The organism is Streptomyces sp. MST-110588 (genome assembly GCF_022695595.1).
GTDB lineage: Bacteria > Actinomycetota > Actinomycetes > Streptomycetales > Streptomycetaceae > Streptomyces.
The window spans coordinates 5,860,043-5,973,611 of sequence record NZ_CP074380.1; the positions used below are offsets into that span (position 1 = coordinate 5,860,043).

General features: G+C 70.6%; 103 protein-coding genes, 1 tRNA gene, 5 pseudogenes and 2 riboswitches (1 of these 111 only partly in view). Of the genes and pseudogenes, 56 read left to right on the plus strand and 53 right to left on the minus strand.

All coding sequences use genetic code 11. The features are described from left to right. Window positions 1-92 precede the first annotated feature (92 nt). Together KGS77_RS25630 and KGS77_RS25635 are read right to left on the minus strand one after the other, a co-directional pair. Window positions 93-1,310, minus strand: a complete 1,218-nt coding sequence (locus tag KGS77_RS25630) for an alpha/beta hydrolase (protein WP_242585380.1) — start codon at window positions 1,308-1,310, stop codon at window positions 93-95. A 258-nt stretch (window positions 1,311-1,568) separates the two neighbouring features. After that, window positions 1,569-2,321 carry a TetR family transcriptional regulator gene (locus KGS77_RS25635; RefSeq protein ID WP_242585382.1) on the minus strand — a complete coding sequence of 251 codons (753 nt, stop codon included), beginning with the start codon at window positions 2,319-2,321 and terminating at the stop codon, window positions 1,569-1,571. Between the two features lie 115 nt (window positions 2,322-2,436). On the opposite strand from KGS77_RS25635, the gene KGS77_RS25640 reads away from it, so the two are divergent. Continuing rightward, complete coding sequence (locus KGS77_RS25640; RefSeq protein ID WP_242585383.1) at window positions 2,437-4,041, plus strand: MFS transporter; 1,605 nt, start codon at window positions 2,437-2,439, stop codon at window positions 4,039-4,041. A gap of 530 nt (window positions 4,042-4,571) precedes the next feature. After that, entirely contained in the window at window positions 4,572-5,033 is a 462-nt protein-coding gene (locus tag KGS77_RS25645) for a peptidase inhibitor family I36 protein (protein ID WP_242587681.1), read from the plus strand. A gap of 217 nt (window positions 5,034-5,250) precedes the next feature. Here KGS77_RS25645 and aceE read toward each other — a convergent pair whose 3' ends face one another. Next, window positions 5,251-7,983 (minus strand): pyruvate dehydrogenase (acetyl-transferring), homodimeric type, encoded by a 2,733-nt coding sequence (aceE, locus tag KGS77_RS25650; protein ID WP_242585385.1) that lies wholly within the window; start codon window positions 7,981-7,983, stop codon window positions 5,251-5,253. A 470-nt stretch (window positions 7,984-8,453) separates the two neighbouring features. Between aceE and KGS77_RS25655 the strand changes: the two genes are divergently transcribed. The 6 genes from KGS77_RS25655 to KGS77_RS25680 all read left to right on the plus strand — a co-directional run bounded on the left by KGS77_RS25655 (window position 8,454) and on the right by KGS77_RS25680 (window position 13,290). After that, on the plus strand, window positions 8,454-8,885 hold the full coding sequence (locus tag KGS77_RS25655) for a DUF3052 domain-containing protein (protein ID WP_242585387.1): 432 nt from the start codon (window positions 8,454-8,456) through the stop codon (window positions 8,883-8,885). 296 nt (window positions 8,886-9,181) lie between these two features. After that, window positions 9,182-9,640, plus strand: coding sequence for a peroxiredoxin (locus KGS77_RS25660; protein WP_242585390.1), 459 nt, complete (start codon window positions 9,182-9,184; stop codon window positions 9,638-9,640). 349 nt (window positions 9,641-9,989) lie between these two features. Then, window positions 9,990-10,565, plus strand: coding sequence for a TerD family protein (locus tag KGS77_RS25665; protein ID WP_030597448.1), 576 nt, complete (start codon window positions 9,990-9,992; stop codon window positions 10,563-10,565). Between the two features lie 111 nt (window positions 10,566-10,676). Next, window positions 10,677-11,252: a TerD family protein gene (locus KGS77_RS25670; RefSeq protein ID WP_242585392.1), complete on the plus strand. Its 576-nt coding sequence runs from the start codon at window positions 10,677-10,679 to the stop codon at window positions 11,250-11,252. A gap of 53 nt (window positions 11,253-11,305) precedes the next feature. After that, on the plus strand, window positions 11,306-12,457 hold the full coding sequence (locus KGS77_RS25675) for a DUF475 domain-containing protein (RefSeq protein WP_242585394.1): 1,152 nt from the start codon (window positions 11,306-11,308) through the stop codon (window positions 12,455-12,457). Window positions 12,458-12,555: 98 nt separating this feature from the next. Beyond that, entirely contained in the window at window positions 12,556-13,290 is a 735-nt protein-coding gene (locus tag KGS77_RS25680) for a Tellurium resistance (protein ID WP_242585404.1), read from the plus strand. Between the two features lie 343 nt (window positions 13,291-13,633). Here the strand turns inward: KGS77_RS25680 and KGS77_RS25685 are convergent, their stop codons facing one another. Both KGS77_RS25685 and KGS77_RS25690 read right to left on the minus strand, forming a co-directional pair. Then, window positions 13,634-14,152 (minus strand): hypothetical protein, encoded by a 519-nt coding sequence (locus KGS77_RS25685; RefSeq protein ID WP_242585406.1) that lies wholly within the window; start codon window positions 14,150-14,152, stop codon window positions 13,634-13,636. Window positions 14,153-14,409: 257 nt separating this feature from the next. Continuing rightward, a pseudogene (locus KGS77_RS25690) lies at window positions 14,410-14,877 on the minus strand (TerD family protein); the annotation flags it as partial. Window positions 14,878-15,094: 217 nt separating this feature from the next. On the opposite strand from KGS77_RS25690, the gene KGS77_RS25695 reads away from it, so the two are divergent. The 3 genes and pseudogenes from KGS77_RS25695 (at window position 15,095) to KGS77_RS25705 (ending at window position 19,809) form a co-directional block, all read left to right on the plus strand. Continuing rightward, the gene (locus tag KGS77_RS25695) at window positions 15,095-16,267 is read left to right on the plus strand and encodes an HpcH/HpaI aldolase/citrate lyase family protein (RefSeq protein WP_242585408.1); all 1,173 of its coding nucleotides are present in this window, start codon (window positions 15,095-15,097) and stop codon (window positions 16,265-16,267) included. 153 nt (window positions 16,268-16,420) lie between these two features. After that, window positions 16,421-18,991 (plus strand): annotated as a pseudogene (locus KGS77_RS25700) (phosphoribosyltransferase). Continuing rightward, a complete protein-coding gene (locus KGS77_RS25705) occupies window positions 18,988-19,809 on the plus strand; it encodes an HAD family hydrolase (protein WP_242585410.1) in 822 nt (273 codons plus the stop codon). The pseudogene KGS77_RS25700 and the gene KGS77_RS25705 overlap by 4 nt, the downstream one beginning before the upstream one ends. On the opposite strand, the gene KGS77_RS25710 is transcribed toward KGS77_RS25705, so the two are convergent. Then, window positions 19,772-20,401 (minus strand): DedA family protein, encoded by a 630-nt coding sequence (locus tag KGS77_RS25710; RefSeq protein WP_242585412.1) that lies wholly within the window; start codon window positions 20,399-20,401, stop codon window positions 19,772-19,774. The two genes, KGS77_RS25705 and KGS77_RS25710, sit on opposite strands and share 38 nt — an antisense overlap. A 116-nt stretch (window positions 20,402-20,517) precedes the next feature. Between KGS77_RS25710 and KGS77_RS25715 the strand changes: the two genes are divergently transcribed. From KGS77_RS25715 to KGS77_RS25725, 3 genes are all read left to right on the plus strand, one after another. Further along, window positions 20,518-21,645 carry a histidine kinase gene (locus KGS77_RS25715; protein WP_242585414.1) on the plus strand — a complete coding sequence of 376 codons (1,128 nt, stop codon included), beginning with the start codon at window positions 20,518-20,520 and terminating at the stop codon, window positions 21,643-21,645. Then, window positions 21,636-22,295 carry a response regulator transcription factor gene (locus tag KGS77_RS25720; protein ID WP_242585416.1) on the plus strand — a complete coding sequence of 220 codons (660 nt, stop codon included), beginning with the start codon at window positions 21,636-21,638 and terminating at the stop codon, window positions 22,293-22,295. The genes KGS77_RS25715 and KGS77_RS25720 overlap by 10 nt, the downstream gene beginning before the upstream one ends. 267 nt (window positions 22,296-22,562) lie before the next feature. Beyond that, entirely contained in the window at window positions 22,563-23,225 is a 663-nt protein-coding gene (locus KGS77_RS25725) for a class I SAM-dependent methyltransferase (protein ID WP_242585418.1), read from the plus strand. A 202-nt stretch (window positions 23,226-23,427) separates the two neighbouring features. Here KGS77_RS25725 and KGS77_RS25730 read toward each other — a convergent pair whose 3' ends face one another. From KGS77_RS25730 to KGS77_RS25745, 4 genes and pseudogenes are all read right to left on the minus strand, one after another. Next, entirely contained in the window at window positions 23,428-23,646 is a 219-nt protein-coding gene (locus tag KGS77_RS25730; protein ID WP_242585420.1) for a zinc ribbon domain-containing protein, read from the minus strand. Between the two features lie 127 nt (window positions 23,647-23,773). Next, the gene (gene dgoD / locus KGS77_RS25735) at window positions 23,774-24,928 is read right to left on the minus strand and encodes a galactonate dehydratase (protein WP_277994267.1); all 1,155 of its coding nucleotides are present in this window, start codon (window positions 24,926-24,928) and stop codon (window positions 23,774-23,776) included. 189 nt (window positions 24,929-25,117) lie between these two features. After that, window positions 25,118-25,768, minus strand: coding sequence for a DUF4383 domain-containing protein (locus tag KGS77_RS25740; protein ID WP_242585421.1), 651 nt, complete (start codon window positions 25,766-25,768; stop codon window positions 25,118-25,120). A 254-nt stretch (window positions 25,769-26,022) separates the two neighbouring features. Next, window positions 26,023-27,326: pseudogene (locus tag KGS77_RS25745) on the minus strand (hypothetical protein). A gap of 269 nt (window positions 27,327-27,595) precedes the next feature. Here KGS77_RS25745 and KGS77_RS25750 point away from each other — a divergent pair. Beyond that, window positions 27,596-27,670: transfer RNA gene (locus KGS77_RS25750), tRNA-Val, on the plus strand. Window positions 27,671-27,781: 111 nt separating this feature from the next. Here KGS77_RS25750 and KGS77_RS25755 read toward each other — a convergent pair. Further along, window positions 27,782-28,519 (minus strand): GAF and ANTAR domain-containing protein, encoded by a 738-nt coding sequence (locus KGS77_RS25755; protein ID WP_242585423.1) that lies wholly within the window; start codon window positions 28,517-28,519, stop codon window positions 27,782-27,784. Window positions 28,520-28,941: 422 nt separating this feature from the next. Here KGS77_RS25755 and KGS77_RS25760 point away from each other — a divergent pair, with 422 nt between their 5' ends. The 3 genes from KGS77_RS25760 (at window position 28,942) to KGS77_RS25770 (ending at window position 30,462) form a co-directional block, all read left to right on the plus strand. After that, window positions 28,942-29,139 carry a hypothetical protein gene (locus KGS77_RS25760; RefSeq protein ID WP_242585425.1) on the plus strand — a complete coding sequence of 66 codons (198 nt, stop codon included), beginning with the start codon at window positions 28,942-28,944 and terminating at the stop codon, window positions 29,137-29,139. Window positions 29,140-29,372: 233 nt separating this feature from the next. Further along, window positions 29,373-29,909 carry a DoxX family protein gene (locus tag KGS77_RS25765; RefSeq protein WP_242585426.1) on the plus strand — a complete coding sequence of 179 codons (537 nt, stop codon included), beginning with the start codon at window positions 29,373-29,375 and terminating at the stop codon, window positions 29,907-29,909. A gap of 52 nt (window positions 29,910-29,961) precedes the next feature. Next, a complete protein-coding gene (locus KGS77_RS25770; protein ID WP_242585428.1) occupies window positions 29,962-30,462 on the plus strand; it encodes a VOC family protein in 501 nt (166 codons plus the stop codon). 64 nt (window positions 30,463-30,526) lie between these two features. On the opposite strand, the gene KGS77_RS25775 is transcribed toward KGS77_RS25770, so the two are convergent. Further along, on the minus strand, window positions 30,527-31,744 hold the full coding sequence (locus tag KGS77_RS25775) for a HoxN/HupN/NixA family nickel/cobalt transporter (protein ID WP_242585430.1): 1,218 nt from the start codon (window positions 31,742-31,744) through the stop codon (window positions 30,527-30,529). Then, window positions 31,742-31,976: riboswitch (cobalamin riboswitch) on the minus strand. It overlaps the preceding gene by 3 nt. 175 nt (window positions 31,977-32,151) lie before the next feature. Here KGS77_RS25775 and KGS77_RS25780 point away from each other — a divergent pair. The 4 genes from KGS77_RS25780 (at window position 32,152) to KGS77_RS25800 (ending at window position 36,718) form a co-directional block, all read left to right on the plus strand. Continuing rightward, the gene (locus KGS77_RS25780) at window positions 32,152-33,267 is read left to right on the plus strand and encodes an ABC transporter substrate-binding protein (protein WP_242587683.1); all 1,116 of its coding nucleotides are present in this window, start codon (window positions 32,152-32,154) and stop codon (window positions 33,265-33,267) included. A 53-nt stretch (window positions 33,268-33,320) separates the two neighbouring features. After that, on the plus strand, window positions 33,321-34,457 hold the full coding sequence (locus tag KGS77_RS25785) for an iron ABC transporter permease (protein WP_242587684.1): 1,137 nt from the start codon (window positions 33,321-33,323) through the stop codon (window positions 34,455-34,457). 143 nt (window positions 34,458-34,600) lie between these two features. Then, window positions 34,601-35,395: an ABC transporter ATP-binding protein gene (locus tag KGS77_RS25790; RefSeq protein ID WP_242587685.1), complete on the plus strand. Its 795-nt coding sequence runs from the start codon at window positions 34,601-34,603 to the stop codon at window positions 35,393-35,395. A 912-nt stretch (window positions 35,396-36,307) separates the two neighbouring features. After that, entirely contained in the window at window positions 36,308-36,718 is a 411-nt protein-coding gene (locus KGS77_RS25800; protein WP_242585432.1) for a hypothetical protein, read from the plus strand. Between the two features lie 74 nt (window positions 36,719-36,792). Here KGS77_RS25800 and KGS77_RS25805 read toward each other — a convergent pair whose 3' ends face one another. The 3 genes from KGS77_RS25805 to asnB form a co-directional block, all read right to left on the minus strand. After that, window positions 36,793-37,908: an isocyanide synthase family protein gene (locus KGS77_RS25805; RefSeq protein WP_242585434.1), complete on the minus strand. Its 1,116-nt coding sequence runs from the start codon at window positions 37,906-37,908 to the stop codon at window positions 36,793-36,795. Further along, window positions 37,905-39,278 carry a cytochrome P450 gene (locus KGS77_RS25810; protein WP_242585436.1) on the minus strand — a complete coding sequence of 458 codons (1,374 nt, stop codon included), beginning with the start codon at window positions 39,276-39,278 and terminating at the stop codon, window positions 37,905-37,907. The genes KGS77_RS25805 and KGS77_RS25810 overlap by 4 nt, the downstream gene beginning before the upstream one ends. A 64-nt stretch (window positions 39,279-39,342) precedes the next feature. Beyond that, window positions 39,343-41,268: an asparagine synthase (glutamine-hydrolyzing) gene (gene asnB, locus KGS77_RS25815; protein WP_242585438.1), complete on the minus strand. Its 1,926-nt coding sequence runs from the start codon at window positions 41,266-41,268 to the stop codon at window positions 39,343-39,345. A 421-nt stretch (window positions 41,269-41,689) separates the two neighbouring features. On the opposite strand from asnB, the gene KGS77_RS25820 reads away from it, so the two are divergent. Genes KGS77_RS25820 through KGS77_RS25830 form a run of 3 tightly spaced genes read left to right on the plus strand, consistent with a single transcriptional unit; the run spans window position 41,690 to window position 44,792 of the window. Next, on the plus strand, window positions 41,690-41,938 hold the full coding sequence (locus KGS77_RS25820) for a hypothetical protein (protein ID WP_242585440.1): 249 nt from the start codon (window positions 41,690-41,692) through the stop codon (window positions 41,936-41,938). Beyond that, the gene (locus KGS77_RS25825; protein WP_277994268.1) at window positions 41,935-44,298 is read left to right on the plus strand and encodes a cation-translocating P-type ATPase; all 2,364 of its coding nucleotides are present in this window, start codon (window positions 41,935-41,937) and stop codon (window positions 44,296-44,298) included. The genes KGS77_RS25820 and KGS77_RS25825 overlap by 4 nt, the downstream gene beginning before the upstream one ends. After that, on the plus strand, window positions 44,295-44,792 hold the full coding sequence (locus KGS77_RS25830; RefSeq protein ID WP_242585449.1) for a copper chaperone PCu(A)C: 498 nt from the start codon (window positions 44,295-44,297) through the stop codon (window positions 44,790-44,792). The genes KGS77_RS25825 and KGS77_RS25830 overlap by 4 nt, the downstream gene beginning before the upstream one ends. Window positions 44,793-45,024: 232 nt before the next feature. Here KGS77_RS25830 and KGS77_RS25835 read toward each other — a convergent pair whose 3' ends face one another. After that, window positions 45,025-45,711 (minus strand): sigma-70 family RNA polymerase sigma factor, encoded by a 687-nt coding sequence (locus tag KGS77_RS25835; protein WP_242585451.1) that lies wholly within the window; start codon window positions 45,709-45,711, stop codon window positions 45,025-45,027. A 49-nt stretch (window positions 45,712-45,760) separates the two neighbouring features. Between KGS77_RS25835 and KGS77_RS25840 the strand changes: the two genes are divergently transcribed. After that, on the plus strand, window positions 45,761-46,099 hold the full coding sequence (locus KGS77_RS25840) for a zf-HC2 domain-containing protein (RefSeq protein WP_242585453.1): 339 nt from the start codon (window positions 45,761-45,763) through the stop codon (window positions 46,097-46,099). 233 nt (window positions 46,100-46,332) lie between these two features. Here the strand turns inward: KGS77_RS25840 and KGS77_RS25845 are convergent, their stop codons facing one another. From KGS77_RS25845 to KGS77_RS25860, 4 genes are all read right to left on the minus strand, one after another. Then, window positions 46,333-47,130 (minus strand): PE-PGRS family protein, encoded by a 798-nt coding sequence (locus KGS77_RS25845; protein WP_347404529.1) that lies wholly within the window; start codon window positions 47,128-47,130, stop codon window positions 46,333-46,335. A 108-nt stretch (window positions 47,131-47,238) separates the two neighbouring features. Continuing rightward, the gene (locus tag KGS77_RS25850; RefSeq protein ID WP_242585456.1) at window positions 47,239-47,430 is read right to left on the minus strand and encodes a hypothetical protein; all 192 of its coding nucleotides are present in this window, start codon (window positions 47,428-47,430) and stop codon (window positions 47,239-47,241) included. 174 nt (window positions 47,431-47,604) lie between these two features. Beyond that, window positions 47,605-48,459: an alpha/beta fold hydrolase gene (locus KGS77_RS25855; RefSeq protein WP_242585459.1), complete on the minus strand. Its 855-nt coding sequence runs from the start codon at window positions 48,457-48,459 to the stop codon at window positions 47,605-47,607. After that, on the minus strand, window positions 48,456-48,983 hold the full coding sequence (locus KGS77_RS25860) for a helix-turn-helix domain-containing protein (RefSeq protein ID WP_242585461.1): 528 nt from the start codon (window positions 48,981-48,983) through the stop codon (window positions 48,456-48,458). Before KGS77_RS25860 ends, KGS77_RS25855 begins: the two co-directional genes overlap by 4 nt. Before the next feature lie 244 nt (window positions 48,984-49,227). Here KGS77_RS25860 and KGS77_RS25865 point away from each other — a divergent pair, with 244 nt between their 5' ends. Then, on the plus strand, window positions 49,228-50,760 hold the full coding sequence (locus KGS77_RS25865; protein WP_242585463.1) for a glycosyltransferase family 39 protein: 1,533 nt from the start codon (window positions 49,228-49,230) through the stop codon (window positions 50,758-50,760). Window positions 50,761-50,862: 102 nt separating this feature from the next. Here the strand turns inward: KGS77_RS25865 and KGS77_RS25870 are convergent, their stop codons facing one another. Together KGS77_RS25870 and KGS77_RS25875 are read right to left on the minus strand one after the other, a co-directional pair. Then, window positions 50,863-51,636, minus strand: a complete 774-nt coding sequence (locus KGS77_RS25870; RefSeq protein WP_242585465.1) for a nucleoside/nucleotide kinase family protein — start codon at window positions 51,634-51,636, stop codon at window positions 50,863-50,865. Between the two features lie 3 nt (window positions 51,637-51,639). Beyond that, on the minus strand, window positions 51,640-52,863 hold the full coding sequence (locus tag KGS77_RS25875) for a class I SAM-dependent methyltransferase (protein ID WP_242585466.1): 1,224 nt from the start codon (window positions 52,861-52,863) through the stop codon (window positions 51,640-51,642). Between the two features lie 287 nt (window positions 52,864-53,150). On the opposite strand from KGS77_RS25875, the gene KGS77_RS25880 reads away from it, so the two are divergent. After that, complete coding sequence (locus tag KGS77_RS25880) at window positions 53,151-54,143, plus strand: universal stress protein (RefSeq protein WP_242587686.1); 993 nt, start codon at window positions 53,151-53,153, stop codon at window positions 54,141-54,143. Between the two features lie 116 nt (window positions 54,144-54,259). Here the strand turns inward: KGS77_RS25880 and KGS77_RS25885 are convergent, their stop codons facing one another. Together KGS77_RS25885 and KGS77_RS25890 are read right to left on the minus strand one after the other, a co-directional pair. Continuing rightward, window positions 54,260-54,769: an N-acetyltransferase gene (locus tag KGS77_RS25885; RefSeq protein ID WP_242585467.1), complete on the minus strand. Its 510-nt coding sequence runs from the start codon at window positions 54,767-54,769 to the stop codon at window positions 54,260-54,262. Between the two features lie 106 nt (window positions 54,770-54,875). Further along, the gene (locus KGS77_RS25890) at window positions 54,876-55,229 is read right to left on the minus strand and encodes a nuclear transport factor 2 family protein (protein ID WP_242585468.1); all 354 of its coding nucleotides are present in this window, start codon (window positions 55,227-55,229) and stop codon (window positions 54,876-54,878) included. A gap of 63 nt (window positions 55,230-55,292) precedes the next feature. Here KGS77_RS25890 and KGS77_RS25895 point away from each other — a divergent pair, with 63 nt between their 5' ends. Next, the gene (locus KGS77_RS25895) at window positions 55,293-56,267 is read left to right on the plus strand and encodes a WYL domain-containing protein (protein WP_242585469.1); all 975 of its coding nucleotides are present in this window, start codon (window positions 55,293-55,295) and stop codon (window positions 56,265-56,267) included. 95 nt (window positions 56,268-56,362) lie between these two features. Here KGS77_RS25895 and KGS77_RS25900 read toward each other — a convergent pair whose 3' ends face one another. Further along, complete coding sequence (locus tag KGS77_RS25900; RefSeq protein ID WP_242585470.1) at window positions 56,363-57,025, minus strand: VTT domain-containing protein; 663 nt, start codon at window positions 57,023-57,025, stop codon at window positions 56,363-56,365. A 504-nt stretch (window positions 57,026-57,529) separates the two neighbouring features. Between KGS77_RS25900 and KGS77_RS25905 the strand changes: the two genes are divergently transcribed. Beyond that, window positions 57,530-58,129, plus strand: a complete 600-nt coding sequence (locus tag KGS77_RS25905; RefSeq protein WP_242585471.1) for a superoxide dismutase family protein — start codon at window positions 57,530-57,532, stop codon at window positions 58,127-58,129. A 209-nt stretch (window positions 58,130-58,338) separates the two neighbouring features. Here the strand turns inward: KGS77_RS25905 and KGS77_RS25910 are convergent, their stop codons facing one another. The 3 genes from KGS77_RS25910 to KGS77_RS25920 form a co-directional block, all read right to left on the minus strand. After that, a complete protein-coding gene (locus KGS77_RS25910; RefSeq protein ID WP_242585472.1) occupies window positions 58,339-58,812 on the minus strand; it encodes a DoxX family protein in 474 nt (157 codons plus the stop codon). Between the two features lie 568 nt (window positions 58,813-59,380). Further along, window positions 59,381-61,240, minus strand: coding sequence for an alkaline phosphatase D family protein (locus KGS77_RS25915; protein WP_242585473.1), 1,860 nt, complete (start codon window positions 61,238-61,240; stop codon window positions 59,381-59,383). Between the two features lie 325 nt (window positions 61,241-61,565). Further along, the gene (locus KGS77_RS25920) at window positions 61,566-62,210 is read right to left on the minus strand and encodes an HNH endonuclease family protein (protein WP_242585478.1); all 645 of its coding nucleotides are present in this window, start codon (window positions 62,208-62,210) and stop codon (window positions 61,566-61,568) included. Window positions 62,211-62,482: 272 nt separating this feature from the next. On the opposite strand from KGS77_RS25920, the gene KGS77_RS25925 reads away from it, so the two are divergent. Further along, the gene (locus tag KGS77_RS25925; protein WP_242585480.1) at window positions 62,483-63,241 is read left to right on the plus strand and encodes an ABC transporter permease; all 759 of its coding nucleotides are present in this window, start codon (window positions 62,483-62,485) and stop codon (window positions 63,239-63,241) included. 277 nt (window positions 63,242-63,518) lie between these two features. Then, a complete protein-coding gene (locus KGS77_RS25930; RefSeq protein ID WP_242585486.1) occupies window positions 63,519-64,100 on the plus strand; it encodes a TMEM165/GDT1 family protein in 582 nt (193 codons plus the stop codon). 97 nt (window positions 64,101-64,197) lie between these two features. Here KGS77_RS25930 and KGS77_RS25935 read toward each other — a convergent pair whose 3' ends face one another. Together KGS77_RS25935 and KGS77_RS25940 are read right to left on the minus strand one after the other, a co-directional pair. After that, complete coding sequence (locus KGS77_RS25935; RefSeq protein WP_242585488.1) at window positions 64,198-64,947, minus strand: HAD-IA family hydrolase; 750 nt, start codon at window positions 64,945-64,947, stop codon at window positions 64,198-64,200. Window positions 64,948-65,254: 307 nt separating this feature from the next. Next, window positions 65,255-66,001 (minus strand): peptidoglycan-binding domain-containing protein, encoded by a 747-nt coding sequence (locus KGS77_RS25940; RefSeq protein WP_242585490.1) that lies wholly within the window; start codon window positions 65,999-66,001, stop codon window positions 65,255-65,257. Between the two features lie 754 nt (window positions 66,002-66,755). On the opposite strand from KGS77_RS25940, the gene KGS77_RS25945 reads away from it, so the two are divergent. Continuing rightward, entirely contained in the window at window positions 66,756-68,927 is a 2,172-nt protein-coding gene (locus KGS77_RS25945; protein WP_277994330.1) for an MFS transporter, read from the plus strand. Between the two features lie 340 nt (window positions 68,928-69,267). On the opposite strand, the gene KGS77_RS25950 is transcribed toward KGS77_RS25945, so the two are convergent. Next, a complete protein-coding gene (locus tag KGS77_RS25950) occupies window positions 69,268-69,780 on the minus strand; it encodes a GNAT family N-acetyltransferase (RefSeq protein WP_242585492.1) in 513 nt (170 codons plus the stop codon). A gap of 100 nt (window positions 69,781-69,880) precedes the next feature. Between KGS77_RS25950 and KGS77_RS25955 the strand changes: the two genes are divergently transcribed. From KGS77_RS25955 to KGS77_RS25965, 3 genes are read left to right on the plus strand one after another with little or no spacing between them, the layout of a single operon-like run. Next, window positions 69,881-70,828, plus strand: coding sequence for a hypothetical protein (locus KGS77_RS25955; RefSeq protein ID WP_242585493.1), 948 nt, complete (start codon window positions 69,881-69,883; stop codon window positions 70,826-70,828). Between the two features lie 16 nt (window positions 70,829-70,844). Then, window positions 70,845-71,108: a hypothetical protein gene (locus tag KGS77_RS25960; RefSeq protein ID WP_242585494.1), complete on the plus strand. Its 264-nt coding sequence runs from the start codon at window positions 70,845-70,847 to the stop codon at window positions 71,106-71,108. Further along, window positions 71,105-71,443 carry a hypothetical protein gene (locus tag KGS77_RS25965; protein WP_242585495.1) on the plus strand — a complete coding sequence of 113 codons (339 nt, stop codon included), beginning with the start codon at window positions 71,105-71,107 and terminating at the stop codon, window positions 71,441-71,443. The genes KGS77_RS25960 and KGS77_RS25965 overlap by 4 nt, the downstream gene beginning before the upstream one ends. A 334-nt stretch (window positions 71,444-71,777) precedes the next feature. Here the strand turns inward: KGS77_RS25965 and KGS77_RS25970 are convergent, their stop codons facing one another. Continuing rightward, window positions 71,778-72,149, minus strand: a complete 372-nt coding sequence (locus tag KGS77_RS25970) for an antibiotic biosynthesis monooxygenase (RefSeq protein WP_277994269.1) — start codon at window positions 72,147-72,149, stop codon at window positions 71,778-71,780. Window positions 72,150-72,323: 174 nt separating this feature from the next. Further along, a complete protein-coding gene (locus tag KGS77_RS25975; protein WP_347404530.1) occupies window positions 72,324-73,325 on the minus strand; it encodes a hypothetical protein in 1,002 nt (333 codons plus the stop codon). Window positions 73,326-73,628: 303 nt separating this feature from the next. Here KGS77_RS25975 and KGS77_RS25980 point away from each other — a divergent pair, with 303 nt between their 5' ends. The 6 genes from KGS77_RS25980 (at window position 73,629) to KGS77_RS26005 (ending at window position 76,446) form a co-directional block, all read left to right on the plus strand. Then, window positions 73,629-73,847 carry a hypothetical protein gene (locus KGS77_RS25980; protein ID WP_242585497.1) on the plus strand — a complete coding sequence of 73 codons (219 nt, stop codon included), beginning with the start codon at window positions 73,629-73,631 and terminating at the stop codon, window positions 73,845-73,847. Then, the gene (locus tag KGS77_RS25985) at window positions 73,844-74,113 is read left to right on the plus strand and encodes a hypothetical protein (RefSeq protein ID WP_242585498.1); all 270 of its coding nucleotides are present in this window, start codon (window positions 73,844-73,846) and stop codon (window positions 74,111-74,113) included. Before KGS77_RS25980 ends, KGS77_RS25985 begins: the two co-directional genes overlap by 4 nt. Further along, a complete protein-coding gene (locus KGS77_RS25990) occupies window positions 74,110-74,385 on the plus strand; it encodes a hypothetical protein (RefSeq protein WP_242585500.1) in 276 nt (91 codons plus the stop codon). The genes KGS77_RS25985 and KGS77_RS25990 overlap by 4 nt, the downstream gene beginning before the upstream one ends. 106 nt (window positions 74,386-74,491) lie before the next feature. After that, a complete protein-coding gene (locus KGS77_RS25995; protein ID WP_242585502.1) occupies window positions 74,492-74,662 on the plus strand; it encodes a hypothetical protein in 171 nt (56 codons plus the stop codon). A 31-nt stretch (window positions 74,663-74,693) separates the two neighbouring features. Next, window positions 74,694-74,954, plus strand: coding sequence for a hypothetical protein (locus KGS77_RS26000; RefSeq protein ID WP_242585503.1), 261 nt, complete (start codon window positions 74,694-74,696; stop codon window positions 74,952-74,954). Between the two features lie 553 nt (window positions 74,955-75,507). Beyond that, window positions 75,508-76,446, plus strand: coding sequence for an AraC family transcriptional regulator (locus KGS77_RS26005; RefSeq protein WP_242585505.1), 939 nt, complete (start codon window positions 75,508-75,510; stop codon window positions 76,444-76,446). A gap of 98 nt (window positions 76,447-76,544) precedes the next feature. Here the strand turns inward: KGS77_RS26005 and KGS77_RS26010 are convergent, their stop codons facing one another. Then, window positions 76,545-77,714: a DUF2330 domain-containing protein gene (locus KGS77_RS26010; protein WP_242585507.1), complete on the minus strand. Its 1,170-nt coding sequence runs from the start codon at window positions 77,712-77,714 to the stop codon at window positions 76,545-76,547. Between the two features lie 177 nt (window positions 77,715-77,891). Then, complete coding sequence (proP, locus tag KGS77_RS26015) at window positions 77,892-79,400, minus strand: glycine betaine/L-proline transporter ProP (RefSeq protein WP_242585509.1); 1,509 nt, start codon at window positions 79,398-79,400, stop codon at window positions 77,892-77,894. 308 nt (window positions 79,401-79,708) lie between these two features. Here proP and KGS77_RS26020 point away from each other — a divergent pair, with 308 nt between their 5' ends. Next, window positions 79,709-80,419, plus strand: a complete 711-nt coding sequence (locus KGS77_RS26020) for a hypothetical protein (RefSeq protein ID WP_242585511.1) — start codon at window positions 79,709-79,711, stop codon at window positions 80,417-80,419. Between the two features lie 111 nt (window positions 80,420-80,530). Here KGS77_RS26020 and KGS77_RS26025 read toward each other — a convergent pair whose 3' ends face one another. Then, window positions 80,531-82,072, minus strand: coding sequence for an SDR family NAD(P)-dependent oxidoreductase (locus KGS77_RS26025; RefSeq protein ID WP_242587688.1), 1,542 nt, complete (start codon window positions 82,070-82,072; stop codon window positions 80,531-80,533). A gap of 265 nt (window positions 82,073-82,337) precedes the next feature. Beyond that, complete coding sequence (locus KGS77_RS26030; RefSeq protein ID WP_242585513.1) at window positions 82,338-84,032, minus strand: carboxylesterase family protein; 1,695 nt, start codon at window positions 84,030-84,032, stop codon at window positions 82,338-82,340. A 212-nt stretch (window positions 84,033-84,244) separates the two neighbouring features. Here KGS77_RS26030 and KGS77_RS26035 point away from each other — a divergent pair, with 212 nt between their 5' ends. From KGS77_RS26035 to KGS77_RS26050, 4 genes and pseudogenes are all read left to right on the plus strand, one after another. Further along, a complete protein-coding gene (locus KGS77_RS26035; RefSeq protein ID WP_242585515.1) occupies window positions 84,245-84,862 on the plus strand; it encodes a superoxide dismutase family protein in 618 nt (205 codons plus the stop codon). 245 nt (window positions 84,863-85,107) lie between these two features. Next, a pseudogene (locus KGS77_RS26040) lies at window positions 85,108-85,209 on the plus strand (XRE family transcriptional regulator); the annotation flags it as partial. Further along, window positions 85,193-85,465, plus strand: a complete 273-nt coding sequence (locus KGS77_RS26045; protein ID WP_242585517.1) for a DUF397 domain-containing protein — start codon at window positions 85,193-85,195, stop codon at window positions 85,463-85,465. The pseudogene KGS77_RS26040 and the gene KGS77_RS26045, both read left to right, overlap by 17 nt. Then, window positions 85,462-86,469, plus strand: a complete 1,008-nt coding sequence (locus KGS77_RS26050; protein ID WP_242585518.1) for an aldo/keto reductase — start codon at window positions 85,462-85,464, stop codon at window positions 86,467-86,469. Before KGS77_RS26045 ends, KGS77_RS26050 begins: the two co-directional genes overlap by 4 nt. Window positions 86,470-86,694: 225 nt before the next feature. Here KGS77_RS26050 and KGS77_RS26055 read toward each other — a convergent pair whose 3' ends face one another. Next, a complete protein-coding gene (locus KGS77_RS26055; RefSeq protein WP_242585519.1) occupies window positions 86,695-87,759 on the minus strand; it encodes a CU044_5270 family protein in 1,065 nt (354 codons plus the stop codon). 250 nt (window positions 87,760-88,009) lie between these two features. Beyond that, window positions 88,010-88,513, minus strand: a pseudogene (locus KGS77_RS26060) (sigma-70 family RNA polymerase sigma factor); the annotation flags it as partial. Between the two features lie 81 nt (window positions 88,514-88,594). Between KGS77_RS26060 and ctaD the strand changes: the two are divergent. Together ctaD and KGS77_RS26070 are read left to right on the plus strand one after the other, a co-directional pair. Then, the gene (gene ctaD, locus KGS77_RS26065; RefSeq protein ID WP_242585520.1) at window positions 88,595-90,220 is read left to right on the plus strand and encodes a cytochrome c oxidase subunit I; all 1,626 of its coding nucleotides are present in this window, start codon (window positions 88,595-88,597) and stop codon (window positions 90,218-90,220) included. A gap of 104 nt (window positions 90,221-90,324) precedes the next feature. Continuing rightward, the gene (locus tag KGS77_RS26070) at window positions 90,325-90,648 is read left to right on the plus strand and encodes a hypothetical protein (RefSeq protein WP_242585522.1); all 324 of its coding nucleotides are present in this window, start codon (window positions 90,325-90,327) and stop codon (window positions 90,646-90,648) included. Between the two features lie 116 nt (window positions 90,649-90,764). Here KGS77_RS26070 and KGS77_RS26075 read toward each other — a convergent pair whose 3' ends face one another. The 6 genes from KGS77_RS26075 to KGS77_RS26100 form a co-directional block, all read right to left on the minus strand. Beyond that, complete coding sequence (locus tag KGS77_RS26075; RefSeq protein ID WP_242585524.1) at window positions 90,765-91,463, minus strand: hypothetical protein; 699 nt, start codon at window positions 91,461-91,463, stop codon at window positions 90,765-90,767. Then, window positions 91,460-92,158, minus strand: coding sequence for a DUF6114 domain-containing protein (locus tag KGS77_RS26080; RefSeq protein ID WP_242585526.1), 699 nt, complete (start codon window positions 92,156-92,158; stop codon window positions 91,460-91,462). Before KGS77_RS26080 ends, KGS77_RS26075 begins: the two co-directional genes overlap by 4 nt. Window position 92,159: 1 nt before the next feature. Further along, window positions 92,160-92,777: a DUF6230 family protein gene (locus KGS77_RS26085; RefSeq protein ID WP_242585527.1), complete on the minus strand. Its 618-nt coding sequence runs from the start codon at window positions 92,775-92,777 to the stop codon at window positions 92,160-92,162. Between the two features lie 522 nt (window positions 92,778-93,299). Next, window positions 93,300-94,223, minus strand: a complete 924-nt coding sequence (locus KGS77_RS26090) for an aminoglycoside phosphotransferase family protein (RefSeq protein WP_242585529.1) — start codon at window positions 94,221-94,223, stop codon at window positions 93,300-93,302. Between the two features lie 59 nt (window positions 94,224-94,282). Next, window positions 94,283-94,597: a hypothetical protein gene (locus tag KGS77_RS26095; protein WP_242585531.1), complete on the minus strand. Its 315-nt coding sequence runs from the start codon at window positions 94,595-94,597 to the stop codon at window positions 94,283-94,285. Between the two features lie 227 nt (window positions 94,598-94,824). Further along, entirely contained in the window at window positions 94,825-96,057 is a 1,233-nt protein-coding gene (locus KGS77_RS26100) for a cytochrome P450 (protein WP_242585533.1), read from the minus strand. Between the two features lie 320 nt (window positions 96,058-96,377). Here KGS77_RS26100 and KGS77_RS26105 point away from each other — a divergent pair, with 320 nt between their 5' ends. The 3 genes from KGS77_RS26105 (at window position 96,378) to KGS77_RS26115 (ending at window position 99,603) form a co-directional block, all read left to right on the plus strand. After that, window positions 96,378-97,547 carry a steroid 3-ketoacyl-CoA thiolase gene (locus tag KGS77_RS26105; protein WP_242585535.1) on the plus strand — a complete coding sequence of 390 codons (1,170 nt, stop codon included), beginning with the start codon at window positions 96,378-96,380 and terminating at the stop codon, window positions 97,545-97,547. A gap of 71 nt (window positions 97,548-97,618) precedes the next feature. Further along, window positions 97,619-98,173: a DinB family protein gene (locus KGS77_RS26110; protein ID WP_242585537.1), complete on the plus strand. Its 555-nt coding sequence runs from the start codon at window positions 97,619-97,621 to the stop codon at window positions 98,171-98,173. Between the two features lie 80 nt (window positions 98,174-98,253). After that, entirely contained in the window at window positions 98,254-99,603 is a 1,350-nt protein-coding gene (locus tag KGS77_RS26115; RefSeq protein ID WP_242585539.1) for a lipase family protein, read from the plus strand. A 718-nt stretch (window positions 99,604-100,321) separates the two neighbouring features. Here the strand turns inward: KGS77_RS26115 and KGS77_RS26120 are convergent. Together KGS77_RS26120 and KGS77_RS26125 are read right to left on the minus strand one after the other, a co-directional pair. Further along, a complete protein-coding gene (locus tag KGS77_RS26120; RefSeq protein ID WP_242585541.1) occupies window positions 100,322-100,726 on the minus strand; it encodes a pyridoxamine 5'-phosphate oxidase family protein in 405 nt (134 codons plus the stop codon). A gap of 121 nt (window positions 100,727-100,847) precedes the next feature. After that, window positions 100,848-101,285, minus strand: coding sequence for a transglycosylase SLT domain-containing protein (locus KGS77_RS26125; RefSeq protein ID WP_242585543.1), 438 nt, complete (start codon window positions 101,283-101,285; stop codon window positions 100,848-100,850). 333 nt (window positions 101,286-101,618) lie between these two features. On the opposite strand from KGS77_RS26125, the gene KGS77_RS26130 reads away from it, so the two are divergent. Then, window positions 101,619-102,083 carry a GNAT family N-acetyltransferase gene (locus KGS77_RS26130; protein ID WP_242585545.1) on the plus strand — a complete coding sequence of 155 codons (465 nt, stop codon included), beginning with the start codon at window positions 101,619-101,621 and terminating at the stop codon, window positions 102,081-102,083. Here the strand turns inward: KGS77_RS26130 and KGS77_RS26135 are convergent. The 6 genes from KGS77_RS26135 to KGS77_RS26160 form a co-directional block, all read right to left on the minus strand. Continuing rightward, the gene (locus KGS77_RS26135; RefSeq protein WP_242587689.1) at window positions 102,019-102,960 is read right to left on the minus strand and encodes an ECF transporter S component; all 942 of its coding nucleotides are present in this window, start codon (window positions 102,958-102,960) and stop codon (window positions 102,019-102,021) included. The two genes, KGS77_RS26130 and KGS77_RS26135, sit on opposite strands and share 65 nt — an antisense overlap. 80 nt (window positions 102,961-103,040) lie before the next feature. Continuing rightward, entirely contained in the window at window positions 103,041-104,771 is a 1,731-nt protein-coding gene (locus KGS77_RS26140; RefSeq protein WP_242585547.1) for an ABC transporter ATP-binding protein, read from the minus strand. Then, the gene (locus tag KGS77_RS26145) at window positions 104,768-106,072 is read right to left on the minus strand and encodes an energy-coupling factor transporter transmembrane component T (protein ID WP_242585549.1); all 1,305 of its coding nucleotides are present in this window, start codon (window positions 106,070-106,072) and stop codon (window positions 104,768-104,770) included. The genes KGS77_RS26140 and KGS77_RS26145 overlap by 4 nt, the downstream gene beginning before the upstream one ends. Further along, window positions 106,069-106,938 carry an SCO2322 family protein gene (locus KGS77_RS26150; RefSeq protein WP_242585551.1) on the minus strand — a complete coding sequence of 290 codons (870 nt, stop codon included), beginning with the start codon at window positions 106,936-106,938 and terminating at the stop codon, window positions 106,069-106,071. Before KGS77_RS26150 ends, KGS77_RS26145 begins: the two co-directional genes overlap by 4 nt. A 35-nt stretch (window positions 106,939-106,973) precedes the next feature. Further along, the gene (locus KGS77_RS26155) at window positions 106,974-108,296 is read right to left on the minus strand and encodes a prenyltransferase/squalene oxidase repeat-containing protein (RefSeq protein ID WP_242585553.1); all 1,323 of its coding nucleotides are present in this window, start codon (window positions 108,294-108,296) and stop codon (window positions 106,974-106,976) included. 267 nt (window positions 108,297-108,563) lie between these two features. Then, window positions 108,564-108,763, minus strand: a riboswitch (cobalamin riboswitch). 180 nt (window positions 108,764-108,943) lie between these two features. After that, the gene (locus KGS77_RS26160; RefSeq protein ID WP_242585555.1) at window positions 108,944-110,122 is read right to left on the minus strand and encodes an MBL fold metallo-hydrolase; all 1,179 of its coding nucleotides are present in this window, start codon (window positions 110,120-110,122) and stop codon (window positions 108,944-108,946) included. Window positions 110,123-110,452: 330 nt separating this feature from the next. On the opposite strand from KGS77_RS26160, the gene KGS77_RS26165 reads away from it, so the two are divergent. The 3 genes from KGS77_RS26165 to lanKC all read left to right on the plus strand — a co-directional run. Next, window positions 110,453-111,913 (plus strand): aldehyde dehydrogenase, encoded by a 1,461-nt coding sequence (locus KGS77_RS26165; protein WP_242587690.1) that lies wholly within the window; start codon window positions 110,453-110,455, stop codon window positions 111,911-111,913. Then, on the plus strand, window positions 111,913-112,149 hold the full coding sequence (locus tag KGS77_RS26170) for a ferredoxin (protein WP_242585557.1): 237 nt from the start codon (window positions 111,913-111,915) through the stop codon (window positions 112,147-112,149). Before KGS77_RS26165 ends, KGS77_RS26170 begins: the two co-directional genes overlap by 1 nt. Window positions 112,150-112,409: 260 nt before the next feature. Continuing rightward, window positions 112,410-113,569, plus strand: the 5' portion of a protein-coding gene (gene lanKC, locus KGS77_RS26175; protein WP_242585559.1) for a class III lanthionine synthetase LanKC. The gene runs 1,921 nt beyond the window's last position; 1,160 of the gene's 3,081 nt are visible here — the first part of the coding sequence; its start codon is at window positions 112,410-112,412; the stop codon falls past the right edge of the window.

A 113,569-nucleotide genomic window follows, 5' to 3' on the forward strand; every position in this document is an offset into this window, starting at 1 on the left:
CCGGACCGGCCCGTTCCCCTACCCGACCCACCGCGCCGGCCGTATCCGGCCCATCACGCCGACCGGACCCGGCGCGGGTCCCGGCCCGTCGCTCAGGCCAGGTCCGCCGCGCAGGAGCGGTCGTACGCCGCGCAGTCCACCGCACCGGGCGTACCGACCCCCACCAGCGCGAAGTTGCGCAGACTGCGGGTGCCCGGCGTGAAGTAACCGGCGTGCCCCACGGCACCCTCGGCGGACAGCACCCGCGAGCCGAAGGCCGGACCGACCGGGTCGGCGCCGTGGCCGAGCCCGCCGACCTCCAGGTACGGAACGTCCTGGATCCAGTCGTCCGCGTCCCGCATCGCCCAGATCCGGGCCCGGCCACCCAGCGCGGCGGCGTTGTCCGCCCGCATCCCGGGGCTGCCCGCCACCGCGATGTCCGTGACGTTGGCCGGCAGCCCGCGGGCGGCCACCCCGCACACCACGGACCCGTAGCTGTGGCAGAACAGCGAGACGCCGGTCGTCGTCGGCAGCGCGCGGACGAGCGCCTGGAGGCGCAGCGCACCGACCGCGGCGAGGTGCCCGGTCGCGGCCCCCATCCCGATTCCGGCGGGCGCGGTGTAGTCGGCCCAGGCGATCACGGCCGTACGGGCGTCGGGGCGTACGGCGCGCTCGGCGTCGTACAGCGAGCGCCCCATGCCCGACGGAGCGGACGTCGCCCGCACGGTGCGCTCGAAATTCCCCAGATTGGTGTCCACGCCGGGGACCACGACCGAGACCCGGCGGGCGTGCGCAAGGTCCCCGAACACCTCCGCGGCCCGCCCGCCACCGGCCGGGTCGAAGGCGAGGATCTGCCGGTCCGGGGCCTTGAGCGAGTCGAAGCGGTGCGCCAGGCGGCGGGCGTCCTGCCGGCCGACCGGGGTGAGCCGCTGGTCGGTCGCCCGCCGCTGCGTGATGACGCGCGCCTGTTCCAGGGCGATGCGGTTGGCGCGGTAGCGCAGCTCCACCGGGGCGCCGCCCGTGTTGCCGACCACCAGCGGGTAGCGGGCGGCCAGCGTGTCGCGGTCCGTACGGCTCAGGGAGGCGTAGAAGGCCGCTTGCACGCCGGGGGCGGCCTGCGGGTCGGGCAGCCGGCGCCCGTGGAAGGAGGCGTGTCTCCATGCTGCCCGCGCGGCACCCAGTGGGTCGCCGGTGTCCTTGGCGCCTCTGACGGCCGTCCAGCCGGTACAGGCGAGCATGACGAACACCACCAACAGAGCGAGGGCCATACGCCATGCGGTGGACTGCAGAAAGCTGAAGGGGGGAGCGCCGAGCCCCGGAAAGGAAGTCACCGCGGGCCACCCTAGGAGAAGACGAAGGGCACCTGCGCATCGCGTGAGTCTTATCACGTTTCAGGGCGGTCATTTGCGGTGGATCGGACACGTGTCGGCGTGGCGCAACGCTCAGACGTGCGGAAACGGTCTCAGGAGGACACAGGAGGGCACAGGAGGACACACGGGAACACGCAAGATCTGGTGTGCTCATGAAGAGCCCCGAGCACCTGTAATCAGCCAAAGACGGCTGTAACCGGCCAAAGGCGGCCGGGCGGCTCATCGTCCGGTATGCCAGTCCTCCGCGATGGCCGGCCGGATGTGGTCGAGATACGTCGTCGTGAGCCGGCGGATCGACTCCATGCTGCAGTCCTGCCCCTCGCCCCACAGCTTCCCGGCGACCCGCATCACCCCGCTGAAAGCCGCGACCACCACCCGCGGCCTCGGGTCGGCTTCCACGTCCAGCCCCTCGCGCCGGGCGATCATGCAGGCGATCTGCTCCTCCAGCTCCGAGAAGCGGCGCAGATGCGCGGCGACCAGCGCCGGCGTCGACTCGATCATCCGGTACGAGCGCATGTGCAGCTCCAGGGGGATCACCGACTCGATCACGGCCGGGGCCCCGTCCCACACCTCCATCGCGGCGCATCGCAGCGCCTCAAGAGGGGCCTCGTCGGCGGGCCGGGCCCGCAGTTCCTCCAGGACGCGCTTGTCCACCATGTCGTGCACCGCGAAGACGACCTGCTCCTTGTTGGCGAAGTAGCGGAAGAACGTCCGCTGGGAGACGTCGACGGCCTCCGCGATCTCGTCAACGGTCGTCTCTTCGTAACCCTGGCGCGTGAACAGCTCAAGGGCCGCGCGGACCAGGGCGTCACGGGTGCGCTGCTTTTTGCGCTCGCGCAGCCCGCCCGGCTGCTTGCCGGAACCGGTGCCGGTCCCGGCCTCGGGGCCAGGGCCGGATTCTTCCGGGGATTCGGCCTCTTCGGAGCGGTCGAGGGCTTCCGGGGTCGCCGTACGCGGCGTCGGGCTCGCCATCCTGCGCCGCCTTCCTGATTCATTGCCGCTGCTCAGAATACCTGTGAGCGAAATGACAGTTACCGACTCATGAATTGTTTTGTCAACTGTCAGTGGCTGACATTAGCCTCAAGGTATGAGCTCTCAGACCCCGGTTGCCAACGCAGCGCCGGACCTTTCCGTACCGGAGCCCCGCAAGGGACTGCGGGGCCATCCGTGGCTGACCCTCTTCTCCGTCGCGATCGGCGTCATGATGGTCGCCCTCGACGGCACCATCGTCGCCATCGCCAACCCGGCCATCCAACAGGACCTCAAGGCGTCCCTCGCCGACGTCCAGTGGATAACCAACGGCTATCTGCTGGCCCTGGCCGTCTCCCTGATCACGGCCGGCAAGCTCGGTGACCGCTTCGGGCACCGCCAGACCTTCCTCATAGGTGTCGTCGGGTTCGCCGCCGCCTCCGGGGCCATCGGACTGTCCAGCGATGTCACGCTGGTCATCGTCTTCCGTGTGCTCCAGGGCATCTTCGGTGCCCTGCTGATGCCCGCCGCGCTGGGACTGCTGCGCGCGACCTTCCCGGCCGAGAAGCTCAACATGGCCATCGGCATCTGGGGCATGGTCATCGGTGCCTCCACCGCCGGCGGCCCGATCGTCGGCGGACTGCTCGTCGAGCACGTCAACTGGCAGTCGGTCTTCTTCATCAACGTACCGGTGGGCATCCTCGCCCTCGTCCTGGGCCTGGTCATCCTCAAGGACCACCGCGCCGAGAACGCGCCGCGCTCCTTCGACATCCCGGGCATCGTGCTGCTCTCGGGAGCGATGTTCTGCCTCATCTGGGCCCTGATCAAGGCCGGCGAGTGGACCTGGGGCGACGCGAGGACCTGGGGCTTCCTCGGTGGCTCCGTGATGCTGTTCGTGCTGTTCGCCATCCTGGAGACCAAGGTCCGCGAGCCGCTCATCCCGCTGCGGATGTTCCGTTCGGTGCCGCTCACGGCCGGCACGATCCTGATGGTGCTGATGGCCTTCGCCTTCATGGGCGGCCTGTTCTTCGTCACCTTCTACCTGCAGAACGTGCACGGCATGAGCCCGGTCGACAGCGGTCTGCACCTGCTGCCGCTCACCGCCATGATGATCGTCGCCTCACCCGTCGCCGGCGCGCTGATCACCAAGTTCGGTCCGCGCATCCCGCTGGTCGGCGGCATGATCTTCACCGCCGTCGCGATGTTCGGCATGACCACCCTGGCGACGGACACCGGCACGCTGCCGATGTCCGTCTGGTTCGCCCTCCTGGGCCTGGGCCTGGCGCCGGTGATGGTCGGCGCCACCGAGGTCATCGTCGGCAACGCCCCGCTGGAGCTGTCCGGTGTCGCCGGTGGCCTCCAGCAGGCCGCCATGCAGGTCGGCGGCAGCCTCGGTACGGCCGTGCTGGGCGCCGTGATGTCCAGCAAGGTCGGCTCGGACCTCGCCGGCAACTGGACCAAGGCCGGGCTCCCGGGCGCGCCCGACCCCGCCCTGAAGGCCGCGGCCGAGCTGGGCCTGGTGCCGCCGCAGGTCGCCAAGGCGCCGCACATGACGCCGGACATCCTGTCCAGGATCAACAAGGCCGTCCACGAGACGTTCGTGTCGGGCATGGGCCTGGCCTTCTCCGTCGCCTGCGGGGTGGCGATCGTCGCGGCCCTCGTCGCGGTGTTCACCAAGCGCGGGAGCAACGCGGAGGCGGGCGCGGGCGTCGGCCACATCTGACGCCCCCGCCCCGCCCCGCCGCTGCCCGACCGGCGGCTCCATCGGCGCGCGGCCGTCCGGAGGCTCACCCCTCCGGACGGCCGCGCGCCGTTTCGTATGCCGCTGCATCCGCTGCATGAGCCGTCTGCCCTGATAGAGGCGTCAACCCGGCTCGAAACCAACCGGATCGACCGGCCCGTCACAGCCTTACGACAGCCCGGTCCGGTCCGGCCCGACTCTAGCCCGTCCGGGTGAATCCGGCACCGGGCGTACGGAGGCTGCGAGCGGGGCGTCGGCGGGCGCGGAACGCGGCCGGAAGCCGTTGCCCGCACGGCGGGCGGCGCCGGCGGCCCGCGCCCGCGGAAACGTCAACAATGGGCGAAAGCAATTCCTTTGGCGCGGCGGCGGGGGCCCGTCGCCTATCAGGGTGGGCCCTGCCGGGCGGGTCTTGGCAGGTGCGGCGCGCTCTCGCCAGGCTCGGTCCCGAACCCGCCGCGGGCAACCGCCCGCCCCGGGCCGACCTCGCCGAACTCCACGGGGGAGTGATTCCTGTGCGTACGTCCCACCTCACCGCACTCGTCGCCGGCACCGCGGCACTGGCCGCCGGAGCGCTCGCCGGTCCACCCGCGCACGCCACACCACCCACGGGTGCCACGGCACCCGCGCACGCCACGGCACCCGCGCATGCCACGGCACCCGCGCATGCGGGGCCGCCCGGCCGTCGCGGTCCCGCCTCCGGCGACTGCGCGACCGGTCAGTTCTGCCTGTGGACCGCCGCGGACTTCGGCGGCACCCGGCGTACGTACGAACTGTCCGACACCGACATCGAGAGCTGCGTCCCGCTCACCGCCGGACCCGCGGCCTCCTTCGCCAACCGCACCGGACGGCCGGTCACCACCTACCAGAGCGCGGAGTGCGCCGAGACCGGGGAGTTCGACACCTATCCCGGCGGAGGCAGTTGGGTGCCCCAGTCCCCGTACCAGGTAAGGGCGTTCAAGGTCTGGGAGAGCTGAGAGGAGGTGCCCGCCCCGCCCGTACCTCAGGACGGGAAGGAGCCGCGACCGCGACCACGGCGGCGAAACCGAACCGGTGGCCCCGGCAGCCGTAGCGGAAAACGCCGTGTCCCCGACCGGTGAACCGGCCGGGGACACGGCGTACAGAAACCGCGTGGACCCGTCGTACGGCGGGCGGACAAGGCGCCGCCCCGCACGTCAGCGCGTCAGTGGCGCGTCAGGCGTCGCCGCCCGCCTCGCCGGCCTCCGCCGCCGCGACGTCCAGCAACTGGTACCGGTCGATGGCCTGCTTGAGCAGCGAGCGGTCGACCTTGCCCTCCTTGGCGAGTTCGGTGAGCACGCTGAGGACGATGGACTGCGCGTCGATGTGGAAGAAGCGACGAGCCGCGCCACGGGTGTCGGCGAAGCCGAAGCCGTCGGCGCCCAGCGACTGGTAGGTGCCCGGCACCCAGCGCGCGATCTGGTCCGGAACCGCACGCATCCAGTCCGAAACGGCCACCTTCGGGCCCTCGACGCCCTGGAGCTTGCGCGTCACGTAAGGAACGCGCTGCTCCTCCTCCGGGTGGAGCAGGTTGTGCTCCTCGGCCTCCACCGCGTCGCGGCGCAGCTCGTTCCAGGAGGTCGCCGACCAGACGTCCGCCTTGACGTCCCACTCGTCCGCCAGGATCTGCTGGGCCTCCAGCGCCCACGGCACCGCCACGCCCGAGGCCAGGATCTGGGCCTTGTGCCGGCCCTTCTCGCCTGCCTTGAGGTGGTACAGGCCCTTGAGGATGCCCTCGGTGTCCACGCCCGCCGGCTCGGCCGGGTGCTGGATCGGCTCGTTGTAGACGGTGAGGTAGTAGAAGACGTCCTCGCTGTCCTCGCCGTACATCCGGCGCAGACCGTCCTTGACGATGTGTGCGATCTCGTACCCGTAGGCCGGGTCGTAGGCCACACACGCCGGGTTGGTCGAGGCGAGCAACTGGGAGTGGCCGTCCGCGTGCTGGAGACCCTCACCGGTCAGAGTCGTACGGCCCGCGGTCGCACCCAGCACGAAGCCGCGCGCGAGCTGGTCGGCCATCTGCCAGAACTGGTCACCGGTCCGCTGGAACCCGAACATCGAGTAGAAGACGTAGACCGGGATCAGCGGCTCGCCGTGCGTGGCGTAGGCCGAGCCGGCGGCGATCAGCGAGGCGGTGCAGCCGGCCTCGGAGATGCCGTCGTGCAGCATCTGGCCGGTCGGCGACTCCTTGTAGGCCAGCAGCAGGTCGCGGTCCACGGACTCGTACGCCTGGCCCAGCGGGTTGTAGATCTTCGCCGACGGGAAGAACGCGTCCATGCCGAAGGTGCGGTACTCGTCGGGCGCGATCAGCACGAACCGCTTGCCGATCTCCTTGTCCCGCATGAGGTCCTTGAGCACACGGACGAACGCCATGGTCGTGGCGATCTTCTGCTGGCCCGAGCCCTTCTTGGCACCCGCGTACGTCTTGTCGTCCGGCATCTGCAGCGGCTTGCTGCGCACGACACGGGTCGGCACGTAACCGCCCAGCGCCTTGCGGCGGTCGTGCATGTACTGGATCTCTTCGGAGTCGCGGCCCGGGTGGTAGTACGGCGGCAGGCCGTCCTCCAGCTCCTTGTCCGCGATCGGCAGGTGCAGCCGGTCGCGGAAGCGCTTGAGGTCCTCGACCGTCAGCTTCTTCATCTGGTGGGTCGCGTTGCGGCCCTCGAAGTTCGGGCCGAGCGTCCAGCCCTTGACGGTCTGCGCCAGGATCACGGTCGGCTGGCCCTTGTGCGCCTTGGCCGCCGCGTACGCCGCGTAGATCTTCTTGTGGTCGTGACCGCCGCGGCCCAGGTGCTGGATCTGCTGGTCGGTCATGTTCTCGACCATCGCGCGCAGGCGGTGGTCGTCACCGAAGAAGTGCTCACGGATGTACGCGCCGGACTCGGTGGCGTACGTCTGGAACTGACCGTCCGGCGTGCTGTTGAGCTTGTTGACCAGGATGCCGTCGCGGTCCTGGGCGAGCAGCGGGTCCCAGCTACGGTCCCAGACCAGCTTGATGACGTTCCAGCCGGCACCACGGAACTGCGACTCCAGCTCCTGCATGATCTTGCCGTTGCCGCGGACCGGACCGTCCAGGCGCTGCAGGTTGCAGTTGACGACGAAGGTGAGGTTGTCCAGGCCCTCACGAGCGGCAAGGGAGAGCTGGCCGAGCGACTCGGGCTCGTCCATCTCGCCGTCACCGAGGTAGGCCCACACATGCGACTTGGAGGTGTCGGCGATGCCGCGCGCCTCCATGTAGCGGTTCATCCGCGCCTGGTAGATCGCGCCCAGGGGGCCCAGGCCCATCGAGACGGTCGGGAACTCCCAGAAGTCCGGCATCAGCCGCGGGTGCGGGTAGCTGGACAGGCCGTAGGGGGCCTTGGACTTCTCCTGGCGGAAGGCGTCGAGCTGGCTCTCGTTCAGCCGGTCGAGCAGGAAGGCGCGGGCGTACACACCGGGGGAGGCGTGGCCCTGGAAGAAGATCTGGTCGCCGCCGTCGCCCTCGTCCTTGCCCCGGAAGAAGTGGTTGAAGCCCACGTCGTACAGGGAGGCCGAAGAGGCGAAGGTGGCGATGTGACCGCCGACGCCGATGCCGGGGCGCTGGGCCCGGGAGACCATGACGGCCGCGTTCCACCGGGTCGCGTTCAGGATCTTGCGCTCGATCTCCTCGTTGCCGGGGAAGAACGGCTCGTCCTTGGTCGCGATGGTGTTCACGTAGTCCGTGCTGCGCATCTCGGGCACGGCCACGCGCTTCTCGCGGGCTCGCTCGATCAGGCGCAGCATGAGGTAGCGGGCACGTTCCCGGCCTCGCTCATCGACGGCTGCGTCGAGCGAGTCGAGCCATTCCTGGGTCTCTTCGGGATCGAAGTCCGGGACCTGGCTGGGAAGGCCGCCAATGATGATCGGGTTGCGATCGGATCCGGAAGCCACGCTGTTCCTTCGCTGTTCGGTAATGCTCTGCCTTGGTGTCGCGCCGTCTTCCATCGTGTACCGAGTCACCGGGCTACGTCATCTCTACCGGTGGGTAACCACCCCCTAAGAGACGGGCGCTGAAAAGGCCGATTTCTCAGGTCGGCCAAATCGCAACCATACGCCCATGTCGAATGTGCTTGGCGTACGGCTGTGCGATCACCGAAAGCCTCTACAGGGCTGCCACGGCCCCCCAAAGGGCCCAGTCGCGCGCGACTACCCCACAAACCCGACAGATCGCTGTGGTGTGAATCACTTCCGGCTGCCCCGATGGAGTCGTAGTTGCGGCGAGACGGCGGTAAACGTCACCGTTTCGACGGTCTCGGCCGCCGGGTACTTGCGCGATCCGCCCTGCCCGTGTGGACTACGCCCAATGCCCCGCGCACGCGCGGGGTCAAAGGCATTTTCCGAAACATGACAGGAGGCAATCCGTGAGCGCGACCGCGGACCACGCGGAGGAGCGGACCAACCCTGCCGCCAGGCTGGGGTTCGAGCCCGGGCAGGTGGTCCAGGAGATCGGCTACGACGACGACGTCGAGCAGGATTTCCGCGAAGGTATTGAGGCCGTGACCGGCCAGGATCTCGTCGACGAGGACTACGACGACGTGGCCGACGTCGTCGTGCTGTGGTTCCGGGACGACGACGGCGACCTTACGGACGCGCTGGTGGACGCCATCGGTCTGATCGACGAGGGCGCCCCTGTCTGGCTGATGACTCCGAAGACCGGACGCGACGGTTACATCGAACCGAGCGACATCAACGAGGCCGCGCGGACCGCCGGCCTGACCCAGACCAAGAGCATCAACGCGGGCAAGGACTGGACCGGCAGCCGCCTGGTCACGCCGAAGTCCGTCAAGCGCTGAATCGCGGCGCCCAGGGCCCCGGCGCCCGGGGGCTCAGGCCCCCCGGCCCCGGGGCCCGGCGGCCGTGCCCGCACGAGCCGGCCGCGCCGTGCGGAGTCGGCCGTGTCCTTGAGGGCCGGCCGCGCTCTTGCGGAGCCACCTGTGTCCGGGCGGGTCGGCCGGGTGCGTACGGACGTCTCTTCCGGCCCGGTTCCGGAGGGGAGCTCGGGGGCGTACGGAGGGGCGCCCGGCGCGCGCCGCACGGCGCGTAGGGTTGGGGTGCATCTGTTGAGCGAGAGCGGAAGGGAAGCACCCCCATGGCGATCGAGGTCGGCACGAAGGCTCCGGATTTCGAGCTGAAGAACCAGCACGGCGAGCTGGTCAAGCTCTCCGACTTCCGGGGCGAGAAGGCCGTCGTGCTCCTCTTCTACCCCTTCGCCTTCACCGGCGTGTGCACCGGCGAACTGTGCGCGCTCCGTGACGAGCTGCCCAAGTTCGTCAACGACGACGTACAGCTTCTGGCCGTCTCCAACGACTCGCCGTTCTCCCTGCGGATCTTCGCCGAGCAGGAGGGCCTGGACTACCCGCTGCTGTCGGACTTCTGGCCGCACGGCGCGGTGTCGCGGGCGTACGGCGTCTTCGACGAGGAAAAGGGCTGCGCGGTGCGCGGCACCTTCATCATCGACAAGGAGGGCGTGGTCCGCTGGACGGTCGTCAACGGCCTGCCCGACGCACGTGACCTCAACGAATACGTGAAGGCACTGCAGAACCTCTGAAACCGCGGAGCGCCTTCATCCCCCTGAGTCCGCGGGACCGAACCCGCTCCCGGGAGCGGGGCCGGTCCCGCGGGATCGAACGCCGGCCGCGCGGGGCCGGTCCACGGAGCGCCTGCGCGTTCAACGCCTGCGCATTCATGGAACGCGCGGAACCCGTGGAACGCGCGGAACCTGTGAAGTGACCGGTTTTCCGTGGCGCTCCGGACGGGCCGGTCGCGCGGATGTCCGACATCCGCCGCCGGTATCTGTAATCGGTGGGAACCGGTCACTAGGATCAAATCGTTGATCCGATGCCATGCACGATGGGGGCGCAAAGCTTTACGTACCCCTCGAATCTATGGGAGGACTCGTGGGAGTCAGCCTCAGCAAGGGCGGCAACGTCTCGCTGACGAAGGAAGCCCCCAATCTGACCGCGGTCGTCGTCGGTCTGGGCTGGGACGCGCGCACCACCACCGGTACGGACTTCGACCTGGACGCCAGCGCCCTGCTGACGAACGACCAGGGGAAGGTCGCCAACGACCAGAACTTCGTGTTCTTCAACAACCTCAAGAGCCCGGACGGCTCGGTCGAACACACCGGTGACAACATCACCGGTGAGGGTGAGGGCGACGACGAGCAGATCAAGGTGAACCTCGCCGCCGTCCCGGCCGATGTCGCCAAGATCGTCTTCCCGGTGTCGATCTACGACGCCGAGAACCGCCAGCAGAGCTTCGGCCAGGTGCGCAACGCCTTCATCCGCGTGGTCAACCAGGCGGACGGCAACGAGCTGGCCCGTTACGACCTGAGCGAGGACGCCTCGACCGAGACCGCGATGGTCTTCGGCGAGCTGTACCGCAACGGCGCGGAGTGGAAGTTCCGGGCCATCGGCCAGGGCTACGCCTCGGGGCTGCGCGGCATCGCGCAGGACTTCGGCGTCAACGTCTGACCGGAGCAGCTTTCCGTGACCGGCGCCGTACGCCCCCTGCCGGGGGAGTGCGGCGCCGGGCGCGCTTGAGCACGACACAGCACCACCGTCACCGGGGAGGATGCGAACAACATGGGCGTCACGCTCGCCAAGGGAGGCAATGTCTCCCTCTCCAAGGCCGCTCCGAATCTCACCCAGGTCATGGTCGGCCTGGGCTGGGACGCGCGCTCCACCACGGGAGCGCCGTTCGACCTCGACGCCAGCGCGCTGCTGTGCCAGTCGGGGCGTGTGCTCGGGGACGAATACTTCGTCTTCTACAACAACCTCACCAGTCCCGAAGGTTCCGTCGAACACACCGGTGACAATCTCACCGGTGAGGGCGAGGGGGACGACGAATCGATCCTGGTGGATCTCACCAAGGTCCCACCGCAGGTCGACAAGATCATTTTCCCGGTCTCGATTCATGAGGCCGATCTGCGCGGGCAGAGCTTCGGCCAGGTCAGCAACGCATTCATCCGCGTCGTCAACCAGGCCGACGGCAGTGAGCTGGCCCGTTACGACCTCAGCGAGGACGCCTCCAGCGAGACGGCGATGATCTTCGGTGAGGTTTATCGCTACAGCGGGGAGTGGAAGTTCCGGGCCGTTGGCCAGGGGTATGCGTCAGGTCTGCGGGGCATCGCTCTAGACTTCGGGGTCAACGTTTCGTAAAGGCGCCGCGCGCTGCGCGCGGGGGACCCACACAACGAGGGATTGGGTAGGCAGTGCTCCTGAAAACCTTTGGCTGGTCGTTCGCCATCACGGCGGCCGGTCTGGCCTTGGCCGGCGTCCTCTGGGGGTGGCAGGGGCTCGCGATTGTCGGGATCCTGTCCATCCTGGAGATTTCGGTCTCGTTCGACAATGCGGTCATCAACGCGGGAATCCTGCGCAAGATGAACGCCTTCTGGCAGAAGATCTTCCTGACGGTCGGCATCCTCATTGCCGTTTTCGGCATGCGGCTGGTCTTTCCCGTCGTCATCGTCGCGGTCACCGCGAAGATGGGGCCGATCGAAGCGGTCAAGCTGGCGATCAACGACAAACCGCAGTACGAGCAACTGGTCACGAGCGCCCACCCCGCCATTGCGGCCTTCGGTGGCATGTTCCTGCTCATGATCTTCCTCGACTTCATCTTCGAGGAGCGGGAACACAAATGGCTGGCCTGGCTGGAGAAGCCGCTGGCCAAAATGGGCAAGCTGGACATGCTGTCCGTGATCGTCGCGCTGATCGTGCTGCTGGTCGCGTCGATGACGGTCGCCACCGATGTCGCGCACGGCGGCGGTGACAAGAGCGCCACGGTCCTGCTGTCCGGCGTCGCCGGTCTGCTCACGTACCTGATCGTGGGCGGTGTCTCCGGCTACTTCGAGGACAAGTTGGAGGAGGTCGAGGACGAGGAGGACGAGGACGGCGAGGCAGCCGCCGCGTCGTCGGGCTCCGCGGCGAAGAAGAACGGCACCGGCGCGGCCGTGGGCCTGGCCGGCAAGGCCGCGTTCTTCATGTTCCTCTACCTGGAGGTCATCGACGCCTCCTTCTCCTTCGACGGTGTCATCGGTGCGTTCGCCATCACCAACGACATCTTCGAGATGGCTCTCGGTCTGGGCATCGGTGCGATGTACATCCGTTCGCTGACGGTCTACCTCGTCCGCAAGGGGACCCTGGACGACTACGTCTACCTGGAGCACGGCGCGCACTACGCGATCGGCGCCCTGGCGGTCATCCTGCTCGCCACGATCAAGTACGAGATCAACGAGGTGATCACCGGTCTGGTCGGTGTCGTCCTGATCGGCCTGTCCTTCCTGTCCTCCGTACGCAGGAACAGACTCCAGGGAAAGCCGGGAGAGAGCTCCCGGCCGAAGTCGGAAGTCTCATCCGGAGTGTGACGAGGGTCTGATTGAGGAACGCTTTCAGCGGGGCGGCCACGGGGTTCTCTCCCCGTGGCCGCCCCGCTGTGGTTCCGGCGATCAAGGGGGTGGGCAGGGTGTCGTTCCTGGGGAACTGGTGGCGCGGTGGGGCGCCGATGTACGACGGCGGCGGTGCGTCGCATGTGGTCGAACTGACGAAGCGGAATCCCGTGGTCTCGCTGAGCAAGCAGGGCGCGGCCACCGGGCACCTGCGGGTCAACCTGCACTGGCAGATGCGGGCCGCGGACATCGGGCGGCCCGGGCAGTCCAGGGGAGGACTGCTGCGGCATCCGGGCCGGATGTTCAAGCCGGAGGTGGTGCAGGCACAGGGACCGGCGGTGGTCAAGATCGACCTGGACCTGGCCTGCCTGTACGAGCTCAAGGACGGCACCAAGGGCGTGGTGCAGCCGCTCGGGAACTTCCTGGGGGACATCAATGTCCCGCCGTACGTGAAGCTCAGCGGTGACGACCGGTTCGGTTCACCCTCCGGCGAGACGCTCTACATCAACATGGACCACCGCAACGAGATCAAACGACTGCTGATCTTCGTCTACATCTACGACGGCACTCCGGCCTTCGACCGTACGCACGCCGTCGTGACGCTCTACCCGAGCAACGGCCCCCGGGTGGAGATAGGGCTGGACGAACGCGCACCGCAGGCCCGCTCCTGCGCGGTGTTCATGCTGGAGAACAACAAGGGCGAGATGACCGTGCGCCGCGAGGTGAAGTACGTCTACGGCTTCCAGGCGGAACTGGACCGGCTGTACGGCTGGGGCCTCCAGTGGGGCCGGGGCTACAAGTCCAAGGTCTGAGACCGGGACAGGACGGCACCGGGACGCCCTGGAGTGATGGGCACCCACGCCCGGCAGGGCGTTCCGAAGCGGCGGGACGCCCAGGTCCCGCGGGACTCCCAGGCCCGGCGGTGCGCCGAGGCCCGGCGGGGCGCTCTGGAGCGGTAGGGCGCCCCGAAGCGGCGGGCCGTCCCGATGCGGCGCCGATCGGCGGGCCGTGGGCCGCGGTGGTCTCCATGTCCCGGACCGGGCCCGGGAGCCCGGCCCGGGACCGGACCGCAGGCCGAACCGGGCCGTAAGCCAGGACCGAAGCCGGGCCGTAAGCCGGGACCGGAGCCTGCTCCTGCGGCAGGAGCAGGACCGCTCAGCGGTGCTGGAACTGCGGACCCTGCGGAGGCAGCACGAAGTTCGGGTCCGGCACCGGGGGCGCCGGCGGATAGCCGTACGTCTGACCCGTCGGTACCCCCGCGCCCGGGTACGCCGGCTGCTGAGGCGGGTACATCTGCGGCGGCTGATGCGTGGGCGGTGACTGCGGCGCCTGCTGCGGATAGCCGTACGAAGGCTGCTGCGGCGGCCCCTGAGGCTGCTGCGGAGGTCCTGGATAGCCGTACGCGGGCTGGGCAGGCGGTTGGGACGGTGGCCGGGACGGCGGCGGCGGAACGTTCGGCGGGTAGCCGTAGCCGCCGCCCGTGGGCTGCGGCACGGGAGCGGAGACGGGCGGCTGCGCGTACGCGGTGGCCGGGTGGGGCGCCGGCGAGGGCGCCGGCGCGTGCTGCGGTACGGGCGCCGGCTGCGGTACCGGGCCGGCGGGCTGGGGCGCCGACGGGGCCGGCGGAACGTGGGCCACGGTGGACGCGGAGGTGTCCGCCGCCGGATCGGGCATGTGCTGGGTGGCGTCGGGGTCCCCCGGCGTGGACGGTTCCGGCTCGGCGGCCTCCCGCGGGGAGCCGGACGCCGCCCCCGCCGGGGACGCCGCCCCCGCCGGGACGCCGCCCCCGGGGACGCGGCTTCCGGCGCGGGCGAGGCCGCGGCGGGCCCGGCTGCGTCCCCCGAGGACTCGTCCTCCTCGACCGAGACCCCGAATTCCGTGGCCAGTCCGACCAGGCCGCTTTCGTACCCCTGCCCCAGCGCCCGGAACTTCCAGGTCTCGGCGCGCCGGTACAGCTCGCCGCAGAGCAGGGCCGTCTCCTCGCCCGTGTCCGGCACCACGTCGAAGACCGCGATCGGTTCGCTCTCGCCCGCCGAGGCGTCGTACAGCAGCACGCGCAGATCCCGTACGAGCCCGAAGGCGCCACCGTCCGAGGAGGCGGTGAGCATGACCCGGTCCACCGAGGCGTCCAGCGCGGACAGGTTCGCCTCGACGGCATCGGTGTCGGTCGCGCCGTCCTCCAGATGTGTCTTGCGCAGATGCCGGACCAGGCCGCTGGGGTGCCGGGGCTGGTTGAAGAAGACGAAGTCCTCGTCGGAGCGCACGCGTCCGTCGCTGCCCAGGAGCAGTGCCGAGGCATCGACATCGGGAACACCGGCACCGGGGGTCCAGCGCAGTACGGCCCGTACTACCGTGGCGTCGAGGGGTACGTTCGACCCTTTCAGCATCGCGTGCGTCATGCCGCAATCCTGCCTTCCCTGAGGTCGCAGGGACAACGCGGGGGGCCGGACGGCGTGGCCGGATCGTGGCACCGGACACCCGTACGTCGCGTAGGGGCAACCAGTTTTTCACGCGCGGGGGAACTTTCGATCGGCAGCCGCACGTACGATTACCGGCTGGATCCAGACAGCGAGACGCAGTGGGGACACCCCGGTCCACCTGCGGACGGGGAGTTGTATGCGTCATTTCGGGTACCTTGCGCCGAGCATGCGGAAGGCATTGTTCCACCAGGAACCGGCCGAGTTCACTGCCGACTCGCCCGCCCATATGCTCTCGGTCGCGCTCGGGGCCACCCTCTACAGCCCCGCCACCCGCCCGTGCCTCGCCGCCGACATCGTCAAACAGGCCGGCCGCGGTGTGGTGTCGATGGTGCTGTGCCTGGAGGACTCCATCGGCGACGGCGAGGTGGAGGCCGGCGAGGAGAACCTCGTACGGCATCTCACCGCCCTCGCCGAGGAGGACGGCAGCGGCCCCGTCCTGCCCCTGCTGTTCATACGGGTCAGGACGCCCGGACAGATACCCGATCTCGTGCGCCGGCTCGGACCCGCGGTGCGGCTGCTGTCCGGATTCGTACTGCCGAAGTTCACCGAGACGCGCGGGATCCCCTTTCTGGAAGCGCTGGCCGGCGCGGAAGAGAACTGCGGGCGGCGGCTGTTCGCGATGCCCGTGCTCGAATCGCCCCAGTTGCTGTACCTGGAGAGCCGCGCCCAGACGCTGGAAGGCATCGCGCGGACCGTCGAGAAATACCGGGAACGGGTGCTCGCGCTGCGGCTCGGTGTCACGGACTTCTGCTCCGCCTACGGGCTGCGCAGGGCACCTGACATGACGGCGTACGACGTCCAGATCGTCGCCTCCGTCATCGCGGACGTGGTCAACGTCCTGGGCCGGGCGGACGGCACGGGTTTCACCGTCACCGGGCCGGTGTGGGAGTACTTCCGGCTGCACGAGCGGATGTTCAAGCCGCAGTTGCGGCGTAGCCCCTTCCTGGGCCGGGCCGAGGAACTGCGGACCACGTTGATCGAGCACGACATGGACGGGCTGCTGCGGGAGATCGAACTGGACCGGGCGAACGGCTTGCAGGGCAAGACCTGCATCCATCCCTCGCATGTGGCACCCGTACACGCGCTGTCGGTCGTCAGCCACGAGGAGTTCAGCGACGCCGTCGACATTCTGCGGCCCGAACGCGGCGACGGCGGAGTCCTGCGCTCCTCGTACACGAACAAGATGAATGAAGTGAAGCCGCACCGCGCCTGGGCCGAGCGGACTCTGCTGCGCGCCGAGGTGTTCGGCGTGGCGCGCGAGGGCGTCGGCTTCGTGGAACTGCTGACCGCCAGCCTCCCGCAGCACTGACCGCACAGGAGGCGACGGACGATGACGAGCGCGACACCGGACATGACGCCGCGACCAGGGCCGGATGCGGCAACGGAGACGACGGCGATGACAGAGCCGGTGCATCCGGCAAAACCGACGGTGGCAACAAAGGTGAGTGAGGAGACAGGCCCGGTGGTGTGGACGGGGGAGTGGGTCGCGCGGAGGCTCGGGGTCTCGCTGAGCGGCGGTGACGAACTGCCCGGGCTGCTGGGCCTGGCCCTGCGCCGCAATCCCAAGCGGGCCCATCTGCTCGTGTCGAACGTGCTCGGCAAGCATGTGCCGCAGCGCCCCGCCGTGGTGTACGGCGCGGGCCTCGACCTCGGCCGCCGGGTCGGGGAACTGCTCGGCGACGCGGACGCCGCACGCGCCGTGGTCCTGGGATACGCCGAGACCGCCACCGGCCTGGGCCACAGCGTGGCCGACGGCCTTGCGTCGGCGCCCTACCTGCACTCCACCCGGCGGCCCATCGACGGCGTGGAGCAGGCCGGCGGCTTCGAAGAGGAGCACAGCCACGCGACCTCGCACCTGCTGTTGCCGCAGGATCCGCACCTGCTGGCCGGGGACGGCCCCCTGGTCCTCGTCGACGACGAGTTCTCCACCGGACGCACGGTCTTGAACACCATCAAGGCGCTGCACGCCCGCTACCCGCGCGAGCGGTACGTGGTCGTCGCCCTGGTCGACATGCGGTCGCACGCCGACCGGGGCCGACTGGAGAAATTCGCGGCCGACCTCGGCGCGCGGGTCGATCTCATATCCCTGGCAGCCGGTGACGTACACCTGCCGCCGGATGTCCTGCAGCGGGGACAGGAACTGGTCGCCGCGCACACCGCACACCAGGACCCCGCCCACGGCCCGACCCCGGCCCCGGCCCGTTGCGCGACGGCGCGGCCGGACGCGGAATCCGTCCGGGCAACAGATGTCGTACGTGTCGGCCTCGGCTGGCCCGAAGGGGTGCCGGACGGCGGCCGGCACGGCTTCACCCCCGCGCACCGGCAGCGGCTGGAGGCCGCGCTGCCGGGCATGGCGGCCCGCCTCGCCGGGGAGCTGGAAGGTGCCCGCCGGATACTCGTGCTGGGCAGCGAAGAGCTGATGTACGCGCCGCTGAGGATCGCCGGGGAACTGGACGAGGCCGTCGGGGCGGAGGTGTTCTTCTCCACCACGACCCGCTCGCCCGTACTGGCCGTCGACGACCCCGGATACGCGATCCGCACCCGGCTCGCCTTCCCCGCGCACGACGCACCGGCCGACGGACCGGGCGAGCGGTACGCCTACAACGTCGCGGCCGGCCAGGACCCCGCGCGCCGCTTCGACGCGATCGTCACCGTGATCGACTCGCGGGGCGACACCGCACAACTGCACGCCGCCGACGGGCTGCTGCACCGTCTCGCCCCGCACACCGACCGATTGCTTCTGGCCGTCGTCCCCTCCTACACGCCACGACCCGCGCAGCCGCGCACATCCGCAGCCGAACCCGCGGCGGGCCGCACGTCCGAGCCCGCGCCGCACACCCCGCAACGACAGGTCTGATCCATGCCCCTCCCCGAGCCCCTGCGCGGCCCCGACTTCTCCTCCTACGCCCCCGACGAAGTCGGCTGGCTGCTCCAGGACCTGTCCGCGATCACCCTCGAAGCGCCCACGGAAGAGCGCGAAGAGGCGATACAGCGCGGCGGCGCCCACTACGCCGAGTCGCTGCCGGTCGAATACCAGCCGAGCGAGCAGTACCAGGCGCTGTTCCACAACGCGCTCAAGACGTCCGCCACCCGGATCGCGCGAGCCGTGGGAACGGTCACCGAGACCGTGCTCGCCGAACACCCCCGGCGCGCCCGCCACACCGGCACTCCGTCGCGCCCCGTGCTTGTCTCGCTGGCCCGCGCCGGCACCCCCGTCGGCGTCCTGATGCGCCGCTGGGCCCGGCACGCGCACGGCCTGGACCTGCCGCACTACGCCGTCTCCATCGTCCGCGGCCGGGGGATCGACACCACCGCGCTGCGCTGGCTGGCCGCCCATCACGACCCGGAAGACGTCGTCTTCGTCGACGGCTGGACGGGCAAGGGCGCCATCACCCGGGAACTGGCGCAGGCGCTGCGCGACGTCCCCCGCTTCGCCCCCAGGATCGCCGTACTGGCCGACCCAGGCCGCTGTGTGGAGACCTACGGCACCCGCGACGACTTCCTCATCCCCTCCGCCTGCCTCAACTCGACGGTGTCCGGGCTCATTTCGCGCACGGTGCTGCGTGCGGACCTGGTGGGCCCCGACGACTTCCACGGCGCGAAGTTCTACCGTGAGCTGGCGGAGGACGACGTGTCGCGGACCTTCCTGGACACGGTCTCGGCCCGCTTCGACGACGTCGCCGAGGACGTGGCCACCGACGCCAAGGAGCTGGCCGCGGCCGACCGCACCCCCACATGGGAGGGCTGGGCAGCCGTCGAGCGGATCAGCGAGGCGTACGGCATCCATGACGTCAACCTCGTCAAGCCGGGTGTCGGCGAGACCACGCGGGTACTGCTGCGCCGTGTTCCTTGGAAGATCCTCGCCCGGCGGGGCGCCGGAACCGACCTCGATCATGTGCGTCTCCTTGCTGAACAGCGTGGCGTGCCCGTCGAAGAGACCGACGAACTCCCCTACACCTGTGTCGGACTGATCCACCCCCGCTTCACCCGCGGGGCGACGGGTGCGGACGGCAAGGCGGTGACCGCCCCATGAGCACGGTCGTCGCCAGCGACCTGGACCGCACCCTGATCTATTCGGCCGCCGCACTGGGCCTGACCATGCCCGACGCCCGGGCGCCACGGCTGCTGTGTGTCGAGGTCTACGAGCACAAGCCGCTCTCCTACATGACGGAGACGGCCGCCGGGCTGCTGGACACCCTGGCGCGCGAGACCGTTTTCGTGCCGACCACCACCCGCACCCGTGAGCAGTACGGCCGTATCCATCTCCCGGGGCCGAGGCCGCGATTCGCGATCTGCGCGAACGGCGGCCACCTCCTCGTGGACGGGGAGCCGGACCGGGACTGGCGGCGGACGGTCACCGCACGGCTCACCGCGGAATGCGCCTCCCTGGAGGAGATCCGCGCGCATCTGCTGCGCACCGCCGACCCCGCGTGGCTGCTCAAGGAACGGGTCGCCGAGGACCTTTTCGCCTACCTCGTCGTCGACCGGGCCCTGTTGCCGGAGACCTGGGTGAAGGACCTGGCCGGCTGGGCGGAGGCCCGCGGCTGGACCGTGTCCCTCCAAGGACGCAAGATCTACGCCGTGCCGAAGCCGCTCACCAAGGGCGCGGCCGTCGCCGAAGTCGCGCGCCGCACCGGAACCGAGCAGGTTCTCACGGCCGGCGACTCCCTTCTGGACGCCGACCTGCTGCTGGCCGGAACCCAGGGCTGGCGCCCGGGACACGGCGAGCTGGCGGACTCGGGCTGGGACGCCCCCCACGTCACGGCACTGACCGAGCGGGGTGTCGCGGCGGGCGAGGAGATCCTGCGCGCGTTCATCCGCGCCGCCGCCTGCCCTGGCCGCGTCTGCTGATCCGTACGGCCAGGAAGGCCAGCACCGCCAGTGCGGCAGCCAGCAGAACAACCTTCGCATACACATCCACATAGCCGGTCACCTCCTTCCAGTTCTCGCCGAGCGCACGGCCGGCGAGAACGAAGACCGCATTCCAGATGGCACTGCCGAGCGTGGTCAGGACCACAAAGGCCGGTAACGGCATGCGCTCGATACCGGCCGGCACCGATATCAGGCTGCGGAAGACGGGAATCATCCGGCCGAGGAACACCGCCTTGTGTCCGTGCCGCCGGAACCAGCGCTCCGTCTTCTCGATGTCAAGGACACTGACCAGCGGCAGCCTGGCCGCGATCGCGACCGTGCGCTCCCGCCCGAGCAGCGCGCCCACGCCGTACAGGGCGAGTGCGCCGGTCACGGACCCGAGCGTCGTCCACGCGAGCGCGGACAGCAGATCCATCCGCCCCTGGCCCACCGCGAAGCCGGCCAGCGGCAGAATCAGCTCGCTGGGCAGCGGCGGGAAGAGGTTCTCGGCGGCGATCGCCAGGCCGGCGCCGGGCGCGCCGAGGGTGTCGATGAGGCTGATGAGCCAGCCCGTTCCGGTGTTCTCGATCATGCTTCAACGCTAAAAATTTCTCTCCGCGAGCACACTGCGGAAAACCGCACAGAACCTTGCGGTTTTCCGCAGTACAGCGCGATCACGCAGCCGCTAGCGTCTCGATCACGCGGGGGATGACACGGCGCGGGATGCGCCACATGTGGAGAGCGCTGGTCGGCGCGGGCTTGGTGACGATGGAGCTGCCGTTCGTCGCGCTGACCGGGCTCGCGATGCTTTGCGTATACCTCTGGCCGCGCGGGCGGCGGGCGGTGCTGCGGCCGGTGATGTCCGTCGCGCGGTGGCTGGTGGAGATCGAGCGCCGTCGCCTGCGACGCGGCGGAGCCGACTTCGCCTCCGAGTACGACGACGCACGCGCGCTCGGATATCTCGCCTCGCGCGCGGCATTGGGGCTGCTGGGCGTGCTCGTGCTGGTGTGTGTGACCGCCGGGGCGACGGTGGTGCTGTGGGCGTCGACGGCCTGGATGTTCGACGAGATCCGTCATCCGGTCGATGTCGCGGAGACCGGCTTCGGCGCGGCCCTGCTCCTGTTCATCAGTGTCCAGGGCATGTTCGGGGTGTCGACGATGGAAGCCCGGCTGGCCCGTCATTTCCTGGGCCCGAGTCACGCCAGGGAACTGGAGCGCCGCGTCGAGGAGTTGGCGTCCAGCCGCGCGGGGGTCGTGGCCGCGGTGAACGACGAGCGGCGCCGTATCGAAAGAGACCTGCACGACGGTGTGCAGCAGCGGCTGGTGGCCCTGGGCATACTGCTCGGCCGCGCCCTGCGAAGCAAGGACCAGGCACGCGCGACCGCGCTGCTGCAACAGGCCCATGAGGAAAGCCGGCGGGCACTGACCGAACTGCGCGAAGTGGCGTGGCGGGTCTATCCGACGGTGCTGGACGAGGCCGGTCTGCGTGCGGCGCTGGAGACGGTCGCCGAACGTTCCGCCATCCCCGTACGGCTCTGCTACCGCCTGAACCGCGATCCGGATACCGCGGTGGCCACCGTCGCCTACTTCGTGGTGTGCGAGGCGGTCACCAACGCCGTCAAGCACTCCGGCGCCGGGCTGATAACCGTCTGCGTCGACCGGAAGGAGAGCATCTTGTTCCTGCACATCGAGGACGACGGCACGGGCGGGGCCAATGCCTCCGGAAGCGGACTGTTCGGGCTGTCCCGCCGGGTCGCCGCCCTCGACGGCCGGCTCAGGGTCAGCAGCCCGGTCGGCGGGCCCACCACTGTCACCGCGGAGCTGCCGTGCGCGTAGTACTTGCCGACGATTCGACCCTGCTGAGAGAGGGACTGATGCGACTGCTGGCCGAGGAGGGGCATGAGGTGATGGCCGCGGTGGGCGACGCCGCCGAACTGATCACGGTGCTGGAGCACGCCGCCAAGGAAGGACGGAGGCCGGACGCGGTCGTTGTGGATGTGCGTATGCCGCCCACGCACACCGATGAGGGGCTGCGGGCGGCGATGGAGATACGGGAGCGCTGGCCCGGGGTCGGGGTGCTCGTGCTGTCGCAGTACGTCGAACGGCGTTATGCGACCGAGTTGCTGACCGACGACAGCAAGGGCGTCGGCTACCTCCTCAAGGACCGTGTGGTGCAGGTGGACGAGTTCCTGGACGCGCTGGAGCGGGTCGGTGCCGGGCAGGCGGCCTTCGACTCCGAAGTCGTACGCCAGTTGCTGACGCGCAGCAGACGCGCCGATCCACTGGGCACGCTCACCTCGCGTGAGCGGGACGTCCTCGCGCAGATGGCCCAGGGCCATACCAATGCCGCGATCGCGGGCCGGCTGCACATTTCACAGAGCGGGGTGGAGAAACACGCCAACGCGATTTTCGACAAGCTCCAACTGACAGGGGCCTCCGGATACTCCCGCAGAGTGCTGGCCGTTCTGCGGTACCTGGGGAGCTGAGGCGTCTGGAGTGTCTGAAGCGTTTGAGTTTCTGAGGCGCCTGGGGGTGATGATGCGTCGGAAAACGGCTGTGCGTGATCTGTGATCCGTGCGGTTCGTGCGACCTGTGCAAGGAGAGTTGCAGGGGCCTTCGGGGCGGGTTCGGCCGCGGACCAGCGGGAGCTGCGGGGCGCGTGCGGGGACAGGTGCGTTCGTTCGGCGGTGCGGGTGCTCGGTTACTCTCGCGGCGGGCCGTACGGCTTCTACCTGGGAATCTGAGGAGACGAAGTGACCGAGAGCAAGAGCACGCCGATCACCCCGGAACTTTACGACTACATGCTCGCGCACAATGCGCCGCTGGACGCGGTCCAGAGTGAACTCGTGGAGGTCACGCATCGGCGCTTCCCCGATGCGGCGGGAATGCAGTCGGCGCAGGAGCAGGCCCCGTTGCTCGCCTTCCTGGTGCGGTTGGTGGGCGCTCGGCATGTGGTCGAGGTCGGTACCTTCACCGGGTTCTCGGCTCTGGCCATGGCGCAGGCGCTGCCTGCCGACGGGAAGCTGATCGCCTGCGATGTGTCGGAGGAATGGACGGCGTACGGCCGCGAGGCGTGGGAGAAGGCGGGGGTCGCGGACCGTATCGACCTGCGGATCGCGCCCGCGCTGGACACCCTGAGGGCGATGCCGGCCACCCCGCACATCGACCTGGCGTATCTCGACGCGGACAAGTCCAACTATGTGGCGTACTGGGAGGAGCTGGTGCCGAGGGTGCGGGCCGGTGGGCTGATCGTTGCGGACAATGTGTTCTTCCACGGCCAGGTCGTCGATCCGTCGGCCACCGGATCCGCCGAGGCGATCCGCACATTCAATGATCACGTTATGGCGGACGAGCGGGTCGAGGCGGTCATGCTCACCGTTGCCGACGGGTTGACGGTGGCGCGCAGGCGCGGATGAGGCGGTAGCACCGGTCGACAGGGCACGGGCCGGCACGGGCTGCCACGGCATGGAGCAGGAAGAACGCGAACCGGGAGGAGCACGGACGGGAGGAGGGCGGGCAAGCGGTGGCGCGGCCGAGAAGCGGTCACGCCGGTGCGCGATGCACGGTGGGGACCCGTCTGTGTCGGCGGGGCTGCGCCGGTGGATCTGCTGCGGTGGGTCAGCCGCAGCAGCCGCCTCCGCAGCATCCGCCACCGCCACCGGTTCCCGCGCTACGGGCGGGGGCGGAGGCCGTGCCGCCGACGGCGACCGTGGACAGCAGCTTGACCGTGTCCGAATGGCCGTCGGGGCAGGTCGCCGGGGCGGAGGACTCAGCCATCGGCCGGTTGAGCTCGAAGGTGGACCCACAGGAGCGGCAGCGGTATTCGTAACGAGGCATGGGGACAGATTAGCCGTGCGGGATGTACGTCCGGGATGTACGTCAGCGTGTGACCGTACGTACAGCCGTGCACGGCCGTGTTCGTGGCCGTACGGGTGGATGTGCTCCCCGGCGTTCTCCGGCTTCTTCACCACTCCGCGAACGAGCCGTCCTCATGCCGCCACACGGGGTTGCGCCAGGCGTGGCCCCGCTCGCCCGCCGCCCGTACCGCTGCCTCGTCCACGTCCACTCCCAGTCCCGGGCGGTCGGTGCGCAGCAGTGAGCCGTCCTGGAAGCGGAAGGGCGCCGGGTCGATGACGTAGTCGAGCAGTTCGGCGCCCTTGTTGTAGTGGATGCCGATGGACTGTTCCTGGATGAGGAAGTTCGGTGTGGTGAAGGCGATCTGGAGGCTGGCGGCGAGGGCGATGGGGCCCAGGGGACAGTGCGGCGCGACATGGGCTCCGTACGTCTCCGCCAGCGCGGCGATTCTGCGCAGTTCGGAGATTCCGCCCGCATGGGAGACATCCGGCTGGAGTATCGCCACACCGGCCTGGAGCGGGGCCAGGAAATCGCGCCGGGTGAAGAGGCGCTCGCCGAGCGCGAGCGGGATGTTGGAGGCGTTCACCAGGCCGGGCAGTGCGTCCATGTGGTCGCAGAGCACCGGTTCCTCGACGAACATCGGAGCGTATTCGGCCAGCAGCGGCAGCAGGCGGCGGGCATTGGCCGGGGAGACCCGGCCGTGGAAGTCCAGCCCGAAGTCCCGGTGGTCACCCAGGACTTCGCGGGCGGTTTGTGCACGGGACAGACAGGACCGTATTTCCGATCGGGTGGCCAGCGGCGTCATCCGGCCGCAGCCGTTCATCTTGACCGCGGTGAAGCCCGCCTCGATCTGTGCGGTGAGCGCGTCGCGGATGTCCTGGGGGTCGTCGCCGCCGATCCATGCGTACGTACGGATCTTCTCCCGTACGGGGCCGCCGAGGAGCTGGTGGACGGGTACGCCGTACCGTTTGCCCTTGATGTCCCACAGGGCTTGGTCCAGACCGGCGACGGTGGAGGAGAGAACCGGCCCGCCGCGGTAGAAACCGCCCTTGGTCATCACCTGCCAGTGATCTTCTGTGCGCATCGCATCCTGGCCGAGGAGGTATTCGGCGAGTACCTCGACGGCCGCGCGGACCGGTTCGGCCCGGCCTTCGACGACCGGCTCGCCCCAGCCGACGAGCCCCTCGTCCGTCTCCACACGGACGAACATCCAGCGCGGCGGAACCAGAAACGTCTCGATACGACTTATACGACTGATCTTCACGAGCCGGCGCACCTCATCCCCTCGCTTCACGCCGCACCATCGCGGCCGATGCCGTCACGGCGATGCTGTCGCGTCCCGTGCCGTGACGTCCCGTGCCGCGATGCCCCGCGGAGTGATGTCCCGTGCCGTCATGGCCCGGAGCGGTTCGGCCATCACGTCCCGGCGCGTCCCGGCGCGGTTCGAGTCTCCCTACCGGGGCGGTGCGTGGGAACCCGTACGCGACCGGGGGCCGTGGTCGGCGGGCTGCTCGGAGTGCCGGGAGCGCCAGTACGGATTGTCGTGCGGCAGACCGGCGGTGACCCGCCCGTAGAGTCCGAAGGTCAGCAGCATCACGCCGACCGCGAAGCTGAAGAGGACGTTCTGGATGCGGAAGGCGAGGTAGTTGTGACCGGTGTCCAGGAGGGCGAGATTGGCGAATCCGCTCAGCAGGAAGACCAGGCCCAGCACGATGTTGAGCGTCGACGCGAAGTTCCCGCCGATCATCATGCCGACGAAGAGCACGAGGCCCACGACGATCGACAGGGTGCTGAGCGCGCCGTTGGTGTTGAGCCCGCCGACGGTGGCATCGCCCGTGTCGAAGAAGCCGATCTTGTCGATCAGGCCGAGGATGCCGAAGACCAGCAGGATCAGGCCGGTCAGCCCGGCACCGATGCGGTAGATCCTGCTGAGCCGGTGGTCCACGGGCAGATGTTCATCGAGCCGGGTGCGCCGGCGCGCGTGCCGCCCCCTGCCGTGTCGCGAGCCGGTGCCCTGTGGCGAAGCTGTGCCGTGTGGGGGGTCTGTGCCGTGTGGTGAGCGGAAGGGGTGAAAGGACCCGTGGAGGGTCTGGCCAGCAGCCATGTCCGGCCTCCTTCGCGCAGATGAGCCGCTGTGGTCAACCGTTGTGGATCAACCGTTGCAGACGGGCCGTCCGGGCCGTACCGCCGTACCTTTCGTACCTCTCTCCAGCATCCGCCTCGACGCCCCGTACCGCCAACGGGCCACAGCCACGGCACTCCACGCCCACCGCACCTCACGCCCCACGGCACCCCGTGGCATCCCAGGCGCCCCAGCAGCGCCCTGCATCTCGGCGGGCAGCACGTTCGAAGGCCGGCTCAGCCGCCCCCGGCGCCCCGCTCCTCCCGGATCTCCTGTACGACGCGCGTCGCCGTCTGCCGTACCGCTTCCGTCTCCATCAGGAAATGCCACCAGTCCGGATGCCGGCCCTCCAGGCCCGCGACCGCCCGGTCCAGCCGCGCCACCGCATCGTCCAGCGGACGAGCGTGCCGGGGATCGGGCGTACTGCGTCCAGCCATCGCCAACCGCTGGGCATCCCTGATCGCGAACCGCGTCCGTTCGATCTCTTTCTGCTGATCGAAGGACACTTCATCCAGCCGTCGCAGCCGGTCACCGGCCGCCGACACGGCTTCGTCCGTGGTGTTCAGCAGCGCCCGCACGGTCGCCAGCCGCGAGGTCGCGTCCGCCCACCGCTGTTCGTCCCGCGCCTGCTGCGCCTCCCGCAGCTTCACTTCCGCCTGCTGTACGGACCGGGCCGCCTGCTCCGGTACGTGCTGGAGGTCCTGCCAGCACGCCGCGCTGTAGCGCCGGCGCAGCTCGCTGAGCACCGGATCGACCTTGCCCGCCCGCGTCGTGATCGCCTGGGACCGGGTCCGCAGCGACACCAGCCGCTTGTCGATCTCCGCGGCCTTCTCCGGCAGCCGTTCCGCCTCGGTCCGTACGGATTCGGCCTGGCGCAGCACCTCGTCGGCGCGCCGGATCGTCTCCTGTACGCCGTGTACGCCCGCGCCCTGGTTGAGCTTGGTCAGCTCCGGCGCGAGCGTCGCCAGCCGGGCCGTGAGATCGTCGGCCTTCAGGCCCCGCGCACGGACCGCGTCCAGCGTGTTGCTCGCCGCCAGCAGGGCCTGCCGCGCCCGCTCCACCGCCGGCGCCAGCCGTGCCAACTGCGACTCGGCGGTCTGCAGCAGGGGCTCCAGGCTCTGCGCGAACCGGTCCAGCTCCCTCTTGACCTGATCCAGTTCGTCCTTGGCCCGCGTCAGGTCCGCGCGAGCCCGCGAGGCGGCGCCCCCGTCGAGATCGTCGCGGTCCAGGTCATGGGAGTCCACCGCGCTGATGTAGCCCTGGCTGACCTCGTCGATCCGCTGCCCGAAGCCCTCGTAGTCCGCCGCGGCCTTCCGCGCCGCGGGCGAATTGTCCACGGCGGTGATCGTTTCTATCGTGATCCGCAGATCGCGCTGCGCCGTGTCCAGCTCGTAGAACGCCGCCGCCGCGGCATCCTTGGCGGCCTGGGCGTCGGCCCGCTGGCTCTCGCCCCGCCCGAACCAGCGCCGCGTACCACCCCCGCGAACGCCGCGGGGACCACTGCCACCGCCGCCGCCAGCAACGGCAGGGGCAACAGCATCAGCGTCACCACATCGCGGACCGGCCCGCTCGCCGCCGGCCTCCTGCCCCGCCGGACCGCCTCCCCACGGACACGACGGCTTGCCCGCTGCTCGTACGGCTGCGTGTGTGTCGCCGTCACATCCCTCTCCCGATCGGATCGCCCCAGGCCGGCTGCCCGGCTGTCATTCTCCCACCCCACACGAACGAACACACCGGCCGGTAAGTTCACGCTTCGCCCACGGGTTTGCAGATCAGCCCGGGTGGCAAGGTAGTCTGTCGGTTCGAAGGGGGCGCATAGCTCAGCGGTAGAGCGCTGCTCTTACAAAGCAGATGTCGGCGGTTCAAATCCGTCTGTGCCCACCAGTGAAAAGACCCCTGGCCGATCACGGCCAGGGGTCTTTTGGCATCTGCCGCGGCGACTGGGCCGGCATCAGCGGCTACGCTCCGCGACGGCGGTGCCCCGGGCCGATGGGTTCATCGGGCGGAGGTGAGGAGTTCGGCGGGTACGTTGCCCTGGGCGACGTGGGCCGAGAGGGCGGTGAGTTTTTGCCGGCGGGAGCGGGCGTAGGTGCGTAGCCGGGTGAAGGCTTCGTCCACGTCGATGTCCAGCCGGGCCGAGAGCACGCCCTTGGCCTGCTCGATCACCACGCGGCTGACCAGGGCGGTCTTCAACTGGCTCAGGACCTTGTTCTTGTCGGCCAGCTCCTGCTGGTGGGACAGCGCGGCGCTGACGGCGTCGGCCAGGGCCTGAACCAGGTGGAGGTCGCGGGTGTTGGCGTACGGCGGGCCGGCCATCAGCAGGTTGAGTGCGCCCAGGGACGGTCGCGGCAGGCGCAGGGTCACCGAGGCCACCGCCATGATCCCGGCGCGGCGGGCGCGAGGTGCGAAGCGGGGCCACCGGGCCGTACCCGGCGGGCCGGTGAGCGAGGTCAGCGGCAGGGGCCGCTGGGTGCGGGCGGCGTCCAGGCAGGGGCCCTCGCCGAGGTCGATCTGGTCGTTCTCCAGTCTGCGGCACGCTTCCTCGGAGGCGGCGACGTGAATGACCCGGCCGTCGCAGTTCATGACGGTGACCCCGGCCCAGTGCACCGGCAGCAGGGCGACCACCTCCGTGGTCAGGTCGTGCAGCAACTCCAGCGGCTCTGAGTCCGTGGGGTGGTTGGCGAGGCGGAGGATCGTCCGGGCGATCCGTACTTCGCGGTCGGTCGTGGACATGCTGAGCCTGCCGATCGGCCGGCTCGCGTCTCCTCGGCGACGGCGCGGTCGGAGCTGCGCCGGGGTGGGAGGGGGTCGGCGTCATGTGTCATGTCGTGCACGCGCCGAGAGGGAATGTCCCTTCCAGCCTTGCCTGGCCTTCCCTGGTTTTTCTTGTCTGCCTTCATTCGGCTTGTCGCCGGCGACCCGGCCGTACGTCGGGATCTCGCGGTACGTCGGGTCGGATACCCGGCGCCCGGCTCGTCAAACGGGGACGGACAGGGCCCGCCAGCGGATTTCTCCCTAAGCGGCCGGAGCGGGGCCGAAAATCGGCGGGTCGGCATGATCGGGGCCCTCGGATTTCATGGGACCGGCTTGTCGCTCGCCGTGCGGTAATGCCCTTTCGGCGGGCCGTGGAGTGTGAAGAATCGTATCGTCGCGGTATGCGAGACGAGAGATTCGAGGAGCGGTTGAGTGCGGAGGAGATGGAGTTGTTTTTTCAGTACCTCCATCGGTTCTGCCGACATGATCTGGATCTGTTCGCGCTGCTGGAAGCGGGGGATCCGCAGTACCCCGCCTATGTGACCTTCTCCAGGGACCCGATGACGGGGGTCGATCCGGACGCGTACCGGCGGCCTTGAGGTGGTGGGGCGGGCCGAGCGCCACAGCGGTCGAGCGGCGGAAGCGGCGAGCTGCGGGAAGGGGGAGTGAGCGGCGAGGGTTGTTTAACTTTCAATCTGTGTGTATGGTCGGTCGAAGTAGTGACTTGAAAGTTCAAGTACTTTGGTTCCGGGTAGTCCGGTGGCCCGGTGGCCCGGTGGCCCCGTAGTTCGGTAGTCCGGCTGTTTCGGCCGGTGGATGGAAGGGCGCTCGTATGACGTCTCCCCTTGGCACACTCGGCGCGCCCGCGCGGTCCGCCTCGTCCCCGTACGGCTATGGCGCGGGCCTGCTCCTGTTGCGGCTCGCGATCGGGCTGACCATGGCCGTGCACGGCGCGCAGAAGCTGTTCGGCTGGTTCGGCGGGGGCGGGCTGGAGGGGACCGGGCAGTTCTTCACGGCGAGCGGATACCCGTCCGGCAAGGCGATGGCGGTCGTGGCCGGGCTCAGCGAGACCCTGGGCGGGCTCGGGCTCGCGGTGGGTCTGCTCACCCCGCTCGCCGGGGCGGCGATCGTCGGAACGATGATCAACGCGCTCGCGGTGAAGTGGGGCGGCGGCTTCTTCTCCCCCAAAGGGGTGGAGTACGAGCTGCTGCTCACGGCGGTCGCGGCCTCGATCACGCTGGCCGGCCCCGGCCCGTACGCCCTGGACCGGTTCGTGCCGGGGCTGCGTACGCACAAGCTCACTTACGGGGTTGCGGCCCTGGTGCTCGCCATACTGGCGGCCGGTGTGATTCTGCTGATCCGGAAATGACGGGGCAGGGGAAGAGTGAGCGGCAGGAAATGAGGAGTTGGGGAGTGGTGTGGTGAGCGTGCGTCGGCTGAATCACGCGGTGCTTTATGTACGTGACGTGGCCCGGTCCGTGGCGTTCTATACGGAGGTCTTCGGGTTTTCCGTGGACAAGGAAATCCCCGGGCGGGCTGCGTTTCTCCGTGCCGAGGGATCGCAGAACGACCACGATCTCGGACTGTTCGCCGTGGGGATGGACGCGCCGGCTCCGGAAAAGGGGCGGGTGGGGCTCTACCACCTGGCGTGGGAGGTCGGCACGCTGGGGGAGCTGGCCGAGGCCGCCGCCGATCTCGCCGGACGCGGTTCCCTGGTCGGTGCCAGCGACCACATCGTGTCCAAGTCGCTGTACGCCAAGGACCCGGACGGCAACGAGTTCGAGGTCATGTGGCGTGTGCCGCGCGAGGACTGGCCGGGCGCCGGGGAACGGGAGCTGGTGCGTCCACTGGACCTGAACGAGGAACTCAAGCGGTGGGGGCCGGACAGGGTGACGGGGGCCGCCGCGGGGTCGGCCACCTGACGGGGGCGCGCGGCGGCCCACCCGGCGGGAGTGCCGGAGGGGCCGCCGCGGCCGAGCGGTGCGCTCAGGTCTCCTGCGGGGCCTGTGCCGTACGGGACGCCCAGCGCTTTTCGACGCCGGCCAGGCGCCAGTACGCGAGGGCCGCGGCCCAGACCACCACGAACAGGCCCACGATGACGAAGCCGACGTTGTCCAGGTTCAGGGACGATATCCAGCCCGTGAGGCCGTCGCTGAGCCCGAGTTTCTCGTGCAGGACGGACACCAGCTCGATGGTGCCGATGAAGAACGCGACGGCGATCGACAGCCCGGTGATGGTGAGGTTGTAGTAGACCTTGCGTACCGGGTTCGAGAAGGCCCATTGGTACGCGAAATTCATGAACGTACCGTCCAGGGTGTCGAACAGGCTCATGCCGGCGGCGAAAAGGAGCGGCAGGCAGAGAATCGCGTACCAGGGGAGGCCGGCGGCGGCACCGCTGCCCGCCATCACCATCAGCGTCACCTCGGTTGCGGTGTCGAAGCCGAGCCCGAAGAGAAAACCGAGCGGAAACATCTGGCCGGGCCGGGTGATGGAACGCGTGAAACGGCCCAGAACGCGGTTCATGAAGCCACGGGAATCGAGGTGCTCCTCCAGTTCCCGCTCGTTGTAGCGGCCCTCGCGCATGGCCCGGAAGACTCGCCAGATGCCCGCCAGCGCCACGAGGTTGAGGGCGGCGATGAGGTAGAGGAAGGTACCGGAGACGGTGGTGCCGACGGTGCCGAGGATTTGGTGCGTACGGGACTCGTCGTCCATCAGGACACCGGCGAGCTGCGCGCCGCCCGCCACCAGTGCCGCCATTGCGACCACGACGCTGGAATGCCCCAGCGCGAACCAGAAGCCGACCGAAACGGGCCGCTTTCCGTCAGCCATCAGTTTGCGGGTGGTGTTGTCGATGGCGGCGATGTGGTCGGCGTCGAAGGCGTGCCGCATGCCGAGGGTGTACGCGGTGATGCCCAGTCCCACCCCGAACACCTTGTTTCCCACCGTGTAATGGTGGGGGGCGACCAGCAGGAACAGCACGCCGAAGGCGACGACGTGCAGACCGGCTATCACGGCTATCAGGCCCGCGGTCCGTACGGTGTCCTGACGCCGCCAGCGGAATGCGGGGAGTTCGGGCGCGGCGGAGGAAGAAGAGGAGGAGGGGGAAGGGGTAGGAGAAGGGGAAGGGGCAGGGGAAGCCGGGGGAATGGGGGGAGTTGGGGACGGGGACATCCGGTGGTCACGCTCCAGCACCTCGTGGATCAATTCGTGAGATGCCGTGGCCGGTCTCCTGGCTTACGGGTGTCCGCGCCCGGCCCGGCCTTCCCGGCCGCGGGCTGCGGTCAGTGGCCCCGTACGCGCGCACGATGCGCATGACACCTCGTGACACGTACGGAAGGGTCGGGAACTGCCCGATCACAGTGGCGAGGGCCGCTCCGGACTGGGACCTCTAGGTCCGTCACCGGTCTTCCCGAACACCACGGCCCGGACACTCTAACGTCCGGCCAGGTCATCCGGTCACCGAGCCGCTGTGAGCCACTTCGGGACGGGTGGGAACCGGGCGGCGGGTTCGTTCGACTACCTGGTCCGGGTTCGCAGCGGTGAGCCCGTGATCGGTCGAATTCCAGGGAGTACGGATGCGCCTTCGCGCGAAGTGCGGCGTCGCGGTGACGATGACGGTTGCGGTCGTGGCGACACTGGCCGCCGGCTGCGGCGGCGGAAGCAGCGGCGGCAGCGGTGACAGCGGAAGCGGAAGCGGAAGCGGTGATGGCGGTACGGCCGGCTTCCCGGTGTCGGTGACCGATTGCGAGGGCCGTAGAACGACGTTCTCCCGACCGCCGGCGAAAATCGTGACCAGCAATGCCTCTGCCTTGGACATGCTGCTCCGGCTCGGTGCCGGGGACCGGATCGTCGGCACCGGATTCCCGCCCGGGAAAGGCACGTTGCCCGGTGAACTGGACGCACGGGCGCAGAAGGTTCCGGTCCTGGGCAAGGCGGTGATCCCGAAAGAGAAGCTGCTCGGTTCGGGGGCCGATCTCTACGTCGACACCTTTGCGTCGATGGGCAACATGGGCGCGGCGGGGGACCTGCCGTCCGAGGCGGAATTCTCGGCGGCCGGCATCAAGCACGTCTTCCTCGCCTCGACCGCCTGTGCACCGAAGAAGAACGCACCGCAGCGGGATCTGTCCGGGGTCGAGGGCGACATCCGGCGGCTCGGCGCGATCACCGGGACGTCGCGGCGCGCGCTGGAACTCGTACGGGGAATGGAGAAGAAGGTGGCGGCGGTGCGGAAGGCCGTGGCCGGTGTTCCGGAGGCGAGGCGGCCCACGTACTTCTTCTTCGATTTCGACGCGGGGACGAAACAGCCCATCGCGGTGTGCAACCGGCAGGTTGCCAACGCGGTGATGACGCAGGCCGGCGCCCGCAATGTCTTCGCCGACTGCGCGGGCGACTTCAAGCCGGTTTCCTGGGAGGACATCGTCAAGAAGGACCCGGACTGGATCCAGCTCGGTGTCCGTCGCCGTGGCGACCCGGCGGCCGACCGGAAAGCCTTCGCGCAGGCCGAGGAATTCCTCAGGGAATTCCCGGGGACGGCGGGGCTGCGCGCGGTGAAGGAAGGGAGATTCCTGCGGATCGGGTCGGAGGAGACCACCATCGCGGGCGTCGGGAACGCGGACACGGTGGAGAAGATCGCGCGGACGCTGTATCCGGGACAGATGGGTCAGGTGGGGGAGAAGGGACAGACAGGGGAGAAGGGGCCGTCGGGGGAGAAGGGGCAGGCCGGGTGAGGCTCCGTACGGGGCGTATGCCTCAAGACGCGCGTACGCGGCGTACGGTGCGCATATCGCGCACAGGGCCTACGGGGCGTACGGGACGTACAGGGCGTGGTGTCAGGGCCGGATGGCTCGCCGCCGGGCTGGGCATCGCGCTGCTGGTCGCGCTGACCGCCGCCGTCTCCTTCGGCTCCACCGACATCGCGCCCGGTCAGGTGTGGTCGGTGGTCTTCCGCAGGCTGTCCGGCGAGGCACCGCGGCCCGGCACGGACGACCTGATCGTCTGGCAGTTGAGGGTGCCCAGGGCGCTGCTGGCGGCGTTCGTCGGGGCAGGGCTCGGACTGATCGGTACGGCGGCCCAGGCGCTGGTGCGCAATCCGCTCGCGGACCCGTACCTGCTGGGCATTTCCAACGGCGCGTCGCTCGGCGCGGTGGCCGCGATCGTCCTGGGAACGGGACTGGGGACGGGACTGGGAGCCGGGGCGGGCGCGGACGCGGGCGCGGGATCAGGATCGGGCGCGGGCGCCGGGGGTGTGACTTCGGGGCTGAGCCTGTCCCTGGCGGCCTTCGCCGGTGCATTGGCCGCCTTCGCGCTCGTCTGGCTGCTCGCCCGTAGGGGTGGTGGTTTCTCGCCGCTGCGGCTGGTGCTGGCAGGCGTGGGCATCGGACAGTTCCTGTCCGGTTTCACCAGCTACCTGGTGTTGCAGGCGGGGGACGAGCAGCAGACGCGCGGCGTCCTGTTCTGGCTCATGGGCAGCCTCAGCGGCGCGACCTGGAGCGCGCTGGCCCTGCCGGTCGTCGCGGTCCTGGCGGGCCTGCTGTTCCTCCAGTCGCGGGCCCGCGCGCTGAACGCCATGACCATGGGCGACGAGACGGCGGCGAGCGTGGGCGTCGACGTCGTACGGCTGCGCAGGCTGCTGTTCGTGGTGACGAGTCTGCTCACCGGCGTCCTGGTGTCGGTGTCCGGGGCGATCGCCTTCGTCGGGCTGATGGTGCCGCACCTGTGCCGCCTGGTCGTCGGGGGCGATCATCGCAGGATGCTGCCGCTGGCGGCGCTGACCGGCGCGCTGCTGCTGGTCGTGGTGGACATCGTGTGCCGTACGGCGATGAGTGACCAGGAACTGCCGGTGGGGGTGGTGACCGCGCTGATCGGCGCGCCGGTGCTGCTGCTGGTCCTCGACCGGCGTCTGGACAGCGGCAGATGAGCGGGGAGCGGGGAAGGGAGAGGAAGGAGCGGAGAAGGGTGAGCGGGGAGCGAAGAAGGGGGAGCGGGAGCGGGGAGCGCCAGGTGAACAGCGGTGAGGAGAACGGCGGCAGTGGTGGGGACGGCGGGTGCGCAGTGACGGGGATGCGTATCGACATCGACGATCTCCGGGTGTCGTACTCCGGACGGTGCGTGGTGGCCGGCGTACGGATGATGGCCGCACCCGGCGAGATCGCGGGCGTGGTCGGTCCCAACGGGAGTGGCAAGTCCACGGTCCTGCGTACGGTGTACCGGCACCTGGCCCCCGACGCCGGACGGGTGCTGCTGGCCGGTGAGGACGTACGGGCGATGCCCTCGGCGCGGGCCGCCCGGCACATCGCGGCCCTCCCGCAGGAGCGCGGCGGCGACTTCGAACTCACCGTCCATGAGGTCGTGGCGATGGGGCGCACCCCGTACAAGAGGGCCTTCGCGGGCGAGGACGAAACGGACCGTGACGTGGTGTCCCGGGCGTTGGCCGATGTGGGACTGGCGGGCCAGGGCGGGCGCCGGTTCTCCGCGCTCTCGGGCGGGGAACGGCAGCGGGCGCTGCTCGGCCGGGCCTTCGCACAGCAGCCGGACGTGCTGGTACTGGACGAGCCGACCAACCACCTGGACGTACGGCACCAGGTGGAGCTGCTGGCCCTGCTGCGCGCGCAGGGCCGTACGACGCTGGTCTCGCTGCACGATCTGAACGCGGCGGCGTCCGTCTGCGACCGGCTGCACGTGATGCACGAAGGAGCGGTGGTGGCGTCCGGGGCACCGCGCGAGGTGCTCACGCCCGAGCTGCTGGCGGAGGTCTTCGGCGTACGGGCCGCGGTGGTCGACCATCCGCTGACGGGCGACCCGCTGATCGCGTTCGACCACCGACGGCCGGCGGATGCGGACGGGTGCCGGCTTTAGCGTCTCCCGGCTTTAGCGTCTCCCGGCTTCACGGCGTGGTCGGCTCTTGAGTGGATCAAGTGGCCGGCTCTTGAGTGGATCAACTCGTGACGCGGCGAGGAGCTGCATGGAGTGAAGGCACTTCAACCACTCAGGGAGAATGAGGGCATGGACTGAATGGGGACGAGGCTGTGCTGCGTCCGGTGGCCGATGGCGATGCTGAGGTTCTCGAAAGGGGCGTAGGAGAACCGGAAGTCGCGGTGATGCGAGACGATCCAGCAGCAAGAGAGCGCCGGTGTCCGGTCAGTGTGAGGGGCGGCAGCGGCGTACATAGTAGGCATAGGTCAGTGCCAGTACCAGAGGGCCCCACAACATGCCCGGGGTGATACAGACCTTCGCCAGGATCTCCCACCAGATGTTGGAGAAGCCGACTCCGTCGAAGCCGGGGACGTGGAGCCAGTGCAGCAGCGTGGGCGCCCAGAAGGCCGTCGCGCCCAGGCCGCCGAGCGCGGCGGGGACGATAGCCGCGAAGGGCGGAATGCGCTTCCCCCGATGACCGGCAGCCAGCGGGGCGCCGCCTCGCCCCAGCCTCGCACCAGGCCGAAGGAGAGCAGCGCCAATGCCTCTGAGACGACGCTGAGCCCGAACACGTAGGGGATGGCCCACCACACCCACTCGGCCCGTCAGTCTTAACGATCTCCGGTGAATGGCTGACCGCCCCGCCCCGCACCGGCCGGATGCACGACCAGGCTGCGGTCCGCACCGAGGGCATCGCCGGGCGACTGCGGTTGCCGCGGTTGCATCCGGACGTGGAGGCAGGGTGTGGCGCTTCGGTGGTTTGTCGCTTTGTGGCTGTCGTCATGCCGGCAGACGCGGAGTAGTTTCCGCAGTGGGCCTGGGGCCGAAAGGGCGGCCCGGCCCACGGGAGAGATCATGCGCCTCCACAACCCTCTTCTCCAGAACCTGGCCGTCAAGACCCGGCTGAGCCCAGGCGTGCTGGAAGAGTCCGTCGCCGCCCTGCGCGAGTGCGAGGAGGCCGTCACGGTCTGCGCGGCGGCGATGCTCACCGAGGGAGAGCCGGAGCAGATGCGGGAGGCGGTCTCCCGCGACGTGGACTGCGCCGATGTCCTGACCGCCACCCGCCGGGTGCTGGCCCGGGCCGGCGGCGGCGACGTCGGCGTACTGGCCGCTCAGTTGAACGCCTGCGCGGTGGCCTGCGAGCGCAGCAACGAACTCTGCTCCCAGCACGCGGACCACCTCGAACACTGCCGTGTCTGCGCGGAGGCGACCGGCAAGGCCGCCGAGGCGTGCCGCCGCATCATGGCGGGGGTGACGTCCGCCTGAGCGGACGTTCCCGGCGGACGCGGACGCGGACGCGGAGGCGAAGGCGGGCGCGGAGGCGGAGGCATGCCGACTCGTCACGACTCGTAGTGGCTCGGCCGTCCGTCCCGGTGGACGAGGCGGCCGGCCGCGTCGGCGTCCGCGCGTCGCATCAGCCGTACGCTGCCGTCCGGGCGCCGCAGCACACATGAGTGCCACGGCGTCATCCAGGCGTCCGGCGCGTCCAGCAGCCTGATGCCGAACTTGGCCGCGCCGCGCGGCTGCGGGTGGATGGACAGGCGTACGGCGTCCGGGTGGTGCTCGGCGATCAGGGCTCCCCAGGCGCGGCTGCGCTGGATGACCGCGTAGGCGCGGGTACGGCAGTGGCGCTGGAGGGCCGAGCGGGTGCCGGCGAAGCCGGTGGTGTCCTCGACGAGGAAGCGGGTGATGCCCCGGTACAGGCGCAGGACCTCCTGGGGGTCGGGTTCGTGCGGGTCGGGTTCGTGTGCGTTTGGAGAACCGTGCGCGTCCGCTGGTTCCGCTGTTCCTGGTGGCTGCGTGGTTCGCGTATCGGCTCGTGTACTGGCCTGCGTACCGGCCCGCGTACCGGCGCGTCCTGCTGTACGCGTTGCCGCACGCAGGGCGTCCAGGGGCGGGGCGTAACGTTCGTGCACCAGCGTGCGCTTGGCTTCACAGGACAGATCACCGTATACGTCGCGCAGGTCGAACGTGCGGAGGCGGGACAGGCCGGCGGCACGGATCATGGCGCGCAAGGCGTCGTTGTACGCGTCGACGCGCGGGTCCGGGACGCCGATAAGGTCGCTGAACAGGTGCCCGTCGGAGCAGATGACCAGGTGCGCGCCCGGTTCGTACAGCGTGCCGACCTCGGAGCACAGGCGGTCCAGGAAGCGCAGCGCCAGGCGTTCGCCCTCGTCCGGGAGGGCGCCCAGGACTTTTGCCGGGTTGGGTGACTTGCAGGGAAAGCCGGGGAGGGTGAAGCGGATCGGACGGCGGTCGGCTATCAGCGCCGTCAACTGCCTTAGCTGGTACGGGAAGTCGTCGACCGTGGCCGGATCGTGCTCCAGTGTGCGGCGGTAGGGGAGGAGCGTGGCGAGTACCGCTCTCGCTGTTTCCGTGGCGCTCTGGGCGTGGGCTTGGGCGTGGGCCTGGGCATGGGCCCGGGGGTGGGAGCGCATGCGGATGTCGTGGGTCATCGCGCGTCTCCCGCGGACATGGGACAGGCCGGGCCCGGGACCGGGGGTTCGTACGTGGTGGGAGCGGCGGCCGGGGCGGAGAAGGTGACGGGAAGCCGGCCGACCCCGCGGGCCAGTACCGCGGGCAGCCAGTGGAGTTCGCCGTCGGGCACGGCCAGGCGCAGCCCAGGGAGCCGGCGGATCAGGGTGCCGAGGGCTGTCCGGAGCTCTGTACGGGCCAGGGCGGCGCCGGGACAGAAATGGATGCCGTGGCCGAAGGCGAGATGCGGGTTGGGGGTGCGGTGAAAGTCGAGCGTGTCGGGGGCGGCGAAACGTTTCGGGTCGCGATTGGCCGCGCAGAGCGAGACGATCACGGAGTCGCCGGCGGGCACCCGGGTCCCGTACAGATCGGCGTCCTCGGCGAAGAATCGCCAGGTGGTCAGCTCGAAGGCACTGTCGTACCGCAGAAGTTCCTCCACCGCCCCGGGGAGGAGGGCCGGGTTGGCGCGCAGCGCCGCCAACTGTGCGGGGTGGCGCAGCAGGGCGATGAGGGCGGTGGTGATCTGGTTGGTGACCGGCTCCTGCCCCGCGACCAGGAGCTGGAAGATCATCGAGTCGCGCTCCGCCGCGTCGAGCCGTCCCTCGTCGCACGCGGCAACCAGGCGGGTGAGCAGGTCGTCATCGCCGCATGTGCGGTGCGAGTAGTACATGTCGCGTTTGTACTGTACGAGATCGGCGATGTACTGCTGGAGGGCGCGCAGCCTCTTCTCGTACGCCGGTCTTCCCGGGTCCGTCGGCCCCACCGGCTGGACCACCTTCCCCCAGTCCCGGTCGAAGCGGCGCGCGAACTGCGGCGGCAGGCCGATGACCTCGGCGAGTACGAGGAAGGGGAAGCGGGCGGCGAACGCTTCCACCAGGTCCACGACCAGGTCCACGGCGATACCTGGAGCAGCGGTACCTGGAGCAGCGGCACCGACGGACGTGGACAGCGCGTCCACGAGTGAGTCGGCGATCTCCTGGAAGCGGGGGCGGAGCGCGTGTACACGCCGAGGAGCGAAGGCGTCGGTGATCAGGCGGCGCATGGTGGTGTGACGGGGCGGGTCCTGGTGCAGGAGGTGGACCTGGAGCTGTGAGTGCTGCGGTTCGGGCATGATCGAGGCGCGGGCGCGCCAGGCGGCGTTGCCACGGGAGTGGTGTTTGCCCAGCCGCGGGTCGTTGAGCGCCTGATGGGCGGCCTCGTAACCGGTCACGAGCCAGGCGTGCACACCACTGGGGAACTCGACGCGGTGGACCGGACCGCGGGCGCGCAACTCGCTGTAGAGGGGGTAGGGGTCGCGCTTGTAGTCCTCCCCGTAGAGAGGGACAGGGGAAGGATCGGGGCGCAGGGACATGGAGGTGTGCCTCAACTGGTCGGTTCGAGCGGTGGAAGGGGAGCCGGAGCCCCGCCCGGGCGCGTCAGAGGGAGATCTCGGGGCGGTAGTGGTCCAGCCACAGGGACAGATCGACGACGCGCTCCAGGCGCAGCCGGTGTCCCCACTGGAGGCGCTCCGGGGCGATGTCCAGGCACGGCTTGAGTACCGTCTCGTCGACCAGGTCGCCGATCCGGTGGTGACCGGCCGCGAGAGCCTCGCGGGCCAGATCCTGGAGACCGCGGTTGTAGTCGGGGTGGTGGGTGGCCGGGTAGTGGTTCTTGGGCCGGTGGAGTACGGAGTACGGGGCCAGCCGGGCTCCCGCGGCACGCAGCAGGCTCTTCTCGCGCCCGTCGAAGTCCTGGACGCCGACGGGTGCGTTGAAGACGTACTCGACCAGGTGGTGGTCGCAGTACGGCACCCGTACCTCCAGCCCCCGCGCCATGCTCAGCCGGTCCTTGCGGTGCAGGAGCTGGCGCAGCCAGCGCGTCAGTGAGAGGTGCTGCAGCTCGCGACGCCGGTGCTGTGCGGGCGTCTCGCCCTCCAGGTGGGGCACGGCCGCGAGCGCCGAACGGTAGGTGTCGGCCTGGAACTCACCGATGCGCAGGGTGTCCGCGAGCGCCGGGTGCAGTGGCATCGCGGCCTCGTCCTCGGTGACCAGCAGCCAGGGGAAGGTGTCCGCGGCCAGCGCCGCCGGATTGCGGAACCAGGGGTAGCCGCCGAAGACCTCGTCGGCCGCCTCGCCGGACAGTGCCACGGTGGAGTGCCGGGCCATCTCCCCGAAGAGCAGGTAGAGGGAGGTGTCCATGTCACCCACGCCGATGGGCGAGTCGCGTGCCACCACGACCGCCTGGCGGTGCCCGGGGTCCAGCAGGGTGTGGGGATCGAGCACGACGAGCCGGTGGTCGGTGCCGATGAAGCGGCCCGCCTCGGCGGCGTACGGGGTGTCGTGTCCGGTGCGCAGCACATCGCCGGTGAACCGTTCCGCCTGGTCTCTGTAGTCGACCGCGTACGAGCGCAGGCGCGCGTTGGGGCCCTCCCGTACGCGGAGCTCGTCGGCGAGCAGCGCGGTCAGGACGGTGGAATCCAGGCCGCCGGAGAGCAGGGCACACACGGGGACGTCCGCTTCCAACTGCGCGCGGGCGGCACGCTCCAGACGGGAGCGGACTCCTGCGACGGTCTGCGCGACGACATCGTGGAGGCCGTCACCGATGCCGGTACCGGCGGCGTGGGCGTTGATGTGAGCGCCGTCGCCGGCTTCGGCGTCGGCATGGGGCCGGGCCTCCAACTGCCAGTAGAGGCGCTCCGTCAGCCCGTTCCGGTCGAACACGGCCGTACCGCCCGGCCGCACCTCCCGTATGCCGGACCACAGGGTCGCGCCGGTGCCGAAGACCAGGCCGTACGCCTCGCGCAGCCCGTGGGCGTCCACGCGCGGGCGGCAGGCGGGGTGGGCGAAGAGGGCCTTGGGCTCGGAACCGAAGACCAGACCGCCGCCGGGGACCTCGGCGAAGAACAGCGGCTTGACGCCGAGGCGGTCACGGACCAGGAGAAGCCGCTGGTCGCGGGCGTCCCAGAGGCCGAAGGCGTACATCCCCTCCAGGTGCTCGGTCAGCGCGTCACCCCACTCCTGGTAGGCGCGCAGGACGACTTCGGTGTCGCTGCGGGTGGTGAAGTGATGGCCGCGATGGCGCAGTTCGGCACGCAGCGCGTGGTGGTTGTAGATCTCGCCGCTGTAGGTGAGGACGTGGCGGGTCGTGCGGGGGTGCGCGTTGTCGGCCGCGGTCATGGGCTGCCTACCGCCGTCGGGATCGATGACGGCGAGCCGTCGGTGGCCGATCACCGCGAACGGTCCGCACCAGATGCCCGAGGCATCGGGGCCGCGGCGGGTGAGGGCGGCGGTCATCTCCTCGATGACATGGGGGTGCGCTCGGGGATCTTCGTGGTACGAGATCCAGCCGGTGATGCCGCACACGGCTACTGCTCCTTCGCGGTCGGAGAGATGAGATGAGGCAAGCGGAAGAGAGAGGGAGGGATAGAGGAAAGGGGCGTCGCTTGATTGGTCGGGCGGTGCGGCGGATGAGTTCCCGGCGGATGACACCGAATTCCGCTGTATACGGGGCGGGTTGCTCGGTGACGGTGAATTACAGGTAGTCGTCCGGCGAGCGGCGTCGGTTCCCGACGGCGGGCGGGATGAACCTCACGTATGCGGTTCCGCCGGTTTCAGCGGGTTCCGGTGGGTGAGCAGGGCTCGTACGTGCCACGATGGCCGCTCCGTGCGGGCCGGATCCCTTGTCGCGCCGCGTGTTTCGGGGGCGCTGTTTCTTCCCTGCTTACTTCCTCACTTCTTCCTTACTTCGTTAATTCGTTGCTTGCTTCTGTGCACGGGAGTGGTCATGACCGACCGACGTCTTTCGTTTCCTCTGCCCGCGAGGCCGGTGATCGGGTTCGGGCTGCTGTTGCTGGTGCTCTTCACGGCCGCCTACGCGGTCGGCGCTTTCGCCGGGCCGGTGGCGCCGGCAATGCACCCGGGAAAAGGCGGCATTCCCGCTCCTCAGCGGTCTGATGCCGGCGATGACGGCATGGGCGGGATGGATGACATGGGTGGGATGGATGACATGGGTGGTATGGGCGGTATGGGATGAGTGAGCGGGTCACTGTTCTGACGGTGGGCGGGATGACCTGTGCCGCATGCGTGGGGCGGGTCGAGAAGAGACTCGGGCGCCTGGAGGGGGTGAGCGCCTCGGTCAACCTGGCCACCGGAAAGGCCCGGGTCACTCACCCGGCCGCGCTCCCGGTCGACGATCTCGTGGCGACCGTGGAAGCCGCGGGCTTCACCGCCGAACGTCCCGAGCCGGAAGCGGCGAGCGATCCCGTACGTGAGCCCGAACCCGAGCCCGTGCCAGGGGAAGTGCAGGACGCCGACCGGCAGGAGCGTCGGCGCCTTCTGCTGACGGCGCTGCTGTCCGTCCCCGTACTCGTCCTGTCGATGGTGCCCGCCTGGCAGTTCCGGAACTGGCAGTGGCTGTGCTTCACCCTGTCCGCGCCGGTCGCCGTATGGAGCGCACTGCCGTTCCATACGCGGGCGGCGCGTGGGCTGCGGCACGGAGCCGCCACCATGGACACGCTCGTCTCCCTGGGCGTCGGTGCCTCCTTCGGCTGGTCCACGTACGCGCTCTTCCTCGGCGGCGGCGCAGCGCACAGCTATCTGGAAGCGGCCGTCGGGGTCCCGCTCTTCGTCTTGGCGGGCCGGTATCTGGAGGCCAGGGCCCGGCGCGGGACCGGTTCCGCGCTGCGCTCGCTCGCCGGGCTCGTCGTCAAGGACGTCGCCGTACGAGCCGAACGGGCGGAGGGCGCCGAACGCCGTGTACCGTTGCGCGATCTCCGCGTCGGTGACGCCTTCTTCGTACGCCCCGGAGAGCGCGTGGCCACCGACGGCACCGTGATCGACGGCAGTTCCGCCCTGGACCTGTCGCTCGTGACGGGAGAGAGCCGGCCGGTCGACGTGGGGCCGGGGTCGGCGGTGACCGGTGGGGCGATCAATTGCGGGGGGCTGCTGGAGGTCCGTGCGACGGCGGTGGGCGCGGACACGCGACTCGCCCGTATCGCCGGCCTGGTGGAGGAGGCCCAGGCCGGTAAGGCGAAGGTGCAGCGGCTGGCCGATGCGGTGGCCGCCGTCTTCGTACCGGCCGTCCTCGCGGTGTCCGTGACCGTGCTGGGGTTCTGGCTCGGCGCGGGGGCGGATCCGCAGGCCGCGATCACCGCCGCCGTAGCCGTACTGGTGGTGGCGTGCCCGTGCGCCCTTGGACTGGCCACTCCCACAGCGCTCCTGGCGGCCACCGGGCGCGGTGCGCAACTGGGCATTCTCGTGCGCGGACCCGAGGCACTGGAGCGGCTGCGGCGCATCGACACGCTCGTACTGGACAAGACGGGCACGCTCACCACCGGCCAGATGCACGTCATCGCCGTCACCGTACGTGCCGAGGCGGCAGGCACGGCCGATCCGGACGAGCCACGCACGTCCTGTACGTCACGTACATCGCGCACACCGAGCACACCGCGCACATCGCGCACGCTGGACGCCCAGGAAGCCCTCCGCCTGGCGGCGGCCGTCGAGCGCGGCTCCGAACACCCCTTGGCGCGCGCCATCCTGGCCCGAGCGGCCGAGGCAGATTCCACGCTGCCCAGGGTCCGGCACTTCACGGCGACTCCTGGATACGGCGTGTCCGGACAGGTCGCGGGCCGCGAAGTGACCGTGGCCCGGCCCGGCGCGCTCGCGGACCTTCCCCCGTCGCTCTCGGAGGCGGTCGGCACGGCGGAGGCCGAGGGCCACACCGCCGTACTGCTGACCGTCGACGGTACGCCGCAAGCCGTCATCTCCCTCGGCGACACCCTCCGCCCCGACTGCTACCGGGCGGTCGACCACCTGCGCCGCCTGGGACTGCGGCCGGTCCTGGCCACCGGGGACCTGGCGGCCACGGCCCGCGCCGTCGCCGGACACCTGGGCATCACCGAGATCCATGCCGACGCCCTCCCTGAGGAGAAGGCCGCGCTCGTGACCACTTTGAAGGAGCACGGCGGCCGGGTGGCCGTGGTCGGTGACGGCGTCAACGACGCCGCGGCGCTCGCCCACGCCGACCTCGGCATCGCCATGGGCAGTGGCACGGACGCGGCGATCGGTGCCGCCGATGTCACGCTGATGCGCGAGGACCTCCAGGCCGTCCCGGACGCCGTACGTCTGGCCCGGCGCACCCTGCGCACCATCCGCGTCAACCTCCTCTGGGCCTTCGGCTACAACCTCGTCACCGTGCCGCTCGCCGCCGTCGGCCGGCTCGACCCGATGACCGCGGCGGCGGCCATGTCGGCCAGTTCCGTACTGGTCGTGGCCAACAGCCTGCGGCTGCGGACCTGGACCCCACCCAAACCCCGTCGCGGCGGTACTTCCCCTGCCCGCCCCCGGCGGCACCGGTCCGCGACCATGACGACGCGATGGGAGACCTCATGAACCACCGTCTTCGCCGTAGTGCCGGAGCGCTGCGCGGAGCCGCTGTCCCCTCGGCCGTATGCCTGGTGACACTGGGAGGCCTGGTCCTGTGGACCGGTGCCGGGTACGCGGGCACGCCCGCCGAGCTGCGGGTGACCGACGGCCGCATTCTTGTGCCGTCCAACGACGAGGCCACCGCCGCGTTCTTCACCATCCGGAACACCGGCACCTCCTCTGACGAGCTGACCGGCGTCACCGCGCCCGCCGGACACCGCGCCATGCTCGGCCGCGACATCGAAGTCGCGCGGGGCGCACACCGTATGGAAATGGCCGGTGCCGCCGCGGTACCGGCGCGGGGCACGCTGCGGATGGCGGCGACGGGGCTGGACGTCATGGTCACCCCGCCGCCGCGGCTGTCGCCGGGCGACCGGCTCACCTTCACCCTTCACTTCCGCGACAGCGGGGACATCACCGTGCAGGCGGTGGCCGTACGGCCGGGACAGCCGATCCCGTAACCGGGCCCGGTAACCGGCTCCACCGCCGCGCCAGATGTATTGCTCACGAACGCCACGGACGTCACGAACGCCACGGACGTCACGAACGCCACGGACGTCACGAATGCCACGAGCACCACGGACGGCGCGGACGGCGCGACGCAGCCCGGGCCGGGCCGGGACCGGAACCTCGTCATCCAGCCCGGCTCCGGCCCGGTCCAAGCCCCGGCCCAGGCTCCGGCCCCGGCGTCGTTCAGGCGGCGGAACCGGCCAGGGCGGCCAGCCGTACGGGCCCTGCGGTACGTACGGGCCGCCCGCCACCGCCGGCCCGTCCCCCGGCCGCGTTCCCGGTCCCTGCCTCCGCTGCCGCCGTGTCCGCTGCCGCCGTGTCCGCTGTCTCCGTCATCCGCAGCGACGAGATCAGCGTCTCGCGCGCCCTGGCCACGCGGGAGCGGACGGTCCCCACCGGACATCCGGCGATCGCCGCCGCCTCCGCGTACGGCAGGCCCAGCATCTGCGTCAGTACGAACGCCTCCCGGCGCCGCGCGGGCAGCGTGGCGAGCAGTTGGGCCAGTGCGACGCCTTCCTCGAACCCCGGCACATCGCGTGGCTGCGCCCTCTCCGCCACCGCCTGCCAGTCGTCGGTCCCGGCCAGCCGGGGGCGGCTGGCCTGGGAGCGGAGCCGGTCGGCCACCACGCGCCGGGCGATCGTCAGCAGCCAGGTCCGGGCCGAGGAACGGCCCTCGAACCCGGGCAGGCTGCGCAGCGCCCGGAGGTAGGTGTCCTGCACGAGATCGTCGGCGGCCTGTGCGTCACCGCTCAGATGGGTGACATAGCGGCGTACGTCCAACTGTGTCGCCCGGACGAACCGTTCCACGGCCGCCTCGTCCCCGGTACGGGCTTCCAGGGCCCACGACGTCACCATGGCGTCATCCCGCACGGTGTGCCTCCCCTCGGTGCGGCCGGCAGGGGTCGGGGAGGATGGGCGCATGCAGTGCTCGCGCATACGAACCGCCCTTTCCGCCCGACTCGACGGAGAACAGCTCCCTGCGGGTGTCACGGGCCGGAGCCTGGGTGCCCACCTGGCGGGCTGTGCCCGGTGCCGTACGTGGGAGCGGCAGGCCGTCCGTCTCCGGCAGCTCGTGGCGACCACGAGCGGACCGCGCGGCGCCGGTGACGACGGTGGTCTCGGTGACGACGGTGGTCTCGGTGACGACGGTGGTGCCGGTGACGGCGGTGGTGTTGGCGACGGCGGCACGGAGGCGCTCGACGCGCTGCTGGGACGGCTCAGGCGGGCAGCCGCCGGGAACGGCGACCGCACGGGCTGAGCCCTCCCCGGGTTCACGTGCTTCTTCGAGATCTTCAAGAACGGGCGGCGACGTCGGTGACGCCTGCGTCCGGACATGGGTCATCATCAGGGGTCCTTCGCGAAGTCCGGCCCCGCGTGCTGCGCGTTACGTGTTTCGGTGTGCGGGACCGGTGACGACAACAGGGACCAGGACCGCACGGCCTCGTGCACGCATACGGAACACGGCGCGCCGTCCTGGGTGTGACCGCGCTGTCAGCAGACAGCGGTCCCTTGAGGCGGACCCCTCAGCCAGATGGCGTGGACGAGAAAGAGCTGTCGCAACGGCCGCCGGGGCTCGCGGCGCACCGTACGGGCGGGCGGCGCCGCAACGGGCAGCATCACGCGGAAGACGACGACCAGCGGTATGAACACGCGGGCCGAGACGGCACGTGCCACCCGGAACGCGGCCCGTTCGCCGCCGCACAGCCACCAGGCGCTCAGCAACGCCACCAGCAGGTGCGCCGCGGCCATCCCGCTCATACTGCCGTGCATCCCGCCCATGGAAGCCATGTCTCCCATGGACGCCATGCCGTCCATGCCACTCATGCCGTCCATGCCAGTCATGCCGTCCACGCCGGCCAGGTGACTCGACGACATGTGATGATGCATCGCCATGTGATCGGCCCCCGTGCCGGTCAAGGCCCCCGGCCCCGCGCCCGCCCCGCACATCGACGACGCGGCCCAGCGCATCACAGACGACATCTGCTCGCCGCCGCCGCTACCGCCACCGGCACTGGCGCCGGCCCCCATGCCGCTTCCACCCCTCCCGGCGGTCCAGCCCATGACCGACTGGCCGAAGGAGAAGGCGGTATGCAGCGCGGCCTGCGCGCTCACGGTCAGGGCGGTCACGAAGAGCGGGCCCCGCTCACGGCCGGCCAGGCACCAGGCCCCGCCCGCCGTCACGGCGATCGCGCCGAGCACCACCCACCAGGGCACGGGCGCGTCGGACATCGACGCGTGGCCGAGGGCGGCGAGCAGCACACACACCGCCGCGAACACCCCGGCCCGCAAGCCCCTGAGAACACGCCCCGCAACCATGACCCGCACATCGTTGCACCCCGCCCCGGACGCCGGACGTCAGGGGCCTCCCCCAGGCCACAGCAGGTGCCTCAGCTCCCCTCAGGACAGGCGCCGGGCCGCCCTCCAGCGGGGAGCCCCGTCGTCGGGAACATCCGGGGAGGCGAAGCGGAACGGCACCCCGAGGCGGTCGGCGAGGGCCTGCCCCGCCTCGGCGGCCACCGCACCCGCCGGGCGTCCGCCGGGCCGGTTGTACACGGTCGCCAGGTGGCCTTCTCCCGCCGGATCGTCCATGACCGCAACCATCAGGACGAAGCACTCATGGACCGTGTCACCGTCCCACAGTGCCTCGACGGCAACCAGCCGACCCGGAAGGGCCGAGGCGCGGGCCGCGAGCGAGGGCAGGTCGAGCGGATCGGCCGGCCGCCTGCGAACGCGGTCCCCGAGGTCAGGCCCGGTCCGGCCCGGTCACTGGGGGAGTGAGGACAGGAAGGCATGGAGCGCCTGGTCAAAGCAGGTGGTGTTCTCCAGGTTCACCATGTGGCCCGCGCCCGGCACCCGTATGCGGCGGGCGCCGGGGACGGCGAGGGCTATCGCATGGGCGTTGGCGGAGATGTCCGTACTGTCCAGGTCGCCGTCCAGGACCAGGGTCGGCACCCGGATCTCCGACAGCCGGTCGGCGGCACCGACCTCGATCGGCATGCCGGCCCCCAGACCGCCCGCGTGCGCCACGATATTGGCATCGGCCGAGGCCCGGATCCGTTCCCGCAGCGCGGGGTCCACCGCGGACGCAGGGCGGTGCGGACCGTCCACCCACATACGCAGGAAGTGCTCCACGTACTGCTCCGCGCCGTCCGGGGCGCCGATGGCGGCGACCTGCTCCTTGATGTGGTGCAGGATGAACGGGTCGGTGAAGGTGGTGCCGCTTATGCCGGGAGCGGCGAGGGCCAGCGCCGATACGTACTCGGGATGTGCCAGGGCGGTGTCCAGTGCCACTCGGGCGCCGTGCGAGAGGCCGACGAGTGCGGCGCGCCGGATGCCCAGGTAGGTGAGGAGGGCGCGCAGGTCGTCGTGGTTGGCGTAGTCACCGGCGACGGTCGAGGACAGGCCGTGCCCGCGGTGGTCGTAGCGGACCACCCGCAGGCCGGAGCGGATCAGCCAGGCGAACTGCTCGTCCCACATCCGCTGGTCCAGCATTCCGCCGTGCAGCAGCACCACCGCGGGGCCGTCGCCCGCCATCTCGTAGAACAGCTCGCCGTTGTCGACCGGTGCGGTGCCGTTCTCGACCTCGGCGTCGTGCCAGGCGTGGATGCCTTGGGTCATTCTCCGTGCCGTCCTGTCGGTGCGGGAGGGGAAGGGAGGGAGGGAGCGGTCGGATGCGCGGCGAGCCGGCGGAACTCGTCGCCTATCCGGTCCAGTACGCGCAGAGTCGTGGTGATGTCCTCCACGGTCAGATCGGCCAGTGCGTGCCGCAGCTCCGTCGCCTCGAATCCCTGTACCGCGCCCATGACGTCGCTGCCGTGCGCGGTGAGCCGGATCAGCGCCGACCGGCGGTGGGCGGGGTTCGGCGCCGACTCCACCAGGCCCAGATCCGTCGCGTGGTTCACCCAGCGCTGTACGGGCTGGCGGTCCAGCTCCAGCGCACGGGCCAGTTGCGGCACCGTGCGCGGGCCGCCGGTGCGCAGGGCGTCCAGAAGGGCGTGCTCGCCGGCGGTCATGCCCGTGCCGGTCAGCTCACGCTCCACGGCCCGTACCACCGTCCGGTGCAGGGGCCACAGACGGCGGATCACCTCGTACGCGAGGTGCTCGGGAGAGGCGGGACCGCTCCCCGCCTGGCTGACACTCATGATGTCATGATGACATCGGCGATGTCGTTTTGCACAGGGGCTGGGCACATCAATTTCCGCACTGCCCTGTTTTGTTGACGAAGTCGGTTGCCGGTCTCCTTCTGCCTGTGCCGCCGGAGGGACCGGAAGGGCGGGGCGTCGGGCTACGTAAGATGGCGCGTGCCGTGGGTGGCGGGGCACAGGGTGCTGTGCTCGGAAAAGTGGCTTCATGTGTGTTGTGTGCGTGAAGTGTAAAGTGCCGCAAATGCCCGTTGAACGTGCTTTGTTCGTCACCTCGCGCAGCCTTACCCGCCGCATAGCCGTGCCGGTACCTCCCGCGCTCCTGACCCTCGCGCTCGGCCTGTGGGGCATCACCCGCGAGGACAGCGTCTGGCGGGACGAGGCCGTGACCTGGCAGGTGGCACAGCGCTCCGTCGCACAGATATGGCACATGCTCGCGGAGGTCGATGTCGTCCACGGCCTCTACTACGTGCTCATGCACGGCGTCTTCGAGGTCTTCGGCGTCAACGTGTACACACTGCGCATGCCTTCGGTGCTGGCCATGATGGTCGCCACGGCGGCCGTCGCGGCCATCGGCCGCCGCCTGGCCGGGCCGTGGGCCGGGCTGACGGCGGGGCTGGTGTTCGCGGTGATTCCCAACGTCCAGCGCTACGCCCAGGAAGGGCGTGGTTACGCGATGGTGGCGGCTGCGGTGGCGGTGGCCACCTGGCTGCTGGTGGGGTCGCGGGACCGGTGGTGGCGCTGGGCCGGTTACACCGCGGCCATGCTCACCGCCGCGCTGCTCAACTGGTTCTCCCTCTTCGCCCTGCCCGCCCATGCCCTGACCGCGCTGATGGCCCGTCGCCGCGGCCACCGCCCCTTTCTGGCGCCGTGGTCGCTGTGCGCGGCGGTGGTGGTCGCGGGCGCGCTGCCGCTGGTCCTCGCCAGCCGCGCGCAGGCGGGCCAGGTGGCGTGGATCCGGCCCACCGGCGTGTCCACGTACGTGGGCGTCGCCTCCCTGCTGGTCGTGGCGTTGATCTGTGCCCGCGTTCCGTACGGGCCAGGCGTGCCGACCGTCCCGGGCGGCGGTGCGCCGGCGATGTCCCCGGCCTCGGTCGGCCTGCCCCTGCTCGCCGTACCGCAGGGCGTTCTGCTGCTCCTCAGCCTGATCGAACCGCTCTACATCGACCGGTACGTGCTCTACACCAACATCGGTTTCGCCCTGCTCCTCGGCGTCGGACTGAGCGGGGCCGTCCAGGCACTCCACGCACTCAGGGACCGCAAGAACCCGGAGCGGCCACGGGGGAATCCCCGGTCCGCCCGTGTACGCAAGGGGGTGCTGCTCGGGGGCGTGACGGTGACGGCGCTGGTGGCGCTGCTGCCCGTGGAACTCGGCCTGCGCCGGCCGGACAGCCGGGTCGACGACGTCATGAGCTCGGCGGTGGTGGTCGCCGCACACTCCCGCTCGGGCGACGGTGTGGTCTTCCTGCCGGCCGCCCGGCGCGACACGGCACTGGTCACCCCCAGGGCCTTCGCCGACCTGGAGGATCTCGCGCTGGACGAGGACCCGGCGGCCTCCGGCACGATCAAGGGCATCGAGAGCGCGCCCGACCACATCCGGGCCGCCATGCTCGCCCGATCCCGGATCGTCCTGGTGACCGATCCCCAAACGCCCCGCCCGGAACAGGCCACGGCCGCCGAGCGGCTCAAACTGAGCGTGCTCGCCGAGCACTTCGAGCGCATCACCGATGTGACGACGCGCGGACGACGCATAGAGGTCTATGAAAGGACGCACTGAGGTCGCGCGCACGGGACGGCACACAGGTACGGGCCCGCGCCCACGGCCGCAGTTACGGGCCGCGCCCACGGCCGGAGTCACGAGCCGCGCGTCGAAACGCAGTTACGGGCCTTCGCCTTTCGCCGCCCTCTCGGCAGGCGCCTGCTCCTCCAGGGGCGCCGCCACCTTCAAAGGAGCGGGCTCTTCCAGCGGAGCCGGTGCCTCACCAGGGGCGAAGCCGACCACGAGGTCCGCACGCCTGCGCCCGGCCTCGACCGTACGGGCATTGGCCTCGTCCGAGTCGTACACGAACCGTTCGGCCCGCTCCCGGGGCTTGCCGAAACGTTCATGGCGGTCGATCAGCCGCCGTACCCGCTCGGCCCCGTCCAGCTCCACGTACCAGACCTCGTCCAGCAGCGGACGCACCCGCGCCCACGGACCGTCCTCCAGCAGCAGGTAGTTGCCCTCCGTGACGACGAGCGGGAGGTCCGGCGGTACGGGGATGCTCCCGGCGACCGGCTCCTCGATGCGCCGGTCGAAAGCCGGGGCGTACACGAGGGTGTCCGGCTCCGGAGCGCGCAGGCGGGCGAGCAGGGCGGCGTACCCGGCCGCGTCGAAGGTGTCCGGGGCCCCCTTGCGTTCCGTACGGCCCAGCCGCCGCAGCTCCGCCTCGGCGAGATGGAAGCCGTCCATCGGTACGAGGGCACAAGAGCCGGCCAGTTCCGCCACCAGGCGGGCGGCCAGGGTGGACTTGCCGGCGCCCGGCGGTCCGGCGATGCCGAGCAGCCGCCTGCGCGAGGGCGTCGCCGAGGCGGCCAGCCGCCGGGCCCGGGCGAGGAGGTCCTCCAAGCATGACGGCTGTGCGGGGTGGGTCGAAGCGCTCCTGGTGGTGGTCATGGCTCAGCCCGCCGCGGCGCCCAGCCGCCACAACGACGTCACCTCCGCCGCGCGGGCCGCGTGCAGCGGATCGGAGGTGTCGCGGGCGCGCGGGTGGCGGGGGGCGATGTCCAGCCGGTCCCGTACCGTCAGCCCGGCCGACTCGAAGGCGGACAGCAGCTCCGCACGCGGACGCAGACCGAGGTGTTCGGCGAGGTCGGAGAGGATCAGCCAGCCCTCTCCGCCCGGTTCGAGGTGGTCCGCCAGGCCGTCGAGGAAGCCGCGGAGCATCCGGCTGCCCGGGTCGTAGACCGCGTACTCCACCGGGGAGGTCGGTTTGGCCGGTACCCAGGGCGGATTGCAGACGACCAGGGGCGCGCGGCCGGCCGGGAAGAGATCGGCCCGGACGACCTCGACCTGTCCGGCGACGCCGAGCCGCCCGGCGTTCTCGCGGGCACACGCCAGCGCGCGGGGATCCTGGTCGGTGGCCACGATCCGCCGGACGCCGCGCCGGGCCAGCACCGCGGCCAGCACGCCCGTGCCCGTACCGATGTCGAAGGCGATGGCGGGATCCGTCGCGGGCAGCGGAGCGCGGGCCACCAGGTCGACGTATTCGCCGCGTACGGGGGAGAAGACGCCGTAGTACGGATGGACGCGGTCGCCGCCGAGCGCCGGGATCTCCACGCCCTTCTTCCGCCACTCGTACGCGCCGATCAGTCCGAGCAGTTCGCGCAGCGAGACCAGCGCCGCCTCCTGGCCTCCGCCGCTCGCTTGCTCGGCTCCGTCACCGTTCCCGGCTCCGTCCCCGTGCCTCTCCCCGTCTCCGGTTCCGTGCCCGCCTTCGGTTCCGTACGCCTGGGCGCATGCCTGGCGTACGTCGGGAGCGCGGTGCAGCGGGACGACGTAGCCGGGGTCGAGGGGGACCAGCAGCATGCCCAGGATGCGGGCGCGCTGGCTCTGGGCCGCGCGGTGGAGGTGGAAGGCCCGCGCGGGATCGGCCGGGGGCTGCTTGCGCGGGCGCCGGTCGATGCGCCGGGCCAGCGCCGTCAGCAACTGGCGCGCGTTGTGGAAGTCACCGCGCCACAGCAGCGCGGTGCCCTCACACGCCAGTTTGTACGCGGCGTCGGCCTTCATACGGTCGTCCGCGACGACCACCCGGCGCGGTGGCGGGGCCCCGCTCTCGGAACGCCAACGAGCGGAGCGGGCCTGGTCGGCCTCGATCCATTCAACGACCGCCGGGGAGTTCACCGATGTGCGCCTCGTGGTAGTGGTTCGAGCCTCTTCCCGCGGGGTCCGGAAAACGGTGGCCGGCACACCGGGAGCCGGTGGCCGGGATTGATCCCGGTGATCGCGGCAAGGTGTTTCCTGTGCGGGGAGGAGGCGGTGACGTCCGACTTTACTCCGTGCCCGGGGCCCGGCCCGCGCCCAGGCCGTACGGACCGAGGGGAGCCCGGCCATGCGGGCCCCGTGCTGCTACGGTCCCGACCGCCGCCCACATAACCCATATCGCTCATACGGAGGAATGCATGCCGTACCTGGACACTTTGCCGGTCATCGTCGCGGTGGACGGATCCCCGGACAGCGAGCGGGCGTTGCACTGGGCCATCGAGGCGGCACGGCTGCGTTCGGCGCCACTCCAGGTCGTCCACGCCTGGCCGTACGCGTCCCCGCCGGAGGCCGCCGTCACCGCGACCGGTGAGGGCGATCCCGTACTGGACGAACTGCGCGGGAAGCTGGTGCGGCGGGGCGCCGGCGGCGGACTGCCCGAGATCACCTTTCGCGGCCTGAGCGGCCTGACCGACACCGTGCTGCCCGCGCTGGGCGACGAGGCCCAACTGCTCGTGCTGGGCTCGCGCGGACGCGGTGGATTCGCCAGCCTGCTGCTCGGCTCCAACGGTCTGGCCTGCGCCGCGCACTCCGCCGCGCCGGTCGTGGTGGTGCCGCGGCCGGACCGCGGCGGCGCCCCCGGGCACGCCGCCGAGCAAGGCACTTCGGGCGGGGACGCTTTGAGCGGGGGTGCCTTGGGCGCAGACACCTTGGGCGGCGAGGCCCGCCGTCCCGCCGCCGGCCGGATCACGCTGGGCATCGACGCCACCTCCGACGAGCCGGGAGCGATCGGCTTCGCCTTCGAGGAGGCGAGCCGGCGCGCGGCCCGTCTCGACGTCGTCTGCGGCTACTCCTGGCCGATGCTCACGCCGCCCGCCTTCGAGTACACGGCAGCGTACGAGGGCACGCAGCAGGAGTACGAGGACGCGCTGGCCAAGCGGCTGGCGGAGGCCCTGGCGCCGTACCGCGACCGGCATCCCGAGGTGGCGGTCGAGATCACGCTGCGGGACGCGGACGCCGCCGGCCAACTGGTCGAGGCGTCGAAGGACAGCGATCTGCTGGTCGTCGCCCGGCACCGCCGGCGGCTGCCGGTGGGCCGCCGCCTCGGCTCGGTGACGCACGCCGTACTGCTGCACGCCCTGTGCCCGATCGCGGTCGTGCCCGCCCCGGCCGCCGGCCCGCCCGCCGCGCCGCAGCCCTGAGCCCGAGGGCCGCGACGCGCGACGACGCGTGACCTGGCGCCCCACGGCAACCGGCAGCCGGCAACCGGCCACCGCGGCCACCGCCCGCCGGACTCACCAGGTACCGCCCACCGGACTCACCGGATGCCGAACGCCTCCGCGTAGCGCACCGTGCCGCGCGGGGGCTCGGAGCCGTCCAGGGACAGCGCCATGAACGCCTCGTCCGGCCACTCCTGCGGCGCCAGGATCCCGAACCGCGAGGCCGGCTCGAAACCGAAACGCGGGTAGTACGAGGGGTGCCCGAGCACGATCGCGGTCCGCTCGCCGGCCGCCCGCGCCGCGTCCAGCAGCGCCCGTATGACGGCGCCGCCCACACCCCGCTTCTGCCACTCGGGCAGTACGGCGCACGGCGCCAGCGCGACGGCGCTCGCCTCGCCCACGTGGCACCGGGTGAGCAGCGCGTGCGCGGCCACCGTGCCGTCCGCCGCCTCGGCGACGTACGACAGACCTGGCAGCCGGGCCGCCGGATCCCGGCGCAGCGCGTCGACGAGATCAGCCTCGGCGGCCGTCTCGAAGGCGGCGAGATTCACCCGGCGAACGGCCGGGATGTCCGCTGAGGTCTCGGGCCTGACCTGCCAGATGTCCATGTGCGCCATGGTGCCACGGCCCCGGAACGCCAACCCCGTCGGCCGGCGGACACCGCGGCACCCGGCCGGCCCACCGCTGCCCCTCTACGGCCCGGCTACGGCCCCGCTACCGCGCGAGTGCCGGCTGGTCCGTGACCCACAGCCACGTCCCGTCCGGCTGGCGACGGGCTATCTCGACGGACACGTCGCCGTTGGTCTGCGTGGCCGCTGTCATCGCCACGTCGCCGGTCACCAGCGCCGGGTGCTGCCTGCCCGGCGAGAGCACCGGCGCCGCCGCGACGAACTGCTCGTACACCTTGCGGATCTCCGCATGTCCGGACGCGAGGCTGCCCGGTGGGAACGCCAGCACGGCGTCCGGCTCGTACAGCGCCACCAGCCCGTCGACGTCCCCCGCGTTGGCGCGCTCGATGAAGTACTTGCCCAGGTCGTTCGGCTCGGTGGCCACTTCCTTGTTTGTCATGCCGACAAGCCTCCCAACGAATACACGACACCCTGTGTCACGTATTCCCTATAGGCTTTTCGGGTGCGCGCCGACCGGTTGGTATCGCTGGTACTCCTGCTGCGCCAGCACGGCCGGCTGTCCGCGACCGCGCTGGCCCGCGAGCTGGAGGTGTCCACCCGCACCGTGCTGCGCGACATCGAGGCACTGTCCGCGGCCGGCGTCCCGGTCTACGCCGAGCGCGGTCGGCACGGCGGTTTTGCGCTGCTGCCCGGTTTCCACACCGAGCTGACCGGACTGAACCACGACGAGGCGCTCGCGCTGCTGGTCGCCGGTTCGCGGCGCGGCGCGCAGGTATTCGGACTCGGCCCGGCGCTCGCTTCGGCCCTGCGCAAGGTCGTTGACGCGCTGCCGGAGAGCTATCGGGCCACCGCGGCCGGCGCGGCTCGGCGACTGCTCATCGATCCGGAGACCGACCTCCTCTCGCGTCGACTGGTTGCCGAGGAGGTGCCCGACACGATCGTGGCCGAGGTGCGGCGCGCGGTGTTCGCCGGGCACAAGCTGCGCATCCATTACGCGGCCGTGGAGCAGGCCCCGAAGTGGCGCACCGTGGACCCGATCGGCCTGGTCACCGTACGCGACCAGGGTTACTTGCTGGCCACGCGGACGGGCGCGGACCGTACCTACCGGCTGTCCCGCATCCTGGCCGCCGAGGAACTCGCCGAACCGGCACAGCGGCCGGACCGGGTCGATCTGGGCCGGGCCTGGCAGGAACGCAGCACACGGTTCCGGACCGGCGGCGATCAAGTCACCGTGCTGGTACGGATGGACCCGGCGCGGCGGGAGGACGTGGTGGGCACCGCGCTGGCCGTCCTCGCAGAGGAAACCGATGCGGACGGCCGGCTGCGGCTGGAGGTGACCTTCCAAGATCCCAGACATGCCGAATGGGCGATGTGGCACCTCGGCGCGGACGCGGAAGCCCTGGCTCCGCAGTGGTTGCGCGACTGCCTGCGCGACCGCGCCGCCGCGCTCGCCGCCCGTTACGGACTGCCCTCCTGAGAGCAGCCGCCAAGCGGGCGGATCCGCCGGCGGTCGGCCTTCGCCGTACTTCGCCCTTCGCCGTACTTCGCCCTGCGCCGCAACCGGCTGGGGTTTCAGTCCCCGGCCGGGCCCGAGAACGCCGCGCGGCGCTGCGGGCGGCGCATCAGGAAGACGGCGGCGGAACCGGCCGCGAACAGGGCGAAGACCGAGATGGCGGTGCTCACCCAGGTCGCGCCGAGCCACTGGCCGCCGACGTACCCCAGGCACACGCTGTACGCGGCCCAGGCGAGTCCGGCCAGCGCCGACCAGGGCAGGAACTCCCGGACCGTACGGTGGGCGACGCCCGCGCCCAGACTGACCACGGAGCGGCCGGCCGGTGCGAAGCGGGCCAGTACGACGATGCCGCCGCCGCCCCGTGTGAGCGCGGCGCCGAGTCGTTCCTGCGCGGCGGTCAGGCGGCGGGAGCGGGCGATGGCCCGGTCGAAGCGGTCGCCGCCGCGCCAGGCGAGGCGGTAGGCGACCATGTCGCCCAGTACGGACGCGGTGGCGGCGCACAGGACCAGGGCGAGCATTTCCGGGACGTCCGCACCGCCCCGTACGGACCCGGCGACGCCTACCGCTCCGGCGGCGGTCTGGGTCCCGGCGGCCGTGGTGGCCGCGGTGATCACCAGCACGCCGCTGGGCAGGATGGGCACGAAGACATCGAGGATCACGGAGAGCCCGATGATCGCGAAGATCCACGGGGAGTCACTGAAGGACCCCAGGCTTTCCAACAACGTTCTGCTCCCGGTCCGAACCCCTGCCGCGACGTCGCGTGGGGCGGCTGGGGCGGCGCTACAGCCATACAGCGTACGCCTGAGTGGGGGTAGTGGGCGGGCCGGGGCGCGATGTGTTGTTGATATCACCCGAAACCGGTCGGCTTCGGGGTCTTCAGGTGTCGCCGGGTGTCTTCAGGTGTTGGCTCCGGGAGTCTTCGGGCTTCTCCTCAAGCCCCTCCCCAGGCCCCTCCCCAGGCCCCTCCCCGGATCCCCTTTCCAGGGCCCTTTTCGGCGCTCCGGGTGGTTCATGTCACCCGAACAGACCAGAGACGCGGCATAAAAGTCGCCGGACGGGAACGGTATGTGCCGTAATGCGCGCTCCACGTGATCACATCGGAGCGACTGGGTGGCACTACCGATGGAAGGAGCGGTTCAGTGGGACGAGCGATGAAGCGGGTGGCGACGGGGATGGCGGCGGAAACGGCGCGGGGTGCCGGGGAACAGAGGGGGAGGGGCAGAGCTGTGGTCGTCAGGGCGGCGAGTGCCGTGGCCGCCGCGGGCGCGGTGATGGCGGCGCTGGCCTCGGCTTCCGTGCCGACGGCCGCGGCGGAGGGCGACAGCCATTACACGGCGCGCTCGACGACACAGTTCTCGCCGGCGGACGGGCCCGTGCTGACCAAGGCGGTGACCTACAACACCAAGCTGGTGCCCGCGTCCTCCCAGGTCACGGTCACCGAGGAAGCGCGTACCGAAAGCACCGAGGTCACGCTGGAGGTGAGCGGGCTGCAGCCGAACCGTGCGTACGGGGCGCATGTGCACACCCGGCCCTGCGGCCGGCAGCCGGCGGAGTCCGGGACGCACTACCAGGACCGTAAAGATCCCAAGGAGCCCTCGGTGGACCCGGCCTACGCCAACGCCAAGAACGAGGCGTGGCTGGACTTCACCACGGACGCCGACGGGAAGGGCAGTGCCAAGTCCTCGCACAACTGGCACTTCCGTGCGGGCGAGGCCCAATCGGTCGTGATCCATGCGCGGAGGACCGCGACCGGGCCCGGTGAGGCGGGGGAGGCGGGCAAGCGGGTGGCCTGTGTGACGGTCCCCTTCGGGCAGGCGGGCCGCTGACCGGACGCCGGACGGATGCGCGCACTGAAATAACAGGGGCGAGCACCGGAATAACGGGGCGCGCACAGAAACCGAGCACCGAAACCGAGCACCGAAACCGAGCACAGAATCAAAGGGCGTACGGGCTCCCGTGATCCTGCGGGAGCCCGTACGCCGTATGAGAGAGAGTTCGAGAGTTCGCTACCGGACCGCGGGAAAGCGCCGCGAGGTCAGGCGGCGGTCGGCTCGCGCCGGGTCTCGGCGGTGGCGCTCCGCGCCCGCCGCTGCTCGCCGAAGAGGGCGCGGTCCAGCGACCAGGGGCCGGGGCCGGTGAAGACGATCAGCAGGAACGCCCAGCAGAACAGCGCGGACAGCTCGCCACCGTTCTGTATCGGCCACAGGCCCCCGCCCGCGTGGACGGAGAAGTACGCGTAGGCCATGGAGCCGGAGCTGATCAGGGCGGCCACGCGGGTGCCCAGTCCCAGCGCCACCAGGACACCGCCGACGAGCTGGATGACGGCGGCGTACCAGCCGGGCCAGGTGCCCGTCGGGACGGTGCTGCCGTTGCCGCCCATGGCGCCACCGAGCACGCCGAACAGGGAGGCGGCGCCGTGGCAGGCGAAGAGCAGGCCGACGACGACGCGGAACAGGGACAGGACGTGGGGGGTGGATTTTTCGGTGAAATCGGTGAGAGGGGCGGACATGGTGGGACTCCTACGGACTTGGGGACGAAAGCCGATGAGGGGTCCAGGTTAGGGAGACCTAATCAATACTTGCAAGTTCAACATCTGGCCATATAGGGCCGTTGGCCCAAAACGGCCGTGGCCGCAAGAGCCGCCCGTGCCGCCGCGTCGGTATCGGCCGGCGTCACCGACCCCACGGCACAGCCGTGCGCCCGCGGCCGTCACTTGGCGGGCCGCCTTCCGGCCCCAGTGCTCCCATGAGGCGATCCGGAACGCGGCCAGCACCTCCGCCTCCCTTCGGGCTCCCGTGCGCGGTGGCCGGAAACCGCCCCCGGAAATCCTCCACGGGCCGCGCGTCAAGGGGCCCGGCGCGCCGCCCTTCCAGGGACGCGTGCGGCCCGTCACCCGGCTGGTGCGGACCTCCTGACGTGCGCTCCCGCGGCAGCGCCTCGTAGTGGGCCGGCTCCACCTCTTTGGCGGTCAGTGGCCAGATCCCGGCACCGGGCCCGCGCACGGAACGGTGTCGTCGGTGAAGAGAGCGACCTGCGAAGCCATGGCGTGCCAAGAGGGGGCCCGCAGCTCCTCTGTATCACTGATACAGAGGAGTCCGACCCGTATCGCCCTTGTTCTCCTTTTCGTCCTTCCCGCCTCTGTTGTCCGTGTCGTCGGTTTCGACCGCTTCCGAGAGCGCATGGTGCCAGACCGCCACCATCCGCTCCGGATCCTGTTGCTCCGCTCGTGCGTGGTCCAGCCGCAGGTCCGCCGCCCGCCCGCGCAGCGTCAGCGTCATGAGCTGATTGCCGAACCACGGCCCGCCCGTACGCCGCCACTCCACGGACGGCCGCGGCAGCCGTCCGTGCCGGGCCAGCACCTTGCCCAGCCGACGGCCCGTACGGCTCCAGCCGAAGCGGAAACCGGCCCGGACCGACGCGGGGATGCTGTTGTGCACGGGGGAACAGGTGAGCTGAAACACCCGGCTCCTGCGGACGCCGCCGCTGCCGGAGGCGCCCATGTCGGACGCGCCATCGCCGGACGCGCCACCGCCGTCAAAGGCGTCGCCCTTCCCGGGCCCGCCCGCGTCACCGGGCCACAACGGCTCGGCCACGTACGCGTGGTGCACATCGCCGGACAGTACGCACACCGTGGCGGGCGCCGCCTCCCCGCTCGCCGCCTCGGTGATCAGCTCGGTCAGCGCCTCGAAGGACTCCGGGAAGGCCGCCCAGTGCTCCAGGTCGGCCCGCTGGCGCAGCGTCTCGCTCCGCCGGGCCCAGCCCGCGCCCCGCTTTCCGCCGCACAGCGCGGCGTTCCACCCTTCCACGTCGTGTATCAGGTGCGGCAGCAGCCACGGCAGCGAACTGCCGATCAGGAGATGGTCGTACGATCCCCGGTCGGCCAGCGCCTCCTGCCGCAGCCACTTCATCTCGGCCGGGTCGAGCATCCCGCGCCGCCCTTCGTCCAGGACACGGTTGGCGCGGGTGTCGACCATGATCAGCCGCACCCGCCCGAAGTCGCGGCGGTAGCTCCAGCGGGCGCAGGCCGGCTCGGCGTCCGCGGCCGTCGCGAACTCCCGTACGAGTTCCGTGCCGTCCGGCAGGTCGCGCACCCGTACGTACAGCTCGTCGCGGGCCAGCTCGGCGGGCGAGAGGTTCCCCAGGTGCTGGTGCACCCAATAGGACATCAGGCCGCCCATGACGCGCTCCCGCCACCAGGAGGTCGCGCGCATCCGCGTCAGCCAGGCGGCGGAGGTGTTCCAGTCGTCGATGACGTCGTGGTCGTCGAAGATCATGCAGGTCGGGACGGTGGAGAGCAGCCAGCGCACCTCCGGGTCGAGCCAGGACTCGTAATAGAGGTGGGTGTACTCCTCATAGTTGGCCACCTGTTTCCACGGCGGCTGCGAGAGGTCGCGGTGCTCGGCGAGCAGCCGGGCGGTCGCGTCCGAGGTCTGGTCGGCGTAAACCTGGTCACCCAGCAGGATCAGCACATCGGGGCGGTCGCGGCCGGGATCGGAACTCAGGGCATGGGCCAGCGCATTCAGGGCGTCCGGTCCGATCGGGTCGTGCGAGGAGTCCGCGGGCGGCGCCGACCAGCGGCAGGACCCGAAAGCGATACGCAGCTCGGAACGCTGCGCCTGCCCGGGCCCGTTGCCTTCCTGGGGCCCTGTGGACGCCGGCAGCGTACGGATCGTGCTGGCCGGAAAGCGGCCGTCGGGCAGCGGCCACACCTCCTGCCCGTCCAGCAGGACGCGGTACGGTGTCTCGTCGCCCGGCGTCAGCCCCGTGACCGGGACCAGCGCGTAGTGGTGCCCGGCCACCTGCCACGTGCGTTCCGCGCCGCCCGCGCCGCTGTCGCACCGGACATGCACCTCGCACGGCCGGTCCGTCTCGACCCATACCGTCGCACTGTCCTCGTCCACATACCGCAGCAGCGGTCCCAGACGTAACCCGGCCATCGACGACCCTCCCCTTATACGGGCACGTGCGCCCGTATGTCGTGCTCAGAGGATAGGAGTTGACCGCGAGTCACGTACGCGCGGGACAACCTCCAGGCGGAACGGTTCTGCCTCCCCGTACAGGAAGGACGGCACCGCCCCACCGGAAGGTTGCCATGACTGCACGACTACCTCATGGGTGGATGTGTCCTGGAGGGGCGCGTCACGGATGGGCGCGACGTGCCTCGCGACGCGTCATGGGCCGATTCGCGGACGCCTTATGAACACTCCGTCATGAACGATCCGTCATGAACGGTCCCTCGAACGATCCGTCATGAGCGAGCCGTCAGCAGGCGTTCAGGATCCCCTTCAGCGCCGCCTTCTCCGCCGAGTCGGCCGTCAGCCCGTACTCGTGCTTCACCCAGACCCACATCCGCGCGTACTCGCAGCGGTAGGAGGTCTTCGGGGGCAGCCACTTCGCCGGGTCCTTGTCGCCCTTGTCCTGGTTGACGTTGTCGGTGACGGCGATGAGCTGGGAGTGGGTGAGGTCGTTGGCGAACTGCTGGCGCCGGGCCGTGGTCCACTGCGCGGCGCCGGACTTCCACGCCTCCGACAGCGGTACGACGTGGTCGATGTCCAGGTCGGACGCCTTCGTCCAGGTCGCGCCGTCGTACGGCGAGTACCACTTGCCGCTGACGGCCGCACAGTTCCCGTCCTGCTGGACATTGCTGCCGTCACGTTTCAGCACCACCTCGCGGGTGTTGCAGTTGTGCCCCTGGTCGATCCAGTGCGGGAACTTTGAACGGCTGTAGCCGTCCTGCGGGCCCTGTGGCTGCTCCTTGATCTGTGCGAGGTACGTGCGGGCCGTGGCGGCGTTCGGGGGGCTGGGCGGGGCTGCCTGGGCGGCCGGGCCGCTCAGTGCCAGCGTGCCGGCCAGCGCGACGGCGGATGCTGCGGCGAAGGTTATGCGACGCGCGTAGACACCGGACATACGAACTCCCTTGTTCCGAGGGGGAAGAGGCCGGACGGACCGGCTTCCGGTACGGACCGGCCTTCATTCAGGGGACATGCGAGCGGGGCCCATGGTGGCGACGTGGGGTTGCCACCAGATGGGCTCCAGGTAACAGGGTGACGACATGCCCACGTCAGTTCAAGAGCTGTGGTGATGCTCAAGGGGCTGGAGGTGTCACTGACACGGCAGCAGGCGTACGCCGTCGCGCGGCACCCGGCCCCTGCGGACCCCCTCCGCCCTACAGTGATCGCGTGCTGCTGCCGGTCAACGTCACCCTGGGCATCGTCCTCGCCGTCCTCCTGGCCGTCGCCGTGGCGGTCGCCGCCCTCGCGCGGCTCGGCCGGGCACGCGCCATCGCCGTCGCCGGTCTCCGCGCGGCCCTCCAGCTCGCCGCCGTCTCTTACCTCATCGGCTGGGTCGTGCGTACCGTGCCCTGGCTGCTGTGCTTCCTCGGCCTGATGTTCGCCGTGGCCGTACGGACCGCCGGGCGCCGCATCACCCGCAACGGCACCTGGTGGTGGGCCGCCGCGCCCATCGCCGCCGGCGTGGCCCCGGTCGTGGCACTGCTGCTCCTCACCGGCCTGGTACCGCCGCGCGGTCTGTCCCTCATTCCCGTCACCGGCATCCTCATCGGCGGCGCGCTCACCGCCACCGTGCTCGGCGGCCGGCGCGCGCTGGACGAACTGGAGACCCGGCGCGGGGAGGTGGAGGCCGGGATGGCGCTGGGGCTGCTGGACCGCGAAGCCCGTATGGAGGTCGCCCGCCCGGTCGCGGCGGACGCGCTGCTGCCGGGTCTGGACCAGACCCGGACCGTGGGACTGGTCACTCTTCCGGGGGCGTTCGTGGGCATGCTGCTGGGCGGGGCGTCACCCGTTCAGGCGGGTGCGGTGCAGCTTTTCGTACTGGTGTCGCTGATGGCGGTCCAGGCGGTGGCGGTTGCGGTGGTGCTGGAACTGGTGACCCGCGGCCGGCTGAACCGCGTATCCTTGCTGTCAGCAGAAGGGGAGTAGCTCCTCGCCGGACCGTCGACATACTGCCCTCCCGCCCGTCGCCCGACCGCCATCCGTGGTGGAGTGGGAACGCGCCATGTGCGTGGACAGGCCGGGAGAGCCGGCGCCCGGAGCCCGTGCGGTGACGTACGTGAGGCGCGGCATGTGCCGCGATCACGTGCCGTCGACGCATCGGGCCAGCGAGACCTTCGGCCGCAGTGTCATGACGCTGCCGTGCCGAAGCGACCCCTCATTCGCGGGCCCCTCGGTGCGGCCCGATCGATCGAGGTATCACCCCGTGTTCAGCTTCACCGTCGCAGCCGTCGTTTTCGGCGTCGTCTTCCTCGCCGAGCTGCCCGACAAGACCGCTCTGGCCGGCCTGATGCTCGGCACCCGCTACCGGGCCTCGTACGTCTTCGTGGGCGTGGCGGCGGCCTTCGCCGTCCATGTCGCCCTGGCCATCGCCGCCGGCAGTGTCCTGACGCTCCTTCCGCACCGCCTGGTGCAGGGGGTGGTCGGCGTGCTGTTCCTGGCGGGCGCGGCGGTCCTGCTCTTCAAGAAGGACGACGAGGAGGAGGAGATCAACAAGCCCGCCGACCAGACCTTCTGGAAGGTCTCCGGGGCGGGCTTCATGATGATCCTGGTCGCGGAGTTCGGCGATCTGACCCAGATCATGACCGCGAACCTCGCCGCCCGCTACGAGGACCCGCTCTCGGTCGGCGTCGGCGCGGTCCTGGCGCTGTGGGCGGTCGCGGGTCTGGGCATCCTCGGCGGCCGTACGCTGATGAAGTACGTACCGCTCAAGCTCATCACCAAGGTCGCGGCCTGCGTGATGCTGCTGCTGGCGGGCTTCAGCCTGTACGAGGCGATTGCCGGGTAGGCGGTAGGCGGGTAGGGGCGCGGGCCGGGGGCGTGCAAGCCGGGGGAGCGTGGGGGCGGGGCGCGCGGACGGGGCGTGGGGAGTGTGGCAGCCGCTCTCAGGCGGCAGCGGCGTCCGTCCCGGCATCCGTCCGGGCGTCCGCCGTGGCGTCGGGAGCGGCTTCGGCCGTCGTGCCGTAAGCGGCGTCCGCGCTGATGTGCAGGGCGATCGAGCCGTCCGGCAGCGCCTCGACGCGTACCTGGGTCAGGTCGCGGACCTGGACCGTGGGGCCGAAGGCCGCCGCCCGCTCCCCGACACCGACCACGCGCATGCCGGCCGCCCTGCCCGCCATGATGCCCGCCTCGGAGTCCTCGAAAACGACACAGTCCTCAGGGGCGAAGCCCAGCGCGGCGGCGCCCTTGAGGAAGCCCTCCGGATCGGGCTTGCTGGCGCTCACGGACTCGGCGGTGATACGGACCGCCGGCATCGGCAGCCCCGCCGCGCCCATACGGGCGTCGGACAGACGTATGTCGGCGGAGGTCACCAGGGCGTGCGGCAGGCCCTGTACGGCCTCCATGAAGACGGGGGCCCCGGCCACCGGCACGACGCCGTCCATGTCGGAGGTCTCCTGCTCCAGCATCCGCCGGTTGTCCTCGTGGTTGAGCTCCATGGGGCGGTCGGGCAGCAGTGCCGCCATCGTGGCCCAGCCCTGGCGGCCGTGCACGACCTTGAGGACCTCGTCGGCCGGCAGCCCCTGCTCGTCGGCCCAGCGGCGCCAGCAGCGCTCCACGACGGCCTCCGAGTTCACGATCGTGCTGTCCATGTCGAGCAGCAGGGCGCGGGCGGTGAGCGTGGTGGTGGCCGGCATCGGCGGGCTCCTGGGCGCGTAAGGCAGGAAAGAGACAAGCGGTCCCGCCCGCCGGTCAGGGGTTGCGGGCGGAACCACTTTGTTCCTACAAGATACAAAGAGTGGGGGCATACCGCCAACCACTGCCCATGGAGGCACGTCCGGCCCACGGCTGGACCGGGGCCGGGCCGGGGCCGCATCAGGGCCGGATCAGGGCCGGATCACGGCCGGACCGGTCGTGGTCCAGGACCGGCCCGCCACACATTTCGTACCGGTCAAGGCCGCTCGAAGTCGCTCACAAAGTGCTCGCAGGCCGCTCCGCGAACGCTCACGGCTCGTCCGTACGGGACTCCAGCGACCGCCGCGTCCACGGCCCGTACACGCCTTCGGGATCGCCCCGCACCTGATAGGCCCGCTGGTAGGCGGCCACCGCCTCCCGTACGTCCGCGTCGTACCGTCCGTCCGCCGGGCCCGCGTACCCGCCCACCTGCCGCAGCCGGTCCTGCAACTCCACCACCTCCGGGCCGCTGGCTCCCTCCCGCAGCACGAGCGGCCCGCCCGGCGGGGTGCCCGTCCCGTCGCCGTCGGGGGCCTGGCTCACGGTGCCGGACACCGTGGTCACCGCCGGGGAGGGTACGGGGGACCGCGACGGGGCGCGGGAGACGCCGTCCGAGGGGCGGGAGCCGGCCGTCGTACGGGACGGGAGGGCGGACGGCGAGGCGGCAGCGGATGCCGTGGGGCTCGAAGATCCCGGAGCGCCGGGGGATCCGGGGGAGGGCACCGCGCCGGCCGACCGCCGGGCCTCGCCCTCCGTGGGGCGGGTGGGGACGTGGGAGTCCTGACGGCCGTCCGGCAGCGCGCGGTCGTCGTCCGCGTCGGTCAGCAGGGCGCCGCTGAGCAGCACCGCGCCCGCGGCCAGACCCGCCGCGGTCACCGCCATCGCGGCGACGGCCGCCTGCTTCCTGCGATGGCGGCGGACGAGCATCGCGGATGTCGCCGTCGTGGCCGATCCGGCCGACGCCGCCGATCCGGCCGACGTGGCCAATCCGGCCGATGTGGCCGATGGGACCGTCATGCTTGACGTGGTCGCGTCCCCGTTGTCCCTGCTGTTCGCGTTCCCCCCGTGTTCCCCGTTCCCCCCGTTGACCCAGGTTTCCTGTCCCCGGCTCTCCGTCCCGTCCCTGCCCGTGGTCTCCTCCCACTTCTCCGCCCCGGCCCGGTCCCGGCGGGCCCGGCCCCTTTCCGTTCCGATTCCCTCTTCTCCCTCGTCTCTACCGTCTGCGCGCCTCGTGCCGACGTCCTGCCCCTCCGCCAGGGGCCGCGGCGCGTCCGGAACATCCGGTACCTCCGGCAGATTCACGTACGGGCGCAGGTGCAGCGGATCAAAGTCCTCGGCGTCGGCCACCGCGCACAGGCAGGTCGGCCGGCCGTCGGTGCGTAGGGGTGCGGAGCAGTGCGGGCAGCTCTCTGCCGTCACGAGCGGTTCCTCCCTAGACCCTCGGGTGGGCAGCGATTATCCAGACACCGTCCCATCCTGCACAGGGACCGACGGGTAGCAACGTCACCAACGGGCGGCAACAGGCACCAATGGTCGGCAACGGACATCGGCCGGTCGGCAACAGTCATGCGCGCCGACTTCGCGGGCACCCGTGGTGCGGCCCCGCCGAGCCGCAGTCGCGCCGTACCGATCGCGCTGTCCAGCGGGCCGGATCCCGGCGCACGCTCCAGGATGGGGAAGGTGAGGCCGAGGCGGAAGCCGTAACGATCAGGCAGCACCGAACCCGTACCAAGGTCCGTACCGAACCCGTACCAAGGTCCGTACCGAATCCCTGCCAACGCCCGTACCGAGCCCGCACCAAGGTCCGTACCAGGACCGCACCAGAGTCCGTACCGGGACCGAGGCGTCACCGGACCGGAGGGAGACGCTCATGGCGCACCACACCGGCGCCCCTGCCGTCCCCGGCGAGGGGCAGTCCCCGCGAACCGTCCTCGTCGCGATCGGCGCGCTCTTGCTCGGCATGCTCGTCGCGGCGCTCGACCAGACCATCGTCGCCACCGCACTGCCCACCATCGTCAGTGACCTCGGCGGCCTGGACCACCTCTCCTGGGTGGTCACCGCCTACCTCCTCGCCTCGACGGCGGCGACTCCGCTGTGGGGCAAGCTGGGCGACCAGTACGGGCGCAAGAAGCTCTTCCAGACCGCCATCGTCATCTTCCTCCTCGGCTCCGCGCTGTGCGGCCTGGCGCAGGACATGCCGCAGCTCATCGCCTTCCGGGCGGTCCAGGGGCTGGGCGGCGGCGGTCTGATCGTGCTGTCGATGGCGATCGTCGGTGACATCGTGCCGCCCCGGGACCGCGGCAAGTACCAGGGCCTGTTCGGCGCGGTCTTCGGTGCCACCAGCGTCCTGGGACCGCTGCTCGGCGGCCTGTTCGTGGACCACCTGAGCTGGCGCTGGGTCTTCTACGTCAACCTGCCCATCGGCGCGGTGGCCCTGATCGTCATCGCCGCCGTACTGCACATCCCCGTACGCCGTACCCCGCACCGGATCGACTACCTGGGCACCCTCCTGATCGCCGCCGTCGCCGCGGCCCTGGTCCTGATGACCTCGCTGGGCGGCGTCAGCTACCCCTGGGGCTCCTGGCAGATCATCGGCCTCGGTGTCCTGGGCGCGGTGCTGCTGGCCGCGTTCGTCCTCGTGGAGCGCCGGGCCGCCGAGCCCGTGCTGCCGCTGCGCCTGTTCAAGCTGCGCACCTTCACCCTGACCTCGGTCATCGGCTTCGTCATCGGCTTCGCGATGTTCGGATCGATGACCTATCTGCCCACCTTCCTCCAGGTCGTGCACGGCGTGTCACCGACGGTGTCCGGCGTGCACATGCTGCCGATGGTCATCGGCGTGCTGCTGTCCTCCACGGCGTCCGGCCAGATCGTCAGCCGTACGGGCCGCTACAAGGTCTTCCCGATCGCCGGCACCGCCGTGACGGCCGTGGGCCTGCTGCTCCTGCACCAGCTCACCCCGTCCAGCAGTGTCGCCGTCATGAGCGCGTACTTCTTCGTCTTCGGGTTCGGGCTCGGACTGGTCATGCAGGTTCTGGTCCTGATCGTGCAGAACGCCGTGGCCTACCAGGACCTGGGGGCCGCCACCTCCGGCGCGACCTTCTTCCGTTCCATCGGCTCCTCCTTCGGCGTCTCCATCTTCGGCACGATCTTCGCCAACAAGCTCGGGCCACGGATCGCCGACGCACTCGCCGGAGCGCCACTGCCGCCCGGCATCGACCCGTCCAAGATCGCCGAGGACCCGCGGACCGTCGCCCAGCTCCCGCCGGACCGGGCCGGCGGCGTGCTGAACGCGTACTCCACCTCCATCACCGACGTCTTCCTGTACGCGGTCCCGATCGTGCTGTTCGCGTTCGTCCTGGCCTGGTTCCTCAAGGAGGACCCGCTGCGCGGCAGCGTCACCGCGCCCGACAACAGCGAGGTCTACTCCTCCAACCCCGTCGAACGCTCCTCCTACGAGGAATGCGCCCGCGCGCTGTCCAAGCTCGGCAGCCTGGAGGGCCGCAAGAAGATCTACGAGAAGATCACCGCGAAGGCCGGACTGGACCTGAAACCGGCCGCGAGCTGGATGCTGCTGCGGATCAACCGCTTCGGGTCGGTGGAACCCGCGCTCCTCGCCGAGCGCAGCATCGTTCCGCTCCATGTGATCACCGAGGCCGCCCGGCAGATCGAGGAGCGCGGTCTGGCCGTACGCGAAGGGCTGCCGCTGATCCTCACCGAGCGCGGGCGCGAGGTCGCCGCGCGGCTGGCGGCGGCGCGTCAGGAGTCGCTGGCCGAGCTGCTCGGCGACTGGTGGACCGAGGACCGGCCCACGGACCTCACCGAGTTGGTCGAGCAGTTGTCGACGGAGCTGTGCGGCTCGGACGCGGAACGGCCGGACAACGGTGACGCGCGGTGGCGCAGGAACTCCGCGACCGCCGGACGGCCGACGGGCCGCATGCACTGACGTGTGCTTTCGCGTGCACGCCGGCGTGTGTGCGGGCGTGCACGCGGGCATTTGTACGGGCATGTGCGCGGGCATCTGTTCGGGCGTGCGCGCCGGCGTGTGCCGCAGTGTGTGCGCCGGTGTGCCGGAGTGCCGGAGTGCCGGTGCCCGGCGGACATGATCCGGGCCATGGGTCCGACGACGCCGACGAGGCGATCCGCACCCTCAACACCATGACCGGCCACAACCACTCGACAGCCGGGCGGCACACGGCCGGGCCGTCACACCGGCTCGCCACAGCAGCTTGCCGCAAAGCCGCTTGCCTCAAGCCGCTTGCACGGCCGTCTGTCCCCGTCGCTCGTCACAGCCGCTTCTCGAAGAAGATCTGCGCGTACGGACTGTTGTTGTACGCCGGGATCTCCCGGAAGCCGTGCGCGCGGTACAGGGCTATCGCCTCGACCAGGTCCAGCCGGGTGTCCAGCCGTATGCGCTCGGCGCCCAGCTCCGCCGCGGCCCGTTCGGCGGCGGCGAGCAGTACGCCCGCACCGCCCTTGCCGCGTACGGCGGTCCGCAGGAACAACTGCTTGAGCTCCGCCGTCCGCGCGTCCAGCAGCCGTACGCCCGCGCAGCCCACCGCCTCGTCCCCGTACCGGGCCACCAGCAGCAGTCCGTCCGGTGCCACCAAGCCGGGGGTCGGGTAGTCCGCGAGGCCCTCTTCGAGTTCGGCGGGCGTGGAACGGCGCCCCTCATGGAGCAGGAAGTACCGGTCGGAGACCTCGGTGTAGTACTCGCGCGTGAGGGCCATCGCCTCCGGAGAGCCGACGGGCTCCGCCGCGACGGTCCAGGAGAGGCAGGTGGTGGCAGGGTTGTTCATGGGGTCATTGTGCCCGTACGCTCCCAATAGCCGTCCACCGAAGAGAGTTTGAGGCCGCGGGGCGGAGTTTGGGGCCACGGCAGCGGGCTACCCGAACGCCATGTCTATTGGCGCGATCATTACGCTGGTCGTGGCGGCGGTACTCCTCGTCGCGATCGTCATCCTCGTCGGTGCGAAGACCCGCGGTGGTGGTCGCCGTCGTCTGCGGCGGCATTTCGGGCCGGAGTACGAGCGGGCCGTCGCCGTCCATGACGGCGACGTACAGGCGGCGGAGAAGGAACTCGACGCGCGGCTGCGCCGGCACGGCGACCTCCGGCCGCTGCCGCTCACCACGGACGCGCGCCGCCAGTACTCCGCTCAATGGGACATCGTCCAGGAGCGGTTCGTGGACGAGCCGAGCGCGGCCGTCATCGAGGCGGACCTGCTGATCGGCCGCCTCGCCCGCGACCGCGGTTACCCGGCCGACGCGTACGACGAGCAGGTCGACGCCCTGTCCGTCCACCACGCCCACACCGTTGACGGCTACCGCCGGGTCCACGAGGTGGCCGGCCGGGCCCACGGCAGCGGTCTGGTCGGTGGCAGCGGTAGCAGTAGTGGCAGCAGCAGCGGTCTGGTCGGCGGGGCCCGGCCGTTCGACGGAAGCCGGCCCGTCGACGGGAGCCCGGGCGCAGGAGGCATCCAGGGGAGCGGCTCGGCCGTCGGGAGCGGTGCGGCGGGCCAGGGCCGGGCGACCGGTGGCCGTGGCCCCGGTACCGAGGAACTCCGCGAAGCCCTCGTCCAGGCCCGTGCGTTGTTCACGGAACTGCTCAGGGCGGCGCCGGAACAGGACACGGCCCGCCACCGCCGCCGCAACGAGCCGGCACGGCGCCAGGCGCAGCCGGAACCAGCGGCAGAACCGCCGCACCAGACCCCTGACGCCACCAGCACCACCGGCACCCCCGACACCGCTGGAACCACTGACACTCCCGACACCGCCCGGCATACGGGCGGCGACGGCCGACTGCACCCGCCGTGGACGACCCACCACGACCCCAAGTCCACGAACTGACCGGAAAGAGGCACCTATGAGCGCCTTCGAAGAGCGCGGCCGGCGGCGCGAAGAACGCCGCGAAGAACGCCGCGAGGGACGCCGTGAGGAAAGCCGTGAGGGACGCCCGGGCCGGGAACGTGCCGAAAGCGAAGGCATGATCGCCCCCGAGTCGGCCGGCACTCCCCGCACCCCGCCGAGCCGCTCCCCGGAGTCCACCCCCGAAGCCGCCCACGGCACGAACTACCAGCCCACCGCCGCCCCCGCCGCCCCGGACACCCCGCGCCCGGCGAGACCGTGAGCAACGCCCCCACGACCGGCGCGGCCCCGAACGCCCCCACGACCGGCGCGGCCCCGAGCGACGAACGTGAACCGCTGCTCCCGCCCAGTGAGTACGACAAACTCACCCGGCGCCTGGAGCAGGCGGTGGTGGCCTTCGTCGACCGGCCCCGCCAGGCGGTCGAGGAAGCCGACACGGTGTACGAGGAACTGGCGGCCCTCCTCCCCGAAGCCCTGGCCGCCCGCCGCCGTGCCCTGCGCACATCCTGGGAAACCCACGAAAGCGGCGAAACCGAAGCCCTACGCATAGCCCTCCGCCGCTACCGCGACCTCACCACCCGCCTCCTGACCCTCTGACCCACCCCAACGCTCCCAAGAACACCAACCACCAACCACCGGCCTGCACCCCCAGACCAGACCGACCCCAGAACGCTGCGACCCTGCGCTCCCGTGCGCCCAGGACCGCAGCCCCACCCCCGGGCCCCTCTCCCTCCGGCCCGGGGGTACTCCTGCCGTGCGTCCTGCCCGCGCCCGCGCTTACACCCACCCACCCACCCACCCCGCCCTTCGTCCGTACGGTCCTTGGTCCGTACGCCGCGGCTCGCCCCCTGTCCGGAAGCGAGCCGCGGTAGGTGGCACGCGGTGTCAGCCGGCGCGCCCCGGCCTCAGCCCTGCGCGTCAGTCCTGCGCGTCAGCCCTGTGACTTAGGGGCCGCCTGCTGTACGACCTCGAAGGACCACACGGTCGAGCCGGTCGCGGCCGGCTTGGGACGCTCACCGGACGGGCCGTCGGACCCGGCACCGGCGGCGGACCCGGGACCGTTGCCGCCGCCCTGGTGGGCGGCCTTCATGGGGCCCTCCATCCATGCCTGGAAGGCTTCCTCGTCCCTCCAGCGCGTGTAGACGAGGTAGTTGTCCGTGCCCTCCAGCGGGCGCAGCAGCTCGAACCATTCGAAGCCGTCGGCTGAGTCCACCAGCCCGGCGCGCGCACCGAAGCGCTTCTCCAGGACCTCCCGCTGCTCAGCCGGAACCGTCAGCATGTTGATCTTTACCACACTGGGCACATGACACCTCACACAAATAGGACGCCGGACTGGCGCCTTAACCTTGACCCCGTGCGTGCAGTCTCTTACATCCGCCGGTCCAAGCGTCGCGTGGATGACTGCTGGCTCTCACCCCCTTCGATTCCATGGCCCGGCACCTGCCCGACGCCGGGCGGGTGCGGGACCTTCCGGCGTTCACGCGGCACCGTCGAGGACCGCACGGACTTCTGGAACGTCTCGGTAGCCTTCCAGCCGATCCAGTACGACCCGGACCCGTTCGGCCGTGCGGTCGCTGGTCACGGTCGCGCTCAGCGTGATGACACGTTTCGCTGTTGCCGCCGCCTCCTCCGGTTCGTTCGCGTCGGCCAGAGCGACAGCCAGCCACGACAGGTACAGGGCCAGTTCTCGGGTGTGTGTCGTGTCGTACCGGCTGAGTACGTTCCGCAGCAGGGGCACAGCCCGCAAAGGCCGGCGTAGCTCTGTGTAGATCCGACTCTCCATGACCTGAAGTTCCCCAGCGTCTACCCAATACAGGTAGGCGGGCGGCTCGGCCCCTGCGCTGTCTTCGGCCAGCGCCTCACCGGCCTCTCCGAGGGCCCGCATGGCGGGCTGAGCTTCCCCCGCCTTGGTGTGGGCCCACGCGACCCGATCGAGGTATAGAGCACGGGCTTTGGGGGGCGCATCCGGGCCGGCTCCAACGAGGGCCGCCCGTGCGAGCTGAGCCCCTTCAATCTCCCTGCCGGTGTTGCTCAGTTGATAGGCCAGCGACCCGGCAAGATTTCCGGCTAGCGTTCGGTCTTCCGCCTGCCTCGCCGCGCTGATCCCCAGCCGGTAGATACGCTCCGCGTCTTCATGCTGTCCGGCGTCGCTGGCGATCCATCCCGCGATCTGCGCCAACTCGCCGATCTGCCCCAGAAGAGCGCGGCTCACCTCTCCAGAGTGGGTGCCTTCCCGGTAGATCCGTACAGCGGCACGAAGTTCCCGCAGCGCGGGTCGGAACAAATCGCCTCCGGCCAGCACATCATCAGCGAGCCTGAGCCCGTGCACACGCTCCTGAAGATCACCCACTTGCCTCATACCGACACGTCGGCCCTCGCGGGCACTGAGCGGGGACAGTGGGTCATCGTCGGGCAGGAAGTCCGCCAGGGTCGGCAAAGGGGGCTCATCCGGCTTCTGGGGCTCCTTGAGCGTGTCCACGGACACTCCGAGGGCGGTAGCGATGAACGGGAGCCATTGATGGGGCGTGCGCTTCCCCTTCTCCCAGCGGCTGACCTCTTGGCGGCCGACCGGTTTGCCTTTGACCCCAGCGCACTGGCAGATCTCATGCCCCAAGCGTTCCTGACTCCATCCACGGCGGTCCCGCTCACGCCGGATGTTGGCCCCAATGCTGCTTCCCATGGAGCCAGTCTGGCCGACACCTGGCCTACACGGGGCCGCTAGTGGACGCGCTCTCCCCGCGCGACGATCACCCAAGACGTACTGAGAGGACGGCGATGAACCATGGCCTATGACTGGGCCCCCACCACGGGCGTGTACGCGGTGGACAAGGCGACCGGCCGGATCGGTGAGGTGCGCAGACTGTTCGAGGGGTCTGCGTACCTCGTTCCGCCGGGTGGCGGCGCGGAGTGGGCGGTCCGGCCCGACCGGTTGCGCGAGCCCACCGCCGAGGAGCACGAGCGGGCGCGGGTCTGGACGCGCCCGGTCGGGAGCCGGCCGTGAGCCGGGCCTACTTCGCGCCGCCCCACAGCTACTCGGAGCCCTCGGTGCACCTGCCGTTGCCGGGCCTGCCGCCCGTGCCGGTCGAAGGCTGCCCGGTGTGCGCGCACGCGGCGGTCTGGCGGACGGCGTACGAGACGGGCAACGGCGCGCCCAGCGGCTACGTGGACCGGTCGGCGGCATCCGATTGCAACGTGGAGATCCGCAACCACCCTCACGTGCGGCGCATGGTGGCGTTGCCGATCAACCCCCCGGCGGTGCGTCCGTGAGTACCCGCAGCGTGATCCGGGCCGTGAAGCACGCCATCGGCACGCACCCGCACAGCAAGATCACCGTTTCGGCGCGCTGCCTGGACGGCGGATGCCCGTGGACGCTGGAGGCGACCGCCGACCTGGAGGCGGCCGACCTGGCGATGATGGTGCACACGGGCCGGACCGGGCACCCGACGTTCGCCCGGACGTTCCAGGACGTGGCGCTCGTACGCCGTCTGGAGCTGAACGAGGGACGCACGGCGATCCCGCCGCTTCCGGCGCCCCATTAGGCCCCCGCTCCGGTCGCCCCCACCCTGGACAGGTCGAGCGGCCGGAGCGGGGCAACCCACAACAGGGAGGCACCGCACATGCGAGACGCACGCGCTGACCCGGATCGTGGCCCTGATCGAACAGGCCGGATACATCGTGGACCGCGAACTGTGGGCGGGGCCGACCACGGCCCTCGTGCCGGTCGCGGCGAACTGCTCGCACACCCCGAAGCCGGGAGGCTGCGGCCCCATCAATCCCGGTGGCTGCGGGTCACACGGCGGCGGGAAGGCCAGCTAGGCTGCCGCACCCCGATAGAGAAGGTGAGGGCATGGACGCGGAAGAAGCCCGGCAGGTGGATGCCACGCTGAGGCGACTGGGTATCCCTGGGGTCGTGGCACCGGAGGACCCGGACAACACGGCAGGGGCATGGCGGGTGTACGACAGTTCCGACCCTGGCACGCGGAAGGACATTACCGCTGACACCCTGGTGGCCCTCATCGCCCAGTTCAGGGAAGCCAACCCCGAACCGCCCCGGCGCGCTGACGGTGGGCCCACACGAGGCTTCATCATCCCGCCCGACGAGAGCTGACCGCCCGAACCGGCCCCGCCCGTGCGTGCTCCGCTGGCGTGCAGGGTGGGGTCTCCATGTGCGTGGCTCGACACACTCATTGATCTTCACGAGGGTGATGCCGGCCATGGTCCCGCATCACCCCGGGGCGCGCATGGCTCACCAGGTGCCTCACGAGGCCGGTACTCGGATCAGAACCCTATTCGGTGACGCGGTTCCCACCGCGAGACCCGACGCGAGTCCCGACGTCGGTCCGGCCCGGCGCGCCTACCGCGGCGCGGGAGCGCGTACAGCTCAGCGGAAGCGGAAGCACCGGCGGGAAGCGGACGGTGCCGGGCGAGGTGAGGGAGGGCAACGAGGTGGGAGACCTTGAGGACCGCCGCGAACAGGGACAGCGCGGCGACGGTCAGCAGCGTCGGCGCCGGTCCTGTCAGCAGGGTGGTCAAGGTTTCCATGCCAAGTGAACGGGCGGTGGGAAGAGTTGGTTCCCGGTTCGCGGTTCAATTGTTCGGTGGAGATCGCATGCGGGGCGCCGTGTGTGAAATGTGGCGCGTGGTGCGGGTGGGAGGCGTGAATGCGGGCAAGTCAGGCATCGGTTGACTGGGCGCGGTACTGGCGCGATCCGGATCGGCCGCTGGAGGCCATGCACGCCCACTTCGTCCGGCACGTTTTCCACCGCCACAGCCACGACGCGTACTCCTTCGCCGTCACCGAAGCCGGCGCCCAGCGCTTCAACTGCCGCGGCGGGGACCACACCAGCGCCGCCGGAATGGTCATGGCGTTCAACCCGGACGATCCGCACGACGGCCAGGCCGCCGCCGAACTCGGCTTCCGGTACCGGATCATCTACATCGGCCAGGAGGTCGTCCGCGAGGTACTGGCCGATGTCGCCGGCGCATTGACCGGTGGCCCGGCCACCGACCGCTCCGGCGGGCAGGCCGCCGGAGCGGTCGGCAAGCACGCCGCTCTGCCGCTGTTCGCGCAGCCGGTGGTCGATGATCCCGTACTGGCCCGGGCGCTGCACCGGCTGCACCCCGCGCTCATGGGCGGCGCCGACCCCCTGGTACGCGACGAACGGCTGACGGCGGCCGTGACGGCGATGGTGCGTCGCAACGCCACCCGGCGGTCCGGCCCGCTGCGGCCCCGGGACCTGACACCGGGCGGTCAGTTGAGGGCCGCCCGGCGGGCGCGCGCCCTGCTGGAGGACGCCTTCGACCGGCAACTGACCGCCGAGGACCTCGCGGACGCCGCCGGATGCAGCCGCTTCGCCCTCTACCGGGCCTTCCGCGCCGCGTACGGGATGGCGCCGAGCGACTTCCAGCGGCTGCTGCGGCTGCGCCGGGCCCGCACGCTGCTCGCCCGGGGCCGTACCGCCGCCGAGGCCGCCGCGGAGTCCGGTTTCACGGACCAGGCCCACTTCCACCGCTGGTTCGTCCGCTCCTTCGGCATCACCCCGGGGACCTTCCGGCGGGCCGGAGCCGGAGCGGACACCGGCCCGGGAATCCGCGCCTGAGCCGGCCCGGGAACCCGCGCCTGAGCCGGGCCAGGACCAGCACCTGAGCCGGGCCAGGACCGGCGCCTGAGCCGGGCCGGGCGCCCCATGAGCCGGGCTCAGGCCAACGGCGGCGGTACGTGCACCGGAGGCGGCGGCAGGGCGGCGTCGCGGCGCCGCTTCGACCCTCGTACGAGCAGCGTCACGGTCGTCAGCAGGAGCAGAACCAGCAGCAGCCCGCCCCCGACCGTGAGGATCCAGGCCGGTACGCCACCGACCCGCAGAATCCGCTCCTGATAAGTGACCCGTTGGTACGGGCTGTCCGCCGCCGTCCGCCGCAACTCGTGGTCGCCGGTGATGCGATGGGGGAACAGGAAGTCCTGTGCGATGGCGGTCAGGAACATGGTGCGCCCGTCGGTCAGCCGGCCGACCGCGCCCTGTGGCGCGGGCTCCCCGGCGTAGAAGACGCTGGGTGCGGACCCTCCGATGGCGTCCCTCGGCTCCATCCGGTGCGACGCGAAGACGTACAGAGTCAGTGACTGCGGCGTGGTGGCGAGGCGGGAGAGACGCATGGGGTAGACGAGCCGGTCGCTGGCGAAGGTGAGTCGCAGCGGATCGAGGGTTCCATAGAGGCGCGTGCCCTTCTTGGCGGGCGCGAGACGTACGGCCACGTACTCCCAGTGCTGGTTCACATACGGACGCAGCTCGGTGGCGAGCGCGCCGGGCAGGTGGAAGCCGTTGGCCTTCAGCCAGTCGCGCAGCGCGCCGGGATCGTCGGCGGTCAGCCGGGCGACATCGAACGGCCCGAGCCGCTCACGTCCGACCACCCCCACCGACGGCCTGCCGCTCCCCGGAGCCGGGGCCGCGGCTCCGTCACCGCCTCCGGAACCGCCCAACGGCCAGTCGGTGCCTCTGGGCCAGAAGTAGTGGCGGGTCTTGACGACGGGGGCGGTGATTCCCGCGAGTTGGTCGAAAAGGGAGCGATCGCCCAGTTTCACCTCGGCCCGGTGTGGCACCGGCATGATCCACGCCGCGTCGGGGGCCGTACCGTCCACCGTCAGACTCATCACGATCTGCTCGGTCTTCCCGTCCCACCGTACGGCCGAGGTCTCCCGGTTCACCGACAAGGTGGTGCGGGAGTCGTGTACGAGAGCGCCGCAGCCACAGGCGTACGCGGGCCTGGCCAGCCACACCAACTGAACCGCCAGCAACAGCAGCACCACCAACAACGCCCGCTGCCGCAGCCGCGGCGACTCCCGCGGTGTCCGCCATACCGTCGCGCCGTGCATCCGTCCCCCGTCTTCGTATGCGTATGTCTTGATCTTCTCGCGCTGATGAGCACGTACGCAGACGGACGGAGCGGGGGCCCCGGTTCCGCTCCAGGGTCCCCGCTCCGTAATGTCCGGGTAAGGCGTGAGTGATGTCCGATCGCACGGTTTCCGGGGCCGCTCAGGCCGCCGCGCGAATCACCTGGCGCCCGCCACCTCGCGCGCCTCCGCCTCCGTCTCCACCGCCGGCGGCGACCCCGGCAGCGGCTTGCGCGCGCTCTCGCTCATCAGCAGCACCGCGATCCCACCGACGACCGCCGCCGCCATCATGTAGTAGGCAGGCATCATCTTGTTGCCCGTGGCGCCGATGAGCGCGGTCACCACCAGCGGCGTCGTGCCGCCGAAGAGCGAGACCGAGACGTTGAACCCGATCGACAGGGACCCGTACCGCACCTTGGTCGGGAAGAGGGCGGGCAGCGTGGACGGCATCGTGGAGGTGAAGCACACCAGCAGCAGACCGAGCGCGGCCATGCCCAGCGCGATTGCCGCCAGCGACCCCTGCCGGATCAGCAGCAGCGCCGGTACGGACAGTACGAGGAAGCCGGCGCACCCGGCCGCGATGACGGGCCGGCGGCCGAAGCGGTCCGAGAGCCGCCCCGCGAACGGCTGCACGCACATCATCAGCACCATCACCCCAAGGATGACCAGCAGCCCGTGCGTCTCGTCGTACTTCAGCTCCGAGGTCAGATAGCTCGGCATGTACGACAGCAGCATGTAGTCGGTGACGTTGAAGACCAGGACCAGGCCGACGCACAGCAGCATCGCCCGCCACTGCCCGAAGACCATCTCGCGCAGCCCGATCCGCTTCTCGGCGGCGCGGCGTTCCTTCTCCTCGGCGCGCGCCTCCTGTTCGAGGCGGGCGAAGGCCGGCGTCTCCTCCAGCCGCATCCGCAGGTACAGGCCGATGATGCCCATGGGGCCCGCGATCAGGAACGGGACCCGCCAGCCCCAGGAGAGCAGATCCTCCGGGCCGAGGACGGCGGTCATCAGTGTCACCAGGCCGGCGCCGCCGACGTAACCGGCGAGCGTGCCGAACTCCAGCCAGCTCCCGAGGAACCCGCGCTTCTTGTCGGGTGCGTACTCGGCGATGAAGGTGGACGCGCCCCCGTACTCACCGCCGGTCGAGAAGCCCTGCACGAGCCGGGCGATCAGCAGCAGGACCGGGGCGCCGACGCCGATGGAGGCGTACGAGGGGATCAGTCCGATCGCGAAGGTGCCGGCAGCCATCATGATCATGGTGATGGCCAGGATCTTCTGCCGTCCGATGCGGTCGCCGAGCGGCCCGAAGACCATGCCGCCTATGGGGCGTACGAGGAAGGCTGCCGCGAACGCTCCGAACGTCGACAGCAACTGCGCGGTCGGATTGCCGGACGGGAAGAAGACCTTTCCCAGGGTGACCGCGATGTAGCTGTAGACGCCGAAGTCGAACCACTCCATCGCGTTGCCGAGGGCGGCTGCCGACACCGCGCGCTTGACCATCACCGGATCGACGACGGTGACGTCCTCGTGCTGTGCGACCTGCTTGCGCTGCGAGGCATTGGAGGTGCGGGAGGCACCGGAGGTACCAGAGGTATCGGAGATGCCGGGAGTACCGGAGATACGGGACGTACTGCTGGGCCGGGCTACGACGGGGGACTGCGTCGGCACGTGTTCACTCGCCTGCACTCTCTGGGACGACGACAGGGGCATCACCCGCCGTGGCATGACGGGCAAAGGTCGACCATAGGGGCAGACTGGGTCATTACGGACGGTGTACGAGTGACCGCGCAAGTACCCCCTGCCCCGTTCGCACCTGGGGAAACACTCGATTTCTGATCCTTATCCCGCCTTTATCTCTGTGATCCATCTCGCGAAGATCACCTGCAACCGCGGGCGTGTCGCCCCGCCCGGACCGGTTCTTTGCTGCTGCTCCGTTCTTCTCGGCTTGTCATGTACGGCGTCACTGCGCTTGAGTGGTGAGAAATGATCAATGGATCGAAGCGATAGAGGGGCTGGCAGTGTTCAAAGCGGTACGGGGGACCAAGGCGGTACGGGGAATCACGGCGGCGGCCGTGCTGATGGCTGGACTGGCGGCGTGCGGCAGCGGCGGAGGCGACGGGAAGGGGGGCGCACAGGCTTCGGGCGGGACGGGCGGCACGGTCCAGGAGCGTCCGATCGTGCTCACCGAGGACCAGGTACGCACCGCCCTCGTCGGCAAGGCCGGCGCCCCCACGGGTTGGGAGGGCACGTCCCCCAAGATCGACGACCCGGGCGACGCTCTGAACAGGTGCCAGGAGGCCACCAAGACGAACTGCGGCGGGTTCCTGGCCCGGGGCAGGTCCTACTTCCGGCAGGAAAAGGCGAACGAGCAGGGGGGTGTAGGGGAGGTGAAATTCACCGTCTACGCCTTCCGGACACCGGACGACGCCAAGGCCGCCTTGAAGGGCCTGGCAGCCACGGAGCGCCGTAAAGCCGGGTCCGCGGCCAAACCCCTGAAGGTCGAGGCGGGGGCGGACGAAACGGACGCCTTCACCGGGAAGACCACCGAGATCGGCATGCGCGTCGGCGCGGTCCTGGTCCGACTGGAGAGCATCGACCTGCGCGAGGGGCAGCCCTACGCCGACTTCGCGAAGCTCCAGATCGACCGCATCAAGAAGACCGCCCAGGGCAAGAACCCCGACGCCTGAACCTGTCCGTCAGGCATCGTCCGTCCGACTTCGTCAGTGAGGCATCGTCCGTCCGGCATGGTCCGCCGAAGACCGTCGGCCGGACGAAGATCGTCGGCCGGACCCGGACCGTTACCAAGCGACCTGCCGGTAGTCCTTGAGCAGCACGCCGTGAACGGGCGCGCCGGCCTGTCCTTGCACGATGGGGTGGTAGACGCGCGCGGCACCGTCCACGACGTCCAGCGGCGGTCGCCAGCCGTCGGCCGCGCGCCGTTCCCGGAAGGGCAGCGGCTTCTCGTCGGTGACCCAGCCCGTGTCGACGCTGCACGTGTGGATGCCGCGGGCGGCCAGGTCGGCCGCGCTGGTCCGGGTGAGCATGTTCAAAGCGGCCTTGGCCATGTTGGTGTGCGGGTGGTTGCCCGACTTTTCCCGTACGGCGAACTGGCCCTCGACGGCGGAGACGTTGATCAGGTACCGGTACGGGTGCGGGGAGGCGTCCATAAGGGGAAGCAGGCGGTCGGCGAGCAGGAACGGCGCGACGGCGTTGACGAGCTGGACTTCCAGCAGCTCGGCCGGGTCCACCTGCCCCAGCCGGAGCGTCCAGGAGTTGACGGCGGCCGTATCGGGCAGCAGCCCCGCCTCGTCGACGGCTTGCCGCGGCAGGGGCAGAGGGAGGGCGGCCGGAAGGACGTCGGCGTTACAAGCGTCGCCGGGATATGCGTCACCGGGATGTACAGCATCGGGATGTGCGGCATCGGGCAGGGCGGAGCGCGAAGGCGCCTCGGTACGGTGCGTGAGTTCCGCCGTCCACGGCAGGGGAGCGGTACGGGGGCCGGGCACGGTGAACCCTGGAGCGCACCAGATCTCGGGCGCGGCCGGTGAGCCGTGTACGGATTCGGTCGACCGAGCGGACCGGACGGACCGGACGGACCGGACGGATTCGGTCGACTCGGCGGCGGCCAGCGCCGCGTACGCCTGAGGGGAACGGTGCAGCGTCTGCGCCGCGTTGTTGATCAGAATGTCCAGCGGCAGTCCCTCGGACAGCAGATGGTCGGTAAAGGCGAGGACCTGCCGGGGATCGCGCAGGTCCAACGCGGCGATCCGCAGCCGGTCCCACCAGTCCGCGGCATCGGGTGCCGCCGCGAAGCGCCGTACGGCGTCCTGGGGGAAGCGCGTCGTCACGGTCAGCTCGGCCCCGTCGCGCAGAAGCATCAGCGCCACCTGATGGCCGATCTTGACGCGCCCGCCGGTCAGCAGCGCGCGCCGGCCGGTCAGGTCGGTACGGGCCGTGCGCCGGGCGAGGTTCTCCTCGGCGCACCGCGGGCACATCAGGTGGTAGAAGTGGTGAACCTGTCGGTAGTGCTCTTTGCAGACATAGCACCGCAGCGGACGATTCAGCAGCCCTTTGCCCCCGTCGCACCCGTGCCCGTCGCACCCGTGCCTGGCGCACTCGTCCCCGCCCTCCCGGTCCGGTACGCGCTCATGGTGCGCACGCTCCGGCGTAGGCAGCGGCGCGTCCATGACACGGTCGGTCGCACCGGTCGCGGTGGCCGCCAGCAGCTTCGCGTCGGCCGCAGCCCGTTCCGCCCGGGCCTGCGCGCGGAGCCGGGACCGCTCGTCACGTACGAGCAGACCGGCCGCCTCCGCCAGCACACGCCGCCGGGCGTCCTCCATCGGCAGCCGCCGCGCCTGGTGCAGCAGCTCCAGACAGATCTGTATGTGCTCGTCCAGCAGCTCCGCCGCTTCTGCTTCCACCGGGTCCCCCATCGAACGCGTGAGCGCATTTGCGCGCAATGATCACCCATGATGCAGGACCGGCCGGACAGATGAGATACCCGCACGTCCCGTGCCACCGAAGCGCGAGTGATGTCACAGGACGCAAAAGTTCAGGGCGCAAAAAGTGCAGGTCACAAAAGGATCAGGCCGCAAAAGGTTGCTGTCAGCGACCTACCAACGGAAGCACGGAGAAGGTGTGGTCCTGCCAGATCAGCCGCGAGGTCTCCTCCGGATAGGCGGCGACGGCCGGCTCGGCGTCGAAGAGCCGTACGAGACGTTGCTCACCGTCGTACGCGGGCCAGCCCGGGTCGCCGTGAGTGGCGAACGCCGTCCACGCGGCGCGCATGCGGGCGGACAGCGCCTCCGCTTCCCCCCGCGCTTCCGTCCCCACCGCGGTCCCCACCACCGTCCCTGCTTCCGGACCGGCCTCCGAGGACGGACCTTCGCCGATCAGCAGGGCCGGCTGGCCGCGGTCCAGGTTGCCGAAGACGAGCGGTACGTCGAGCCCGTGGCAGGCACCGAGAACGCCGCCCATGCCCGGCGCGGGCCAGGTCAGCTCGTACACATGGGCACGGCTCCCGGCGGCGGTCTGTGCCTGGGCGAGGTGGAGGGAGGGCATACGGAACAGCCGGTCGGAACGCACCATTTCGTACAATTCGTCCGGGTTCGCGGCCGGAAAGCCGTCACGGTACCGGCGGGCGCCGTCCGGGCCGGGACCGAAGACGCGCAGAGCCTTCGCCGCCTGCTCCTCCGTCACCTGGCCGAGCAGGCCGTTCAGCGCGGTCAGCAGCCGCTGCTCGTGGCGGGTGTGGCCGACGAGGAGTGCGATGTCCCGGCCGGCGCCGTCGGCCAGGGCCTGCCATGGCGTGACAGGCAGTGTGTCGCCGTCCACAACCGGCGAGAACAGGACCGGTACGTACGCGGCCTGGCCCCAGCGCTCCGCCCACTGAGCCGCCTTGGTGCCGACAGCGTGACCAACCGCGTCACCAACTGCATCACTCACCGCGTCACTGGCGGCGGACAGCCGGGCCGGAGCCACCGTGGACAGCTCGGCCACTGTGGGCCGCAGCCCCAGTTCGGCGGCGCAGGCCCCGGTGATGTCGGCGGCGAGCTCCGGCGAGAAGTACGTGCCCTGCGCACTCTGAACGACGGCCCGGCCGAAGAGCCCGGCCGCACGCGGCATCGCCAGCAGCGCGGCGACCGACCCGCCGCCCGCCGACTGGCCGAAGACCGTGACACGCTCCGGGTCGCCGCCAAAAGCCCGGATGTTCTCCCGTACCCACTCCAGAGCCGCTATCTGGTCCAGCAGTCCCCGGTTGGCGGGCGCCCCCTCGATCTGCCCGAAACCCTCAATTCCCACCCGGTAGTTGAACGACACGACGACGACACGGTTACGGGCCAGGAGCCCACCGTCGTACTCCGGGAGACCGGACATACCGATCGTGTACGCACCGCCCTGGACCCACACCATCACCGGCAGCCCTGCATCCGGGCCCGCGCCCGGGCCCGCCGCCGGTTCTGGACCCGGCCCCGGCTCGGGCGTCCAGACGTTGACCGTCAGCCAGTCCTCGCCCGCCGCCTCCCGAGCCAGCGCCGCCATCCCGAAATGGCCGCCCTGAGGGGGCGGCGGCCCGTACGCCACCGCTTCCCGCACCCCGTCCCACCCCCGTGCCGGACGGGGTGCGGCAAAACGCAGCGAGCCGACCGGCGGCTCGGCGAAGGGGATGCCACGGAAGACCGCCACCCCCGCTTCCCAGGTGCCGCGCAGCGCCCCCGCCGCCGTACGGACCTCGGGCCGGGACCCGGACGACTCCGACTGCCCCGGCGACTTGGACGATTCCGACGGGTCAACGCTCATCGCAACTGCCCCTCAGGCAGGTGGAGAAGGCCCGCAGCGGCCCCGGACCCCGCACATCATTCGCCGTACGTGGCTGCCGCGCCAGCCATTTACGTGCGCGCCCCGCACCTCATTTGTTGCCCACTTGACCGGATACCCGGTGGCGCCCGGCCCCAGGAGACGCAAGGGTGCACAGCGGCAGCGAACCGAACCGTCCCGCACAGGGAGTGGACATGCCTTTCGCCACGTCAGTCACGGCAGTGCTGACCGCCTCGCTGGCCGCCGTGTCGGCCACCGCGCCCACCACCGCGGCACGGTGTCCCGATGTCGTGGTCGGCGCCCGATTCGTCCCGGCGCCCGGTTCCGGCCCGGACACCAAGGCGCTCACCTACGATCCGAAACTGGTCCCGGCCGGCAGCCGGGTGGCGGTCGTCGAGCGACGCCACAAGAACGGCAAGGACGACAAGAACGCCGGCAAAGGCGGCAAGGGTGGCGGTACGACCGTCGTCCTGCGCCTGAAGGGCCTCGTACCGGACCGTACGTACGGTGCCCACGTACACACCAAGCCGTGCGGCCCCCAACCCGCCGACTCCGGGCCGCACTACCAGAACGTGCCCGACCCGGTTCAGCCTTCGACGGACCCTGCGTACGCCAACCCCCGCAACGAGGTGTGGCTCGACTTCACGACGGATGAAGACGGCGACGGCGGGGCGGTGGCCCGGGTCGACTGGCACTTCCGGGCAGGTCAGGCGCGTTCCGTGGTCGTCCACGAGCACGCGACCGAGACCGAGCCGGGGCACGCCGGAATGGCGGGCGCCCGGCTCGCCTGCGTCAACGTCCCGTTCGTATGAGGGAGCTGCGCGGCGGAGAGAAGGGCGCCAACCGTATGTGCGGGAGGTGCGGGCAGAAGTACGGCGTGGCGGTGATCACCGCCACGCCGGTCGGGCACATGCCGTACGATGGAAGGTGCCGACCTTCAAGTTCAGCGAACGGGTGGACGCGGCGCTCGATACGGGCGGCGCCCTGACGCGGCTGACGGAATTGGTGCCGAGAAGAAGTGCACTCAATCGCCAATCCGCCTGAAGGTGAGGCTCGTTCGCTTCGTTACGATCACCTCCAGGCCGCGGCTCTGTCACTGAAGGACTCGGCGGAGCTGATCCAGCGCGTGATGGAGGAACGCTGTGGAGTGCACATCTGACGTGACCGGCGTCCAGTGGCGTAGGTCGAGTCACAGTGGTGATGCGGGGGGATCGCGCATCGAGTGTGCGCTCCTCGGTGCCACTTGGCGGAAGCTGAGCTACAGCGGCGACACCGGCGGCGAGTGCGTCGAGACAGCCCCCCTCCCCGCCGCCGTAGCCGTCCGTGACTCCAAGGACCCCGAGGGGCCCGTACTCACCGTTCCCCCGGCCGCGTTCGCGGCGTTCGTCGCGACGGCTGCGGAGGGGTCCTGGTGAGGCTCCGGCAACTCGGCGCCGGGGACGCGGCGTGCGACGTCTCCGCGATCGGGCTCGGCTGTATGGGGATGTCGATCGCGTACGGACCCGTGGACGCGGCCGAAGCGCGGCGGACGCTCGACCGCGCCGCCGAGCTGGGCGTCACGCTGCTCGACACGGCCGACGCGTACGGCCGTGGCGCCAACGAGGAGTTCATCGCCGACTGGCTGCGTACCCGCCGCTCGAACACGGACGGCGTGTTCCTTTCGACCAAGTTCGGGCTGCGGCACGACGCCGCCTCGGGGCGGGTCGGGGACGTCGACACCTCACCGGAGTACGTACCGGTCGCCTGCGACGCCTCCTTGCGCCGCCTCGGCGTCGACCACATCGACCTGTATTACGCCCACCGCCGTAATCCCGAGACCCCCATAGAGGACACCGTCGGCGCCATGGCGGAGCTGGTGGCGGCCGGCAAGGTCCGGCACCTGGGGCTCTCCGAGGTGAGCGCCGCGACGCTGCGGGCCGCGCACGCCGTCCATCCGATCAGCGCCGTGCAGTTGGAGTACTCGCTGTTCACCAGGGACGTGGTGGAGGGCGAGATGCTGGCCACCTGCCGTGAGCTGGGGATCACCGTCGTGGCGTACTCGCCCCTGGGGCGCGGCATGCTCGCCGGGGCGCTCACCTCGCGCGAGGAGCTGACCGAAGAGGACAACCGGCGCCGCTGGCCCCGCTTCTCGGAGCAGAACATCGGCCGTAACCTCGCGCTCGTACGGGAGGTGCGCCGCCTGGCCGCCGAGTTCGGCTGTACGCCCGCGCAGGCGGCGCTCGGCTGGCTGCTGGCCCAGGGGCAGGACATCGTACCGATCCCGGGGACGAAACGGACGCGGTACGTCGAGGAGAACGCCGCCGCGGTGGAACTGGACCTGACCGCGGAGCAGGCCGGGCGGCTGCGGGCGGCAGTGCCCGACGCGTCAGTTGCCGGGGAGCGTTATCCGGTACAGGCCCTGGCGCGGCTGGGCCACTGACCGGCTGGGCCACTGACCGGCTGGGCCACTGAGCCACTGACCGGTCGGCCCGCGCCCACCGGCCGGTCAGCGGGCGCGGGCCGTACATAGGCCGTACGCCACGGCCGCCGGCCGCGCGCCGTGACGGGCCGCGCGCCGTGACGAGCCGCGCCCCGTGACCGGCCGCGCCCCGTGACCGGCCGCGCCCCGTGACCGGCTGCGTACGGCGCCCGGCCGCGTACGGTGCTACCGCATCCACGCGTCGTACGACAGCACATCGCCCTCCTTGATCTTGAACTCGCCCAGATCTTTGGTGGAGGTCACCTCGATGCCCAGGACCGCGCCGGTGTCGGGGTCGAGGATCACCATGTGGCGGGTGGCGTCCATGGCGCCGTCGGGGCCGTCGTACACGTACGCCTGGCCGCGGCGGCCGAGCCGGTCGACGACCTCGCCCACCGGGTGCAGGCCGTCCGTGCCGGCCAGCATCCGGGCCACGGCGGCGCGCTCGCGTGGCCCCGGCGTCCACTCCTGGAGGTACGTCGACAGGGCCAGGAGGAGCTGCGGCGTCCTGGTTTCCGCGCCCCCGTAAAGGGAGGCGAGGAAGGCGCGCAGGGCCGTGGGATCGGTGGGCGGCTTCGTACGGGAGACGACGCCGTGGCCGGCGGACCCGGGCGGATAGTGCTGGCGGTGCAGGACCTTGCCGTCGTTGACCGTGCGCCACTTGCCGCCGTTGTCGTCGATCACCGGGCGGCCGGGGTGGAGCGGGTCGGTGGCGACGACCAGTTCCGAGCCGCTGCCGTCCGGGTTCCAGCGGGTCAGGCTCTCCTCGGGAACGGTGACGGGCGGCGCGGCGTCCTCGCCCGCCTGCATGCTCAGGCTCCAGCTCTGGAGATGGGCGCCCCGGCGCGGCCCGGCGCCCGGACCGGCCGCTCGCGCCCTGTCCCGCGCCCGGTCGGCGATCTCGTCCAGGGGGACGGGCGGGGCGTCGTGGCGCGGGACGAGTGCGGAGGGGGCGGCCACGGCGGGGGTGGTGCCGACGCCGGAGACCGTGAAGGTGAGCGCGGCGAGGAGGGCGGCGGACGCCGCGCCGAAGCTCAGTACGAGCCGTCGGCGCCGGGGCCGGGGTGCGGGCCTGGGCCGGGCGCCACGCGGGGGCTTGGGCTTGAGGACGGGCCAGGGCGACGGCTCCGTGCTGGTCAGCAGCGTGTTCAGATGGTCCTCGGCGTGTGCGGGCAGCGGCCGGTCGCGCCAGGGCCCGTCGTGGGCGGGGGCGGGGTCGGCCTGCCGCAACAGCTCCAGTTCGTCAGCCATGGCTGCGGCCTCCTGCTTGGGTGATCACCGGCTGTACGGACAGGGGACGCAGGCTCCGCTCGGCCCGTTCGCCCCATTCACCTCGCTCGTTTCGTCCGTTTCGGCCGCTTGGCCCATTTCGTCCACTGGTTCTGTTTGGTTCGCCGCGCTCGGCCGCCGTACGGGTCGTCGTGCGGCCTCCCGTAGGGGGCGTCGTACGGGGCGTCGTACTGGTCGTCGTGCGGGCGGTCGTGCGGGCGGTCGTGGCGGTGGACATCTGCATGCGTTCGATCTGCGTACGGAGACGGGCCCGGGCCCGGTGCAGGCGCATCGCCGCCGCGCTGGGGCTGCAGTCCAGCGTGACGGCCAGTTCCTCGGTGTTCAGCTCCTCCCACGCCGTCAGGCGCAGCACCTCCTGGTCGGCGGGGGAGAGGCGGGCGAGGGCCTCATGGACCCACGAGCCCGGCTGCTCGGCGTCGGGGCTCTCCACGGTCTGCCGGTTGTGCGCGGTCTCGTGGTGGCCCAGCCGGTGCAGCAGGCGCCGGTAGCGGCCGAGCCCGCGCACCGTATTGGCCAGGCAGTTGCGGGCCACCCCGTACAGCCAGGGCAGCGGCGACTCGGGAAGCTCGGCGCGGCGTCTCCAGGCTATGGAGAAAACCTCCGCCACCACTTCCTCGACCTCGTGTGCCTGGCCGTCCAGTCGGCGCGCCACGAAGCGGCTGACCGCCCAGTAGTGCGCGCGATAGGCATCGGCGAAGGCGTCGTCCGTGCTCATGATCCGTAGGTGTCCGGCATGAGGCAGATCTTCACACCTGCTACCGGTGAAGTTTTCAGCGGCCTCGGACACCTACGGGGCATGAGGTCTCCAGTGAAGTGGTTGACGACCACCGACCACAAGACGATCGGTACGTTGTACCTGGTCACGTCGTTCGCGTTCTTCTGCCTCGGCGGGCTGCTGGCGCTGCTGATGCGCGCCGAACTGGCCCGTCCCGGCACGCAGCTCATGTCGAACGAGCAGTTCAACCAGGCGTTCACGATGCACGGCACGATCATGCTGCTGATGTTCGCGACGCCGCTGTTCGCCGGGTTCGCGAACTGGATCATGCCGCTGCAGATCGGCGCGCCCGACGTGGCGTTCCCGCGGCTGAACATGTTCGCCTACTGGCTCTACCTCTTCGGCTCGCTGATCGCGGTCGGAGGTTTTCTCACACCCCAGGGAGCGGCGGATTTCGGGTGGTTCGCCTACGCGCCACTTTCCGGCGCCACGCATTCACCGGGAATCGGCGCCGACATGTGGATCATGGGTCTGGCGTTCTCCGGTTTCGGTACGATCCTGGGCTCGGTCAACTTCATCACCACGATCATCTGCATGCGCGCTCCGGGCATGACGATGTTCCGTATGCCGATCTTCACCTGGAACGTGCTGCTCACCGGTGTGCTGGTGCTGCTGGCCTTCCCGGTGCTGGCCGCGGCGCTGTTCGCGCTGGAGGCGGACCGTAAATTCGGGGCGCATGTCTTCGATGCGGCCAACGGCGGGGCGCTGTTGTGGCAGCACCTGTTCTGGTTCTTCGGCCATCCCGAGGTCTACATCATCGCGCTGCCGTTCTTCGGCATCATTTCCGAGGTCATTCCGGTGTTCTCCCGGAAGCCGATGTTCGGTTACTGGGGCCTGGTCGCGGCCACCATTTCGATCGCCGGTCTGTCGGTGACGGTGTGGGCGCACCACATGTATGTGACGGGCGGCGTGCTGTTGCCGTTCTTCTCCTTCATGACGTTCCTGATCGCGGTGCCGACCGGTGTGAAGTTCTTCAACTGGATCGGCACGATGTGGAAGGGCTCGCTGTCCTTCGAGACGCCGATGCTGTGGGCGGTCGGCTTCCTGATCACCTTCACCTTCGGTGGTCTGACCGGTGTGATCCTGGCGTCGCCGCCGATGGACTTCCACGTCTCGGACTCGTACTTCGTGGTGGCGCACTTCCACTACGTCATCTTCGGTACGGTCGTCTTCGCGATGTTCGCCGGCTTCCACTTCTGGTGGCCGAAGTTCACCGGCAAGATGCTGGACGAGCGGCTCGGCAAGATCACGTTCTGGACGCTGTTCATCGGCTTCCACGGCACCTTCCTCGTCCAGCACTGGCTGGGCGCGGAAGGAATGCTCCGCCGCATTCCCGATTACCTGGCCGCCGACGGCTTCACCGCCCTGAACACCGTATCGACCGTCTTCTCGTTCCTGCTGGGCCTGTCGATCCTGCCGTTCCTCTACAACGTGTGGAAGACGGCCAAGTACGGCAAGAAGGTGGAGGTCGACGACCCGTGGGGTTACGGCCGTTCGCTGGAATGGGCGACCTCCTGCCCGCCGCCGCGGCACAACTTCGTCTCGCTGCCCCGTATACGTAGCGAATCGCCGGCGTTCGACCTGCACCATCCGGAGATCGGCGCTCCGGAGCTGGAGCCCGACAAGGGAAAGCGAGCCCTCGTATGAGCGGCAGGACGAACAGCGGAATGAGCAGCGGAATGAGCAGCGGGGTGAGTACGGGCATGAGCGCAGGCACGGGGGCGGGCATGACTGCGGGAATGACTTCGGGCATGAGTTCCGCACAGGCCATCAACGAGATCGAGGGATATCTCCTCTGGGAGGCGGAGAAGGACAAGGCCCGGACGCGTGCACAGGATTTCTGCGCCGCCATGCCATGGCTGACCGATTCCCAGCGGGAGGAGGTCGAGCGGCTTTACCGGCAGGACCATTTGGAGGTCTCGCGTGCCTACCTGAAGAGAATTGCGGCCCGCAGCGGTGAATTGCGGGCCGAGTACGAGGGTGTGTACCGCGTGCTGCGCCGCCGGCTCGCCACCGCCTTCGTACTCGCGGTCGCCGTGGTGACGGTGGCGGCCGTTGTCCTCACTTCGCGGTGAGGACAACGGCGATGACCTGAGCCGGGGCCTGGTCGCGGCCACGATCGAGGGCGCGACCCGGGGCGGGGCCGGGCGCAGGGCCGGACGTGAGCGCCCGCGCCCGCCGCGGGCCGTCGTCAGTCGGAAACGGTGATCGAGGCGGCCGGGTCGGTGGTGTCGGACACCTTGTACGTGGCGTTGAACGTCGAGGTGGTCGCGCTGGTCGGGCAGCCGAACCCGCCGGTCACCGTGACCGGCACCGAGGCGTTGGTGAAGGTCAGGGAGGACGGGCTGCCGTTGGTCCAGGTGCCGGTCACGGTCGCCGGCGCGCTGGGTGCCGCGGTCACCGTACAACTCGCCAGTCCGCTGGTCTTCAGGACGAAGCCGCCGGACGGGATGGTCAGCCCGGCGGTCGCCGGCGCCCCGTTCTGCATCGAGACGCCCCAGGGCCCGCCGGTGGTGATGGTGGCGCTGACGCCGGGCAGGCTGGTGGTGCACGAGCTGTAGCTCGGCGCACCGATGGTGTTGCTGACCGGTCCGTCCGCGTTGTGGTTGTCGGGAGCGGCCGGGACCTGCCCGTCGGCCTTCGAGACGGAGCAGGTCACCGTCACCGAACCGGCTTTGAACGTCGCCTTGCCGCCGCCGTTGAGTTCGGCGACGTAGGAATGCCCGGCGGGGGAGACGGTGGTGGACCCGGCGGCGGGGCCGTTTCCGGGCCCGGTGGCGGTGGGCTGAGCGGCGGCCGGGCCGGTGACGGCCAGTGTCATCGCGGCGGACGCGAGGATTCCCGTTCCGGCGGCGAGCAGCGTACGCGAACGTAAAGCTCCGTGCGTCATCTCGTGTCTCCTTCTGCGGGTGCGGGTGCGGGTGCAGGTGCGGACGTAGGCATGGGCGTGGAGGTGGAAGCGGGTACGGGTACGGAGAGGGGCGCGAGCGCGGCTGCGTGATCCGTACGCGTACCGGTCGGCGGCACAGGATCGGGCCCGGCCACGGGGCGTGGCTGCCAGGCGAAGATCATGCCGCCACCGAGAATGCCGACGACCGTGCCGAAGAGGAACCCGCCGAGATTGGACATGACCAGCGCCGCCGCGGCGACCATGACGGTGAGAATTCCCGCCAGTCCCCGGTAGTGCGGCGCGAACCACGCGGCCAGCCCCATCAGGATCATCACCAGTCCCATGAGTACGGACGGGATCCCGGCGATGCCCTGCTGGAGCATGATCTTCAACGGTGCCAGAGGGATGGCGCAGATTTCCGCCCCCGCGACGATCGCCGCCAGGCCACCCCAGAAGGGACGCCCCTTGCGCCAGCGCCGCCACCGGGCCCATGGCCCCAGACGCGCGCCGGAGCCCGGAACCACGCCGTCAGCGCCCACGGCCGGACCGCCCCCGGCGTACGGCCCGGTGCCCGCATGGCCCTCGGCTGGAGCACCCGTCTCCGCACTGGCATCCGTGGCCGTACCGGCATCCGTGGCCGCACTGGCGATGGTGGGAGTTCCGGGGCGGCGGTCCGGTCCGAGAGCGGCCGTCATGTCAGTAGCATTCCTTCTTGCCCTTGGTGATGTTCATGCTCAGGCCGGACAGCTTGAAGGTCCCCGCATTGGTCGCCCAGGCGGTCTGCCGCAGCTTGGTGATCTTGACCTTGTCGGCCTGCTGGGCGAAGAGATCCTGCATGCCCTGGGCGGTCTCCGGGCCCTTGTCCAGGGTCGAGGCATCGCGGCCGATCTCGATGTTGTCGAAGTCCGCGTTGCCGGAGAGCTGAGTCGCGTCGACAAAGAGATTGGTCGCCTCGACCGGCTTCTTCTTGCCGGCACTGAGGTTGAGCGAGATGTCACCGATGATCGGCAGTGTGGTGACGACGGACTGGCACAGGTTGTGCAGCTCGGCCGACTTGATGGCGGTCACGGCGACCGGCAGCAGCTCGTCGCGGGCGTTGCGGTCGACGCTGCCGTACTGGGCGAAGCCATTGCCCTCAAGGCTGTCGGCGGACACCTTGAACTGCTGACCGGAAACGGCGAACGAGGCCGCCAGCGCACCGTTGGCCAGGGCGATGGCCAGCGCGGCCGTGGCGGCGAAGCCCGGGACGGACAGCACGGCGAACTTCCGCCAGCTCACGCGTCCCGTCACATGTCTGCCGTGTGCGTCCTTCATTGACGTAAATCCCCTTCGAAGAGCAGTAGATCGCGCTGTCGAACATGTGGGGGGAGAACGTGAGGGAGCGAGCAAGCGGAGAAGTGGGGGGAGTGTGGAGAAAAACGGACGGAGTGGTGCGGTTCTGCGGGCAGCGTGAAGGGCCGCACACAGTTGTGTAGAACTTGCCGGTGTTACTGGCGAGTTGAATGTAAGACCACCAATGGGTGGTGACAAGGTTGAGGACGCGACGTTTTCAGATGACCCCACCCCCAGCCCCACCCTCACAGCCCCCAGGCACCCACCCCTCCAGGCTTACCGACACCCCCACCACACCGCGTCACCCACCCACCGCAAGCGACCACAACCCCCCGCCCCGCCCGTCCACCCACCCACGCACCCAACGTCAGCAGAACGACAGCGACAGCCGCACTCACCAGCCCAATCACCTGCATACGGACGCCTTTCGCGCCGAACACGGCGATCCCGGGAGCGGCCACGGCGCCCGGCCCGCGCGAGAACATCGCGAGCGATGCCCGGTATCTACCTCAGACCGCCGCCCACGACACGATCTGCCACGACACGATCAAGCGCTGCCCGGCCTGCGGGGCCCCATGCCGGCTTGCCACCAGGAAGCCCCCGGTCTCCGTTCTGCCCCATAAGCACGAGGAACAGACTTTTCAGAGCAGCCAGCCCACGAGCGCGCCGGATCGTCGCCTCGTCAGCATGCGCATGCGCATACGCATCGAAGAACCGTGAGGCGGCACCTGCGGGAAGGACCACCCATGCAGCCGCGAGGTCCCAGGCTGGATCGCCGGCGAACATGTCACCGAAGTCGATCACACCCGAAAGCGTCCCGTCCGAGACGACGACATTCGCCGGATGAAGATCACCGTGCACCCATACCGGCGGGCCCTCCCACTCGGGCGCCGCAACGGCGTCATCCCAGACGGCCCGGACCTCGTCGGCGATGCCGCCAGGTGCAACGGCTTCGAAGAAGTGATCGAAGCCGTCCATGTACTTCTTGGGGTGAGCGCCGCGGTCCGAACCGGTCGGCGCCTCAGCGGGAGCCTCGATGTGCAGCGCCCTGAGGAAGTCCGCCAGCGTGTCAGCCGCGTGGTCGCCGCGGCTGATCGAGGCGGAGTCCAGTGGCTCGCCAGAAACCCACGTCATGATGGTCCAGGGTTTCGGAAAGCGCGCGGACGGTTCACCGACCCGCATAGGGTTCGGGACCGGGAGCGGCAGGCGCGGGGCCAGGACAGGCAGCCACCGGCACTCCTTGCGCTGGAGATCCGGAGCACGTTCCGTACGCGGCATGCGTACGACCAACTCGTCCCCGAGGCGCCACTGTTGGTTGTCCCATCCGCCCGCTACTTCGCGGACGGCCAGCCCTGCAAGGTCCGGATGCTGCTCCTGCAGCAGGTCATGGACCAAGTCTGCGGTGATCTCGATCTCGACGTCGGTCATACGAAGTCACAGTACCGGGACAGTAGAAGCCGCCTCCGATGCCCCGATGCCCCCCGCTGTCACTCCGACGGTATGGACCACGCGGCGCGCACGGCGGACATGGGTCCGGCGGATGCGGGGCCGGCAGGCGTGGGGCCGATGGCCACGGGACCGGTGGAAGTGGAGCCGGTGGAAGAGGAGTCGGTGGAACTGGGGCCGGTGGAAGTGGGGCCGGTGGACGCGGGGTTGACCGGCCGGGAGTCGGTGGAGTCGGACACGATGACGGGTGAGGAGGCGGCCGGAGTCATGACCGACGTGAAGGCGGGAATGGCCGGGGCCGCGGCGACGGCCATGAGCACGGCGGCGGCGAGGACGGTACGCGTACGAATGTTCATCGTGGGGCCGATTCCGGTGGAGTGCGAGTGGGTCGGGTATTGCTGTCGGGATCAAGCCTGGCGTACCGCGGGGACGGGAGCATCACCGCTGAGGATGACACCGCCCCTCACCTTTCCCTGGCGAAACAAGCCTGACGTCTCGGGGAAGGTGTCAGGGGAACTGTCGGGGGCAGCCTCGGGGCCGGAGCCAGGGGCAGGGTCAGGCGTGCCGCCCGGCCCCGGGCGCATCAGACGTACATGACCTGCAGTTCCTTCACGCCGTTGAGCCAGGCCGACCGCAGTCTCCGCGGCTCACCCGCGAGGGCGATGTCCGGCATGGTGTCCGCGATGGCGTTGAAGATCAAGTCGATCTCCAGCACCGCGAGGGACTTGCCGAGGCAGAAGTGCGGTCCCCCGCCGCCGAATCCCAGGTGCGGGTTGGGGTCGCGGGTGATGTCGAAGATCTCCGGGTGCTCGAAGACGTCCGGGTCGTTGTTGGCGGAGGCGTAGAAGAGCCCGACCCGCTGGCCCTTCTTGATCTGCGCGCCACCCAAAGTGGTGTCCTGAGTGGCGGTCCGCTGGAAGGAGACGACGGGCGTGGCCCAGCGCACGATCTCCTCGGCGGTCGTCGCCGGACGGTCACGTTTGTAGAGTTCCCACTGGTCGGGGTGGGTGAGGAAGGCGTGCATGCCGTGGGTGATGGCGTTGCGCGTCGTCTCGTTCCCGGCGACGGCCAGGAGGAGGACGAAGAACCCGAACTCGTCCGGCACGAGATTGCCTTCGTCCTCCGCCGCGACGAGCCGGCTGACGATGTCCTTGGCCGGGCACTCCTTGCGCGCGGCGGCGAGGTTCATCGCGTACGAGATGAGTTCCGCCGCCGCATTGCTGCCGACCTCCTCGGTGATGGCCAGCTCGGGATCGTCGTAGGCGATCATCTTGTTCGACCAGTCGAAGATCCGGGTCCGGTCGTCCTGGGGAATGCCGATCAGCTCGGCGATGGCCTGGAGCGGGAGTTCGCAGGCGATATCGGTGACGAAGTCCCCGGTGCCCTTGAGTTTTGCCTCGGCCACAATGGTCTGCGCACGGGTGCGCAAGGCGTCTTCCAGGGCCCGTATGGAGCGCGGGGTGAAACCGCGCTGGACGATCTGGCGGACCCTGGCGTGCTCGGGCGGGTCCATGTTGAGCATGATCAGCCTTTGTGCGTCGATCTGGTCGCGGGTCATCGACGCGTTGAACCGGATGATCGAGGTGTTGAGAGCGGCGGAGAAGATCTCCGGCTTGGTGGACACCTCCTTGACGTCCTCGTGGCGCGTGACGACCCAGTAACCGTCGTCACCGAAACCGGCGATGCCGTGTGGCTGGGCGTTCCACCAGACGGGAGACGTCTGCCGTAGCGCTGCGAACTCCGGCAGGGGCACGCGGTGTTCGTAGACGTCGGGGTCGGTGAAGTCGAATCCGTCGGGCAGCGCTGGGCAGGGCATCGGTGACTCCAGGTCTGTTCCGCGTATCGGTGTTGACGTGTGGGGCCGACGGTCGACGGGGGACAGGTGACGGATCGGCGCTGACGGCCCGTCAGGTCCTGCGGTGGAAGAGCGAAGGTAGTAACGGGTTCCGCAAGTAGCAAGGGGCGTGACAGTGCTCGTTGCCGACGCGCCCTGTCCACGCGTGCACAAGGCCGGTGCACGACCCTTGCGCCGCGGAGTACGGCTCATAAGACTGTTTCCGGAATTAGAACGCGTACTAGTTCTATCGCCGCGGGCGCCGGGGCGTCCAGTGGACGCGAGGAGAGGACGAGTCAGTCATGGCCGCGGAACCCGTCATCGTCGAAGCCGTACGCACCCCCATAGGCAAGCGCGGCGGCGCGCTCGCCAATCTCCACCCCGCCTACCTCCTCGGAGAGACCTACCGCGAACTCCTCGCCCGTACGGGCATCCGGCCGGACTGCGTCGAACAGATCGTCGGCGGTACGGTCACCCACGCCGGTGAACAGTCCATGAACCCCGCGCGCAACGCCTGGCTGGCCATGGGCCTCCCGTACGAGACCGCGGCGAGCACCGTCGACTGCCAGTGCGGCTCGTCCCAGCAGGCCAACCATATGGTCGCCAACATGGTCGCGTGCGGCGTGATCGACATCGGCATCGCCTGCGGGGTCGAGGCGATGTCGCGGGTGCCGTTGGGCAGCGGCTCCAAGCACGGGCCGGGCAAGCCCTGGCCGGACGAGTGGAACGTGGACCTGCCCAACCAGTTCGAGGCTGCGGAACGGATCGCGCGCAACAGGGGGCTGACCCGGGAGGACGTCGACTCGCTGGGACTGCTCTCGCAGGAGCGGGCGGCGGTGGCGTGGGCGGAGGAGCGCTTCAAGCGGGAGACGTTCGCCGTGCAGGTGCCCACCACGGAAGAGGAACAAGCCGCCGGACAGGGCATGTGGCGGCTGGTGGACCGCGACGAGGGGCTCCGCGACACCAGCATGGAGGCGCTGGCGGGCCTCAAGCCCGTCATGCCGACGGCCGTCCATACGGCGGGGAACTCCTCGCAGATTTCCGACGGAGCCTGCGCCGTGATGTGGGCCTCAAGACGGATGGCGCGTGCGCTCAAGCTCAGGCCCCGTGCGCGGATCGTCGCACAGGCCCTGGTCGGCACCGATCCGCACTACCACCTGGACGGGCCGATCGACGCGACCTGGGCCGTACTGGGGAAGTCCGGCCTGTCCCTGAAGGACATCGACCTCATCGAGGTCAACGAAGCGTTCGCGTCGGTGGTGCTGTCGTGGGCGCAGGTATTCGAACAGGGCCTGGAGAAGATCAACGTCAATGGCGGCGCGATCGCGCTGGGACATCCGGTGGGGGCCACGGGCGCCCGGCTGATCACCACGGCGTTGCACGAGCTGGAGCGCAGGGACGGCGAGTTCGCGCTGATCACGATGTGCGCGGGCGGCGCGCTGGCCACAGGAACGATCATCCAACGGCTGTAACCGGCCGGCTGAGACCGCGAGAGGGCGCCTGGAGCTGAGGCGTTGTCAGTGCCACCTGACACACTCGCGCCATGACCGAGCCTGCCCAGATACCCCCGCAAAACTACGCACCGAAGTTGGAGGGGGATACCCGCGCCGCCCTGCCCCTGGTGGGCGACGAGCGCGAAATCCTCCTCGCCTACCTCGACCATCAGCGTGCGACCTTCGAGCTCAAGTGCTCCGGGATACCGCCCGAGCGCCTCTCGGAGCTCTCCGTCCCGCCGTCCGGCCTGAGCCTGCACGGCCTGGTGCGCCACCTGGCCGGCGTGGAGCGGTGGTGGCTGCGCATGCAGTTCGCCGGCGAGCGGCTGCCGCTCTTGTACTACTCCGACGACGACCCGGACCAGGACTTCGACGACCTCGGTGGCGATGTGGAAATGGCCCTCGCGGTGTGGCGGAAGGAGTGCGCGCGCACGCGCGAGATCGTCGCCGGCACGCCGTCCCTGGAGGCGACCGGCGTGCACGCGGCGACGGGCGAACCGGTCTCGCTGCGCCGCATCCTGGTGCATCTGATCGCCGAGTACGCCCGGCACAACGGCCATGCCGACCTGCTGCGCGAGCGGATCGACGGCGCCACGGGCCACTGATTCCGAACTGCGGTAAACCACAGTTGAGTTTGTGGTTAACCGCATACCGCGGCGGCGGAGATCGGCATAGCGTCGGTGCCATGAACAAGATCTGGACGAATCCAGTAGCGGACCGCTCGCCGGTTCCACCGACAACCGACGCAGGCACGACGCACGGCAGACGGCGGAGCCGGCGCGGTCGGCAGGCACTGGCCGCCGCCGGTGTCGCCGCACTGCTCACGGCCCTTCCCGCCACCCCGGCTTTGGCCACACCACTCTCCGACGCGCCCCTGTCCGTCACAACGCGGGCACAGCACAGCACCCCGGGCACCGAGCAGAAGCGGGGCGCGCTGCTCTCGGTCACCGCACTCGGCCGACTGGACCGTGACCAGGTCGTCTCCGCGGTCCGCGCGCAGGGGTACGACGCCGACACCGCCCGTCACGGTGTCACCTCCTACCGACTGACCTATCGCACCATCACCCCACAGGGAAGACCCACCACCGCATCCGGGCTGCTGGTGCTCCCTCTCGACGGCCCGCGCCGGCTGCCGGCCGTCGTCCACACCCACGGCACCCTCGCCTACCGCGGCTACGCCCCGTCCGTCGCCGACGGGCCCGACCGCACGGTTTCCCTTCTCTACGCCTCGGCCGGACGCGCCGCCGTCGCCCCCGACTACCTCGGTCTCGGTACGGGTCCCGGACGCCACCCCTACATGGACGCCCGGTCCTCGGCCGTGGCCTCCCTCGACATGCTGCGGGCAGCTCGCTCGGCCGCCCGGCAACTGGGAGTAACGCTCGATGGGCGGACAGGGATAACGGGCTTTTCGCAGGGCGGCCAGGTGGCGATGGAACTGGGGCGGCAGATAGCCCGGGGAGCGGACCGCCGGTTCTCACTGCGGGCGCTGGCACCCGTCGGCGGGCCGTTCGACCTGGAGGGCAGCGAACTGCCCGGCATGTTCGACGGCCGGGTCAACGACCGTTCCGCCGTGTTCTACGTGTCCTTCTTCCTCACCGCCCAGAACCGGCTGCACGGCCTCTACTCCGACCCGCGCGAGGTCTTCCGCGCCCCTTACGCCGAACGTGTGGAGGCCCTGTTCGACGGTGAGCATCCGGCGGGCGAGATAGCAGGCAAACTCCCTGGCACCCTCAAGGAACTGCTGACCGACACCTGGTACAAGAAGATGCAAGCCCCTTCCGGCGCCCTGCTGAGGACACTACGGACCAATGACCGCACCTGCGACTGGTCACCAGGTCCGAAGGTCGACCTCACCCTCTACACCGCGAGCGGAGACCGAGACGTTCCCATAGCCAACACCCGCACCTGCGCCCGTCGTCTGGCGCAACACGGCACCCCGGCGAAAGTCATCGACCAGGGCAAGGACGCCAACCACTACGCCTCCTTCACCCGCTCGCTCCCACGAATAGCGCGCTCCCTGCCCGTCGCCCGCTGACCTGGGGCCGGCCATGCCGATGGCGCCGGGCGGGAGCCGGCCTCGGGCGGCTGGGTGATGACTGGGTGATGAGAGGTCGTTGGCCGGTGAACAGCGATACTCCGGCCGGGAGCACCTGCATGGTTACCTCAGGCCACACCTACGGCACCTGGTCTGGCGGTTGCTGCCGTCGGTTTTCGGCTCGGACCGGCAGACGGTATGCCGACGCATCGCCCTGTGGAGCCGGGACCGGGTCCGTCCGGCTCACTGGGCGTCCTCGAAGAACTCGGTGCTTGTGGTGAGTTGCTGGAGAGGTGGACTGGGTGGGGTGCGCGATCGGCTCCGCAGCTTCAGGGCTGGGAAAGCCGGGAAAGTGGACCACTGGCCGGACTGCATTCGACCGGCTGCGGCAGGAAGGGGGCAAAAATTCAGGTCATCATCGTCCGGAAAGGAAGGTCTCTGGCTTTGGAGATTACCGTCGAGAACGTGTACGGCGGGCTCGGCGCGCAGCCGCTCGTGCGTGGCGTCTCGCCCGTCCGCTTCCGCCGAGGTTTCTCTCGGTGAGGTGCGGCCAAGCTGCGCGCACGCAAGGGTTGTGACTACCGCTACCTGGGTCGATGGATGAGTCGGCGAGGCATCCGCCGTCGCGTCGTCCGCAAGGATTCCTTGGCCTGGCCGGTATGGGCGCAGTCCTCAGTGGCTATCGGCGGCTCGTAGCTCGCAGCGGCCCATGCGGCCGTCACTGGGCCGTACCGGACAGCAACCAGCGGCGTACGCGCACTTCCAGCAGCACGCGCACGCTTCCTGGGCGGGTGGGGGCGGTTACGTCCCACCCGTACTTCTCATCGAACGCCGTCACGACTTCAGGGGGGAAACGATCATGGATCGGTGCCGCATTTCCTTCGGCGACGACCGGGAAACGGCCGTCTTCCAAGGCCAGAGAGACCCGTGGCTCGGTCCGGATGTTTCTGACCTTGACTGAGCTGGAATCGGCGCCAATCCACCATCTGGAGCTCTCATAGACGAACCAGACGGGCGTTACATGTGCAGATCCATCAGGGCGCACAGTGCACAGCCAGACGTTCTGCTCCTTGGCCAGGCGCATGCGGACGGCTGGCCCTGGCTCGCTCACAAGATCATTCATGTGGCGATTCGACCAGTGCTCCCGATGAAGTACATCGGTCGGCGAGTCGGACCAACGTCCTAGGTCCATACGCCATCCATGGGGGCGTCGGCCACTTGGAGGGGCTGTTGGCGGGGTGGGGTCAGTACCAGTTGTGGGACTGCCAGAAGGCCCAGGCGGCGCAGGGGCTGCCGTACGTGGTGTTCATGTAGTTCAGGCCCCACTTGATCTGGGTGGCCGGGTTGGTCTTCCAGTCGGAGCCGGCCGAGGCCATCTTCGAGGCGGGCAGCGCCTGTACCAGGCCGTATGCGCCGCTGGACGGGTTGGTGGCGGCCGGGTTCCAGCCGCTCTCGTGCTCGACGATGTTGCTGAAGCACTGGTACTGGGCCTGGTCCGGGATCATCCGGTGCGCGACGGCCTGGGCGGAGCTGGTGGCGGAGCCCGTGCTCGTGGGGGCTGCCTGGGCCGGGACGGCGGCGAAGGCCACGGCGGAGGCGCCGAGAGCGACGGCGCCGGCGGTGAGGGCGGCCTTCTTGCGGGCGGTGAGGCGGGTGATGACCGGGGACGAGGGGGAGGTCACGGAGGGAGGGCCTTCCGTCGGGGGCATGGGGCGTCGCCGGGTCGCGGGTGAGGTTCGCGGTTCCCGGCGACCCGTTCACCATGGGAAGCGCTTGCGGGGGCAGGCAATACCCCCTGCTACTAGGCGCGCTCGCAGTCGGGGTGGCGGTCCGGACGGTGATCCCTGGGAGGGGCGGGACGGGGCAGGGGGTGGGCTACGAAAGAGGTTCGTGTGTGACGTAGGTCCTGTGTGAGGCCTCACAGGTGTGTAATGGTTGGGTGTGGGGGTGGGGCATTACTGAGTGGTGAGTGGCATAGCCGGCCGCTTGGGGCGGCGGGGCAGGGAGTGGAGAGAATGATGATCAAGCGGGCGGTGGAGCGGGACGCGGCGCGGCTGACGGCAATGGTGCGGGGCTCGCGAGCGTATGAAGGGGCGTATGCGCCGATGGTCGCGGGGTACAGAGTGACCGGGGACTACATACGGCGACACCGGGTCTTCCTCGCCGCGGACGAGGAGGACCGGCTGCTCGGCTTCTATGCCCTCGTGCTCGATCCGCCGGAGCTGGATCTGATGTTCGTGGCCGACGCCGCGCAGGGAACCGGGCTGGGCAGACGGCTGGTGGAGCACATGAAGGAGGAGGCCCGGGCCGCCGGGGTCGGGAGCGTGAAGGTGGTTTCGCATCCGCCGTCGGAGGGCTTCTACCGGAAGGTCGGTGCGGAGCGGGTCGGGACCGTGGCCGCGATGCCGCCGAAGATCACGTGGGAGCGCCCGGAGCTGGTCTTTCCGATCCGGGAGCCGGCGGTGTGCCAGGTGGGGTAGCCGATGCGGACGGCGACGTGGAGGGGGTGGGTGACGAGGCGAAGGTGATGGGGACGTCGAAGGCGGCGCGGCGGGTGGCGCGGCGCAGGGCCTTGAGGACCGTACCGCCGAGGACGAGGGTGAGCACGACGGTGACCAGGGCGCGGGGGAGGTCCCAGCCCAGGGAGGTGGCCAGGCAGTAGGCGAGGAAGCGGACCAGGTTCTCGTGGAGCGGATCACCGGGTACGAAGGACACGCCGGTGGCCATGCCGCCGATGTACGGCCAGCCCTGGAGGTTCATGACCAGGCCGTACAGGACGGCGGCCACGGCTCCGTACGCGGCGAGCAGGACCAGCTCCCGGCGACCGCGCAGGCGTCCGGGGCCGGGCAGCAGGCCCGCGCCCATCGCCACCCACCCCATGGACAGCATCTGGAAGGGCATCCACGGGCCCACCCCGCCCGTCAGCAGCGCGGAGGCGAACATCGCCACCGAGCCGAGCACGAATCCGAAGCCGGGCCCCAGCACCCGGCCCGAGAGCACCATCAGGAAGAACATCGGCTCGATGCCGGCCGTGCCCGCGCCCAAGGGGCGCATCGCCGCGCCCGCCGCGGCCAGCACCCCGAGCATGGCGATGGCCTTCGCGTCCAGGCCGGTGTCGGCGATCGTGGCGACAGCTACGGCCAGCAGCAGCGGCAGCAGCGCCGCGAACAGCCAGGGCGCGTCCTTGGAATGTGCGAGCCCGGAGGCGGAGTCGGCGAGCAGCGGCCATCCGAAGGCCATGACACCGATGGCCGAGACGAGGACGAGTGCGGCGACGGAGCGGGGGCCGAGCCGGACGGCACGGAGTGGGGAGCCGGAGGACGATACGACCGTTCGGTCACCGGCTCGGGTGCGGATACGGGCGCCGACGCGCTGGGTAGGGGTGCCGATGCGCCTGGTAAGGGCGCCGAGGCGTCTGGTGCGGGGCGGGCGGTCGGTCACGGTGTGGTCTCCAGGGCCCGGGCGACCTGCGGCACGGTCAGCCACGGCAGCGGGGCGAGCACCTTGGCGACCTGTGGGGCGAAGGCCGGGGAGGAGACGACGACCTCGGCGGTCGGGCCGTCCGCGACGATCTCGCCGTCGGCGAGGATGACGACCCGGTGCGCCAGCTCGGCGGCGAGTTCCACGTCGTGGGTGGCCAGGACGATGGCATGGCCCTCGGTGGCCAGCGTGCGCAGCAGCTCGACCAGGCGGGCCTTGGCGGCGTAGTCCAGGCCGCGGGTCGGCTCGTCCAGGAGCAGCAGCGGCGGGCGGGCGGTGAGTACGACGGCCAGGGCCAGGGCGAGCCGCTGGCCCTCGGACAGGTCGCGGGGGTGGGTGTCGTCCGGTACGTCCGGCAGCAGCCGGGCGACCAGGGCCCGGCAGGTGCCCGGGGCGGCGTCCGCGTCGTGGTCGGCGGCCTCGCACTCGGCGCGTACGGCGTCCGCGTACAGCAGGTCGCGGGGCTCCTGCGGGACGAGGCCGACGTGCCGGAGCAGCGTACGGGGGCTGGTGCGGTGCGGAGCCACGCCGCCGACCCGCACCGTGCCGGAGGACGGCTGGTGCATGCCGACCAAAGTGGTCAGCAGGGTGGACTTCCCGGCGCCGTTACGGCCCATGAGGGCGATGGTCTCGCCGGGGCGCACGTGCAGGTCGACGCGGTGCAGGGCGTCGATACGGCCCCGGCGTACGGAGAGAGCGGTGACCTCGGCGGCGGGGGCTCCGGGGGCGTGGACTTCGGGGGCGGAGGTTGATGCGGGGGCGGATGCTTCGACAAGCGGTCCGGGGCCGGTCCTGGAAGCCGACCCGGAGGTGGGCGCGGAGGCGGGTGCCGGCAGTGGCGCCGGGTCCAGGACGGCGGCGGGTGGTTCGAGGCCGCTCAGCCGCTCGCGCAAGGACGCGGCCTTGCGCCGCGCGTCCCGTACGGACAAGGGGAGCGGTGACCAGCCGGCGAGCCGCCCCAGCGCGACGACCGGCGGATGGACGGGCGAGACCGCCATGATCTGCGCCGGGTCACCGATCACCGGGGCCGCGCCCGGGGCGGGCAGCAGGATGACCTGGTCCGCGTACTGGACGACCCGTTCCAGGCGGTGCTCGGCGAGCAGGACGGTCGTCCCCAGGTCGTGCACCAGGCGCTGCAGGACCGCGAGCACCTCCTCGGCCGCCGCCGGGTCGAGCGCGGAGGTCGGCTCGTCCAGGACCAGCACCTTGGGGTGGGTGGTCAGTACGGAGCCGATCGCGACGCGCTGCTGCTGTCCGCCCGAGAGGGTGGCGATGGGCCGGTCGCGCAGTTCGGTCAGGCCCAGGAGGTCGAGGGTCTCCTCCACGCGGCGGCGCATGACGTCCGGGGCCAGCCCCAGGGACTCCATCCCATAGGCGAGTTCGTCCTCGACGGTGTCGGTGACGAAGTGCGCGAGCGGGTCCTGCCCGACGGTGCCGACGACATCGGCCAGTTCGCGCGGCAGATGCGTACGGGTGTCGCGGCCGGCGACGGTGACGCGACCGTGCAGGGTGCCTCCCGTGAAGTGCGGTACGAGGCCGCAAACGGCGTTCAGGACGGTCGACTTGCCGACGCCGGACGGGCCCACGAGCAGACACAGTTCGCCCTCGGGCACCGTCAGGTCGACGCCCTGTACGGCGGGCTTCCCGGCGTCCCCGTAGGTCACCGACACCTGCTCGAACCGGATCACTGGGTGGGCTCCTTCTCGTACGGAAGATCGGCGGAACGGTGACGGGGAGAACGGTGACGGGAAGAACGGCGCTCTTGGCAACGGCGCTCGGAGGCCGGGTGCTCGGAGCCGGGGTGCTCGGAGGTCTGATGCCCGGCGGAACGGCGCCCGGATGCCTGGTGCCCCGCAGAACGTTGCCCGGATGCGCGGTGCCCGGCAGAACGTTGCCCCGTCGGCCCGTACGGCGGCTTCGGGGCGACGAAGGCCGGCAGCAGCCCGAGGAGGACCGAGGCGGCCGGCCACAGGGGAAGTTCCGGCGCGGTGAGCGGGACCGCCGGCGGGTGCAGCGCGGTGGAGGCGTACGCGCTCGCCCAGATCGTCAGGGCCGCGACCGCCACCCCCGAGCCGGAGACCAGCCAGGCGCGCACGCCCCACCGGTCGGGCCGGTAGCGGCTGCGCACCGAGCGCCGGCCGCCCAGCCACAGACCGCCCAGCGCCGCCGCGAGCCCGGCGGCCAGGACGGGCAGGCCGTAGCCCGCGCCCGCGTCGGCGAGCAGCCCGTACGTTCCCGCGCAGATGCCGAGGAGGCCGCCGAGGGTGAGGGCCGTGGTGGTGTGCCGTACGGCGGGCGGGACCTGGGCGGTGCGCCCGTACCCGCGCGCGTCCATCGCCGCCGCCAGGGACACCGACCGCTCCAGCGCGCCCTCCAGCACCGGCAGTCCGACCTGGAGCAGCGCCTTGAAGCCCCGGTCGGAGCGTCCGCGCAGCCGGCGGGCGGCGCGCAGCCGCTGGACGTCCGCGACCAAGTTCGGCGCGAATGTCATGGCGACCACGACCGCGACCCCCACCTCGTACAGCGCGCCGGGCAGGGACTTGAGCAGCCGCGCCGGGTTGGCCAGGGCGTTCGCGGCGCCCACGCAGATCAGCAGGGTGGCCAGCTTCAGGCCGTCGTACAGGGCGAAGAGCATGCCCTCGGCGGTCACCCGGCCCCCGACGCGTACGCCCCTGGCCCAGTCCGGCAGGGGCACTTCGGGCAGGGTGAGCAGAGTGTGGGTGCCGGGGACCGGGGAGCCCAGGACGAAGGCGAAGAGCAGCCGGACGGCGATCACGACCAGGCCGAGCTTGACGAACGCGCCGTAGGAACGGGCCCAGGGCGCGTCCGTACGGCGCGCCGCGACCACATAGCCCGCCACCCCGGCCAGCAGACCCAGGACCAGCGGATTGGTGGTACGGGACGCGGCGGTCGCCAGGCCCAGCGCCCACAGCCACCAGGCGCCCGCGTGCAGTGCGTTCGTGCGGGTCGCCTGTGGGGCGGCGCTCATCCGCGGCGGCGGCGCGCCTGCCACACGGCCGCTGCGCCCAGTACGAGGACGGCACCGATGCCGCCGATCAGGCCGGCGGACGGGCCGGAGCCGCCGCTGCCCCGCTCATCGTCGGCGGCCGACGGCTTTCCGGAGCCGCTTTCCTTTCCGGGGGAGTTGGCGGGGGAGTTCCCGGAGGAGGGGGAGCCCGAACCGGACGCGGTGGCCTGCTCGGCGCAGCCCCGCGCCGGGTAGCCGGAGATCGCGCACAGCAGCGCGTGGGAGTCGTACCGCAGCGGCCCGGCCACCGCGGCCAGCGCGTCCCCGACCGACGCGTCCCGGGGCACCCGCGCGCATTCCGTACGGATGCGCGGCGGGTGCTCGCCCTCGGGCGCGTCCGCCGCCGTACCGAAGTCCAGGACGAGCGCAACGCGCTTGGCGCCGTCCTCGGCGGGCGTCCGGGCGCAGACCGCGCCGAAGTCGGCGGCGGCACGCGGTTTGCCGGCCGCGGCGGAGCCGGCACTGACGGCGAAGCGGAAGCCCGCTACGGCGCCGTCGTCCGGGCGGGAGGTGGCGGGCCCCTCGGTGGCGTACGTCCAGGCGCCGTTCTTCGCGTTCCAGAAGGACCAGTAGCGGTACGCCTGGGTCTGTGCCCGCACCTGCGCCTGTAGCGGCGCTTGTGCCTGTACGTGCGCCTGCGCATGTGTCTGCGCCTGCGCCTGTACGGACGTCTGGACCGGCGCCTGTACGTGCACCTGTGCCTGCGCCCGTACCCGTGCACCCGCCTTCGGCTGCGCGACGGCCGGCCCCGTGGCGACCGTACCGGCCAGGGCCAGGGACAGAGTCAAGGGCAGGGCCAGGGCGCCGACGGAGAGAGAACGCCGCACCCGCCCAGGGCCCCATGAGCGCCGCGAGCCTCGCATCAGTGCTGGTTCTTCTTCCTGCGACCGCTGATCAGGAAGCCCACGCCGGCGCTGGCGACGAAGACGATGCCGGCGATCCACCACGGCTGGATGCCGCCCTCGTCGTCCTTGGCGTCCTTGGCGTCCTTCTCGGCCGTGGCGGACGGCTCGGCGCTGCCGGCCGGCTCGGGACCGGTGGCGTTGAGCTGTGCCACCAGGTCCGCACCGCCGAAGTGGCGCGGATCGGCGCCGGTGGCGTGCGCGGCCAGGACGAGCTGGGCGTACGCGGCCGGACCGCCCTCCTTCGCCCAGGCCGCGGAGTTCTTCTCCAGCCACTTCAGCGGCGGCTGCGCGGCGTCGCCGTGGGAGCCCGCGGCGAGCGCGACGACCGCGTCGGCGGTGTTGCCGACGTCGGGCTGGTCGCCGGCGCCCGGCATCGCGGACTTCAGGTGGTGGTCGTTCTTGTCGAGCACCGAGACGAGGTACGCGGCGGCGCCCTGCGCGGCCCGCTCGGCTCCCTCCTTGCCGCCCTTGCCGGACTTGTCCGCCTTGTCGGAGCCCTCGCAGGACAGGCCCTTGACCGGCTCCTCGACGTCCTTGCCGGCCGGGTCGACGACATAGCCCTTGCCCAGCCCGCCGAGCGCGGCTGCCGCCGTCGCGTCGTCGTTCGCGGTGAGCTTGCCGTCCTTGGGCTGGAAGGCGAACGCGCCGCGCTGCCCCTCCTCGGCGTCCTTCGCGTCACAACCGATCTGGAAGGTGACCAGTGCGTCGTACGGGCTCTTGCCGCCCTTCTTGGACGTCACCGACTCCGGCTTCTCGCCCGCCGCGGCCAGCGCGCCGATCACGACCGAGGTGGAGTTGGTGTCCCCGGGCGAGCCCGGCATCGAACTCCAACTGCCGTCGTCGTTCTGGACGGACTTCAGCCACGCCACGGCCTTGCCCACCGCGTCACCGTGCCCGCCGAGCGCCGCCAGCGCCTGCACCGCGGCGGCCGTCTGGTTGGTGTCCCGCATCGTCTTTCCGTCACACGCCTTGGCGGGGTCCGGGCGGAACGCCGCGAAGGAACCGTCGGAGCACTGCTGCCCGACGAGCCAGTCGACGGCCGGCCGCGCCGGGCGGACGCCCACCGTGTGCTGGGCGAGCAGCGCCAGCGACTGCCGCCACACCCCGTCGTACTGCGGGTCCTTGCTGCCGTACAGCCCCTGGGGCAGCTTCGGTGAGGGGGAGGCGGACGCGGCGGGGGTGTCGGCGGACGCGGCGGGCGCGCCGGCCGCGCACAGTACGGCGGCGGTGGCCAGCGCCGCGGCGCCGCGGCGCGCCAGTACGGCGGGGGAGGGGGCCATGGGGGCCATCGGGTCGGTGCCTCTCGGGTCAGTTCACAGCGGTGGGCGCGCGGCCACGCTCGGTCACCCATCCGCGCCGGTCACTGACCGGACACGGTGGCACCGGGCTCAGCCCCGCATAGAGCCCGCGTCATCACCCCGGCCGGATCGGCGCGCGTGCCGGGCGGCAGGCGCGCCGATCCGGCCGGGATGTGGGACACAGACTCTTACCTCGACGGTGCCGCACCCCGGTCGTGCGTACGCGGTGCGTGGCGCGGCCGGTGGCGGGAGCCTTGGCCGTTCCCTGTCAGGCGCTCCGGCTCGTACGGGCCGCAGGCGTACGGCGGTCCCGGCCGGCGGACGGTGTCGTGCCGTCGCGCCGGGGGCTGCTCGTACGTACGTCCCGGACTCACGGTTGCGGGTCAGCGCCGGATTTCCACCGGCTTCCCCCGATCGGGTACGGATGAAACGGATGAAGTTGTCCCGCACACCCTAACCAACGGGCCGGGGGGCGGAGCCCCGGCGTGCGGCGGCGACTGCGCGGCGACTGCGCGCAGACGTGTGGTGGCTGCCTGGCGACCGGGCCGTGACGGCGCGGCGACCGTGCCGTACGGCCTGCCGGCGCCTTGCGCACGCCTCGCGCACGCCTTCCGTACGACCCGCACAGCTCATACGGCCTGGTAGGTGACGGGGTCGGCGGAGCCCGGGACCGGCTCGGCCAGCCCCCGCTTCACCAGGTGGCGCAGGTGCGCCTGGGCCTCGGAGACCGCGATGGTGCGGGAGGCGTGCGGAATCCGGTCCCAGGGGCGGTTCCACTTCATCTTCTCGGCGAGCTGCCAGGGAGTGAGCGGAACCGAGAGCAGTGCTCTCAGGCCGGACAGCCGCTCCGCGTGGTGGGCGATGAGCTCGCGGACACGCCCGGCCGTGTCCGTGAAAGGGTGCTGATGGGCGGGCAGCACCTCGGCCGGGGCGAGCCGGGCGACGCGCTCCAGCGAATCGAGGTAGTCGCCGAGCGGGTCGGCGCCCGGCACTTCGCTCTCCGGATCGCCGCCGTCATCGCCGTCCGGGTGCTCGTACAGGCCGTCCGGGTCCTCGTACAGCCCGATGTGCGGGCTGATGCCCGGCAGCAGATGATCACCGGAGAAGAGCCGGCCGCCACGAGTCACCCCGCCGCCCTCCTCCAGATGCAGGCACACATGACCCGGCGTGTGCCCGGGCGTCCAGACGGCGCGCAGCCGGCGCCCCGGCAGGTCCAGCAGCTCCCCGGGAACGATCTCGCGGTCGGGCAGGGCGGCCCGCAGCCCCGGCAGCGACCGCCCCCGCCCCTCGGCACGCGCCTGCCGCAGCGGCGCCAGGTGGGATTCGGGCGCGCCGGCCGCCGCGAGCCTGGCCGTCAGGTGGTCCAGCCACCGTCCCGGACCGGCCTCCCGGGTACGGCGTACGACGGCCGCGTCGGCGGCGTGCATCGCGATCCAGGCGCCGGAGGTCTCCCGTACCCTGCCGGACAGCCCGTGGTGGTCCGGATGGTGGTGGGTGATCACCACCCCGTGGATGTCTGTCGCGTCGAACCCGCAGGCGCCGATGCCGGCAGTCAGCGTGTCCCAGGAGCGGGGGTCGTCCCATCCGGTGTCGACGAGCACCGGCCCGCGGTCGGTCTCCAGCAGATGGACGAGGGTGTGGCCGAGCGGGTTGTCGGGGATGGGGACGGCGATGCTCCACACCCCGCCCCGGTGATCGGTCACCTGCCCGGTCGCCGTGTCGGTCACCTCATCGACCGGCTCCCCGGTCACCTCATCGGCCGGCTGCCCGGTCACCTCGTCGGCCGGCTGCCCGGTCACCTGCGCCATCCCGGCCCCCTCTCGGTGGGACATGCCGCGTGCCGCCCGCGCCGATGCGCGATCCCGGCCCACCACAATGAGAACACGTTTCAACGAGTCCTCGCCCACCCGCCAACCGGCAAGCCACATAAGCGCTTTGTCCGGCTCCACCCCGTGGACTCCTGGAACTGGAACTGATATCAGTTCTGCTGCGGCGTCAGCTCAGCCGCTCCCCAGGACGACGGCACGGCATCACCCACGGCGGCCCACCCGCAGGAGGCGGCGGCGATGAGCGACCTCGGCGACCTTGACCACCAGAGCGACCTCAACCACCAGGGCGACTTGAACCACCACAGCGGCCTGGACCACCACAGCGGCCTCGTCGAGCACGAACAGCTCTTCATAGGCGGCGAGCTGACCGACCCGGCCGGGACGGACACCATCGAGGTCGTCTCGCCGCACACCGAGCAGGTCATCGGCCGCGTCCCGCACGCCTCGCGGGCCGACGTCGACCGCGCCGTGGCCGCGGCCCGTACCTCCTTCGATTCCGGGGTGTGGGCCCGGACGCCGCCGGCGGAGCGGATCGCGGTGGTGACGCGGATCAAGGACGCGTTCGCCGCACGGAGCGAGGAGATCGCCCGGCTCATCAGCGCGCAGAACGGCACCCCGTACACCGCCGGCGTCATGGTGCAGTCGCTGGCCGCGATGATGGTGTGGGACGCGGCGATCACCGTCGCGCGCGACTTCGCGTACGAGGAGCGGCGGGCGGGCGTGCTGGGCCCCCTGCTGGTACGGCGCGAGCCGGCCGGGGTGGTGGCGGCCGTGGTGCCCTGGAACGTCCCGCAGTTCACCGCCGCGGCCAAGCTGGCGCCCGCGCTGCTGGCCGGCTGCTCGGTGGTCCTGAAGGTCTCGCCGGAGACGCCCCTGGACGCGTACGTCCTCGCGGAGATCGCGGCCGGGGCCGGGCTGCCGCCGGGTGTGCTCTCCATCCTCCCGGCGGACCGCGAGGTGAGCGAGTACCTGGTCGGGCACCCTGGGGTGGACAAGGTGTCCTTCACCGGGTCGGTGGCGGCCGGCAAGCGGGTCATGGAGGTCGCCGCGCGCCACCTGGGCCGCGTCACGCTGGAGCTGGGCGGCAAGTCGGCGGCGGTGATCCTGCCGGACGCCGACCTGGACGCGGCGGTCGCCGGCATCGCGCCGTACGCCTGGATGATCAACGGGCAGGCGTGTGTGGCCCAGACCCGCATCCTCGCCCCCCGGGACCGCTACCAGGAGATCGCCGAGCGTTTCACGGCCGTCGCCGCCGCTCTGAAGGTCGGTGATCCGCTGGACCCGGCCACCGAGGTCGGCCCGCTGGTCGCCCACCGGCAGCAGCGGCGCTCCCTGGACTACATCGCCCTCGGCCGCGAGGAGGGTGCCGAGGTCCTCGCGGGCGGTGGCACGCCACCGGAGCAGAAGACGGGCTGGTACGTGGAGCCCACGCTCTTCGGCGACGTCGAGAACTCCATGCGGATCGCCCGTGAGGAGATCTTCGGCCCGGTCGTCTGCCTGCTGCCGTACGAGGACGAGGAGGAGGCGGTCCGGATCGCCGACGACTCCGAGTACGGGCTGTCCGGCTCGGTGTGGACCGCGGACGTCGAGCGCGGCATCGAGGTCGCACGGCGGGTGCGGACCGGTACGTACTCCGTGAACACCTTCGGCATCGACATGCTCGGGCCGTTCGGCGGCTACAAGAACTCCGGCATCGGGCGGGAGTTCGGACCGGAGGGCTTCGGCGAATACCTGGAGCACAAGATGATCCACCTTCCGGCGGGTGCGTGATGGCCGGCCGCTGGCGGGTGGAGGTGGACCGTACGGTGTGTGTCGGCTCGGGCATGTGCGCCGCCACCGCGCCGGGTCACTTCCGGCTCGACGCGACCCGCCGCTCGCAGCCGGTACACCCGGAGACCGAGGCCGCCGAACCGGTCCTGTCGGCGGCCGAGGGCTGCCCGGTCGAGGCCATCACCCTGACCGCGGCGGACTCGGGCGCGGCGGTCTTCCCGCCCGACGACGAGTGAGGCGGTCTTCCCGCCCGACCACGAGTGAGCGGCCGGGGGCCCGGCCGCCGCCCGGCTCCCTCCTGACTCCCTACGCCCGCGTCGCACCTTCTGATCGAAAGTGCGTTCCTCATTGGGTCATGCATTCGAGCGTGCATTCCGTACGTGCGTTCGCGAATGAAGTTACTCATGCGTTCCTCACGGTGAGTTCATGACATGTGCGACTGTCCGTCACCCCGGCGGCGTGGAAATGTCATTGCCACGCCGCCGGGGAGGGGACGATGGATCAGCGATACGAGGTTTACTGTCTCGCCGACAGGTATTTCTACGAGACCCCGGATCGTTTGTCCGCAGGGGCCGGCGGCAGTTCCGCGGAAAGCGGCCCGGACCGCGTACCGCTGTACGAGGCGGCACAGCGCACCGTCCCCGAAGGGTGGCAATGCCGTCTCTCCGGGGAATGGCTCCACGTGAGCCCGGCGAAGGTCCTGGGAGGCGTGGCCGGGGGCGAGGGCGGCGACGGAGCCGTTGACGAAGCCGGTGGCGGGAGCGGCGGCGAGGGGGACGCGCTGCCGGCGGGGCTTCCGGCGCAGGGCTGGAAGATCCATGTGTCGGCCTGTACCGACAACGCCGAGAAGATCGCCGCCAAAGTCTGGGACTACTGCGTGGCGCGTTCCGTCCCCTTCAAATTCGTACCCGGTCCCCGGCCGCTGCACCTGCGGAATTCAAAATACGCCGACCGTGGCTCCAGTGGTAAATTCGCCACCCTCTATCCCGCGGACGAGCGGCAGCTCCACACGATTCTCCGGGAACTCGGCGCGCTGCTGGAGGGCGAGCCGGGCCCGTACATCCTCAGCGATCTGCGCTGGAAGGACGGACCGCTCTACGTCCGTTACGGGGGATTCGCCCGGCGCCATTGTGTCGACGAGAACGGCGCGCTGGTCACCGCCATCGAGGATCCCGAAGGACGGCTGGTCCCCGACCGGCGCGAGCCGGCGTTCCGGCCGCCCTCATGGGTGACCCTGCCCGACTTCCTGACCGAGCAGCTCGCCGCCCGCAACGCCACCACCGTCGCCGACCTGCCCTACAGCATCGAATCCGCCCTCCACTTCTCCAACGGCGGCGGCGTCTACGTCGGCCACGACCGCAGGACCGGCGAGAAGGTCGTGCTGAAGGAAGCCCGGCCGCACGCGGGGCTCGCCTCCGACCGCGCCGACGCGGTCACCCGCCTGGAACGCGAACGGACCGCCCTGCAGCGGCTGTCCGGGCTCGGCGCCGCCCCCGAGGTACGCGACTGGTTCACCCTGGACGACCACCGCTTCCTGGTCATGGAGTTCCTGGAGGGCCGCACCCTCAACTCCTTCTTCGCCGACCGTCACCCGCTGATCGGACCGCGGCCGGACCCCGCCGCGCTCGCCTCGTACACCGCGTGGGCGCTGCGCAT

Excerpts from the sequence above, each read along its gene's own strand:
- KGS77_RS26005 (WP_242585505.1), top strand. The coding sequence starts at position 75,508 with ATGCGGGCAAGTCAGGCATCGGTTGACTGGGCGCGGTACTGGCGCGAT.
- KGS77_RS25800 (WP_242585432.1), top strand. The coding sequence starts at position 36,308 with ATGCGCCTCCACAACCCTCTTCTCCAGAACCTGGCCGTCAAGACCCGG.
- KGS77_RS26160 (WP_242585555.1), bottom strand. The coding sequence starts at position 110,122 with ATGGCGCAGGTGACCGGGCAGCCGGCCGACGAGGTGACCGGGCAGCCG.
- KGS77_RS25660 (WP_242585390.1), top strand. The coding sequence starts at position 9,182 with ATGGCGATCGAGGTCGGCACGAAGGCTCCGGATTTCGAGCTGAAGAAC.
- KGS77_RS26000 (WP_242585503.1), top strand. The coding sequence starts at position 74,694 with ATGGACGCGGAAGAAGCCCGGCAGGTGGATGCCACGCTGAGGCGACTG.
- KGS77_RS25710 (WP_242585412.1), bottom strand. The coding sequence starts at position 20,401 with ATGATCGAGAACACCGGAACGGGCTGGCTCATCAGCCTCATCGACACC.
- KGS77_RS26130 (WP_242585545.1), top strand. The coding sequence starts at position 101,619 with ATGATGATCAAGCGGGCGGTGGAGCGGGACGCGGCGCGGCTGACGGCA.
- KGS77_RS25640 (WP_242585383.1), top strand. The coding sequence starts at position 2,437 with ATGAGCTCTCAGACCCCGGTTGCCAACGCAGCGCCGGACCTTTCCGTA.
- KGS77_RS25820 (WP_242585440.1), top strand. The coding sequence starts at position 41,690 with ATGACCGACCGACGTCTTTCGTTTCCTCTGCCCGCGAGGCCGGTGATC.
- KGS77_RS26010 (WP_242585507.1), bottom strand. The coding sequence starts at position 77,714 with ATGCACGGCGCGACGGTATGGCGGACACCGCGGGAGTCGCCGCGGCTG.
- KGS77_RS25890 (WP_242585468.1), bottom strand. The coding sequence starts at position 55,229 with ATGACAAACAAGGAAGTGGCCACCGAGCCGAACGACCTGGGCAAGTAC.
- KGS77_RS25670 (WP_242585392.1), top strand. The coding sequence starts at position 10,677 with ATGGGCGTCACGCTCGCCAAGGGAGGCAATGTCTCCCTCTCCAAGGCC.
- KGS77_RS26075 (WP_242585524.1), bottom strand. The coding sequence starts at position 91,463 with ATGACGCACGGAGCTTTACGTTCGCGTACGCTGCTCGCCGCCGGAACG.
- KGS77_RS25855 (WP_242585459.1), bottom strand. The coding sequence starts at position 48,459 with ATGACCCAAGGCATCCACGCCTGGCACGACGCCGAGGTCGAGAACGGC.
- KGS77_RS25950 (WP_242585492.1), bottom strand. The coding sequence starts at position 69,780 with ATGAACAACCCTGCCACCACCTGCCTCTCCTGGACCGTCGCGGCGGAG.
- KGS77_RS26100 (WP_242585533.1), bottom strand. The coding sequence starts at position 96,057 with ATGCCCTGCCCAGCGCTGCCCGACGGATTCGACTTCACCGACCCCGAC.
- KGS77_RS25830 (WP_242585449.1), top strand. The coding sequence starts at position 44,295 with ATGAACCACCGTCTTCGCCGTAGTGCCGGAGCGCTGCGCGGAGCCGCT.
- KGS77_RS25755 (WP_242585423.1), bottom strand. The coding sequence starts at position 28,519 with ATGTCCACGACCGACCGCGAAGTACGGATCGCCCGGACGATCCTCCGC.
- KGS77_RS25780 (WP_242587683.1), top strand. The coding sequence starts at position 32,152 with ATGACGGTTGCGGTCGTGGCGACACTGGCCGCCGGCTGCGGCGGCGGA.
- KGS77_RS25980 (WP_242585497.1), top strand. The coding sequence starts at position 73,629 with ATGGCCTATGACTGGGCCCCCACCACGGGCGTGTACGCGGTGGACAAG.
- KGS77_RS26055 (WP_242585519.1), bottom strand. The coding sequence starts at position 87,759 with ATGGCTGACGAACTGGAGCTGTTGCGGCAGGCCGACCCCGCCCCCGCC.
- KGS77_RS25840 (WP_242585453.1), top strand. The coding sequence starts at position 45,761 with ATGCAGTGCTCGCGCATACGAACCGCCCTTTCCGCCCGACTCGACGGA.
- KGS77_RS25760 (WP_242585425.1), top strand. The coding sequence starts at position 28,942 with ATGCGAGACGAGAGATTCGAGGAGCGGTTGAGTGCGGAGGAGATGGAG.
- KGS77_RS26095 (WP_242585531.1), bottom strand. The coding sequence starts at position 94,597 with ATGAACATTCGTACGCGTACCGTCCTCGCCGCCGCCGTGCTCATGGCC.
- KGS77_RS25635 (WP_242585382.1), bottom strand. The coding sequence starts at position 2,321 with ATGGCGAGCCCGACGCCGCGTACGGCGACCCCGGAAGCCCTCGACCGC.
- KGS77_RS25885 (WP_242585467.1), bottom strand. The coding sequence starts at position 54,769 with ATGGACATCTGGCAGGTCAGGCCCGAGACCTCAGCGGACATCCCGGCC.
- KGS77_RS25805 (WP_242585434.1), bottom strand. The coding sequence starts at position 37,908 with ATGACCCACGACATCCGCATGCGCTCCCACCCCCGGGCCCATGCCCAG.
- KGS77_RS25915 (WP_242585473.1), bottom strand. The coding sequence starts at position 61,240 with ATGGCCGGGTTACGTCTGGGACCGCTGCTGCGGTATGTGGACGAGGAC.
- KGS77_RS25865 (WP_242585463.1), top strand. The coding sequence starts at position 49,228 with ATGCCCGTTGAACGTGCTTTGTTCGTCACCTCGCGCAGCCTTACCCGC.
- KGS77_RS26085 (WP_242585527.1), bottom strand. The coding sequence starts at position 92,777 with ATGAAGGACGCACACGGCAGACATGTGACGGGACGCGTGAGCTGGCGG.
- KGS77_RS26110 (WP_242585537.1), top strand. The coding sequence starts at position 97,619 with ATGACCGAGCCTGCCCAGATACCCCCGCAAAACTACGCACCGAAGTTG.
- KGS77_RS25730 (WP_242585420.1), bottom strand. The coding sequence starts at position 23,646 with ATGCCTCGTTACGAATACCGCTGCCGCTCCTGTGGGTCCACCTTCGAG.
- KGS77_RS25695 (WP_242585408.1), top strand. The coding sequence starts at position 15,095 with ATGCGTCATTTCGGGTACCTTGCGCCGAGCATGCGGAAGGCATTGTTC.
- KGS77_RS25825 (WP_277994268.1), top strand. The coding sequence starts at position 41,935 with ATGAGTGAGCGGGTCACTGTTCTGACGGTGGGCGGGATGACCTGTGCC.
- KGS77_RS25920 (WP_242585478.1), bottom strand. The coding sequence starts at position 62,210 with ATGTCCGGTGTCTACGCGCGTCGCATAACCTTCGCCGCAGCATCCGCC.
- KGS77_RS26080 (WP_242585526.1), bottom strand. The coding sequence starts at position 92,158 with ATGACGGCCGCTCTCGGACCGGACCGCCGCCCCGGAACTCCCACCATC.
- KGS77_RS26115 (WP_242585539.1), top strand. The coding sequence starts at position 98,254 with ATGAACAAGATCTGGACGAATCCAGTAGCGGACCGCTCGCCGGTTCCA.
- KGS77_RS26030 (WP_242585513.1), bottom strand. The coding sequence starts at position 84,032 with ATGAGCGTTGACCCGTCGGAATCGTCCAAGTCGCCGGGGCAGTCGGAG.
- KGS77_RS25870 (WP_242585465.1), bottom strand. The coding sequence starts at position 51,636 with ATGACCACCACCAGGAGCGCTTCGACCCACCCCGCACAGCCGTCATGC.
- KGS77_RS26025 (WP_242587688.1), bottom strand. The coding sequence starts at position 82,072 with ATGGAGGACGCCCGGCGGCGTGTGCTGGCGGAGGCGGCCGGTCTGCTC.
- KGS77_RS25860 (WP_242585461.1), bottom strand. The coding sequence starts at position 48,983 with ATGAGTGTCAGCCAGGCGGGGAGCGGTCCCGCCTCTCCCGAGCACCTC.
- KGS77_RS26035 (WP_242585515.1), top strand. The coding sequence starts at position 84,245 with ATGCCTTTCGCCACGTCAGTCACGGCAGTGCTGACCGCCTCGCTGGCC.
- KGS77_RS25740 (WP_242585421.1), bottom strand. The coding sequence starts at position 25,768 with ATGGCTGCTGGCCAGACCCTCCACGGGTCCTTTCACCCCTTCCGCTCA.
- KGS77_RS25935 (WP_242585488.1), bottom strand. The coding sequence starts at position 64,947 with ATGCCGGCCACCACCACGCTCACCGCCCGCGCCCTGCTGCTCGACATG.
- KGS77_RS25850 (WP_242585456.1), bottom strand. The coding sequence starts at position 47,430 with ATGGACGATCCGGCGGGAGAAGGCCACCTGGCGACCGTGTACAACCGG.
- KGS77_RS26105 (WP_242585535.1), top strand. The coding sequence starts at position 96,378 with ATGGCCGCGGAACCCGTCATCGTCGAAGCCGTACGCACCCCCATAGGC.
- ctaD (WP_242585520.1), top strand. The coding sequence starts at position 88,595 with ATGAGGTCTCCAGTGAAGTGGTTGACGACCACCGACCACAAGACGATC.
- KGS77_RS25810 (WP_242585436.1), bottom strand. The coding sequence starts at position 39,278 with ATGTCCCTGCGCCCCGATCCTTCCCCTGTCCCTCTCTACGGGGAGGAC.
- KGS77_RS25960 (WP_242585494.1), top strand. The coding sequence starts at position 70,845 with ATGAGCGCCTTCGAAGAGCGCGGCCGGCGGCGCGAAGAACGCCGCGAA.
- KGS77_RS25940 (WP_242585490.1), bottom strand. The coding sequence starts at position 66,001 with ATGACGGTCCCATCGGCCACATCGGCCGGATTGGCCACGTCGGCCGGA.
- KGS77_RS25790 (WP_242587685.1), top strand. The coding sequence starts at position 34,601 with ATGCGTATCGACATCGACGATCTCCGGGTGTCGTACTCCGGACGGTGC.
- KGS77_RS25705 (WP_242585410.1), top strand. The coding sequence starts at position 18,988 with ATGAGCACGGTCGTCGCCAGCGACCTGGACCGCACCCTGATCTATTCG.
- KGS77_RS25955 (WP_242585493.1), top strand. The coding sequence starts at position 69,881 with ATGTCTATTGGCGCGATCATTACGCTGGTCGTGGCGGCGGTACTCCTC.
- KGS77_RS26090 (WP_242585529.1), bottom strand. The coding sequence starts at position 94,223 with ATGACCGACGTCGAGATCGAGATCACCGCAGACTTGGTCCATGACCTG.
- KGS77_RS25910 (WP_242585472.1), bottom strand. The coding sequence starts at position 58,812 with ATGTCCGCCCCTCTCACCGATTTCACCGAAAAATCCACCCCCCACGTC.
- KGS77_RS26070 (WP_242585522.1), top strand. The coding sequence starts at position 90,325 with ATGAGTTCCGCACAGGCCATCAACGAGATCGAGGGATATCTCCTCTGG.
- KGS77_RS26155 (WP_242585553.1), bottom strand. The coding sequence starts at position 108,296 with ATGGCCCCCTCCCCCGCCGTACTGGCGCGCCGCGGCGCCGCGGCGCTG.
- KGS77_RS25685 (WP_242585406.1), bottom strand. The coding sequence starts at position 14,152 with ATGCCCGATCCGGCGGCGGACACCTCCGCGTCCACCGTGGCCCACGTT.
- KGS77_RS26145 (WP_242585549.1), bottom strand. The coding sequence starts at position 106,072 with ATGAGCGCCGCCCCACAGGCGACCCGCACGAACGCACTGCACGCGGGC.
- KGS77_RS25715 (WP_242585414.1), top strand. The coding sequence starts at position 20,518 with ATGACACGGCGCGGGATGCGCCACATGTGGAGAGCGCTGGTCGGCGCG.
- KGS77_RS25765 (WP_242585426.1), top strand. The coding sequence starts at position 29,373 with ATGACGTCTCCCCTTGGCACACTCGGCGCGCCCGCGCGGTCCGCCTCG.
- KGS77_RS26120 (WP_242585541.1), bottom strand. The coding sequence starts at position 100,726 with ATGAATGATCTTGTGAGCGAGCCAGGGCCAGCCGTCCGCATGCGCCTG.
- KGS77_RS26170 (WP_242585557.1), top strand. The coding sequence starts at position 111,913 with ATGGCCGGCCGCTGGCGGGTGGAGGTGGACCGTACGGTGTGTGTCGGC.